106 protein-coding genes and 1 pseudogene (1 of these 107 cut by a window edge) are annotated in these 114019 nt (G+C 64.4%); 56 read left to right on the top strand and 51 right to left on the bottom strand.

The annotated features are described in order from the left end of the window. The 3 genes from CK224_RS09030 to CK224_RS09020 all read left to right on the top strand — a co-directional run. Positions 1-754, top strand: partial view of a bifunctional (p)ppGpp synthetase/guanosine-3',5'-bis(diphosphate) 3'-pyrophosphohydrolase gene (locus CK224_RS09030; RefSeq protein ID WP_066997471.1) — the end only. Its footprint begins 1475 nt before the window's first position; only the last 754 of its 2229 coding nucleotides appear in the window; the start codon falls outside the window, past its left edge; its stop codon occupies positions 752-754. A gap of 168 nt (positions 755-922) precedes the next feature. Next, a complete protein-coding gene (gene pyrE, locus CK224_RS09025; protein WP_095781528.1) occupies positions 923-1501 on the top strand; it encodes an orotate phosphoribosyltransferase in 579 nt (192 codons plus the stop codon). Between the two features lie 74 nt (positions 1502-1575). Continuing rightward, on the top strand, positions 1576-1956 hold the full coding sequence (locus CK224_RS09020) for a VOC family protein (RefSeq protein ID WP_095781943.1): 381 nt from the start codon (positions 1576-1578) through the stop codon (positions 1954-1956). Here CK224_RS09020 and CK224_RS32340 read toward each other — a convergent pair. Beyond that, positions 1937-2068, bottom strand: coding sequence for a hypothetical protein (locus tag CK224_RS32340; protein WP_259979799.1), 132 nt, complete (start codon positions 2066-2068; stop codon positions 1937-1939). The genes CK224_RS09020 and CK224_RS32340 overlap by 20 nt on opposite strands. A 165-nt stretch (positions 2069-2233) precedes the next feature. Here CK224_RS32340 and CK224_RS09015 point away from each other — a divergent pair, with 165 nt between their 5' ends. From CK224_RS09015 to CK224_RS08990, 6 genes are all read left to right on the top strand, one after another. Further along, positions 2234-2818 carry a DUF2062 domain-containing protein gene (locus CK224_RS09015; protein ID WP_066997464.1) on the top strand — a complete coding sequence of 195 codons (585 nt, stop codon included), beginning with the start codon at positions 2234-2236 and terminating at the stop codon, positions 2816-2818. Beyond that, positions 2815-3228, top strand: a complete 414-nt coding sequence (gene acpS / locus CK224_RS09010) for a holo-ACP synthase (protein WP_067321104.1) — start codon at positions 2815-2817, stop codon at positions 3226-3228. The genes CK224_RS09015 and acpS overlap by 4 nt, the downstream gene beginning before the upstream one ends. Before the next feature lie 80 nt (positions 3229-3308). Beyond that, entirely contained in the window at positions 3309-4058 is a 750-nt protein-coding gene (gene lepB, locus CK224_RS09005) for a signal peptidase I (protein WP_066997458.1), read from the top strand. Between the two features lie 4 nt (positions 4059-4062). Then, the gene (gene rnc, locus CK224_RS09000; RefSeq protein ID WP_066997455.1) at positions 4063-4779 is read left to right on the top strand and encodes a ribonuclease III; all 717 of its coding nucleotides are present in this window, start codon (positions 4063-4065) and stop codon (positions 4777-4779) included. Continuing rightward, positions 4764-5696: a GTPase Era gene (gene era, locus CK224_RS08995; protein ID WP_170950229.1), complete on the top strand. Its 933-nt coding sequence runs from the start codon at positions 4764-4766 to the stop codon at positions 5694-5696. Before rnc ends, era begins: the two co-directional genes overlap by 16 nt. Before the next feature lie 40 nt (positions 5697-5736). Further along, positions 5737-6630, top strand: coding sequence for an aminoglycoside phosphotransferase family protein (locus tag CK224_RS08990; protein ID WP_095781527.1), 894 nt, complete (start codon positions 5737-5739; stop codon positions 6628-6630). A 34-nt stretch (positions 6631-6664) separates the two neighbouring features. On the opposite strand, the gene CK224_RS08985 is transcribed toward CK224_RS08990, so the two are convergent. Beyond that, on the bottom strand, positions 6665-7459 hold the full coding sequence (locus CK224_RS08985; protein WP_095781526.1) for a type II CAAX endopeptidase family protein: 795 nt from the start codon (positions 7457-7459) through the stop codon (positions 6665-6667). A gap of 287 nt (positions 7460-7746) precedes the next feature. Between CK224_RS08985 and recO the strand changes: the two genes are divergently transcribed. Beyond that, complete coding sequence (recO, locus tag CK224_RS08980; RefSeq protein WP_095781525.1) at positions 7747-8499, top strand: DNA repair protein RecO; 753 nt, start codon at positions 7747-7749, stop codon at positions 8497-8499. Positions 8500-8508: 9 nt separating this feature from the next. Here recO and CK224_RS08975 read toward each other — a convergent pair whose 3' ends face one another. After that, a complete protein-coding gene (locus CK224_RS08975; RefSeq protein WP_095781524.1) occupies positions 8509-8973 on the bottom strand; it encodes an NUDIX domain-containing protein in 465 nt (154 codons plus the stop codon). 246 nt (positions 8974-9219) lie between these two features. On the opposite strand from CK224_RS08975, the gene CK224_RS08970 reads away from it, so the two are divergent. After that, entirely contained in the window at positions 9220-11973 is a 2754-nt protein-coding gene (locus CK224_RS08970; protein WP_095781523.1) for a DUF2339 domain-containing protein, read from the top strand. A gap of 3 nt (positions 11974-11976) precedes the next feature. On the opposite strand, the gene CK224_RS08965 is transcribed toward CK224_RS08970, so the two are convergent. After that, complete coding sequence (locus CK224_RS08965) at positions 11977-12405, bottom strand: type II toxin-antitoxin system VapC family toxin (RefSeq protein WP_095781522.1); 429 nt, start codon at positions 12403-12405, stop codon at positions 11977-11979. Beyond that, on the bottom strand, positions 12405-12650 hold the full coding sequence (locus tag CK224_RS08960; RefSeq protein ID WP_066997434.1) for a type II toxin-antitoxin system VapB family antitoxin: 246 nt from the start codon (positions 12648-12650) through the stop codon (positions 12405-12407). The genes CK224_RS08965 and CK224_RS08960 overlap by 1 nt, the downstream gene beginning before the upstream one ends. Positions 12651-12895: 245 nt before the next feature. On the opposite strand from CK224_RS08960, the gene CK224_RS08955 reads away from it, so the two are divergent. The 6 genes from CK224_RS08955 to CK224_RS31225 all read left to right on the top strand — a co-directional run bounded on the left by CK224_RS08955 (position 12896) and on the right by CK224_RS31225 (position 18070). After that, positions 12896-13414: an RNA polymerase sigma factor gene (locus tag CK224_RS08955; RefSeq protein ID WP_066998131.1), complete on the top strand. Its 519-nt coding sequence runs from the start codon at positions 12896-12898 to the stop codon at positions 13412-13414. Then, a complete protein-coding gene (locus CK224_RS08950; RefSeq protein ID WP_095781521.1) occupies positions 13411-14205 on the top strand; it encodes an anti-sigma factor in 795 nt (264 codons plus the stop codon). Before CK224_RS08955 ends, CK224_RS08950 begins: the two co-directional genes overlap by 4 nt. A 207-nt stretch (positions 14206-14412) precedes the next feature. Continuing rightward, a complete protein-coding gene (locus CK224_RS08945; protein WP_095777847.1) occupies positions 14413-15510 on the top strand; it encodes a GNAT family N-acetyltransferase/peptidase C39 family protein in 1098 nt (365 codons plus the stop codon). Positions 15511-15514: 4 nt separating this feature from the next. Beyond that, positions 15515-16978, top strand: coding sequence for a RimK family protein (locus CK224_RS08940; RefSeq protein ID WP_067321133.1), 1464 nt, complete (start codon positions 15515-15517; stop codon positions 16976-16978). Between the two features lie 73 nt (positions 16979-17051). Continuing rightward, a complete protein-coding gene (locus CK224_RS08935; protein ID WP_066997422.1) occupies positions 17052-17324 on the top strand; it encodes a DUF3303 family protein in 273 nt (90 codons plus the stop codon). 110 nt (positions 17325-17434) lie between these two features. Next, a complete protein-coding gene (locus tag CK224_RS31225) occupies positions 17435-18070 on the top strand; it encodes a hypothetical protein (RefSeq protein ID WP_095777846.1) in 636 nt (211 codons plus the stop codon). Positions 18071-18294: 224 nt separating this feature from the next. Here the strand turns inward: CK224_RS31225 and CK224_RS08925 are convergent, their stop codons facing one another. Continuing rightward, the gene (locus CK224_RS08925) at positions 18295-18687 is read right to left on the bottom strand and encodes a RidA family protein (protein WP_095781520.1); all 393 of its coding nucleotides are present in this window, start codon (positions 18685-18687) and stop codon (positions 18295-18297) included. A 61-nt stretch (positions 18688-18748) separates the two neighbouring features. Further along, positions 18749-19678: a LysR substrate-binding domain-containing protein gene (locus tag CK224_RS08920; protein ID WP_095781519.1), complete on the bottom strand. Its 930-nt coding sequence runs from the start codon at positions 19676-19678 to the stop codon at positions 18749-18751. Positions 19679-19785: 107 nt separating this feature from the next. Here CK224_RS08920 and CK224_RS08915 point away from each other — a divergent pair, with 107 nt between their 5' ends. Next, entirely contained in the window at positions 19786-20676 is an 891-nt protein-coding gene (locus tag CK224_RS08915) for a fatty acid desaturase family protein (protein ID WP_095781941.1), read from the top strand. Between the two features lie 13 nt (positions 20677-20689). Here the strand turns inward: CK224_RS08915 and CK224_RS08910 are convergent, their stop codons facing one another. The 3 genes from CK224_RS08910 to CK224_RS08900 all read right to left on the bottom strand — a co-directional run bounded on the left by CK224_RS08910 (position 20690) and on the right by CK224_RS08900 (position 24398). After that, positions 20690-22702: an EAL domain-containing protein gene (locus CK224_RS08910; RefSeq protein WP_245425833.1), complete on the bottom strand. Its 2013-nt coding sequence runs from the start codon at positions 22700-22702 to the stop codon at positions 20690-20692. Between the two features lie 194 nt (positions 22703-22896). Next, entirely contained in the window at positions 22897-23535 is a 639-nt protein-coding gene (locus CK224_RS08905) for an HD family hydrolase (protein ID WP_095781517.1), read from the bottom strand. After that, entirely contained in the window at positions 23535-24398 is an 864-nt protein-coding gene (locus tag CK224_RS08900) for a folate-binding protein YgfZ (RefSeq protein ID WP_095781516.1), read from the bottom strand. Before CK224_RS08900 ends, CK224_RS08905 begins: the two co-directional genes overlap by 1 nt. Before the next feature lie 85 nt (positions 24399-24483). Here CK224_RS08900 and CK224_RS08895 point away from each other — a divergent pair, with 85 nt between their 5' ends. After that, entirely contained in the window at positions 24484-25815 is a 1332-nt protein-coding gene (locus tag CK224_RS08895) for a dihydroorotase (RefSeq protein ID WP_095781515.1), read from the top strand. A 169-nt stretch (positions 25816-25984) separates the two neighbouring features. Here CK224_RS08895 and CK224_RS08890 read toward each other — a convergent pair whose 3' ends face one another. The 4 genes from CK224_RS08890 to CK224_RS08875 form a co-directional block, all read right to left on the bottom strand. Then, positions 25985-26779 (bottom strand): hypothetical protein, encoded by a 795-nt coding sequence (locus CK224_RS08890; protein ID WP_095781514.1) that lies wholly within the window; start codon positions 26777-26779, stop codon positions 25985-25987. A gap of 150 nt (positions 26780-26929) precedes the next feature. Beyond that, positions 26930-27187 carry a hypothetical protein gene (locus CK224_RS08885; RefSeq protein ID WP_066997401.1) on the bottom strand — a complete coding sequence of 86 codons (258 nt, stop codon included), beginning with the start codon at positions 27185-27187 and terminating at the stop codon, positions 26930-26932. Positions 27188-27513: 326 nt separating this feature from the next. Continuing rightward, positions 27514-27891 carry a TIGR02301 family protein gene (locus CK224_RS08880; protein ID WP_095781940.1) on the bottom strand — a complete coding sequence of 126 codons (378 nt, stop codon included), beginning with the start codon at positions 27889-27891 and terminating at the stop codon, positions 27514-27516. A gap of 69 nt (positions 27892-27960) precedes the next feature. Beyond that, the gene (locus CK224_RS08875) at positions 27961-28389 is read right to left on the bottom strand and encodes an NUDIX hydrolase (RefSeq protein WP_095781513.1); all 429 of its coding nucleotides are present in this window, start codon (positions 28387-28389) and stop codon (positions 27961-27963) included. A gap of 132 nt (positions 28390-28521) precedes the next feature. Between CK224_RS08875 and CK224_RS08870 the strand changes: the two genes are divergently transcribed. Continuing rightward, positions 28522-29265 (top strand): SOS response-associated peptidase, encoded by a 744-nt coding sequence (locus CK224_RS08870; protein WP_095781939.1) that lies wholly within the window; start codon positions 28522-28524, stop codon positions 29263-29265. Positions 29266-29364: 99 nt separating this feature from the next. Here the strand turns inward: CK224_RS08870 and CK224_RS08865 are convergent, their stop codons facing one another. Further along, positions 29365-29520: a hypothetical protein gene (locus CK224_RS08865; protein WP_082953737.1), complete on the bottom strand. Its 156-nt coding sequence runs from the start codon at positions 29518-29520 to the stop codon at positions 29365-29367. 388 nt (positions 29521-29908) lie between these two features. Between CK224_RS08865 and cysS the strand changes: the two genes are divergently transcribed. From cysS to CK224_RS31905, 10 genes and pseudogenes are all read left to right on the top strand, one after another. Next, positions 29909-31360 (top strand): cysteine--tRNA ligase, encoded by a 1452-nt coding sequence (cysS, locus tag CK224_RS08860; RefSeq protein WP_095781512.1) that lies wholly within the window; start codon positions 29909-29911, stop codon positions 31358-31360. A gap of 283 nt (positions 31361-31643) precedes the next feature. Next, positions 31644-32048, top strand: a complete 405-nt coding sequence (locus tag CK224_RS08855; RefSeq protein ID WP_095781511.1) for a DUF559 domain-containing protein — start codon at positions 31644-31646, stop codon at positions 32046-32048. Then, positions 32045-32431 (top strand): VOC family protein, encoded by a 387-nt coding sequence (locus tag CK224_RS08850; RefSeq protein ID WP_095777834.1) that lies wholly within the window; start codon positions 32045-32047, stop codon positions 32429-32431. The genes CK224_RS08855 and CK224_RS08850 overlap by 4 nt, the downstream gene beginning before the upstream one ends. Before the next feature lie 18 nt (positions 32432-32449). After that, entirely contained in the window at positions 32450-32941 is a 492-nt protein-coding gene (locus CK224_RS08845; RefSeq protein WP_095781510.1) for a GFA family protein, read from the top strand. Continuing rightward, positions 32938-33414 (top strand): GFA family protein, encoded by a 477-nt coding sequence (locus tag CK224_RS08840; protein WP_095781509.1) that lies wholly within the window; start codon positions 32938-32940, stop codon positions 33412-33414. Before CK224_RS08845 ends, CK224_RS08840 begins: the two co-directional genes overlap by 4 nt. Further along, a complete protein-coding gene (pip, locus tag CK224_RS08835) occupies positions 33411-34376 on the top strand; it encodes a prolyl aminopeptidase (protein WP_095781508.1) in 966 nt (321 codons plus the stop codon). Before CK224_RS08840 ends, pip begins: the two co-directional genes overlap by 4 nt. 64 nt (positions 34377-34440) lie before the next feature. Then, positions 34441-36057, top strand: a complete 1617-nt coding sequence (gene cimA / locus CK224_RS08830; protein ID WP_095781507.1) for a citramalate synthase — start codon at positions 34441-34443, stop codon at positions 36055-36057. A gap of 82 nt (positions 36058-36139) precedes the next feature. Beyond that, a complete protein-coding gene (rarD, locus tag CK224_RS08825; RefSeq protein ID WP_095781506.1) occupies positions 36140-37069 on the top strand; it encodes an EamA family transporter RarD in 930 nt (309 codons plus the stop codon). A gap of 9 nt (positions 37070-37078) precedes the next feature. After that, complete coding sequence (locus CK224_RS08820) at positions 37079-37765, top strand: glutathione S-transferase family protein (protein WP_095781505.1); 687 nt, start codon at positions 37079-37081, stop codon at positions 37763-37765. Positions 37766-37815: 50 nt separating this feature from the next. Further along, positions 37816-38046, top strand: a pseudogene (locus CK224_RS31905) (CorA family divalent cation transporter); the annotation flags it as partial. 73 nt (positions 38047-38119) lie between these two features. Here CK224_RS31905 and CK224_RS08810 read toward each other — a convergent pair. Continuing rightward, complete coding sequence (locus CK224_RS08810; protein ID WP_095781504.1) at positions 38120-39472, bottom strand: hypothetical protein; 1353 nt, start codon at positions 39470-39472, stop codon at positions 38120-38122. A 461-nt stretch (positions 39473-39933) separates the two neighbouring features. Between CK224_RS08810 and CK224_RS08805 the strand changes: the two genes are divergently transcribed. The 3 genes from CK224_RS08805 to CK224_RS08795 are packed head-to-tail and all read left to right on the top strand — an operon-like array spanning position 39934 to position 47770. Beyond that, complete coding sequence (locus tag CK224_RS08805; protein WP_245425828.1) at positions 39934-41424, top strand: efflux RND transporter periplasmic adaptor subunit; 1491 nt, start codon at positions 39934-39936, stop codon at positions 41422-41424. Between the two features lie 29 nt (positions 41425-41453). After that, the gene (locus CK224_RS08800) at positions 41454-44555 is read left to right on the top strand and encodes a multidrug efflux RND transporter permease subunit (RefSeq protein ID WP_095781937.1); all 3102 of its coding nucleotides are present in this window, start codon (positions 41454-41456) and stop codon (positions 44553-44555) included. Continuing rightward, positions 44552-47770 (top strand): efflux RND transporter permease subunit, encoded by a 3219-nt coding sequence (locus CK224_RS08795; protein WP_095781503.1) that lies wholly within the window; start codon positions 44552-44554, stop codon positions 47768-47770. The genes CK224_RS08800 and CK224_RS08795 overlap by 4 nt, the downstream gene beginning before the upstream one ends. 301 nt (positions 47771-48071) lie before the next feature. Here CK224_RS08795 and CK224_RS08790 read toward each other — a convergent pair whose 3' ends face one another. Next, complete coding sequence (locus CK224_RS08790; protein ID WP_095781502.1) at positions 48072-48362, bottom strand: muconolactone Delta-isomerase family protein; 291 nt, start codon at positions 48360-48362, stop codon at positions 48072-48074. Between the two features lie 116 nt (positions 48363-48478). On the opposite strand from CK224_RS08790, the gene CK224_RS08785 reads away from it, so the two are divergent. After that, positions 48479-49366, top strand: a complete 888-nt coding sequence (locus CK224_RS08785; RefSeq protein ID WP_095781501.1) for a LysR substrate-binding domain-containing protein — start codon at positions 48479-48481, stop codon at positions 49364-49366. Positions 49367-49439: 73 nt separating this feature from the next. Here CK224_RS08785 and CK224_RS08780 read toward each other — a convergent pair whose 3' ends face one another. Continuing rightward, positions 49440-50051, bottom strand: coding sequence for a TIGR00730 family Rossman fold protein (locus CK224_RS08780; RefSeq protein ID WP_066997348.1), 612 nt, complete (start codon positions 50049-50051; stop codon positions 49440-49442). A gap of 116 nt (positions 50052-50167) precedes the next feature. On the opposite strand from CK224_RS08780, the gene CK224_RS08775 reads away from it, so the two are divergent. From CK224_RS08775 to CK224_RS08760, 4 genes are all read left to right on the top strand, one after another. Next, on the top strand, positions 50168-51763 hold the full coding sequence (locus CK224_RS08775) for a LysM peptidoglycan-binding domain-containing protein (RefSeq protein ID WP_095781500.1): 1596 nt from the start codon (positions 50168-50170) through the stop codon (positions 51761-51763). Positions 51764-51895: 132 nt separating this feature from the next. Continuing rightward, positions 51896-52243 carry a metalloregulator ArsR/SmtB family transcription factor gene (locus CK224_RS08770; RefSeq protein ID WP_067321203.1) on the top strand — a complete coding sequence of 116 codons (348 nt, stop codon included), beginning with the start codon at positions 51896-51898 and terminating at the stop codon, positions 52241-52243. Between the two features lie 7 nt (positions 52244-52250). Then, positions 52251-54134: an ABC transporter ATP-binding protein/permease gene (locus tag CK224_RS08765; protein ID WP_095781499.1), complete on the top strand. Its 1884-nt coding sequence runs from the start codon at positions 52251-52253 to the stop codon at positions 54132-54134. Positions 54135-54267: 133 nt separating this feature from the next. After that, on the top strand, positions 54268-54609 hold the full coding sequence (locus CK224_RS08760) for an antibiotic biosynthesis monooxygenase (protein WP_095781498.1): 342 nt from the start codon (positions 54268-54270) through the stop codon (positions 54607-54609). Here the strand turns inward: CK224_RS08760 and CK224_RS08755 are convergent. After that, entirely contained in the window at positions 54588-55481 is an 894-nt protein-coding gene (locus CK224_RS08755; RefSeq protein WP_095781497.1) for an SMP-30/gluconolactonase/LRE family protein, read from the bottom strand. The two genes, CK224_RS08760 and CK224_RS08755, sit on opposite strands and share 22 nt — an antisense overlap. A 128-nt stretch (positions 55482-55609) precedes the next feature. On the opposite strand from CK224_RS08755, the gene CK224_RS08750 reads away from it, so the two are divergent. Together CK224_RS08750 and CK224_RS08745 are read left to right on the top strand one after the other, a co-directional pair. After that, on the top strand, positions 55610-56347 hold the full coding sequence (locus tag CK224_RS08750; protein ID WP_280952261.1) for a phosphatidylserine decarboxylase: 738 nt from the start codon (positions 55610-55612) through the stop codon (positions 56345-56347). A 75-nt stretch (positions 56348-56422) separates the two neighbouring features. Further along, a complete protein-coding gene (locus tag CK224_RS08745; protein ID WP_245299656.1) occupies positions 56423-57166 on the top strand; it encodes a phosphatidylcholine/phosphatidylserine synthase in 744 nt (247 codons plus the stop codon). 226 nt (positions 57167-57392) lie between these two features. Here the strand turns inward: CK224_RS08745 and CK224_RS08740 are convergent, their stop codons facing one another. Further along, the gene (locus CK224_RS08740) at positions 57393-59615 is read right to left on the bottom strand and encodes an AMP-binding protein (RefSeq protein ID WP_066997326.1); all 2223 of its coding nucleotides are present in this window, start codon (positions 59613-59615) and stop codon (positions 57393-57395) included. A 305-nt stretch (positions 59616-59920) separates the two neighbouring features. Then, positions 59921-60328, bottom strand: a complete 408-nt coding sequence (locus CK224_RS08735; RefSeq protein ID WP_066997323.1) for a 4-oxalocrotonate tautomerase family protein — start codon at positions 60326-60328, stop codon at positions 59921-59923. Positions 60329-60441: 113 nt separating this feature from the next. Between CK224_RS08735 and CK224_RS08730 the strand changes: the two genes are divergently transcribed. Continuing rightward, entirely contained in the window at positions 60442-61296 is an 855-nt protein-coding gene (locus CK224_RS08730; RefSeq protein ID WP_095779190.1) for a LysR substrate-binding domain-containing protein, read from the top strand. 148 nt (positions 61297-61444) lie between these two features. Here CK224_RS08730 and CK224_RS08725 read toward each other — a convergent pair whose 3' ends face one another. The 17 genes from CK224_RS08725 to CK224_RS08640 form a co-directional block, all read right to left on the bottom strand. Continuing rightward, positions 61445-62344, bottom strand: coding sequence for a DMT family transporter (locus CK224_RS08725; protein ID WP_082980662.1), 900 nt, complete (start codon positions 62342-62344; stop codon positions 61445-61447). 55 nt (positions 62345-62399) lie between these two features. Then, a complete protein-coding gene (locus CK224_RS08720; RefSeq protein ID WP_067001357.1) occupies positions 62400-63296 on the bottom strand; it encodes a DMT family transporter in 897 nt (298 codons plus the stop codon). A gap of 141 nt (positions 63297-63437) precedes the next feature. After that, a complete protein-coding gene (locus CK224_RS08715) occupies positions 63438-64940 on the bottom strand; it encodes a peptidase S10 (protein WP_067001360.1) in 1503 nt (500 codons plus the stop codon). A gap of 140 nt (positions 64941-65080) precedes the next feature. After that, entirely contained in the window at positions 65081-65305 is a 225-nt protein-coding gene (locus tag CK224_RS08710) for a hypothetical protein (protein WP_067001363.1), read from the bottom strand. Between the two features lie 130 nt (positions 65306-65435). Continuing rightward, the gene (locus CK224_RS08705; RefSeq protein ID WP_067001366.1) at positions 65436-66077 is read right to left on the bottom strand and encodes a hypothetical protein; all 642 of its coding nucleotides are present in this window, start codon (positions 66075-66077) and stop codon (positions 65436-65438) included. A 76-nt stretch (positions 66078-66153) separates the two neighbouring features. Beyond that, complete coding sequence (locus CK224_RS08700) at positions 66154-66897, bottom strand: SDR family NAD(P)-dependent oxidoreductase (protein WP_067001369.1); 744 nt, start codon at positions 66895-66897, stop codon at positions 66154-66156. Positions 66898-66924: 27 nt separating this feature from the next. Continuing rightward, positions 66925-68406: an amidophosphoribosyltransferase gene (gene purF / locus CK224_RS08695; protein ID WP_067001372.1), complete on the bottom strand. Its 1482-nt coding sequence runs from the start codon at positions 68404-68406 to the stop codon at positions 66925-66927. Positions 68407-68518: 112 nt separating this feature from the next. Beyond that, complete coding sequence (locus CK224_RS08690; RefSeq protein WP_095781496.1) at positions 68519-69193, bottom strand: CvpA family protein; 675 nt, start codon at positions 69191-69193, stop codon at positions 68519-68521. Between the two features lie 27 nt (positions 69194-69220). Next, on the bottom strand, positions 69221-70639 hold the full coding sequence (gene radA / locus CK224_RS08685) for a DNA repair protein RadA (RefSeq protein WP_095781495.1): 1419 nt from the start codon (positions 70637-70639) through the stop codon (positions 69221-69223). Positions 70640-70869: 230 nt separating this feature from the next. Continuing rightward, positions 70870-72360 (bottom strand): replicative DNA helicase, encoded by a 1491-nt coding sequence (locus CK224_RS08675; RefSeq protein WP_067330253.1) that lies wholly within the window; start codon positions 72358-72360, stop codon positions 70870-70872. Between the two features lie 270 nt (positions 72361-72630). Then, complete coding sequence (locus tag CK224_RS08670) at positions 72631-73596, bottom strand: small ribosomal subunit Rsm22 family protein (RefSeq protein ID WP_095781494.1); 966 nt, start codon at positions 73594-73596, stop codon at positions 72631-72633. A gap of 1 nt (position 73597) precedes the next feature. Then, positions 73598-73921 (bottom strand): YnfA family protein, encoded by a 324-nt coding sequence (locus tag CK224_RS08665; RefSeq protein WP_095781493.1) that lies wholly within the window; start codon positions 73919-73921, stop codon positions 73598-73600. Between the two features lie 71 nt (positions 73922-73992). Continuing rightward, positions 73993-75276, bottom strand: coding sequence for a cyclopropane-fatty-acyl-phospholipid synthase family protein (locus CK224_RS08660; RefSeq protein WP_066995637.1), 1284 nt, complete (start codon positions 75274-75276; stop codon positions 73993-73995). A 226-nt stretch (positions 75277-75502) separates the two neighbouring features. Continuing rightward, positions 75503-76087: a 50S ribosomal protein L9 gene (gene rplI / locus CK224_RS08655; protein WP_095779181.1), complete on the bottom strand. Its 585-nt coding sequence runs from the start codon at positions 76085-76087 to the stop codon at positions 75503-75505. Positions 76088-76294: 207 nt separating this feature from the next. Beyond that, positions 76295-76543 (bottom strand): 30S ribosomal protein S18, encoded by a 249-nt coding sequence (gene rpsR, locus CK224_RS08650; protein WP_006203718.1) that lies wholly within the window; start codon positions 76541-76543, stop codon positions 76295-76297. Next, positions 76543-77037, bottom strand: a complete 495-nt coding sequence (gene rpsF, locus CK224_RS08645) for a 30S ribosomal protein S6 (RefSeq protein ID WP_066995640.1) — start codon at positions 77035-77037, stop codon at positions 76543-76545. The genes rpsR and rpsF overlap by 1 nt, the downstream gene beginning before the upstream one ends. A 360-nt stretch (positions 77038-77397) precedes the next feature. Further along, on the bottom strand, positions 77398-79344 hold the full coding sequence (locus CK224_RS08640) for an LTA synthase family protein (RefSeq protein ID WP_095781492.1): 1947 nt from the start codon (positions 79342-79344) through the stop codon (positions 77398-77400). A 257-nt stretch (positions 79345-79601) separates the two neighbouring features. Here CK224_RS08640 and fabD point away from each other — a divergent pair, with 257 nt between their 5' ends. The 8 genes from fabD to gmk all read left to right on the top strand — a co-directional run bounded on the left by fabD (position 79602) and on the right by gmk (position 86487). After that, a complete protein-coding gene (gene fabD, locus CK224_RS08635) occupies positions 79602-80543 on the top strand; it encodes an ACP S-malonyltransferase (RefSeq protein ID WP_095781491.1) in 942 nt (313 codons plus the stop codon). An 11-nt stretch (positions 80544-80554) separates the two neighbouring features. After that, the gene (locus CK224_RS08630) at positions 80555-80833 is read left to right on the top strand and encodes a hypothetical protein (protein ID WP_245425825.1); all 279 of its coding nucleotides are present in this window, start codon (positions 80555-80557) and stop codon (positions 80831-80833) included. Between the two features lie 10 nt (positions 80834-80843). Beyond that, positions 80844-81581, top strand: coding sequence for a 3-oxoacyl-[acyl-carrier-protein] reductase (gene fabG, locus CK224_RS08625; RefSeq protein ID WP_095779178.1), 738 nt, complete (start codon positions 80844-80846; stop codon positions 81579-81581). Between the two features lie 313 nt (positions 81582-81894). Next, the gene (locus CK224_RS08620; RefSeq protein ID WP_006203723.1) at positions 81895-82131 is read left to right on the top strand and encodes an acyl carrier protein; all 237 of its coding nucleotides are present in this window, start codon (positions 81895-81897) and stop codon (positions 82129-82131) included. Positions 82132-82165: 34 nt separating this feature from the next. After that, the gene (fabF, locus tag CK224_RS08615; protein ID WP_095779177.1) at positions 82166-83428 is read left to right on the top strand and encodes a beta-ketoacyl-ACP synthase II; all 1263 of its coding nucleotides are present in this window, start codon (positions 82166-82168) and stop codon (positions 83426-83428) included. 103 nt (positions 83429-83531) lie between these two features. Continuing rightward, positions 83532-84761: an endolytic transglycosylase MltG gene (gene mltG / locus CK224_RS08610; protein ID WP_095781490.1), complete on the top strand. Its 1230-nt coding sequence runs from the start codon at positions 83532-83534 to the stop codon at positions 84759-84761. Positions 84762-84916: 155 nt separating this feature from the next. Further along, positions 84917-85807: a YicC/YloC family endoribonuclease gene (locus CK224_RS08605; RefSeq protein WP_066995699.1), complete on the top strand. Its 891-nt coding sequence runs from the start codon at positions 84917-84919 to the stop codon at positions 85805-85807. A gap of 5 nt (positions 85808-85812) precedes the next feature. Beyond that, positions 85813-86487 carry a guanylate kinase gene (gmk, locus tag CK224_RS08600; protein ID WP_066995702.1) on the top strand — a complete coding sequence of 225 codons (675 nt, stop codon included), beginning with the start codon at positions 85813-85815 and terminating at the stop codon, positions 86485-86487. Positions 86488-86535: 48 nt separating this feature from the next. Here the strand turns inward: gmk and rsmA are convergent, their stop codons facing one another. The 6 genes from rsmA to lptF form a co-directional block, all read right to left on the bottom strand. After that, positions 86536-87396, bottom strand: coding sequence for a 16S rRNA (adenine(1518)-N(6)/adenine(1519)-N(6))-dimethyltransferase RsmA (gene rsmA / locus CK224_RS08595; protein ID WP_095781489.1), 861 nt, complete (start codon positions 87394-87396; stop codon positions 86536-86538). Further along, positions 87393-88427, bottom strand: coding sequence for a 4-hydroxythreonine-4-phosphate dehydrogenase PdxA (gene pdxA / locus CK224_RS08590; RefSeq protein ID WP_095781488.1), 1035 nt, complete (start codon positions 88425-88427; stop codon positions 87393-87395). Before pdxA ends, rsmA begins: the two co-directional genes overlap by 4 nt. A gap of 78 nt (positions 88428-88505) precedes the next feature. Beyond that, positions 88506-89432 (bottom strand): peptidylprolyl isomerase, encoded by a 927-nt coding sequence (locus CK224_RS08585; RefSeq protein WP_066995711.1) that lies wholly within the window; start codon positions 89430-89432, stop codon positions 88506-88508. A 206-nt stretch (positions 89433-89638) separates the two neighbouring features. Next, on the bottom strand, positions 89639-92053 hold the full coding sequence (locus tag CK224_RS08580; protein ID WP_176477888.1) for an LPS-assembly protein LptD: 2415 nt from the start codon (positions 92051-92053) through the stop codon (positions 89639-89641). After that, positions 92053-93135 carry an LPS export ABC transporter permease LptG gene (lptG, locus tag CK224_RS08575; protein WP_095781486.1) on the bottom strand — a complete coding sequence of 361 codons (1083 nt, stop codon included), beginning with the start codon at positions 93133-93135 and terminating at the stop codon, positions 92053-92055. The genes CK224_RS08580 and lptG overlap by 1 nt, the downstream gene beginning before the upstream one ends. Positions 93136-93137: 2 nt before the next feature. After that, positions 93138-94337: an LPS export ABC transporter permease LptF gene (gene lptF, locus CK224_RS08570; RefSeq protein ID WP_095781485.1), complete on the bottom strand. Its 1200-nt coding sequence runs from the start codon at positions 94335-94337 to the stop codon at positions 93138-93140. Between the two features lie 349 nt (positions 94338-94686). On the opposite strand from lptF, the gene CK224_RS08565 reads away from it, so the two are divergent. Both CK224_RS08565 and CK224_RS08560 read left to right on the top strand, forming a co-directional pair. Beyond that, positions 94687-96213 carry a leucyl aminopeptidase gene (locus CK224_RS08565; RefSeq protein ID WP_095781484.1) on the top strand — a complete coding sequence of 509 codons (1527 nt, stop codon included), beginning with the start codon at positions 94687-94689 and terminating at the stop codon, positions 96211-96213. Between the two features lie 7 nt (positions 96214-96220). After that, entirely contained in the window at positions 96221-96670 is a 450-nt protein-coding gene (locus CK224_RS08560; RefSeq protein WP_095781483.1) for a DNA polymerase III subunit chi, read from the top strand. Between the two features lie 192 nt (positions 96671-96862). Here the strand turns inward: CK224_RS08560 and CK224_RS08555 are convergent, their stop codons facing one another. Together CK224_RS08555 and CK224_RS08550 are read right to left on the bottom strand one after the other, a co-directional pair. Continuing rightward, entirely contained in the window at positions 96863-97639 is a 777-nt protein-coding gene (locus tag CK224_RS08555; RefSeq protein WP_095781482.1) for an OmpA family protein, read from the bottom strand. A 107-nt stretch (positions 97640-97746) separates the two neighbouring features. After that, entirely contained in the window at positions 97747-100950 is a 3204-nt protein-coding gene (locus tag CK224_RS08550; protein WP_141245794.1) for a DUF6212 domain-containing protein, read from the bottom strand. Positions 100951-101243: 293 nt separating this feature from the next. On the opposite strand from CK224_RS08550, the gene CK224_RS08545 reads away from it, so the two are divergent. Further along, the gene (locus CK224_RS08545) at positions 101244-102197 is read left to right on the top strand and encodes a glycosyltransferase family 2 protein (RefSeq protein WP_176477887.1); all 954 of its coding nucleotides are present in this window, start codon (positions 101244-101246) and stop codon (positions 102195-102197) included. Between the two features lie 33 nt (positions 102198-102230). Here CK224_RS08545 and CK224_RS08540 read toward each other — a convergent pair whose 3' ends face one another. Next, positions 102231-102521 (bottom strand): hypothetical protein, encoded by a 291-nt coding sequence (locus CK224_RS08540; protein WP_127215833.1) that lies wholly within the window; start codon positions 102519-102521, stop codon positions 102231-102233. A gap of 238 nt (positions 102522-102759) precedes the next feature. After that, entirely contained in the window at positions 102760-105441 is a 2682-nt protein-coding gene (locus tag CK224_RS08535) for a DUF6212 domain-containing protein (RefSeq protein WP_095781479.1), read from the bottom strand. A 232-nt stretch (positions 105442-105673) separates the two neighbouring features. On the opposite strand from CK224_RS08535, the gene CK224_RS08530 reads away from it, so the two are divergent. The 3 genes from CK224_RS08530 to CK224_RS08520 all read left to right on the top strand — a co-directional run bounded on the left by CK224_RS08530 (position 105674) and on the right by CK224_RS08520 (position 109815). Beyond that, positions 105674-106189, top strand: coding sequence for a hypothetical protein (locus tag CK224_RS08530; protein ID WP_245299612.1), 516 nt, complete (start codon positions 105674-105676; stop codon positions 106187-106189). 138 nt (positions 106190-106327) lie between these two features. Next, positions 106328-107068 carry a sulfotransferase domain-containing protein gene (locus CK224_RS08525; RefSeq protein WP_095781478.1) on the top strand — a complete coding sequence of 247 codons (741 nt, stop codon included), beginning with the start codon at positions 106328-106330 and terminating at the stop codon, positions 107066-107068. 332 nt (positions 107069-107400) lie between these two features. Beyond that, entirely contained in the window at positions 107401-109815 is a 2415-nt protein-coding gene (locus CK224_RS08520; protein WP_176477886.1) for a sulfatase-like hydrolase/transferase, read from the top strand. A gap of 28 nt (positions 109816-109843) precedes the next feature. Here CK224_RS08520 and CK224_RS08515 read toward each other — a convergent pair whose 3' ends face one another. The 3 genes from CK224_RS08515 to CK224_RS08505 are packed head-to-tail and all read right to left on the bottom strand — an operon-like array spanning position 109844 to position 112858. Continuing rightward, positions 109844-110827 carry an NAD-dependent epimerase/dehydratase family protein gene (locus tag CK224_RS08515; protein ID WP_066995743.1) on the bottom strand — a complete coding sequence of 328 codons (984 nt, stop codon included), beginning with the start codon at positions 110825-110827 and terminating at the stop codon, positions 109844-109846. Between the two features lie 31 nt (positions 110828-110858). Further along, positions 110859-111935, bottom strand: a complete 1077-nt coding sequence (locus CK224_RS08510; RefSeq protein ID WP_066995901.1) for a glycosyltransferase family 2 protein — start codon at positions 111933-111935, stop codon at positions 110859-110861. 5 nt (positions 111936-111940) lie between these two features. Beyond that, a complete protein-coding gene (locus CK224_RS08505) occupies positions 111941-112858 on the bottom strand; it encodes a lysylphosphatidylglycerol synthase domain-containing protein (protein ID WP_095779161.1) in 918 nt (305 codons plus the stop codon). A gap of 393 nt (positions 112859-113251) precedes the next feature. On the opposite strand from CK224_RS08505, the gene CK224_RS08500 reads away from it, so the two are divergent. Further along, positions 113252-113839, top strand: a complete 588-nt coding sequence (locus tag CK224_RS08500; RefSeq protein WP_176477885.1) for a DUF995 domain-containing protein — start codon at positions 113252-113254, stop codon at positions 113837-113839. The last annotated feature ends 180 nt before the right edge of the window (positions 113840-114019 follow it).

The following is a 114019-nucleotide window of genomic DNA, read 5'->3' as shown; positions in this document are numbered from 1 at the left end:
CGCCCGCATCCTCGAACGCGCCTTCGAGCGCGCCGGCAAGAACTTCACCAAGGAAAGCCTGAAGCCGGTTCTGCATCGCCTGGCGCGCAAGGATATAGAGGACGTGCTGGCCTCTGTCGGCCGCGGCGAGCTTGCCTCGACCGATGTCATGAAAGCAGTCTTCCCCGACTACAAGGACGAGCGCGTCACGGTCGCGGCGCCCAAGCAGCGCGAGGAAGGCTGGTCCAAGATCCGCAACGCCGCGGGCATGCTGTTCCAGATGCCCGGCCGCGCCGCGCGCAAGGGCAAGGACCAGCAGCGCGACGGTGCGGTGCCCATCCGCGGCGTGCGCGGCGACCTGCCGGTGCGCTTCGCGCCGGAAGGGGCGGTGCCCGGCGACCGCATCGTCGGCATCATCCAGCCGGGAACCGGCATCACCATCTATCCTATCCAGTCGCCGGCCCTGCAGGCTTTCGACGACCAGCCCGAGCGCTGGATCGATGTGCGCTGGGATATAGACGAGCGGACCAAGGAGCGCTTCCCGGCGCGCATCTCGGTCACAGCCATCAATGCGCCGGGCTCGCTCGCCGACATCGCGCAGGTCGTCGCGTCCAACGATGCCAACATCCACACGCTGTCGATGGTGCGCACCGCGCCCGATTTCACCGAGATGCTGATCGACCTCGAGGTTTGGGACCTGAAGCACCTCAACCGGCTGCTGTCACAGCTAAAGGACAATTCGAGCGTCAGCGACGCACGGCGTGTGAATGGGTGAATAGTGAATAGTGAATAGTGAATAGTGAATAGTGAATAGTGAATAGTGAATAGTGAATAGTGAATAGTGAATAGGTTGCTCTCACTGCCATTCACCATTCACCATTCACTCTTCGACCCACTACTCACTAATAACTACTCACCACTCGCAAAGAGCATGGAGCGAACAATGAACACCGATGAAGTGCTGGGTATTTTCCGCGAGGCTGGCGCGGTTCTCGAAGGGCATTTCATCCTGACGTCCGGACTGCGCAGCCCGATCTTCCTGCAGAAGGCGCGCGTCTTCATGCATGCCGACAAGACCGAGCGCCTGTGCAAAGCGCTGGCCGAAAAGATTCGTGAGGCGGTGACGGGCAGGATCGACTATGTCGTCGGCCCGGCGATCGGCGGCCTGATCCCGGCTTACGAGACCTCGCGCCATCTCGGCACGCCGGCGGTCTGGGTCGAGCGGGAAGGGGGCGAGTTCCGGCTGCGTCGCTTCGAGATCGCCAACGGATCGCGCGTCGTCATTGTCGAGGACATCGTCACCACGGGTCTCTCGATACGCGAGACCATCGACTGCCTGCGCCAGCTCGGCGCCGAGGTGGTGGCGGCCGCCTGCATCATCGACCGTTCGGCCGGTAAGACCGATGTCGGCGTGCCGCTGATTGCGCTCGCCGAATATGAGGTGCCGGCCTACCCGCCCGACCGCCTGCCGCCGGAACTTGCCGCCATCCCTGCCGTTAAGCCGGGAAGCCGAAATATCTGACCTGGCGATGAATGAAAACAAGCACCTGAGGGTGCCGGTTGAATCTCTTTGCCAGCGAAGCGCGCAGAGGCCCCATGATAGCCGGCATCGATCATTTCGTCCTGACGGTCCGGTCTGTCGAAGCGACTTGCGACTTCTATCAGCGCGTGCTGGGCATGGGGCGGCTGGACGAGCCGAGCCGGCCGACCGCGCTTCTGTTCGGATCGCAGAAGATCAATCTGCACGAGGTCGCTCGCACCTTTGAGCCGAAGGCTAAGGCGTCGACGCCGGGCTCCGGCGATTTCTGCCTCATTGCTGCGGTGCCTCTTGCCGAAATCCGCGCCAGCCTCGAAGCCAACGGCGTGGCGATCGAAGTCGGACCTGTCGAGCGCACCGGCGCTCGCGGCAGGATGATGTCGGTCTATTTCCGGGATCCCGACGACAATCTGGTCGAGGTCAGCGAATATCGAACTTAGCTGAAAAGCCCAGGCTGACCGCGTCCGATACCTCGGCGCCGCGGTCGCGCAAGGACGAATGGCCAAACATGCTTTGCCCAGTCTTCCTCAGTTTCGCCAGAATGGCGCTCATGTAAGAGCCTGCGGCAGACCATCGCGGCGACGTTTCGCTGTTCCGTGGTCTGGCAATCGCCGCTATAGCAAAGTTTTGTTGCCTTCCTGCGCCGGTGAAGCGCAAGATATGTTGGCGCGACCCGGCTGGCAGGGAAGCGTGTGTTGGACCAGGAACCGAAACAGAGTGCTTTTTCGACGCCGAGAGCCTGATGGCCTCCTGGAGCGGGTGCGTACTTACCTATGGCCGCGCCGCTCGTTCTCGCGCTCCGTTCAGTATTTCTCCAAGCGCATTCTGCGGCTGAAAGCGACGCCCCATTCGGTGGCCGCCGGAGTCGCGGCAGGCGTTTTCGCCTCCTTCTTCCCGCTAGGCTTCCACTTCATCATCGCCGCCGTGCTCTGCTGGGTGATCGCCGGCAATCTGGTGGCGGCAGCCCTCGGTGCGGTGTTCTTCGGCAATCCGCTGTCCTTCCCGCTGCTCTGGGGCGCGTCCTGGGAGACCGGCAAGCTCATCCTGCATGAACATCTGCCCAGGCATGGGCCGCCGGAGCATCTCGGGGAAATGATGCACACGCTTTCCTTCGCCAAGCTGTGGCACCCGATCCTGGAGCCGATGCTTCTCGGCGCGGTGCCCCTCGGCTTGGTCTTCGGGCTCGTCTTCTATGGTGTCACGCGGTGGGGCATGACCGCTTTTCGCGCGCAACGGCAGCGGCGAATGACCGAGCGAGCCGGGAAGGCCCGGCAGGGCGGACGGGAAGTTCCCGCGGAATGATCATCGGCATCGGCAGCGACCTGATCGACATCAGACGTATCGAGAAGTCCCTGGAACGGCACGGCCAGCGCTTTATCCAGCGTATCTACACCGAGGTCGAGCAGGCCAAGTCGGAGAAGCGCGCGGCCCGTGCCGCTTCCTACGCCAAGCGCTTCGCCGCCAAGGAGGCCTGCGCCAAGGCGCTTGGCACCGGCATGGCCGAGGGCGTCTTCTGGCGCGACATGGGCGTGGTCAACCTGCCCAGCGGAGCGCCCACCATGGCGCTCACCGGTGGCGCTGCCGCCAGGCTGGAAAAAATCCTGCCCAAGGGCCACCATGCGCTGATCCACCTCACCATCACCGACGATTTTCCACTTGCTCAAGCCTTTGTGATCATCGAGGCAGTGCCCGCCGAACAAGCGCCACATTGATTCCATCTGACCACGGGCGGCATGACGTTGCCCAGCGCGCGCCGAGACTCTATACCAACCAACGCACAATCGAGGACGACATGAGCGTGGCTGAAAAATCGCAGAAGAAATCCGGCGGGCTTGGGGAAACCTTTTCCGTCATCATCCAGGCTCTGCTGCTCGCGCTTGTCATCCGCACGCTGCTGTTCCAGCCCTTCTCCATCCCCTCCGGCTCGATGCGGCCGACGCTGCTCGAAGGCGACTATCTGTTCGTCACCAAATGGGCCTATGGCTATTCGCGCTACTCGCTGCCCTTCGGCCCCAATATTTTCTCCGGCCGCATCTGGGGCTCTGAGCCCAAGCGCGGCGACGTGGTCGTGTTCAAGTTCCCGCCGGATCCGTCCGTCGACTACATCAAGCGCGTCGTCGGCCTGCCCGGCGACAAGATCCAGGTCAAGGACGGCCAGCTCTTCATCAACGGCACCGCCGTGCCGCGCGAAAAGGTCGGCCAGATCGACAATCCCGACATCACCGAGGTCGACCGTCCCGTCGACGTCTATCGCGAGACGCTGCCCAACGGCGTCACCTATGACACGCTCGATCTGACGCCCAATTCGATTGGCGACAACACGCGCGAGTTCGACGTGCCGCCCGGCCACTATTTTATGATGGGCGACAATCGCGACAATTCCTCCGACAGCCGCTTCACCGTCGGTTTCGTGCCGGCCGAGAACCTCGTCGGCCGCGCCAACGTCATCTTCTTCTCGATCGCCGATGGCGCCAGCCCGTTGGAAATCTGGAAGTGGCCGTCGCTGATGCGTGCCGGCCGCCTGTTCCATCTCGTCCACTAAGGTCATGGCGGCGACCAAGCGTTTGACCGCCGATGCCCTTGCCGAAGCGCTTGTCGAGCGCACCGGCCACGCCTTCGCCGACCGCCAGCGTCTGCAGCGCGCGCTGACCCATGCCAGCGCGCGTTCGACGCATGCCGGCGTCGACTACGAACGCTTCGAATTTTTGGGCGACCGCGTTCTCGGCCTGGTCGTGGCCGACATGCTGCTCGCTGCCTTTCCCGATGCCGCCGAGGGCGAGCTGTCGCTCCGCCTCAACGCGCTTGTCAATGCCGAGGCGCTCTCCGAGATCGCCGAGGAGATCGGCCTGCCGGAGCTGATCCGCGCCGGCTCCGACGTGCGCAATCTCGAAGGCCGCAAGCGAACCAATCTGCGTGCCGACGCGCTGGAGTCGCTGATCGCCGTGCTTTACCTGGATGGTGGCCTTGAGACCGCCCGCGCGTTTATCCACCGCTACTGGCAGCCGCGCTCGCAGGCGATCGGTGCTGCCCGCCGCGATGCCAAGACCGAGTTGCAGGAGTGGGCGCACCAGGCGGCGTCGGGCGCGGTGCCGGCCTACCGGGTGGATGCTCGCGAAGGGCCCGACCACGACCCGCTGTTCACCGTCAGCGTCAAGGTCGGCTCTTTCGCGCCGGCGATCGGCAGCGGCCGTTCCAAGCGGGAAGCGGAGCAGGCGGCGGCGGCCGCGTTGCTGCTGCGCGAAGGCGTATGGAGCGCTGCATGACCGCCACCGAAACCTCCGAAACGCCTCCTACGCGCTCAGGCTTCGTCGCCCTGATCGGCGCGCCCAATGCCGGCAAGTCGACGCTGGTCAACCAGCTGGTCGGCGCGAAAGTGTCGATCGTCACCCACAAGGTGCAGACCACCCGAGCCATCGTGCGCGGCATCGCCACGCATCACAACGCGCAGATCGTCTTCGTCGACACGCCCGGCATCTTCAAGCCGAGGCGGCGGCTGGACACGGCCATGGTCACCACCGCCTGGGGCGGCGCCAAGGATGCCGATGTGGTGGTGCTGCTGATCGATGCCGAACGCGGCATCAAAGGCGATGCCGACGCCATCCTCGACCGGCTGAAGGACGTCAAGCAGCCGATGCTGCTCGTCCTCAACAAGGTCGACCGGGTCAAGCCGGAGACGCTTCTTGCTTTGGCCGCGGCAGCGAACGAAAGAGTGCCGTTCAAGCGCACCTTCATGGTCTCGGCGCTCACCGGCTCCGGCTGCAAGGACCTGCTCGATTATCTTGCCGAGACCCTTCCAGCCGGTCCCTGGTACTATCCGGAAGACCAGATCTCCGATCTGCCGATGCGCCAGCTCGCGGCCGAGATCACGCGCGAAAAGCTTTATCTGAGGCTCCATCAGGAGCTTCCCTATTCCTCGCATATCGAGACCGAGAAGTGGGAGGAGAAGAAGGACGGCTCGGTGCGCATCGAGCAGGTCATCTATGTCGAGCGCGAGAGCCAGAAGAAGATCGTGCTTGGCCACAAGGGCGAGACGATCCGCGCCATCGGCCAGGCCGCGCGCGCCGAGATCGCCGAGATCCTCGAGCAGAAGGTGCATCTTTTCCTGTTCGTCAAGGTGCGCGAGAACTGGGGCGATGACCCCGAGCGCTATCGCGAGATGGGATTGGAGTTTCCCAACTGATCCATGTCGCCCAAAAACGACGCAGTTTTGGGATAACGACATGCACAGCCCGAAGATGGATATCGACACCGCTCTCGTGCGGCGGCTCGTCGACGCGCAGTTTCCCGAATGGCGGCATCTGCCTGTGAAGCCGGTCGCGTTGGGCGGCTGGGACAACCGTACGTTCCATCTCGGCGACGCGATGGCGGTCAGGCTGCCAAGTGCTGCTCCCTATGCGCTGCAGGTCGAGAAGGAGCATCGCTGGCTGCGCAAGCTTGCGCCGCTTCTGCCGCTGCCGATTCCCGAGCCGCTCGCCATGGGCGAGCCGGCGGCGGGCTATCCCTGGCACTGGTCCGTCTACCGCTGGATCGAAGGCGAGACGGCGAAAGCCGGTCACATCGCCGACCTTCGCGCGTTCGCGGTCTCGCTGGCTGAGTTCCTCGTAGCCCTGAAACGGATCGATCCGACCGCGGGGCCGGCACCTGGCCAGCACAATTTTTATCGCGGCGGCCCGCTGGCCGTCTATGACGACGAGGCGAGACAGGCCATCGCTGCGCTTGAAGGCCGGATCGATACGCAAGCCGCCACTGCCGTCTGGAAGGCGGCGCTTGCTGCCGGCTGGCACGGCTCGCCCGTCTGGTTCCACGGCGATGTCGCCTCAGGCAATCTGCTGGTCGAGGACGGCCGTCTGAGCGCTGTCATCGATTTCGGCACGTCGGGCGTCGGCGATCCCTCCTGCGATCTCGCGATTGCCTGGACGCTGTTCGAGGGCGAGAGCCGCGAGGCATTCCGCGCGCGCATCGACGTCGATGACGCGACCTGGGCGCGCGGACGCGGCTGGACGCTGTGGAAGGCGCTCATCACCGTTGCCGGTCACGACGCCAACCAGGCCGAGGTCGGGAGGCAGCGCCGCGTGATCGACGAAGTGCTCGCCGATCATCGCAAATTGGGATGACGGCGCCAAGCAGGCGCCGTCACCGGTCGAGTATTCATGCAGTGGCAAGTCGCTTCGCCGGCCGTCGCATAAAGCTTTCCGTGCCGTAATAGGCAACGATCGTGATCGCGATGACCGCCCAGATCGCGACGCCGAGCCATTGCTGCTGGATATAGTCGCCGTCGACGAACACCTTGGCGAGGAAGCGTACGCTGTTCTGGTGTGAGACATGCATCAGGATGGCCAGCAATACGCTGCCCGTGTTCTGGTAAAGCCAGGTGAAGACGATCCCGGCCAGCACGACGTTGATCGTGCTGTAGAGGCTGAGATCGCCAAGCAGGCCGAGCGGCAAGTGCCAGATTGCCCATATCACGCCGAGGATCAGGCTGCCGGCGAGTGCTGGGCGACGGCCAAGAAGATGCGGGGTCGCAAAGCCGCGCCAGCCGGGCTCCTCGCCCAGCGGACCGCTGAATACGGCATAGAGCGCGATCATGGGCGCCACCTCGGAGAAGGCCGGAATGTTCCCCCACGACGGCTTCGCCGAACCGAGGAACGGATTGATCAGGATCGAGGCGAGCTGCGTCCCGAACGGCAGGCCGACCGCCACCAGATACCAGATCGGGCGAACGCGCCATTTCACCATCGAGGCGAGGATGGTCTTCACCGCGCCCCAGCCGCCGGCGAGTGCCGCGACGGTGAAGCCCGAGATTGCCGGTCCGAAGGTGAACCAGGGAATGCTCTGGCCATGCGACAGATAGAAGGGAATGAACGCCAGCCATGTCAGGCCGAGCGCCAGCGAAAAGAAGATGGTCAACTGGTGCCCGCGCACCACGCCCAGGAAGGAGCTCATATCGATCCTCTCATCGGGCCATTGTAGCGAGTGGTCGCCTGCCCGAGAGGTCGACGCTTCGGGAAATAGCCAGCCGAGCCGCTCGGCGGTCTGCGCCGGTTCACCCGGTCAATGCGCCGATATTTGGCGCCGGCGCGGCCGAAAAATCCCGAACGGTTTCTGAGAATTTTCCGATATTGCCGCCGCGGCGGCAGCGGCGGATGTTGCCTGCCATCACTGTCGGAACAGATTATGGATCACGGGCGGCAATCTTGATTTCGCCGCCCAACAAGTGAAAAGCTCGACGTATGGAATGGCGCGACGAGGGAATCATTCTCGGCACCCGCAAGCATGGCGAAACCAGCGCCATACTCGAGGTGATGACGCGTACCCATGGGCGGCATCTCGGTCTGGTGCGGGGCGGCCGCTCGCGCAAGCAGCAGCCGGTGCTGCAGCCCGGCAATCGCGTCGATCTTTTGTGGCGGGCGCGTCTCGACGAGCATCTCGGCATCTTCCAGGCCGAGGCGATCGAGATGAACGCCGCCCGGCTGATGGACAGCGCAGTCGCCGTCTACGGCCTGCAGACCATGGCCGCGCATCTCAGGCTTCTGCCCGAACGCGATCCCCATGGCGGCCTCTACGAGGCTCTTGCGGTGATGATCTCCCATCTGGGCGATGCCGATGCCGCGGGCGAGCTGGTGGCGCGCTTCGAATTGCTGATCCTGGATGAGCTCGGCTTCGGCCTCGACCTCAGCCAATGTGCGGCGACCGGATCGCGGCAGGATCTCGCCTATGTGTCGCCGAAATCCGGACGCGCCGTCTCGCGCGCTGCGGGCGCGGCTTGGCACGACAAGATGCTGGCGCTGCCGGCCTTCCTGCAGCGCGGCTCCGGCGTACGCGCCGATGCCGCGGCGGTGGAGGACGCCTTCCGGCTGACCGGCTTCTTCTTCACCCGCCACGTCTATGAGCCGCGCGGCATCGAGCCGCCCGACGCCCGCGCCGGATTCCTCTCCGCGCTGCGCCGGCATCAGGTGGCGGTGAAGGTGATTGCCGGCGAGTAAGGCCAGGATCTAGTCGGCTCGCCGTCGCTCCAGAAAATCGTCGAGGATGGGACGCTGGCCTTTCAGGATCTTGAGACCCGCCTCGGGGAGTGAGAACCAGCCGGCTTTGTCCACTTCGGGAAATTCCTTCATGGCTCCCGACCTTGGCGGCCATTCCATGGTGAACATGTTGCTCCTGACGGCATTCACATCGATGTCCGCTTCGACGCTCCAGGCGATCACGATTTTACCGCCCGGCTGCTTGTAGCTGCCGACTGGCTGGAAATTGCCGTCGATCGCGACGCCTAGCTCCTCCTCGGCCTCACGCCGAGCGGCCACGAGATCTTCCTCGCCATCGTCGATCAGCCCCTTCGGGATCGACCAGGCCCCTTCATCTTTCCTTGCCCAGAATGGTCCGCCGGGATGGACCAGCAGGAACTCGAACACACCGGCGGTTTGCCTGAAGATCAGCAGGCCCGCGCTTCGTTGCGGCATCGGTCATCCTCTTGCTAATTCCCGCTAGCGTTCGAGGATAGCACGAGTGTTCCGCGGCGAGCGGCCGGCAATTTGCGGCCCGAGCCTCAGCCGCTTCGACGTATCGCCGTTGGATAAAGCCCGCGGTCGCTGGCAATCGGCGCCGAAACATGCTCGATCTTGCAGGCCGGCAGGGCGCTGATTGGGTAGCCGTCTCATCGCCGCATTTGTCGGCCACGACTGGCACGGTTTTGAGGGGAAACCGCCATGTTTTTCGGCCTGATCGCCATTGCCGCTGTCATCGCTTTATTCGTCATCATTTCACGCCAGCAGACGCGCATCGGACTGATCGAGCGCGAGCTTGGCGCGCTGCGCAGCTTGGTGCTTTCGGGCATCCCGCAGCCCGCGCCCCGGACTGGCGAGGCCGCGGAAGCTGCTGCAGGCGAAGCTCCCGCCGTGATTGCCGCAGCGGCCGCGCCGCCGGCAGGTGAAGCAGCCCCGCAGGCCACAGCCGCCGCGAGGCCCGACGAACCAAAAGCCGAAGCGCCAGCTCAAGCGGGCGAGGGGACTCCGTCCGAACCCGCCGGAGAGGGACAATTGACGCAACCTGCCGCGCCGGCCGAAGCGGCAGTACCTGCAAGGGCCGCCCGCGATGTCGAGACGGCGCTCGGCACGCGTTGGGCGGTCTGGGTCGGCGGCATCGCGCTGGCGCTGGGTGGCCTGTTCCTGATCCGCTACACGATCGAGGCCGGCATTTTCGGCCCCGGCGTGCGACTGACCATGGCCGGCGTTCTCGGCCTTGTGCTGCTTGCCGGCGCCGAGTTCATCCGCCGCACCGGCTTCCGGGTGCCGGTGCAGGGAGCTGCCGGCGCCTACATCCCGGCGATTCTGACGGGCGCCGGCGCCTTCATCCTGTTCGGCACCGTCTATGCAGCCTATGGCATCTACGGCTTTATCGGCCCCGCGCTCGCCTTCACGCTGCTCGGCGCGATCGGCGTCGCCACCATTGCCGTCTCGCTGGTCCACGGCCTGGCGCTGGCCGGCATCGGCCTCGTCGGTGCCATGGTGACGCCGGCCCTCGTCGCCTCGGAGGCGCCGAACCCGTGGGCGCTGTTCGTCTACCTGGCGATCGTGCTTGCCGCCACGGCGGCTATCGCCCGCATCCGCGATTGGAAGGCGCTTGTCGCGGCAGCCTTCGCCGGCACCGGCATCTGGACCATCGTCTACATGACCAATGCACCGGAGGTGAATCTCTCGACGGTGCTGTTCATCAGCCTGGCCTCGCTTGCCGTGCTCGCCTTCGTCTGGCTAGCCGATTTCTTGACTGCTGGCCGCGACGACGCGGAGCCCGGCTTCGACTGGCCATCGATCGCGCCCGGCTTCTTCGTTGCGCTGACCGCGCTCGGGCTGTCGGTCGATCCGGTGTTTGCCAAGGCGGGTTATGCCTCGCACGGCGCGGTGCTGCTCGCCGCGCTGCTGGCAGTGGCGCTCTACCGGCCGCGCGCCTTGCCGCTCCTCTTCGCCGCCGGCCTGGCGACCGCGCTGATCTATCTCGGCATCATCCCGCCCGCCACCATCGGCGCCGATGCGCTGGATGTCGGCCTGGGCGCCGAGCCGCTGGCGGCATCCGACACGCTGACCTTCCGCCTCGGCATCGCGCTTGCCCTGGTCTTCATCGCAGCCGGGTTCTGGGCCGCGCGCCGCTTTGCGGCTGCTGCGCCCATCCGCGCCGCGTCATGGGCGGCATGGGGTGTCATTGTGCCGCTGGTCGTGCTCACCGCGCTCTGGCTCACCTTCGGCGACATCGACCGCGATTTTGGCTACGCGCTGCCGGCCCTGCTTCTGGTGCTCGTCTTTGCCGCCGGCGGCGAGTGGATCGCGCGCGCCGAGGAACCGCCGCTCCGCGGCGGCCCCGCCGTCTCCTTCGCGCTCGGCGGCGGCGGCGTCGCAGGCTTGTTGATGCTGCACATGGCCTTCGGCTCCGGCTGGACGACGGTGCTGCTCGGCGCCGCCGCCGTCGTGCCGGCGCTCGCGACGCGCTGGCGCAGCTTCCCGGTGCTGGGCTGGATCGCGGTCGGCGCGGCTGTCGCCGTGCTTGGTCGCGTCGCCTTCGATCCGATCATCGTCGGCGCGGCGGCACTGTCGACGACGCCGGTCTTCAATTGGCTCTTGCCGGGCTATGGCGTTCCGGCGCTCGCCTTCGGCTTCGCCGCCTGGCAACTCGCGCGCACCACCAACGGACGGCCGCGTCTTGCCATGGAAGCGGCCTCGGCGCTGTTCGGCCTGCTCACGATTGCGATGCTGGTGCGCCATGCCATGCATGGCGGCGTCATCGACACCGGCCCCGTCACCCTTGCCGAGCAGGCGATCTACACGCTGATCGCGCTCGGCGCCGGCGCCATACTGGTCGCCATCGACCTGCGCTCGCCGAGCCCGGTGCTGCGCTATGGCTCGATGGCCGCCGGCGTGCTCTCGGTCGCCTTCATCGCCATCCGGCATTTCGTGGTGCTGAACCCGCTGCTGACGGATGAATCGACCGGCGCCGTCCCGTTCTTCAACCTGTTGTTACTCGCCTATCTGCTGCCGGCGGTCGCAGCAGGAGCATTGGCGCTTTATGTTCGCGAGAGGCGCCCGAGATGGTATGCCGCGATGCTGGCGCTGGTCGCTTCGCTGCTCGCCTTCGCCTACGCCACGCTGTCGGTCCGGCGCCTGTTCAAGGGCGAGTTCATCGGCCTGTGGAGCGGCCTCGGCCAGCTTGAGACCTATACCTATTCGGCGCTCTGGCTGGTCATCGGCGTGGCGCTGCTGACCGCCGGCGTCTGGCTGAGGTCGCAGGTGCTGCGCATCGCCTCGGCCGTGCTCATAGCGGTCGCCGTGCTGAAGGTCTTCCTCTTCGACATGTCGGAGCTGGAAGGCGTGCTGCGCGCGCTCTCCTTCATCGGTCTGGGCGCCGTGCTGATCGGTATCGGACTTTTCTATCAGCGTCTGCTGACAAGGGCGGCGAGGTTAGGAGCCGAATAAAGGTCAGACCAAATCGGTCTGCGAGAAGTCGTTGCCCTTGTAGAGCAGAGGTACGCGATAGGCTTTGGCGCATGCGTAGCTGAAGCAGTCGCCGAAATTCAGTTTGGCTGGGTGGCCCACATATCGACCATAATCTTGCGCGGCCCTTACAGCGAGTTCTCGGATCCGCGTGTCCAGCGGGACCTCAACGGCCTTGAGTTCGGCCAGGAAACCCAAGACGATCATTTGACATCGTTCGATCAGGGCGGGTGGCGTCGGAAGCTGGTCGCCGTTTTCCGCTACGGATTTCCTGCGAGCTATCCCAACAATCGCCTCGAATGCGGAACTCGGCGAGAAATAAAGCTTCTCGGCGGCTTCCATTTTCCTAAGAAGGCGGTTCGCACCCGGCTCTTCCGATATGATAGCGATGATAGCGGAAGCATCGAGAAACATCAGAGGTCATCCCATCCTTCGTCCATGAATTTCTTCATGTCGAAGTCCAGGTCGTCCGGACCGAGCGCCCTCGCTGCGTCCTGATACTTTCTAATGCGCTCGCTTAGTGGGAGGACGGCATGTGCCCGTTCGAGCTCACGCTTGAGCGCGATCCGCACGGCTTCAGTCTTCGTGGGCGCCTTGATCGCGGACTGCAGCTGACGAGCCAGCGCGTCAACCTCGTCATCGCGGATATACAAAGACATTGTCGAATTCCTCCGGCGTATATTCTAAGATGAATATGCAAGATATTCAACGACGAATATACAATGGCCAAAGCCGGTATTCAACCTTGGTTCCGCTTCCGCTCGCGCCGGGAATAAACCGGCATCCGCCGGCGTTATTCAGGTGCTTGGGTACCGGAGCGGGTGGTCCGCTTCGTGCTGGCTGCTTGCGCCGCGCCGGGAAGGCGCGTTCAATCGAATGGAAGACGACCACGAAACAAGCGGTCATGGACGACAAGAAGGCAGCGATCCTGAGCGAGATACCGCGTCTGCGCCGCTACGCGCGCTCGTTGCTGCGCGACCGCGATTCCGCCGACGATCTCGTCCAGGACTGCCTCGAGCGGGCGCTTGTGCGGCTCGACAACTGGCAAACTGGAGAAAGCCCCAGGAGGTGGCTGTTTACGATCATGCATCATCTGTTCATCGACCAGATGCGCAAGGTTAACCGGCGCGGCGAGGCGGCAATGTTGCCTCTGGAAGCCGGCGAAGCCCAGGCCGCGCCCGCCGATCAGGTCGAAAGCATAGCCTCGCGCGAGATCATGGATGCCCTGCAGGCGATCGGCCCCGATCGCCGCGCGGCATTGGTCATGGTCGCTATCGAAGGCTTTTCCTATGCCGAGGCCGCCAACATCCTGGGTGTGCCGGCCGGCACGCTGATGTCGCGCATCGCGCGTGGCCGCGAGGAACTGCGCGGCCTGCTGGACGACTCCTCGCGCCGCCGCTCGATAAGGATCGTCGAGCGATGACCCGGCGCGATTTCAGCGAACGCGATATCCACATGGCCCTCGATGGCGAGCTGCCGGGCGAGGAGCGCATGGCCTATGACGCCTGGCTCGAAGCCAATCCCGAAATGAAGGCGAAGAGCGCCCGTTACATAGCCGACCGTGCGGCGCTCCGCGCCGCCCTGGCCGGCGTGATGAACGAACCGGTGCCGGCAAGGCTACGGCACGCGGTGCTTGGCGAAGCGCCGGCGCGGACGCCTGCCTGGCGCTCGCGCTGGTGGCTTTCGGCGGCGGCGGCAGCCGTGCTGATGGTCGGCGGGTTCGGTGGCTATCTCGCCGGCATCGACGGCATTGGCCGCAGCGGTGAGAGCGACGACCAACTCGCGGAGCAGGCGATTTCCGCCCATCTCATCTACGCCGCCGAGAAGCGTCACGCGGTCGAGGTGCCGGCAAGCGACAAGGACCATCTGCAGACCTGGCTGTCCAACCGGGTAGGGCTGAAGCTGGTGGCGCCCGATCTCGCGGCCGAGGGCTTCGCACTCGTCGGCGGCCGGCTGTTGCCGGCGGGCGAGCGTGGCAAGGCCGCGATGTTGCTTTACGAGGACGCCAAGGGCGAGCGCATCTCGCTCTTCGTAACCGCCGAATCATCGCAGACCACCAAGGGAACCTATACGGCCGAGGCTGACGGTCCGGAAGCGGTGTATTGGCTGGACAAGGGCTATGGCTGCGCCGTCGTCGGCACATTGCCGCCGGAGCGTCTGTCGGAGGTCGCCAAGAGCGCCTATGGCCAGCTTCTGGCCGGTATTTCGAGCTGAGGAGGCGGCTGTTTTCAACGGCCTACGCTGTTTCGAATTAGTGGTTCAGTTCAAAGCCGTGGTGCTTTTCTGCCGCCGCGGAACCTGTCACAATTCGGCCCTAATCAAGGAGCGATAGCGCTTGATGAAGACCGGCGCTTCGGCCGGGGTGCTGCTTTTGACCGGGGCCGTTTCCTTTAATCCAATCGAGGTTCTCCCAAACCCCGCATGCCTGCCGAGATCCGCAAGGCCCGCGCGTCGGACGTCGATGACCTCGCCGCCATCGAGAAGGCTGTCTTCTCAAGCGATCGCCTGTCGCGCCGCTCCTTTCGCCAATTGATCGAGCGTGAGACCGCCGAGATGCTGGTGGCCGAGAATGACGGCCATGTCGCCGGCTACGCGGTGGTCTTGTTTCGCAAGGGCAGCGGCGTGGCCCGGCTCTATTCCATCGCCGTCGGTCCCTTCTTCGGCAATCTCGGCATCGGCCGCCAATTGCTTGCCGCGGCCGAAGAGGCGGCTTATGAACACGATCGCATGATGCTGCGGCTCGAGGTTCGCGAGGACAATCAGCGCGCCATCGGCATCTACGAGCAGGCAGGCTACCGAAAGATCGGCCGCGAGCCCGACTACTACGAGGACGGCGCCACCGCGCTGCGTTACGAAAAGACCCTGCGCGGCGATGTCCCGACCAGCACCGGGGTGCCGTTTTACCAGCAGACCTGCGAGTTCACCTGCGGTCCGTGCTGCCTGATGATGGCAATGGCCAATTTCGATTCCGGCTTCGTGCCCGATCCGGTCATGGAAATACGCCTGTGGCGCGAGGCGACCACGGTATTCATGATGTCGGGGCCGGGCGGCTGCGAGCCTTTCGGCCTGGCCGTGGCCGGCTATGAAAGCGGGCTTGCCGCCGAGATCTTCGTATCCTTTCACGGCGCGCTGTTCCTGCAGTCGGTGCGCAGCGAGGACAAGCGCCGGGTGATGGAGCTCGCCCAGGTCGACTTCCGCCGGCGCGCGGAACTTTACGGCATCCCGGTGAATTACCGTCCGTTCGGCATCGAAGACATCCGCGCTGCCCTTGCCGAGGGCAAGCTGGTGCTGGTGTTGATCAGCGGCTTCCTGATGTTCGGCAAGAAGGTGCCGCATTGGGTGCTGGCCATCGGCGACGACGGCGACCATATCCTCATCCACGATCCTTGGGTCGAAGACGAAAGGCAGGAAACCATCCTCGACGCCGCCAACATTCCCGTGCCCTATGGCATCTTCATGAACATGGCTCAGTTCGGCCGCGACGGGTTGCGCGCCGCCATCAACCTGGGAAAACGCTGACACAATGACCTGGGTCATCCTTACGGGCAGGCAGAACGATCTCGACCAGGTGGCGACGCCGCACAAGATCATCACCAACCGCGACTATCTCGCGCATCCGGCGCTGTTTCGCGGCCAGCGCCCTAAGGTGATCAACCTGTCGAACAACTACGGCTATCAGAGCCGCGGCTATTATGCCTCGCTGCTCGCCGGATCGCGTGGCCACAAAGTGATCCCGACCGTCGAGACCATGATCGATCTGTCGGAGCGCAAGCTCTATGAGCATGCGTTGCCGGAACTCGAGCTCGCGCTCAACAAATGCCGCAAGGATCTCGACGGAACCTTTCCGACGAAGGTCGCCGTCTTTTTCGGCATCGGGCCCTCGAAAGTTTGGGACCGGTTCACCAAGCTCTTGTTCGACTGGTTCCGCGCGCCGGCGCTCGAGGTCCACATCAAGGACAGCGCCGAATGGGCTTCGATCCGCAAGATCGGCTTCCTGCCGCTCGCGCGCATGAGCGAGGAGCAAGAAGAAGTCTTCCTGCAATGCCTGGAGACCTACACCAACCGCGAGTGGCGCGACACCAAGGGGCGCACGCCGGCGCGCTACACGTTCGCGACGCTCGTCGATCCGCATGAGGAGTTGCCGCCTTCGGAGATTTCGTCGCTGCGCTACTGGGCGAGGATCGCCGAGAAGATGGGCGTCGAGGTCGAGCCGATCACCAGGAAGGATTTGGCCAAGCTCGCCAATTACGACGCGCTGTTCATCCGCGAGACGACATCCATCTCCAACCACACCTACCGCTTCGCGCGCCGCGCCCAGCAGGAGGGCATGCCGGTGATCGACGATCCGCTGTCGATGATCCGCTGCACCAACAAGGTCTATCTCAACGAGCTGATGACCTACAACAAGGTGCCGGTGCCGCCGACGGTGATGATTGCCGGCACCTCCGATCTGGAGCTCGCCGCCCAGACGCTGGGCTTTCCGCTGGTGCTGAAAATCCCGGACTCATCCTTCTCGCGCGGGGTCAAGAAATGCGAGAACCTTGCCGATCTGACAAAGCTGGCGACCGAGTGGCTGGAGGATTCCGATCTCCTCATCGCGCAGAAATTCATCCCCACAGAATATGATTGGCGCGTCGGTGTGCTCGGCGGCCAACCGCTGTTTGCCGTGCATTACCTGATGGCCAAAAAACACTGGCAGATCGTCAACCACAAGGCCAACGGCAAGCCCGATCAGGGCGGCATCAAGACCTTCACGCTCAAGCAGACTCCGCCACACGTCGTCGAGACGGCGGTCAAGGCGGCGCGCTGCATCGGCGACGGGCTCTACGGCGTGGACCTCAAGGAAACCAAGGACGGCGTCTTCGTTATCGAGGTCAACGACAACCCCAATCTCGACCATGGCTGGGAGGATTCCGGCGAGAAGGACGAGCTCTGGGTGCGGCTTACGCAATGGTTCCTGGAGCGGCTGGAGCGCACTGGCCGCTAGAGCATTTTGCATCCGGACGGGATCGGCTGGCGTCGCTGAATACGGCCAAGACAATCAACTGAATGGGGGCAAGATGCTGTTTTTGGTGATCGAGGATTTTCGCGGCTGCGACCGCAAGGAAATATACCGGCGTTTCCGCGATCGGGGCCGGCTGAAACCGGACGCGCTTGTCGTTCACCATAGCTGGATCGCAGGCGACATGAGCCGCTGCTTCCTGCTGGTCGAAGCCGATGACGTCACGCTGCTGCAGCGTTGGGTCATCGAATGGGCTGACCTAGTGGAGTTCGAGATCGTTCCGGTAGCCACCAGCAAGGACATGGTGGCGGCGCTGGCCGGGCATCTGTGACTGGCGCCTGGGCACGCGGTTTGCTCAATTTGGAGCGGACCGCCTAACCGCAGCTTAAGCCCATCATGCTACCTGCAGATATTGCGGGTTGCTTCGGGGTTTATGAATAGATGATAAAGCTGTTTCAATCAGGCAGTTGCGGCCAGATACTATATTTCTGCCTGCTGCTTTTCCTTGTCGGATTCGATTTTGCCAAGGACCCGATCGAGCATTTTCTGGTTGGAACAAAAGAGGGCATCCAGAAGCAGGTCTATGGATCCGACGGCGCCGATATTGCCCAGAGCCAGAGGTCCTTTGTCGAAGGATTGAGAACACCTGACTATGGGATGCATTCGCAGCCGCAGTCGGTGCGAGAGCATGCCTCGGGCATGGTGGCTCAGGCGCTCGCCATGGAGGCAAAGAACTCCGCCATCCGAATGGCCTACATCTCCGTACTCGTGGCGATGGGCTTTGCCACCATCGTGGCCATGATATGGATGGTGTTCGCGCGTGTGCGCGACATCGGCTGGCCGGCCGCGGTGGGTTTTGGCGTTCTCGCTCCGAAACTGGCCATCAGGATCCTTCCCGGAACGTTCCCGCCACTCACCTTCGAGATCCTGCAATACGGCTTCGTTGCTGCGATCATACTGCTCGGGTTCGTGCCAGGCGGATTTGCCCGCGGGCCCCGCGCCGAGCCGGTGAGGCAGACTGTCGTGCCGGAACCGACCCGGCGCGTTCCAGGTCAATTCGGTCAAAGGATGCGATAGCAGGTTTACAGCGAAGATGCTTGATCCGCGACATTCGCGCTGAGCGCCGGCGATCGCTCGGGATCGTCAGGCAAAAGGGCTGGCGCAGTTGCTGCGATCGGGCAACGGGCAGGATCAGCCTGCCGTCTTCCAGCGCCCGGCAACGGAATTTGGGGACAGTGCACTTATTTTTCGCATTCACCGTACATCTTTCGATGATCGGCAACTGGCTTCTGACAGCCTCGTCAAATGACCGCTATCGCGTCGACCTCAATCAGGTAGCCTGGGGACATTGTCGCAACCCCGATCACCACATTCGCCGGTTTGTGATCTCCAAACAGCGAAATCTGCGCCTCTTCGATGATCGGGACATGTTCATCGCGATCATAGTCGACAATGTAGATCGTGATCTTGCAAACCTGCTCAGGCCGCGCGCCTGCCGCCCTGAGCGCTCGGCCGAGATTGCCGAATGCCAGCCGCGCTTGCGCGGCAAAATCACCATGTCCGACGAGCTTGCCGGTTATGTCTTCGGGCTGCTGACCTGAGACGAAGACCAGCCTGGACCCTGTCGCGACGACCACCTGCGTGTACATCTCCGGAACCGGCAGATCACCGGGGTTGATGAGTTCGAGCGACATTAGAAAATCTCCTGCTTCGTTCGACTGAAATCGAGCTTGGTGATCGCTGCGCTGGCGATCGTCAGTCCTCGTATGACCAGACACCGAGCGCCGGCGACCTGACCGCGCGCACGCATTCCTCGATCAGCCACTCGCGGAACGCCGCCACGACGTCGCGCCTTGCGCTGCGTTCGGGGATCGTCAGGCAATAGGGCTGGCGCAGCTCCAGGGATCGGGCCACGGGCCGCACCAGCCTGCCATTTTCGAGCGCCCGGGCGCAATAGATGCCTTGCGCCAGCGCGACGCCCAGTCCTGAAATGGCGAGGTCGAGTGCCGTCCGCGACGAGTTGGCGGAGAGGCCGAGTTTGACGGCCCGACCGGGCTCGATGCCTGCGGTCCCGAACCAGTTGCGCCAGGACGGAAAGGCGGCACCGGTCGGGCCCCAGTCGGTGTGGATCAACGGCAGCCCGGCGAGAGTTTCCGGCTTGACTGCACCGGCAAGGCTGGGCGCGCAGACGGGATAGACCGCATCCCGGGCGATCTCCTCGGTCGGGTGCTCGCGATAGTGCGGGCCGTAGGAAAGCCGGATGTCGACCATCTCATGGTCGAACGGCACAGGGTCGTCCTCGCCTCTCAGCGAAATATCCGCGGCGCCGTGGCTGGCGACAAAGCCGGCGAGGCGTTCGGAAAGCCAGCCCATCGCCATCGAAGGCGGCACCGAGATGACGAGCCTCGGCCGGAACGCATCGCCGCCTACATCCCGCGCGACGCTGCCGATTTCCTGGAAGGCCATGGTAAGCCTCGGCAACATCTCGACGCCGGCTTCGGTGAGCACGACGCGCCGGTTGACGCGGTGGAACAACCTGCGGCCCATCTGTTCTTCCACGGTGCGGATGAGCTGGCTGACCGCCGCCGCCGAAATCGACAGCTCTTCCGCCGCTGCGGCAAAGCTGCCGCTGCGCGCCGCCGCCTCGAAGGCTTGAAGTCCGCGCAGGGAGGGAAGTGCGACCATGGCGACCCGAAAAGATAAGCTGAGCTTATCTATCTTGCAGAATTCCTCGTTTTTCGAAAGCTTTCTTTCTGCAGTACGGTAGCCTCATGAGCGCCATCGACGACACCATCGACCACCGCGACGTCATCGCCTCGCTGACCAATGAGGAGCGCAGCCGGCTGACCGGCAAGTCCGATCTGCCGGGCATCATCCAATTCGCCGTTCATCTCGGCGCCATCGTCGCTCTCGGCGCGCTGATCGCGGCCAAGGTGCCATACTGGCCGGTTCTGATGCTGCCGCAGGGCATCCTGATCGTGTTCCTGTTCACGCTGCTGCATGAGACCGTGCACAGGACGGCCTTCGAGACGCAGTGGCTGAACGATGCCGTCGCGCGGCTCTGCAGCCTGGCGATCGCGCTGCCCGCCGACTGGTTCCGCTATTTCCATTTCGCCCATCATCGCTTCACTCAGGACCCGCAGAACGATCCGGAGCTGGCTTTCCCGAAGCCCGAGACCTTGCGACAGTACATCGTCCACGTGTCTGGCCTGCCGGTGTGGTGGGGTCATTTCAAGACGCTCTACAGAAATGCCAGCGGCCGCTGCCGGGACAGCTATGTGCCCCCGAAAGGCTTGCCGAAAGTCCAGGCCGAAGCGCGGGCGATGATCGCCTTCTACCTCGTCGTGCTGACGCTTGCGATCTGGCTCGAGGCGACCGTGATCCTCTACGTCTGGCTCGTACCGGCGCTGCTCGGGCAGCCCTTTCTCAGGCTTTATCTGCTGGCCGAGCATGGCCGCTGCCCCTTCGTCGCCAATATGCTGGAAAACACCAGGACGACGCTGACCAACTGGTTCGTGCGCAAGCTCGCCTGGAACATGCCCTACCATGCCGAGCACCACGCCTATCCGGGTGTGCCGTTCCATCAATTGCCGGCTTTTCATCGGCTGATCGCGCGGCATCTCAAAGTGGTAGAACCCGGCTATGTGAGCTTCCACGAGAAATACTTCGAGACGCTGCGCTGACCGGTGCCCGGCATCAACCGGATCGGCGAAGCTTTTCCTGCGAGCGCAGCAGGCGGCTCATCTCCGAGGCCCTGGCCGGCGCGCCGATCAGAAAACCTTGCGCCTCGCCGCAGCCGGCCTTGCGCAGCATGTCGAGCTGCGCTTCGGCCTCGACGCCTTCGGCGGTGACGGTGATGCCGAGCTCGGCGCCGAGCCCGATGACCGTGCGCACGATCGCCGCCGTGTCGCGCTTGTCGAGATCGTGGATGAAGGAGCGATCGATCTTGATCTTGTCGACCGGGAAGCGCCGCAGATAACCGAGCGAAGAATAGCCGGTGCCGAAATCGTCGAGCGCGATGCGCACGCCAAGCCCGCGCAATTGCCCGAGCGTCCTCAGCACGCTGTCGCTCTCGTCCATCATCACCGTTTCGGTGATTTCGAGTTCCAGCCGGCTTGCTGGCAGGCCGGAAAAGGCGAGCGCCGCAATCACGCTGCGGGCGAAGCCGCCGCTCTTGATCTGGACCGCCGAGACGTTGACCGCCATGCGCACGTCCTGCGGCCAGCCCGCCGCCACGCCGCAGGCCTTGCGCAGCGCCCAGTCGCCGAGTTGCACGATCAGCCCGGTTTCTTCGGCCGCGGCGATGAAGTCTTGCGGCGGCACCAGCCCGCGCGACGGCGAGCGCCAGCGCATCAGCGCTTCGGCGCCGACGATCTCGCCGGCGGCGATGTCGAGAATCGGCTGGAAATCCAGTTCGAACTCGCGCCTCGGGAGTGCAGCTTCGAGGTCGGCCTCGAGCGCCAGGCGCTCCCGCACCATGGCATCCATGCCCGGCTCGAAGAAACGGTAGATGTTGCGCCCCTCGCTCTTGCCCCGGTAGAGCGCCATGTCGGCATTGGTGAGCAGCGTATCCGCATCCTGCCCGTCGCTGGGATAAAGCGCGATGCCGAGGCTCACCCCGACATGCATTTCGCGGCCCTTGTCGCGATAAGGCTTGCCGATCACCTCGATAATGCGCTTGGCCAGCTTTTCGGCGTCGACCGCGTTTCTGATATTGGATTGAATGATGGCGAATTCGTCGCCGCCGAAACGCGCCACCACGTCCTTGTCGCTGCGCAGGCAGCGTTGCAGGCGTTCGGCCACCCTTTTCAGCAGCCAGTCGCCGGCCGGATGCCCGAACGTATCGTTGACGGCCTTGAAGCGGTCGAGGTCGAGCGAGAAGATCGCCACCGGCGCGGGCTTGGCCTCGCTCAATGCCTGGTCCAGGCGCTCGCGGAACATCGAGCGGTTCGGCAGGTTGGTCAGCGTGTCGTGATGCGCAAGATGCGTCATGCGCTCTTCGGCGCGGCGACGCTCGGTAACATCGTCGAAGGTCACGACCCAGCCGCCGCCGCTCATCGGCTGCCGGACCACTAGAAACGTCCTGCCGTCGGCAAGATAGCGGTAAGCCGACTGCATTTTCCCTGCTCGCAGGCAGGCTTCGGTCCTGGTGACTTCGCTGTCGACGTCGATCTTGGTGTAGATGCCGAGTTCCAGCAGTCGTTTGAGCGCGTCGCGGTGTGTCGTTCCAAAAGGGAAATCTGTCGCCGCGACTTTGTAGAGCTCGAGAAAGCGCTGATTGCGCACGATCATCTTGCCGTCGGCGTCATACATCAGCAGGCCTTGCGACATGTTGGCCAAAGCGGCGTCGAAGCGGCGATGCTGCTCCTTCAGTTCCTCTTCGGAGCGCCGCTGCACGGTCACGTCCTCGTAGATCGACACCCAGCCGCCGGAGGCCAGCGGCCGATGCGAGATGACGATGATGCGCCCGTCCGCCAGCGTCTCCTCATAAGTCGAGGGCTTGGCGCCGTCGATATAGGGTTTGCGGACGGCGTAGAGCTGCTCGGCGGTTTGCGAGGCGATGCCGATTTCGACGCTGTGCTGCAAGATGTCGAAGAAGCGAATGCCGGGCTTCGTGACTTTGGCGTCGAGGCGGAAGAGGTCGATATAGTTTCGGTTGCAGATGATCATGCGCTCGTCGGCGTCGAACATGCACAGGCCATGCGACATGTTCTCGACGGCGGCCGAAAACCGTTCGTTTTGTGCGCGAAGCTCCTCCGCTATTCGTCGAACCGGGCCAATACCGGTTGCCTTCCGCCTGACTGCGGCCGAACCAGCCTTGACATGAGCAACGGGCATGAGCGCGCCTGCCGACCGTGACTGAACAGTTTACTGTCGTGGCCGCCGGTTAATTTAGCGTTCTTTTATTTGACGGAATTGGCCGCAAGAAAAGGCTGGCGTTTAGCTTCCAGCGCCGCGAATCGTTTCAGAAATGCCGCCTGCGCCCAGGTCACCGAGCGTGGGGTGAAGTCGAAATGGTCGGCGGAAAAGCTGCGCGGCCGGCCGAAATATTCCGTCGCCTCCGCGGTCGAGAAGCCGGCAAGCAGCGTCGCCTCGTAATAGGCGGCGATCTGGTCGGCGCGCTTGATGTCCTTGCGCAAGGTGGAACCGAGCTCGGCCGGCAGCGAGAAACGTTGATGGATGGCGCGCTGCAGCCTGAGCTCGCAGTCCTTGTAGGAGCCGCCCATCACCGATTTGAAGGGGGAGATCATGTCGCCGATGACATATTCGGGCGCGTCGTGCAGCAGCGCCGCGAGCCGCGCCTCGGCGGAGGCGGCCGGCACCAGCTCACCATAGAGTGCCTCGACCAGCAGCGAATGCTGAGCCACCGAAAAGGCGTGCTCGCCGCTGGTCTGGCCGTTCCAGCGGGCGACGCGGGCGAGGCCATGCGCGATGTCGGCGATCTCGATGTCGAGCGGCGAGGGGTCGAGCAGGTCGAGCCGCCGGCCGGACAGCATGCGCTGCCAGGCGCGCGGCGGCGCTCCCGCCCTGTCGGCCGCCATCAGGCCTCCTCCGCGCTGACGGTGTCTTGCGGGAACGAGAATTTCGCCCAGCTCGGGATGGCGAGCGTCACCTGGACATCGCCGGCCATGATCGGGTCGCGGGCATCGAGCGCTGCCTTGACGCGGTCGATGCGGGCGATGGCGAGGCCGCGTCCGCCGCTTACCGAACCCAGCGTGCCAACCGGCCGGCCGGCGACGGTGAGCTCGGTACCGGACGCAGGCAGGGAACCCCCGGCTGTGGCGATCAACACGCGGCGTCGCGCGGTGCCGCGATGCTGCATGCGCGAGACAACTTCCTGGCCGACATAGCAGCCTTTCTTGAAGCCGACGCCGCCGCTCTCGTCGAGGAGAACGTCATGTGGGAAAGCGTCACCGAGCTGATAATCGCTGCCGCTTTCGGCGATGCCGTTGGCGATACGCAGGGCCCGCCATGCGCCGGCATCGCCGCTCTCCTGAACTGCGCCCTCATATGTGCGCCTGACCTCCACCTCGCGGAAGCGGGCGTCGGCGAGCGAAGTTGAATCGGCAAGTGAGGCGGTTGAATCATCGCCCCATGCAACCGCGACAAGCGCCTGATCCTGCTTGGCAATCTCGGCCTTTGCCCTCAGCCGGTAAAGCATCAGCCGGCGCACGAAGTCATCGGCTATGTCGGTCCGGCATTCCAGCCGGAAGCCGTTCTCGCCGGCGCGAGAGATGAGAAAATCGAACAGGATCTTGCCTTGCGGCGAAAGCAGCGCGCCAGGCTTTGCCTCGCCGGCGCCGAGCGCATCGAGATCGGTGGTGAGGATGTTTTGCAAAAAATGTTCGGCATCCGGGCCTGACACGGAAATGAGCGCGCGGTCTTTCAGCAGGGCAAAGGGCATGGGCGTGAAGTCGGCCTGATCTTGCAAAAATGATGGTCATTACGTAAGCCGGCCACACTCCCCCCGCAAGAGATTGGACCAGTCCATGGCAACCACCTTCGACCTCATCCTGACAGGCGGCACGGTAGTCAACCATGACGGTGAAGGCCGGCGCGATGTCGCCGTGAAGGCCGGGCGTATTGCCGCGATAGGCGATCTCGGCCAAGCGTCGGCCGGCGAGGCGATCGATTGCACGGGCCTGCACATCCTGCCCGGCGTCGTCGACAGCCAGGTGCATTTCCGCGAGCCGGGACTGGAGCACAAGGAAGATCTGGAAACCGGGTCTCGCGCCGCGGTTTTGGGCGGCGTCACCGCGGTCTTCGAGATGCCCAACACCAATCCGCTGACCACCAGCGAGGCGGCCCTTGCCGACAAGGTGCGGCGCGCCACCGGCCGCATGCATTGCGACTTCGCTTTCTGGGTTGGCGGCACGCGCGACAATGCCGGCGATGTCGGCGAGCTCGAGCGGCTGCCAGGAGCTGCCGGCATAAAAGTCTTCATGGGCTCGTCCACCGGCGACCTGCTGGTCGAGGACGACGAAGGCGTCGCCTCCATCCTGCGCAATACCCGCCGCCGCGCCGCTTTCCACTCCGAGGACGAGTTCCGTCTGCGCGAGCGGCTCGGTCTGCGCGTCGAGGGCGATCCCTCGTCGCATCCTGTCTGGCGCGACGAGATCGCGGCGCTTCGCTGCACCGAACGCCTGGTGCGCATCGCGAGACAGACGCGCGCGCGCATCCATGTGCTGCACATCTCGACGGCCGAGGAGATCGTTTTCCTCGAGCAGCATAAGGACGTCGCTACATGCGAGGCGACGCCGCATCACCTGACGCTCTCAGCTGACGACTATGCGCGGCTCGGCACGCTGATCCAGATGAACCCGCCGGTGCGCGCGCCGCGCCACCGCGACGGCGTCTGGCACGGCATCGAGCAAGGGATCGTCGATGTGCTGGGGTCCGACCACGCGCCGCACACGCTGGCCGAGAAGGCCAAGCCTTATCCTGCCTCGCCTTCGGGCATGACGGGCGTGCAGACGCTGGTGCCGATCATGCTCGACCATGTCAACGCCGGCCGGCTCACTTTGCAGCGTTTCGTCGATCTCTCCAGTCACGGTCCGCAGCGCATCTTCGGCATGGCGGGAAAGGGCCGCATCGCCGCCGGCTACGACGCCGATTTCACCGTCGTAGACCTGAAGCGCCGCGAGACCATCACCAACGCGCAGGCTGGCTCCAAGGCGGGCTGGACGCCCTATGACGGCAAAGAGGTCACCGGCTGGCCGGTCGGCACCATCGTGCGCGGCAACCGGGTAATGTGGGACGGCGAGATCGTCACGCCCGGCCAGGGCAGGGCGGTGGAGTTTTCCGAGGCGCTGGCGGCTTAGGCCACGTTGGATTTCTTAAGCGCGCCCTGCATTAACAGTGCCTGCAGCTGCGGGAACTTGCCCTCGTCGATTTTCTTGTCGAAATGCCGACGGTGGGAGCCAACGCGATTCCGGCTCTGCGAGAGGAGGCAGGCCGCAGACCAAAATTGGCAAGGGATGAGCTTCTGGCTCAATCCCCGGCGACGAAGAACAGCCACTGGCCGGCGGGCGTGATGCCGACGCGGTAGAAGATATAGGCGCCGAACTGCTTCATGTCGTCATAGTCGCTTGCGGTGACGAGCTTGAACAGCTCGACGCGCTGCCTGGGATCCAGCTTGTCGAGCGGAAGCGCGAAGAAATACGGCCAGACATAGAGCTCCTGCGGCGTGCCGGTGTCGACATGGACATAGCCGGCGCTGAGCACCTCTTCCAAAATGGCGAGAATCTCTTGGCCGTCGCCGTCGCCGGAGAGTCCCTTGAGGAAAGCGACCGGGTCGCCCTCGATGTCGCCGAGCGAAAGCTGCGTCATGGATTCGCCCGAGCCGATCAGCGGCCGAAGTTTCTCGATATCGCCGCTCTTGCAGGCCTCGATGATCAGGCCGTGCATGCGTTTGACCGGTTCGGGAAGCTTGTCGAGGTCGTAGACGACGGGCGGCGGCGGCGAATCCGGGTCGGAGCGCGGGCTGGTGATGCCGCCGCTGCCGGTTGGCGCTTCGGGCGCGCTCTTGTCCGTCTCGTCGGCCGGCTGGCTGTTGTCGGAGGGTTTGGTGCCGGGCGCGGCCGGCATTGGCACGGTGGTCCCCGGAGCGGTCGTTTCGTCACTGGTGGACGAAGTGACCGGCGAAGGCAACTCCTCGCGTTGGATCTCGCTTAGCGCATAGCAAGGCGTGCTGGCGAGGCAGATTGCCAATGGCCCGGCGCAGGAAGCAGTGATCCAGATACCGAGGGCCAGCCCGCGCGGCCTGCCTGCCAACGAAAATCTCACCCCTTGCCTCTCCATGGTTCCGGGCTCGCTAGGGCAATTCCAGAAAACTGTGCAATGGTTTCCGTCCGGAATTGCGAAAAACTAATGGCTAGGCGGCGGGTATGATGCCCAAACGGCGCGTCGCCGTCAAAAGCAGCCAAAGCGGGCGGGCTAGTGCCTGAGCCGTTCCGGCTCGAACGCGCCGGAGATCACCTTTTCGCGCATGCGGTCGAGCAGGGCCAGCGCTGAGGTCTCACCATTGGCGCGCAGCATCTCGCCGAAGGCGGTTTCCAGCGCAGCCTCGGCGATGATTTCGGGCTCGATGCCGGCCGACAATCCTTCCGCCCAGGCTTCGCTGTGGCTCTCCACGGCGGTCAGGCGCTTTTCTTCCCTGACCAACGCGTCGATGTCGCTGACGCCATGTTCCATTGCGATGTCCACCTTTTCAAGCGTCGGTCCGGCAAGGCACCGGGCTTGACTTGCCAGTTCATGCGCTGCTCGTACAAGTGCTTGTAAATACGACGTTTCTGCAGTCGCAATCTACATATCGAGCAAGGCTGCGATCAATTCCGACCAAGCTTAGCCGATTAGCCCAGCTTGCGGCATTAAAACCTTCAGTTTGAGTTAATTCCGCATTTGTCCACTAACGTTTCATTAACATTGTTGCACAAGCGCAACAGATGATTGCACCAAGGCGCAGCCTGATACCACATTGGAGCCAATTCGTGGTGGATAGTCGCGATCGATGCCGGTCCTCAATTCCCGTAGCGGGAAGCGATATCGCGCGACAGCGTCTCGCCTTCCTTCATGTAGCGGGCAATGGCCTCGGTGGCCGAAGGCGTGCACTGCGTGTAGGTGCCGCTGAAGGAGCGGTAGCCGCGATTGAAGGAGGCGATGAAGCGGGCGCGCCGGTTGGGATCGGGATTTTCCGACTCGAGCAGCTTTTCCATCTCCAGCCGCCACTGGTCGCCTTTCTCGCCGCAGAGATTGCGCAGGAAATGTAGCGAACCCAGCACCTCGGCAAGGCGCATCAGCCCGGGCTCGAACGGCGCCTCGGCCGCCGATGCCGGCTGCACCGTGACGGCCATGCTGATGGCGAGGCTTGCGGCGAGAAAGGGGGAGGCGCGGGTCATCAGGGCCTTGCGATGGAAGAGCAAGGCTTTGTGGCGAAACATTTTGTCGCCTGCAAGGCCATTCTGGGGTCACCGCTCGGCGGCTTGCACAAGGCCAAGCAACTCCTGGGCAACTTCAAACACATCGCCCGCCAGCGGCATCGCCGCCATTTCCGCCAGCGTGTAGAACGCCGCCGTCTCGGCGTCATCGCTCGCTGCCGGCTCGCCGCCGACATAGGCCGCGCCGAACACCGTCAGCAGATAGTCGACCGCGTGGTGCTCAGCGCGGCCGTCGATATGGATGTCGCGCAGCGGGTGGTAATCCTTCGCCTGGAGCCCGGTTTCCTCCTTGAGTTCGCGCGCCGCGGCTTGCGCCAGCGTCTCGCCCGGCTCGACCTTGCCGCCGGGATACGCGTAGAGCCCTTGCGAAGGCGGCCGCGCCCGCTTGACCAGCAGCACCGTCTTGCCGCGCACGACGGCGACGGAGACTGCCGGGATAATCTTGCGAACCTTGTTCATGCGTTGCGAATCGCGCCGGCTGCCGGCTTGGTTGTGGACCGGACAGCTTTAGCGGTTGCGGCGCGGCGGTTCCATCGCCACTTTCATGGCGATCCCGACCGAAGAGCCAATCCATGTGCGGGACGCTTTGCCCTGACCGCCTCGCCGGACCAGACCGCCGCCATTCTTGGCCTGGCGGAGCTGGAGGCGTTTCCGGCCCGCTACAATATCGCTCCGACGCAGCCGGTGCTGATGGCGTTCGCCGGTCCGCCAAGAGCGCCAGGCTCCAACCTGCCAGACCGCCAGGCGATGCTGGTGCGCTGGGGCCTGATCCCGACTTGGGTCGAGGATACGAAGGAATTTCCGCTGCTCTTCAACGCGCGCTCGGAAGGCGTGCTGCAGAAGGCCTCGTTCAAGACCGCCATGCGCCATCGCCGGGCCCTTGTGCCGGCCTCCGGCTTTTATGAATGGCAGCAGTCGGGTAGCGCCAAGGGCCAGCCCTACTGGATCCGGCCGCGGCGGGGCGGGGTGATCGCCTTCGCCGGTCTGATCGAGACCTATGCCGAGCCGGGCGGTTCCGAGATGGACACCGGCGCGATCCTCACCACGCGGGCCAACGCCGGCACCGCCCATATCCACGACCGCATGCCGGTGGTGATCGACGAACGCGATTTCGCCCGCTGGTTGGATTGCCGCACGCAGGAGCCACGCGACGTGCTCGACCTCCTCAAGCCCGCCGAGCCCGATTTCTTCGAGGCGATTCCGGTTTCCGACCTCGTCAACAAGGTCGCCAACACCGGGCCGGAGATTCAGGAGCGGGGCATGGTCGGGGCTCAGCCCGACAAGGTCAGGCGCCAGAAACTCGGCGCGGACGAAAACCAGATGACCCTGTTTTAGCGAAGGCTGCTAGCGGAGGCCTTCATCTCCAGGGCGAGCATTGGCGCCGCCCTTATTGCCGGCACTCCGATCATCGGAGACTGCGCCGGTCCTGCCGTTTCAAGCGGCGCGCGGCGAGATGATCTTCTGCGCCGGCTTCTTCTTCTTCGCGGTGTGAAGAAGGGCTGCGACGATGGCCGCAGGGCCGATCGCGCGGTAGTGGCTGGCGAGCGGCTGTTGCGCCGGTCGGCTTTGTTCTTGCTTACTTCGAGGCATTGTTCTCTTCCCTGGTAACGTTTTCGTGTCTGGGTTTGGTGGTCGATTCGGACCAAATCGTGACGTTTGGCGGTCTAGTCCGATAATGTTTCATCACTGTGCCGAGATGCTTAATAAAATGTTTCGGCTCGTTTTTACCTGTGATGGAACGACAGCTTTCCCGAGTTGAGCGACTTGACGGCAACACCTGCGGGCGCGATAAAGCCGGCCATGAAAACGTCTTTCGCCATTTGTGGCATTTGCATTATTGGCTAGCCTCGCGCTGGTCCGGACGTTTTCGCCTTATCTTCCCCTAGATTGGACAAACGCCCCGGCCAGCAGGCTGGAGCCCGATTTGCGCCCGGGCGCGGGGAGGCTCCGTCCAACATAAGGGATCGGAAGGGCACGCATGTCTGACGCATCGAAGGGCCTCAGCCTTTACAACACGCTGACGCGGACGAAGGAGCGTTTCGTTCCGATCGATCCGCAAAACGTGCGCATGTATGTTTGCGGCCCGACCGTCTACGACTTTGCCCATATCGGCAACGCGCGGCCGGCGATCGTCTTCGATGTGCTGTTCCGTTTGCTGCGCCAACTCTATGGCGAAAAGCACGTCACGTATGTGCGCAACATCACGGATGTCGACGACAAGATAAATGCGCGCGCCCTGCGCGATTTCGGCACCGAGATCGAAGCCGGGAAGCTTTCGCTGAACGACGCGATCCGGCGCGTCACCGAAAAGACCGCCGACCAGTACCACAAGGATGTCGCGGCACTCGGCTGCCTGGAGCCGACCTACGAGCCGCGGGCGACCGAGTTCGTCGCGCCCCGCGCCGACGGCAAGGCCGACATGCTGTCGCTGATCGCGCAGCTGATCGAGCGCGGCCACGCCTATGTCGCCGGCGGCGAGGTGCTCTTCGACACCGCCTCGATGCCCGATTATGGCGAGCTTTCAAAGCGCAATCTCGACGAGCAGCAGGCCGGCGCCCGCATCGCGGTCGACGCCCACAAGAAGAACCCCGGCGATTTCGTTTTATGGAAACTCTCGACGCCGGAAGAGCCCGGCTGGGAAAGCCCGTGGGGCAGGGGCCGTCCGGGCTGGCACATCGAATGCTCGGCCATGTCGGCCGCCTATCTCGGCGAGATCTTCGACATCCATGGCGGCGGCCTCGACCTGATCTTCCCGCATCACGAGAACGAGATCGCCCAGTCGCGCTGCGCCCACGGCACCAAGGTCATGGCCAATGTCTGGATGCACAACGGCTTCCTTCAGGTCGAGGGCCAGAAAATGTCGAAGAGCCTCGGCAATTTCTATTCGATCCATGAGCTCTTGGAGACCGAGACTTTCGGCGGCAGGAAGTGGCCGGGCGAGGTGCTGCGGCTGGCGATGCTGATGACGCATTACCGCGAGCCGATCGACTTTTCCGTGCGCAAGCTGGAGGAGGCGGAAAACACGCTGCGCAAATGGAAGCGTGCGGCCGATCTAGCGCCCGCGGCGGCGGGGGACCTGCCGGCAGACGTGCTGGAGGCGCTGTCGGACGACCTCGCCACCTACGCTGCCTTTCAGCGATTGACGCAGCTTGCCGGCGAGGCGGTGGAGTTCACTGGCGCCGGCGAGAACGCCGCCGCGGCTTCGCTGAAAGCGGCGCTTTCCTTCCTCGGCTTCGACGTCGGCGCAGCGAAGGTGGACGAAACCGTGATCGCTGAGGCGATCGCCAGGCGCCTGAAGTTCATCGCCGACAAGAATTGGGCTGAGGCCGACCGCATCCGCGACGAGCTTCTGGCGCAAGGCGTTCAGCTCAAGGACGGCAAGGATCCTCTCACCGGCCAGCGGGTGACGACCTGGGAGATCAAGCGGTGAGGGTGGCGCAGGGGATCGTTTCAGGACTGGCGGAGGCGCCGGTGACGTTCAATCTCCCCCCTTGCGGGGGAGATGTCCGGCAGGACAGAGGGGGGTGCGAAGGAACTCCAGGGTTTGAGTTTTCTCACTCACACACCCGCTATTTCCTAGGAGGGCAGCACTCTCTCGTTGCTACGTCGGCGGGACAGCACCCCCCTCTGTCCTGCCGGACATCTCCCCCGCAAGGGGGGAGATTAGCTCGGGCGTGCGATTTCGTTAATCGCAAACGTGAGGGCGTGTAGCTATGGGCCACGACCTCGTTCCATCCCGTCAGCGCAATAACGCCAAGTCCATGCGGCGTGCCATGACGGATGCCGAGCTGAAACTTTGGAACGAGTTGCGTGCCCACCGCTTGATGGGCATGAGCTTCCGGCGGCAGGTGCCGATCGGACCTTATATCGTTGATTTCGCGTGCTCGGCCCATCGCCTCATAGTCGAGGTCGATGGCAGCCAGCATGGCGATGCGGAACACTTAAACCGTGACGAGGCAAGAAGTGGCTATCTAGCTGCAAGCGGCTGGACCATCCTGCGCTTCTGGAACGACGACGTGATCCGCGATATCGACAATGTCTGCCAGCACATCGTCATTGCGGCCGGCCTGGCCGGCGCCGAAGTGCCGCAGACCGCAACGCAGGAGCTCGTTCCATGATCGATCATCTCGGCATCAGCGTTTCCGATTTCGAAAAGTCCAAGGCGTTCTACGACCAGGCGATGGCGCCGCTTGGCGCTTCGCTGCTCTACATGGTGCCGGAGGAATATACCGGCGGCGCCAAGGTCGGCGGCTATGGCCGCGACCGGCCGGTGTTCTGGCTGAGCGCGGGCAAGGAGAAGCCGAAGGACCATCAGCATGTCGCCTTCACCGCGCGCAGCCGCGCCGAGGTCGACGCCTTCCATGCCGCGGCCCTTGCGGCCGGCGGCAAGGACAATGGCGGGCCGGGGCTGCGTCCGCATTACCACCCCAATTATTACGGCGCCTTCGTCTTCGATCCCGACGGCAACAATGTCGAGGCGGTCTGCCATGATCCGGAGTGAGCTCGATGGGAGGGATCGATGAGCCTTGATAACCGGCCGGTCTATACGGGCGGGTGCCAGTGCGGCGCCGTACGTTTCCGCGTCGAGGGTGCGCTGGGCGATGCCTCGGTCTGCCATTGCCGCATGTGCCAGAAGGCGAGCGGCAATTTCTATCTGCCGCTGGTCTCGGTGCGCGGCGCCAGGCTCGACTGGACGCGCGGCGGGCCGAAGCGCTTCCGCTCGTCCAACGCGGCATGGCGCGGCTTCTGCGCCGAATGCGGCACGCCGCTGACCTTCGAGGCGCCGGACGGCGTGGCGCTGGCGATCGCCGCCTTCGACGACCCGGCCGGCATCGCGCCCACCATCCAGTGGGGCGTCGAAGCGAAGCTGCCCTATGTCGACGGCGTTTCGAGACTGCCGTCCGAGGAGACGATGGGCGATGTTTCGTCGGCGCCTTATCTCGCCGAGCTCGTCTCCTATCAGCATCCAGACCACGACACCGACCAATGGCCGCCGGAGGAAAAACCATGACCGATGAAATTCGAACCGGCGGTTGCCAATGCGGCGCCGTGCGCTTCCGCGTTCACGGCAAGCTCGGGCGCCCGTCCATCTGCCATTGCCGCATGTGCCAGAAACAGTTCGGCAATTTCTTTGGCGCCCTGGTGACGGTGCCGAAGGATGGCGTCGAATGGACCCATGAGGAGCCGAGCTATTTCCAGTCCTCGGTCAACATCGATCGCGGCTTCTGCCGCCGCTGCGGCACGCCGCTCAACTACCGCCAGCCGGGTGGGCTGGAGATCGCCATCGGTGCGTTCGACGAGCGTTCGGACCTGGCGCCGCAGATCCAGGTCAACTACGCGGTGCGGCTGCCCTGGGTGGAGAAGATCTTCGAGGCGCCGGTCCACGACGACCCCGACTACTATCGACGGCAGGAGCAGATCATCTCCTTCCAGCATCCCGATCACGAGACGGCCAACTGGCCGCAGCAGGGACTGAAACTATGACGGTCCACAGCAGTTCCTTGCGCACGCTCTATCCCGAGATCGAGCCGTTCGAAACAGGCATGCTCGATGTCGGTGATGGCCACACCATCTATTGGGAGCGCTGCGGCACCGAAGGCGCCAAGCCAGCCGTGTTCCTGCATGGCGGCCCTGGAGGCACGATCTCGCCGAAACACCGGCGGCTGTTCGACCCGAAACTCTACGACGTCGTCCTGTTCGACCAGCGCGGCTGCGGCAAGTCGACGCCCAACGCCTCGTTGGAAGCCAACACCACCTGGCATCTCGTCGCCGACATCGAACGCCTGCGCGAGATGGCGGGCTTCGACAAATGGCTGGTGTTCGGCGGCTCGTGGGGCTCGACGCTGGCGCTCGCCTATGCCGAAACGCATCCCGAGCGCGTCAGCGAGCTCGTCGTGCGCGGCATCTATACGCTGACCCGCGCCGAGCTCGAATGGTACTATCAGTTCGGCGTCTCCGAGATGTTTCCCGACAAGTGGGAACGTTTTTTGGCGCCGATCCCCGAGGCCGAGCGCGGCGACATGATGGCCGCCTACCGCAAGCGGCTGGTCGGCAGCGACCGCAAGGCGAAGGTCGAGGCGGCGCTTGCCTGGAGTTTGTGGGAAGGCGAGACGATCACGCTTTTGCCGGAGCCGGAAACCAGCACGCCTTTCGGCCAAGACGACTATGCCATCGCCTTCGCCCGCATCGAGAACCACTATTTCGTCCATGCCGGCTGGCTGGAAGAAGGACAGCTGCTGCGCGACGCCTGGAAGCTGAAGGATATCCCAGGCACCATCGTCCACGGCCGCTACGACATGCCGTGCCCGGCGCGCTATGCCTGGGCCCTGCACAAGGCCTGGCCGAAGGCGGATTTCCACCTCATCGAAGGCGCCGGCCACTCGTATTCGGAGCCGGGGATTCTGGATCGGCTGATCCGGGCGACGGACAAATACGCAGGCAAATAACCATGCAGGTTTGTGCTCTACGGCGCCCCCGGCGCGAAGGATCTCGACTTTTCGAGCTACAGCCATGACGAAGCAACGCCTCTACCTCTTCGACACCACGCTGCGCGACGGCCAGCAGACGCCGGGCATCGACTTTTCCGTCGAGGACAAGATCGCGATCGCCAAGCTGCTCGACGAATTCGGCATCGACTATGTCGAGGGCGGCTATCCCGGTGCCAACCCGACCGACACCGCCTTCTTCCATCAGAAGCGCACGCAAAGCGCGAAATTCGTCGCCTTCGGCATGACCAAGCGGGCAGGGGTTTCGGCCTCCAACGATCCGGGGCTGGCGGCGCTGCTGCAATCGAAGTCGGACGCGATCTGCTTCGTCGCCAAGAGCTGGGACTATCACGTGCGCGTGGCGCTTGGCTGCACCAACGAGGAGAACCTTGAGTCGATAAAAGTCTCGGTCCAGGCGGCGGTCTCCGTCGGCAAGGAGGCGATGGTCGACTGCGAGCATTTCTTCGACGGCTTCAAGGCCAATCCGGCTTTCGCGCTGGCCTGCGCCAAGACCGCCTATGATGCCGGGGCACGCTGGGTGGTGCTATGCGACACCAATGGCGGCACGCAGCCTTCGGAAGTGCGGGCCGTCGTCGAGAAGGTGATCGCGGGCGGCATCCCTGGCGACCATCTCGGCATTCATGCCCATGACGACACCGGCCAGGCGGTGGCGAATTCCCTTGCCGCCGTCGAGGCCGGTGTGCGCCAGATCCAGGGCACGCTGAACGGCATCGGCGAGCGCTGCGGCAACGCCAATCTGGTCACAATCATCCCGACGCTCGCGCTCAAGCCGGCCTTCGCCGATCGCTTCGAGACAGGCATTTCGGCCGAAGCACTGACCGGCATTTCGCGGCTCTCCCGCGCTTTCGACGAGTTGCTCAACCGCGCGCCGGAAGCTCAGGCGCCCTATGTCGGCTCATCCGCCTTCGCCACCAAGGCCGGCATCCATGCCTCGGCGCTGGCCAAAGAGCCGGCGACTTACGAGCATGTGCCGCCGGAAGCCGTGGGCAACCGCCGCCGCGTCATGGTCTCCGACCAGGGCGGCAAGGCCAATTTTCTCGCCGAATTGAAGCGGCGCGGTATCGACGTGCCGAAGGACGACAGCCGGCTCGACGCGCTCATCGCCATCGTCAAGGAGCGCGAGGCCGAAGGCTACGCCTATGAGGGCGCCGACGCCTCCTTCGAGCTCTTGGCCCGCAAGATGCTGCACGGCCTGCCGGAGTTCTTCAACGTCACCTCGTTCCGCTGCATGGTCGAGCGCCGCTTCGATGCCAACGGCAACCTGAAGACCGTGTCCGAGGCGATCGTGAAGGTGATGGTCGACGGCGAGGAGAAGATGTCGGTGGCCGAAGGCCACGGCCCGGTCAACGCGCTCGACATCGCGCTGCGCAAGGATCTCGGCAAGTATCAGAACGAGATCGTCGACCTCGAGCTCGCCGACTTCAAGGTGCGCATCCTCAACGGCGGGACCGAAGCCATCACCCGGGTGCTGATCGAATCGCACGATTCCACCGGCGCCCGCTGGTGGACTGTCGGCGTATCGGAAAACATCATCGACGCCTCCTTCCAGGCGCTGATGGATTCGATCATCTACAAGCTGATGAAGAACCGTGATATGGCAGGACTGGTCGCGGCGGAGTAGGTTGAACCATCAGCGGAAGTCCATTGATCCATCAGAATTTTGCGATGGTCTTGGACGGTCCCCTGGGCCATAGCGTTGGGCCATGGTCACCGCAACAGCCGATCTCGATCAAGACGCCAAGGCTCGCCGCGGCTTCCTTTTGGCGCTCGGCGCCTATTTTCTCTGGGGGCTGTTGCCCTTCTACATGAAAGCGGTGGCGCACCTGCCTCTGATCGAGGTGATCTCGCACCGGATCGTTTGGTCGGTACCGATCGCTGCTGCCGTGCTGGTCTGGGCCGGCCGCACCGCCGACTTCAAGGCCGCGATTCACTCGCCAAAAAGCCTCGCCATGGCGGCGCTGACGGCGACGCTCATCTCGGTCAACTGGGGCATCTATGTCTGGGCGATCGCAGTCGACCGCACGGTCGAGACGGCGCTCGGCTACTATATCAACCCGCTGGTCAGCGTGGTGGTCGGCGCGGTTCTCCTCGGCGAACGGCTCGACCGGCTGCAGATTGCTGCGGTGGCGCTGGCCGCCATTGCGGTGACCGTGCTTACTGTCGAGGCCGGCAAATTACCCTGGGTATCGCTGGCATTGGCCTTCTCCTTCGCCGCCTACGGCTTCTTCCGCAAGACGCTGCCGATCGGGCCGAGCCAGGGCTTTCTGCTCGAGGTACTGCTGCTGTCGGTGCCGGCGCTTTGCTACATCGCCTACTTGATCGCCACGGGCGAGGACCATTTCATCTCCAGCACCGGCGGCGACACCGCACTGCTGATCGGCTGCGGCCCGGTGACCGCGGTGCCGCTTCTGCTCTTTGCCTTCGGCGCCAGGCTTTTGCGCCTCTCCACCATCGGCATCATGCAATATATCGCGCCGACCATGGTGTTCCTGATCGCCGTCCTGATCTTCGATGAGCCGTTCGGCAGCACGCAGGCCATAGCTTTCGCCCTTATCTGGACTGCGCTGGCCATGTACAGCTGGTCGATGTTCAGAGGGCGCGAGGTTCGCCAGGCGGGTCCCGCGACGAGGTGAGGGCGGCAAATGTACCAGCTTTATATCGGCAACAAGAACTATTCGTCCTGGTCGCTGCGGCCTTGGCTGCTGATGCGGACCCTCGACATTCGCTTCGAGGAGCGGCTGACGCCGTTCCCGACCGGTTCAAGTTTCAGCATCTTCCGGTCATTCTCGCCGAATGGCCGCGTGCCCTGCCTGGTCGACGATGGCTGGGCGGTGTGGGATTCGCTCTCGATCGTCGAATATCTGGCCGAGCGGCATCAGGGCGTCTGGCCGGCCGATGCCAAAGCGCGCGCCTGGGCGCGCTCCGCCGCCGCCGAAATGCATTCGAGCTTTACCGCGCTGCGCAATGACTGCCCGATGAGCTGTGGCGTGCGCGTCAAGCTGGCATCGATGTCCGCTGCGCTGAAGCACGATCTCTTCCGCCTGGGCGACTTGTGGAACGACGGCCTTGCGCGCTTCGGCGGACCGTTCCTTGCCGGAGACCACTTCACCGCGGTCGATGCCTTCTTCGCTCCGGTCGCTTTCCGGGCACAGTCCTATGGACTGGCATTCGAGGGCGCTGCCGCTGCTTATCCCCAGCGGTTGCTCGATCTGCCTGCCATGCGCGAATGGTATGCGGCCGGTCTCGCCGAGACATGGCGCGAGCCGGACCATGAGGCGGAAGTCCGCGCTGCCGGTACGGTCGTCGAGGATCTGCGCGCAAGCGCATAGGACGCTAAACCCAGCCCAGCCGCCGTACGACCATGTAGACGATGCCGGCGCTGCATCACGACGGCGAGCAGTTGCAGGCGCGAACCCGGCTTTTGCAGGACGAACTGATGGCGAAGCTCACCGAGCGGTCGAACCAACTGCTCTACATCCTCTCCGTGATGACGGCGGTGCTGCTGCCGATGACCATCATCTCCGGCCTGTTCGGCATAAATGTCGGCGCGCTGCCGCTAGTCGACACGGCGCTCGGCTTCTGGGTGGTGACGGCGATTTCGGTCGTCGTCGTATGCGCGCGGTGCGAGAGCCTTGCCGCCATGTCGCCGGTCGCTTCCGCTATAAAAACACGACTGAACAGTCCTACTCTTGCTGTCCCGCCAACGCCGCCTGAACGGCCGCCATTCCGGGATCGCGACCCTTGAGCAGATCGTCGATCGACCATGGCGCGGCAATGTCGGGCTCCAGCGTCTTGAGCGCAACCGGCTTGCGGCCCTTGCCTTTGTCGATGGTGGCGACAAGCACGGGCGTCGTGCCCGTGGCGGAACTCGGTTGCGCCATGCCGACGAAACAGTCGGTGTAGGCCTTGCAGCCGTTTTGAAGGTCGTAGCGCTGCGTCGCGGACTGCAGCACGACGCCCGAATGCGGCAGCGTCACCTGCTGCTGATCGGCGAAGAACATCATGCGGTCGCCGGGCGCTTCGCCGACCAGTGTGACCCTGTCCCCGCCAGCCTGCTTGAGATAGGCGACGTCGACAATTCCCGCCGAAAAGGTAATCGGGCTTTCCAGCACGAACAGCCGTCCCGGCGGGCTGACGCGGGACGGCCAGGAACTGAGCGCATCGCGGGTCAGCATCAAGTTGCCGCCGGTGTTGAAGCGCATGTCGAGGACGAGGTTCTTGCGGCCGAGGCGGACCCGGGCGGCTTCGACCTCAGCCAGGAAATCGGCTATCTTCCCGGTCTTGCCGTCGACGTTGCGTCTGATTTGGGCGACTACGCCATCGAGTTCGGGCGCATCGCGCCAGCGGAACGGCTGTTCCTGATCCCGCAGCGGCCAGGGCGCGCGGCCCTTGGGAAAAATCTTCACCCAGTCGCGGCGCTGCGGCTCCGGCGTGAGCTTGCGGTCGATGACGCGCCCGTCGGGCGTCTGGAAACGAAAGGTCGCGTCGCCGGCGGCATTGGCGAGCCCGAGCGCATGCAGCAGATCGGGCCGGACGATCGCGTCGGTCGCCTCGATGTCGCGCCATGCCGCCACGCCGCCATGCAGGCTGCGCAGCGCCGAGGAGACTTCAGCAGCCGGATGGCCGTCGATGCCGGCGAGCCGACTGCCCAGCAGATCGCCGTTTTGGGGACTGGCCGCTATGATGTAGAAGGCGCCGTCGATCGGCAGCAAAGACATCGCCACACCGTTGGCGCGCGGCAGCTTGCAGGTCGTGTGACCATTGTCGGCCAGCGCCGCGATCTGGCAGAGATCGACAGCGAAGGCAGTCGCGTCGGTCGGACCCGCCGCGGTTTCGAGCGCCTGCAGCCGCGATTCCGCTTCTGCGCGGGCGGCGCTGGAATAAGACCGGTCGACATCGAGGAAGTCGCGACGGAAGACTTTCAGATCCTCGACCTGTGCGTCAAGCGAGGTGGCCCCGTCCGGACTTTGCGCGGTCGCGTGGCCGAGCGCCAACAGGCTGAGCAGGGGCAAGGCGAGCAGCCGGGCAAAGGTCATGGCTTCCCTCTCGATCGCGATCCGGCCCGTTGCCGATAAAGCTGAGGAATAGGGCAGCTTCGCACGTCGCTGCGTTCACATCTTTGCGAGCGGGATGGAGTGGCGTCCCGCTCGGAGGCTGCGGTTGCCGCCGGGACGGGAACGACGTCCGGCCTTCGAAAGGTGGTCCGCCGCACGGGCCGGATTCACCCCTTAAAGCCTTGTCATCATTGGCCGGCGCGGCGCGGTCGGTCACTCCCACGCGATGGGGGCACGTCCCCGAACAGCCCGCCCCGGGCATGCATTTTTGAGTGTGGTCTTCAACCTAACCCATTCAATTCTTACGGGAATTTAATGTCGCGCGCAATTGCACGGTCCGGTTCCGGCGTTATGTTCCCGGCCGGATTGGTTCTTGGGCCTGTGACGCTGGCCAAGGACGTGGTCGACCTGGCGCGCTTGCGGTTCGATGGATAGGTGACAAAGTGGACGACGAAGTCGCCAAGCTACAGCCGCTCCGTGAGCCGATGGCAGACATCAAGCCGGTGGTCGTGCGTCGCCGGCGCCGCGGCTGGATTGTCGCGCTGCTGCTGGTCGCGGCTGGAGCGGGCGTAGCCTTCTGGCTGCATCCAGCACCGGTGCAGCAGCAAGGCGCGCGCGGCGGCGGGCGCTTCCGGGGCGGCGATCTCGGCGCGCAGCCGGTCGCCGTCGCCTCGGTGACGCAGGCCGACATCCCGATCACGCTGGAGGCGCTCGGCACGGTCACCTCGCTGTCGACGGTGACGGTGCGCCCGCAGGTCAGCGGGCAGATCACCGCGATCGCCTTCACCGAAGGGGAGATGGTGAAGAAAGGCGATTTTCTTGCCCAGGTCGACGACCGCACTCTTCAAGCCTCGCTGCATCAGCTGCAGGGGCAATTGAAGCACGATCAGGCGCTGCTGAGCGATGCCAGGCTCGACCTCGACCGCGATCTGAAGCTGACCTCCAACGCCATCACGCAGCAGGCGGTCGACCTGCAGCGCGCGACCGTGCAATCCGACGAGGGCACGGTCATGTCCGACCAGGCGCAGATCGAGGCCGTCGAGGTCAATATCGCCAACAGCCATATCGTTGCACCTGCCGACGGCCGCATCGGCCTCAGGCAGGTCGATCAGGGCAATTACGTCACGCCTTCCGACAGCACCGGCATTGCGGTGATCACCGAGATGCAGCCGATTTCGGTGCTGTTTTCGCTGCCGGAAGACACCCTCGCCGAAGTGCTGGAACAGACGCATGGCAATGCGGGGCTCAAGGCCACCTTGTTCGACCGCAACGACACCAAGCAGATCGCCGAAGGCACCCTGCAGACGATCGACAACCAGATCGATCCGACCACCGGCACCGTGAAGCTGCGCGCCGTGTTTGCTAACGCCGACGGCGGGCTTTATCCCAACCAGTTCGTCAACGTGCATCTCCTGGTGCGCACCCTGACCGGCGTGACGGTGCTGCCCAACGCGGCCATCCAGCACGGCGCTCCAGGCACTTTCGTCTATCAGCTCAACGACGACAGCACTGTCTCGGTAAAGACCGTTTCCCTTGGCCCGGGCGACGCCTCGGTGACGCAATTGCTGTCGGGCCTTCCGCCGGGCGCCAAGGTGGTCGTCGATGGCGTCGACCGGCTGAAGGACGGCGCCAAGGTGACCGTGCCTGACAACAGCGCCGCGCCGACCGCCGGCGCTGGATCTCCCGCGCAGCCAAAAGCCGCGGGTAGGGGCAGCGCGGCCGCCGGTGCGCCGGCCGCCGCGACCAGCAATACGTCTGCCGTCGGCCCCGGCAACGCGCCCGCATTGTCGGGCGGCCAGGGCCAAGGCTCGGCAGGCGGCGGCGCGGACGCATCGGGCGATGCCGGCCGCAAGCACCACCGCCACCATCGTCGCGACGGCAACGGTAATAGCGGCAGCAGCGGAAATGGTGGCGACAGCGGCGAAGCCCAATGAGCACGCCAAGCGGTCTCGTCTCCGGTTGGCTGAACCCGTCGCGGCCTTTCATCCTGCGGCCGGTGGCCACCACGCTGATCATGTCGACCATCCTGGTGGTCGGCATGATCGCCTATCTCTTCCTGCCGCTCTCGGCCTTGCCTGAGGTCGACTACCCGACGATCCAGGTGCAGACCTTCTATCCCGGCGCCAGCCCGGACGTGATGACGACTTCAGTCACGGCGCCCCTGGAGCGCCAGTTCGGCCAGATGCCGGGTCTGGAGCAGATGTCGTCGGGGAGTCCGGCCGGCGCCTCGGTCATCACGCTGCGCTTCAGCCTCGACCTCAGCCTGGATATTGCCGAGCAGGAGGTTCAGGCGGCGATCAACGCGGCCGGCAACCTTCTGCCCGCCGACCTGCCGGCGCCGCCGATCTACGCCAAGGTGAATCCGGCCGACGCGCCGATCCTGACGCTGGCGATCACCTCGAAGACGCTGCCGCTGACCGAAGTCGAGAACTATGCCGAGACGCGGCTGGCGCAAAAGATCTCGCAGCTTCCGGGCGTCGGGCTGGTCAGCATCTCGGGCGGCGAGCGGCCGGCCGTGCGCATCCGCGTAAAGCTCAAGGCGCTGGCCGCCATGGGGCTCAACATCGACGATCTGCGCACCACCATCGGCACGCTCAACGTCAACACGCCGAAAGGCAGCTTCGACGGGCCGGCCCGTTCCTACACCATCAACGCCAACGACCAGATCAGCGACCCCAAGACCTATGCGGATATGGTCGTCGCTTACCGCAACGGGGCGCCGGTCAGGCTGGGCGAGGTCGCCGATATCATAGAGGGGCCGGAGAACTCGAAGCTGGGCGCTTGGGAAAACCGCTCGCCGGCGATCCTGCTCAACATCCAGCGCCAGCCCGGCGCCAACGTCATCCGCGTCGTCGACTCGGTGAAGGCGCTGCTGCCACAGCTTCGCGCCGGCCTGCCGGCGGCGGTCACCGTCGAGCCGCTGACCGACCGCACGACCACCATCCGTGCCTCAGTCCATGACGTCGAGTTCGAGCTGGCGACGGCGGCGCTTCTGGTCGTGCTCGTCACCTTCCTGTTCCTGCGCAACATTCCGGCGACGATCATTCCGAGCCTGTCGGTGCCGCTGTCGCTGATCGGCACGTTCGCGGTCATGTATCTTTGGGGCTTCAGCCTCGACAATCTGTCGCTGATGGCGCTGACCATCGCCTCCGGCTTCGTCATCGACGACGCCATCGTCATGATCGAAAACATCTCGCGCTTCATCGAGCATGGCGACGATCCGGTCACCGCCGCGCTCGAAGGCTCGGCCCAGATCGGCTTCACCATCATCTCGCTCACCGTCTCGCTGATCGCGGTGCTGATCCCGCTTCTGTTCATGGGCGACGTCGTCGGCCGCCTGTTCCACGAATTCGCCATCACGCTTGCGATCGCCATCGTCATTTCGGCCATCGTCTCGCTGACGCTGGTGCCGATGATGTGCGCCAGGCTCCTCAAGCCGCCGTCCGAACGCAGGCAGGGCGCGCTGGCGCGCGGCGCCGAGGCCGGCTTCGACGCTGTCGCGAATGGCTATGCCGCCGCCTTGCGGTGGGTGCTCGACCGTCAGGGGCTGACGCTGCTGGTCGCCGCAGCCACGCTTGCGCTCACCGTCTATCTCTATGTTGTCATCCCGAAAGGCTTCTTCCCGGTTCAGGACACCGGCGCGATTTCGGCGGTCACCGAGGCCGCGGGCTCGGCCTCCTACGCCGACATGGCAGCGCACCAGCAGGCGCTCGCCGATGTCATCCTGAAGGACCCGGATGTCGCGAGCCTGTCGTCCTTCATCGGCGTCGACGGCCAGAACATGACCGCCAACAGTGGCCACATGCTGATCAATCTCAAGCCGCGCGACGAGCGCGCGGCCGATGCCAGCGCGATCATCCGGCGGCTGGCTCGGGAGACCGACGTCGTGACCGGCATCGCGCTGCATATGCAGCCGGTGCAGGACCTGAGCGTGGACTCCACCTCCAGCGCGTCGCAGTACCAATACGTTCTGCAGGATTCGGATCCGGCCGAGCTGGCGACGTGGACATCAAAGCTCACCGATAGGCTGGTGGCACTTCCCGAACTCGCCGACGTAGCCAGCGACAGCCAGCAGAGCGGGCTTGCGGTCGACATCACCATCGACCGAGCGACGGCGGCACGCTTCGGGATTACGCCAGCGACCGTCGACAACGCGCTCTACGATGCCTTCGGCCAGCGGATCATCTCGACCATCTTCACCCAGTCGAACGAATACCGCGTCATCATTGAAGCCGACCCCTCGGTGGGACAGACGCCGGCTTCGCTGGGCTCGATCTACCTGCCGTCCTCCGGTTCCGGCCAGGTGCCGCTATCGGCGATCGCCAATATCAGTGTCCGGCAGGCGCCGCTGCTGGTGAACCACCTTGCCCAGTTCCCGGCCGCGACCATCTCCTTCAACCTCGCCCCGGGCGTGTCGCTCGGCGACGCCACCGCGGCGATCAGCAAGGCGGAACATGACATGCAGCCGCCCGCCGGCCTGGTCACCGGCTTCCAGGGCGCCGCGCTTGCCTTGCAAAGCTCGCTCTCCAACGAGCTGCTGCTGGTGCTCGCGGCAGTCGCCACCGTCTATGTCGTGCTTGGCGTGCTTTATGAGAGCTTCATCCACCCGCTGACGATCCTCTCGACGCTGCCCTCGGCAACCGTGGGCGCGCTGGTGGCGCTGATGCTCGCCGGCCACGATCTCGACGTGATCGGCATCATCGGCATCGTGCTCTTGGTCGGCATCGTCAAGAAGAACGCCATCATGATGATCGACTTCGCCCTGCAGGCCGAGCGCCTGCAGGGGCTGGACCCGCGCGAGGCGATTTACGAAGCCTGCTTGCTGCGGTTGCGGCCGATCCTGATGACGACGATGGCCGCGCTGTTCGGGGCGCTTCCGCTCCTGCTCGGCGGCCTTGCCGGCTCGGAATTGCACCAGCCGCTCGGCATCACCATCGTTGGCGGGCTGATCGTCAGCCAGGTGCTGACGCTCTTCACCACGCCGGTGATCTACCTTGCCTTCGATAGACTGACGCGGTCGGGGGCGCGTGAAGCGACGGCGCCGGCCGGCGGGCTCACGCCGTGAACCTCTCCGCGCCCTTCATCGCCAGGCCGGTCGCCACGACGCTGCTGGCCATCGGATTGGCGGCGGCGGGCCTGATCGCATACGTCAATCTTCCCGTCGCGCCGCTGCCCAAGGTGGATTTCCCGACCATCTCGGTGCAGGCCTCGATGCCAGGCGCCAGCCCCGACACGATGTCGACCGATGTCGCGGCGCCGCTCGAACGCCATCTCGGCCAGATCGCCGGGGTTTCCGAGATGACGTCGCGCTCCGGCACCGGCTCGACCAATGTTGTGCTGCAATTCGACCTCGATCGCGACATCAACGGCGCCGCGCGCGACGTTCAAGCCGCCATCAACGCCGCGCGCGCCGACCTCCCGTCCGATCTGCGCAGCAACCCGACCTACCGCAAATACAATCCCGCCGACGCGCCGGTGATGATCCTGGCGCTGACCTCGCGCACACTCACACCCGGTCAGCTCTACGATGCCGCCGCGACCGTGCTGCAGCAGCGCCTGTCCCAGGTCGAGGGCGTCGGCAATGTCGACCTCGGCGGCTCGTCGCTGCCCGCCGTTCGGGTGGAGCTCAATCCGGGGGCGCTGTTCCATTACGGCATCGGCCTGGAGGATGTGCGCGCCGCACTTGCCTCGGCCAATGCCCGCAGTCCGAAGGGCTTCGAGGAGGACGGCGCGCTCCGCTACCAGCTCTACACCAACGACCAGGCGAGCCATGCCGCCGACTATCGCGACCTGGTGATCGCCTGGCGCAACAGTGCGGCAGTGCGCCTCGCCGACATCGCAGATGTCGAGGACTCGGTCGAGGACGTGCGCAATCTCGGTCTCGCCAATGGCGTGCCGGCCGTGCTTTTGGTGCTCTATCGCGAGCCCAACGCCAACATCATCGACACGGTCGACCGCGTGCGCGCGCTGATCCCGACGCTGCAGGCTTCGGTGCCGGCGGATGCGCGCCTCAGCATCGCGTCCGACAGCAGCCTCACCATCCGCGGCTCGCTGCGCGACACCGAGCTGACGCTGGTGGCGGCGGTGCTGCTGGTCGTCTTCGTGGTGTTCTGCTTTTTGCGCGACTGGCGCGCGGCGCTGATCCCGAGCGTGGCGCTGGTTGTCTCGATCCTCGGCACCTTCGGAGCGATGTACCTGCTCGGCTACACGCTCGACAATCTATCCTTGATGGCGCTCACCATCGCCACCGGCTTCGTCGTCGACGACGCCATCGTGGTGCTGGAAAACATCATGCGCCACATCGAGGACGGCATGCCGCGCGGCCGGGCGGCGCTGGTCGGCGCTCAAGAGGTCGGCTTCACCGTGCTGTCGATGAGCGCTTCTCTCGTCGCCGTGTTCCTGCCGATTCTGTTGATGGGCGGCATACTCGGCCGCCTGTTCCAGGAATTCGCGATGACCTTGTCGCTGGCCATCGCCATTTCGCTGGTGCTGTCGCTGACGGTGACCCCGATGATGTGCGCGCATTTTTTGCGCGCGGGTGCAGTCCGATCGGAGCGCCGTTCCATCCTCGCACGCTTCGGCGAAAGCGTCTTCGAGCGCGTCCGCGCCGGCTACGGCCGCTCGCTCGCCTGGTCGCTCGACAATGCCGAGGCGATGCTCATCATCCTGATCGCGGCCGTCGCCCTCAACGTCTACCTCTATACGATCGTGCCGAAGGGCTTCTTCCCACAGCAGGACACCGGCGAGCTGATCGGCGGCCTGCGCGCCGACCAGGCCATTTCTTTCCAACTGATGCGGCAGAAATTCGAGCGGCTGGAGACGATCCTGAAGAGCGACCCGGCGGTGGCGAACGTCGTCGGCTACATCGGCGGCCGCCAGACCAATTCCGGCTTCGTCTACGTCAACCTGAAGCCGAAGGGCGATCGTGCGCCGCTGCAAGCGGTATTGGGGCGGCTGCGCGCGCAGCTCAGGCAATTGCCCGGCGCGCAGCTCTTCCTCAACCCGCGCCAGGAGATCAGGGTCGGCGGCCGCCAAAGCCTCGCCACCTATCAATACACGCTGCAGGCCGATACGACCGCGGACCTCGACGAATGGGCGCCGAAACTCGTCGAATTGCTGAAACAGGCGTCGGAGCTAACCGACGTCAATTCGGACCGCGACGAGGCCGGGCTCGAAACCAACATCACCGTCGACCGCGAGAGCGCGGCCCGGCTCGGCCTGACGCCGGCGAGCATCGACAACACGCTTTACGACGCCTTCGGCCAGCGCCAGGTGTCGACCATCTTCAACGCCCGCAACCAATATCACGTGGTGATGGAAGTCGCGCCGCGCTATCTGCAGGATCCGAGCGCGCTCAACGGAATCTATGTCAGCACCTCGGGCGCGGCGGCGAGCGGCACGCAGAAGACCAACGCACTGGCCGGCAGCCTGTCGGGCTCGCTGCAGAATCAGGCGACCAATGCGATCGCCGTCACCGGCCACGGCAGCGCCTCGAGCGGCGCCGCCGTCAGCACCTCGGCCGAGACCATGGTGCCGCTCGCCGCCTTCAGCACCTACGGTCCGGCGACCACCCCGCTTTCGGTCAACCACCAGGGCCACTTCGTCGCCACGACGATCTCGTTCAACCTTGCCGATGGCGCCACGCTCGGCGACGCCTCGGCGGCAATCGACCGCGCCATGGCGGAGCTGAAAATGCCGGTGTCGATCCACGGCTCGCTTGCCGGCACCGCACTCGCCTTCCGCTCCAACCTGCTCAACGAGCTCCTGCTGATCGCTGCCGCGCTCGCCACGATCTATGTCGTGCTCGGCGTGCTCTACGAAAGCTACGTGCACCCGATCACCATCCTGTCGACGCTGCCCTCGGCCGGCATCGGCGCGCTGCTCGCGCTCATCGTCACCGGCATGGAATTCGACGTGATCTCGCTGATCGGCATCATTCTGTTGATCGGCATCGTCAAGAAGAACGCCATCATGATGATCGACATGGCCTTGCAGGCCGAGCGCCAGGAAGGGCTTGCGCCGCGAGAAGCTATCCACAAGGCGAGCCTCCAGCGCTTCCGGCCGATCATGATGACGACCTTTGCGGCTTTGCTCGGCGCCTTGCCGTTGGCGCTCGAGACCGGCACTGGGGCGGAGCTGCGCCAGCCGCTCGGCATCGCGATCGTCGGCGGCCTCATCGTCTCGCAGCTTCTCACGCTCTACACCACCCCGGTCGTCTATCTCTATCTCGACCGGCTCAGCGCCCGCAGACCGACGCTGCGAGTGGCGCCGGCGGAGTGATCGGGCACCGCGACCTTGGACTGTTCGACCGCGCGAAGCGAAACAGTTCGGCCCATGAGGCGGCGCGCCTTCATATCGCTCGACGCCACCCAACGCGCTTGATCGTGAGATCTGTGCTATCGCTTCGTGAACTGGCAACATGCTTCATCATCGGGTGCGCCCTCGAAGGGCGCGACCAGTTCCTGCTCACCCGGCCATTGCCCGAGCGCTACACCGGGGCGTCGCGAGCGGGCCTTTTGCGTCGCATCTTTGGTCTATAGGTGCTGCCGGGTGAGCGGCACCACCTCTCTTCATGCCGGTCTCAGCGCTTCGGGCCGAAGCCGGGATAGGGATTGAGCGGCACGATCGCCGCGATGTCCATCATTCCGGCCTCGACCAGCGGCAGGGTGGCGAGATGGCCGCGCACCTCCTTGTCGTCGGCAGCCTCGAACATCATGCCGCTGCCGGGGATGTCACCGCGGTTCCAGACCTGGCGCACGGCGCCTTGCGCATAGAGCGTGCGCCGCTGCTCGGCTTCGCCCGGAAGCAGCGGCGCGAAATCGCTATCGCTGAACTTTTCGGTGTCGCGGGTGAGAAGGGCAAAGAACTGCATGGCGGTCTCCTTTGTGGCCGGTTGATGCGGAAGATATCGCGCCGGCTGGTCAGACTGTCCAAGACTGATTAAGCTAAAGATCAGACGTTGAAGGACTTGAGTCATGGAGACGCAGAATGCTTGACCTGCGGCAGATCCGCTATTTCGTTGCCGTCGCCGAGGCCGGCAATGTCGGCCGCGCCGCCGAGCAGCTGCATATCTCGCAGTCGCCCTTGAGCCGCCAGATCATGCAGCTCGAGGAACAACTCGGCGTCACGCTGTTCGAGCGATCGAAGCAGCGCGTCCATCTCAACGCCGAGGGCAGGGCTTTCCTTGCCGAGGCGCGCGCTCTGCTCGTCAATGCCGTGCGGCTGGAGGAGCTCGGCCGCAAGCTTGCAAGCGGCGCGACCGGCAGCCTCGCCATCGGCTATGTCGAGGGGGCGGTGCATGCCGGGCTGATCGCCGCGATGCTCAGGGAATTCCGCCGAGAGCGGCCGGATTTTCATCTGCAACTGAGAAGCCGCCGCACGGCCGCGCAGTTCGAGGATCTGCGCCAGCGCGTGCTCGACCTCGGCTTCGTCTACGCGCCGGCGCCGCAAGGCGATCCGGATATCGAGAGCATGCTGGTGCGGCGCGAACCGCTGGTGCTGGCGATCCCCGAAGGCGATCCGCTTGTCGATGCGAGCGACATCAGGCCCCGCCATCTTGACGCCCGCGTCTGGATCACCGTCGTGCGCCAACCCGATGACACCAACCGCGCCCAGTTCCTGGCGGCCTGCGTGGAGGCCGGTTTCGTGCCCGACATCGCCTACGAGACGGCCGATCCCTTGACCTCGCTCGGCCTGGTCAGCGCCGGGCTGGGCCTGGCGACGGTACAGGAAAGCCTGCAAAGCGCTGCGCCCGCCGGCATCGTCTTTCGTGACCTGCCATGGTTCAAGCGCAGCGTTGAAATCCATCTCGCCTGGCGGCGCAATGACCGGAGGGCGGTGATTGAGGATTTGAGCAGGACGGTGAGCGGTGAATGATGAATAGCGAATAGTTACTATCTGGCGGTGGACAGATTTCGGCTCGCGCGATCCGCACTATTCACCATTCACCTTACATTTTGTCGATCACCGCCTGCACCCCTTCCGTCGGCGCATCGACCGACGAGCCCGCCACCATGATGGCGGCGACGATTGCCTCGGGGTCGTTGACCACCAGCGGCTTCACCCTATGTGCGGTGTGGATGAAGCCTTCGCCCGACATGTGCTCGATGAGCGCCAGCATCGGGTCCCAGAAGGCCTTGATGTTGGCGAACACGATCGGCTTGCGGTGATGGCCGAGTTGCGCCCAGGTCATGATCTCGACGATCTCCTCGACCGTGCCGATGCCGCCCGGCAACGCCACGAAGGCGTCGGATTTCTCGAACATCCTGTGCTTGCGCTCGTGCATGTTGTCGGTGATCACCAGCTCGTCGAGCTTGTCGAGAGCGGTCTCGGTCGCCTCCTTGTTGATCAGGAAGCGCGGGATGATGCCGGTCACCTTGCCGCCGGCCTTGAGTGCCCCGTCTGCGACGGCGCCCATGATTCCCTTGGTGCCGCCGCCATAGATCAGGCGCAGGCCGGACTTCGCCAGCGAGCGGCCGAGCAGGTGGCCGGCCTTGACATAGGCCTCGTCGCGGCCCGGAGACGAACCGCAATAGACGCAGACGGATCGAATCGTGTTCATGTCATGATTGGTGATAGGGACGGTTGGCGCGGTCAAGCCCAAGGACGGGCTTTTTCTTGTGAGCTTGGTGAAAACACGCTAGACCGGCGTTAGGTGGCTAAGGGGCAGAAAAGATTATGGCTATCAATTCTTCCAAGGCGTTATTGTTCGCGGCGGGCGGCGTTGCCGTCGTCGCGGCGGTCGCCTACGGGTCGGGCGCGCTCGACCCATACATCAACAAGCAGAATCCGCCGCAGGTCGCGTCGCTGCCGCAGGCAGGCACGAAGCCGGCCGAATCCTCAAGCACCTCCACCGAGGCGCGTGTACCGCAGGCGCAAGCCCCGGCCACTACAATGGCGCCGGCCAACAACACGATGGCGCCGGCCAACAAGATGGCGCCCGCCAACAATGCAATGGCGCCTGCCAACAACGCGACGGCCCCGGCGGAATCCGCGCCGGCCGCTCAGGCGCCGGCCGCCGTAGGACCCACGCTGCCAACCTTCGATGTCGTGCGCGTCGAAGGCAATGGCTCGATTGTCGTCGCCGGCAGCGCGGCGCCCAATGCCAAGGTCGAAGTCCTGAACGGCGGCACGGTGCTCGGCTCGACCGATGCCGGTCCCGATGGTGCCTTCGCCATCGTGCTCGACGATCCGCTGAAGCCCGGCGACTACACGATCACGCTGCGCTCGACCGCTGGCGGCGTCGCAGTCGCCTCGGCGCAGACCGCCGTCGTCTCAGTGCCGCAGAGCCCGACCGGCCAGGTGCTGGCGATGGTCGAGGAGCCGGGCAAGCCGTCCGAATTGCTGACCATTCCGCAGCCCGCGGCCAAGCCGGCGGCACCTGCCGCCACCGGTCAGGCAGCCGCCCCGGACGCGCAGGCCCCGGCCGCAACCGCGCCGGCGGCGTCTGCCCCGGCGGGGGCGCCGGCTGCAACGGCACCGGCAGCTACGGATAAGGCTTCGGCTCCCGCGACCCAGAACGCCGCCGCAGACGAACCGAAGATCGCCGTCGAGGCCGTTGAGATCGACGGCGGCAAGATCTTCGTCGCGGGCAGGGCCGATCCCGGCCGCAAGGTGCGCGCCTATGCCGACGATGCCCTGCTTGGCGAGGCCAAAACCTCGCCTGACGGCCATTTCCTGATCGAGGCGGCGCGCGACATTCCGATCGGCAACCATACCATTCATGTCGACGGCCTTGCCGACGATGGCGTCAAGGTCGTCGCCCGTGCCGCTGTTCCGTTCGAACGCGAGCCCGGCGAGTCGATTGCCGCCGTCGCGCCCAACCAAGCCAAGCCCGCCGACAGCAAGCTCGCCCAGGGTGCGGGGTCCCAGCCCGCGGAGGCAAAGTCCGGGGCAGCCAATCCCGCCGAGACGACGGCGCCGGCCACCGCTACCGCCGAAGCGGGCAAGCCCGCCGCGACCGCCGACACGTCGGCCGAGGTCGCCGAAGCGAATCCTGCGGCCGACGTGCCTGAGACCATGGCGCCGAAGCTCGAACACGTCGATGGCGCGGTCATCATCCGCCGCAACGATACGCTCTGGCGCATCTCGCGGCGCGTCTATGGCCATGGCGTGCGCTACTCGACCATCTATCTCGCCAACCAGGATCAGATCCGCAATCCCGACCGCATTTGGCCCGGTCAGGTCTTCAAGGTCCCCGGCAAGTCGAAGGAAGGCGAGCCTGCCGACATGAAGGCCATGGGTGACCAGATGACGGCGCCAAAGACGGAGTAAGAGCGCAATCCCCCTCGTGGGGATGCCCGGCAGGGCAGAGGGCGCTGCCCCGCCGGCGTTCGACACTTCCTACCGTGCTACCCATCCGCCTGGCTTGCCCTCTCATCCTCCATCGTTTATCGGCGATGAACGATGACCGAATCCTTATCCGTCAACCGCGCCCTCAATAGCCGAGCCCTCGACAGCCGCGGCATCGCCACGCGGTTCGCGGCGCTGTCGCATCCGGCACGCATTGAGATCCTGAAGCATCTCTCGGCCAGTAGCTGCTGCTCCTGCCGCGAGGTGGTCGATCATCTCGATCTCGCCCAGTCGACCGTTTCGCAGCATCTGAAGATCCTGGTCGAAGCAGGGCTCGTCCGCTTCGAAGCGGATCGCCAGCGTTCACGCTACGCGGTGGACCGCGCTACGCTCGCCGAAGTCTCGGCGTCGCTCGCGGCCCTGGTCGATTCCTGCTGCGGCGAAAGCATGAAAGAAAGCTAAGAACAAAATGGCCGACAAGACCGTCTCCGCCGAAACCGGCACCCTCACCACACTGCGCAATCTGTGGCCCTATATGTGGCCGGCCGACCGTGCCGACCTGAGAGCCCGCGTCACCTGGGCGACGCTGCTTCTCGTCGTCGCCAAGGTCACCCTGGTCGCCGGCCCCTATTTCTTCAAATGGGCAACCGATGCGCTCGCCCACGCCTCGAAGACGCCGCCGCCGCTGCCCGCCTTCATGCTCGCGCCGGTGATGCTGGTCATTGCCTATAATGTGCTGAGGCTGGTCCAGCTCGGCTTCAACCAGCTGCGCGACGCGCTGTTTGCCCGCGTCGGCCAATATGCGGTGCGCCAGCTTGCCTTCCGCACCTTCGTCCACATGCACCAGCTGTCGCTGCGCTTCCATCTTGAGCGCCGCACCGGCGGTCTGTCGCGCATCATCGAGCGCGGCACCAAGGGCATCGAGACGATCGTGCGCTTCGTCATGCTGAACACGGCGCCGACCATTCTCGAATTCGCGCTGACGGCCGGCATTTTCGCCTACACCTATGGCTGGAAATACGTCGCCGTGGTCGCGGTCACCGTGTGGATCTATGTCTGGTTCACGGTCAAGGCCAGCGACTGGCGCATCTCGATCCGCCGCGACATGAACGAAAGCGACACCGACGCCAATACCAAGGCGATCGACTCGCTCTTGAATTTCGAGACGGTCAAATATTTCACCAATGAGCGCATGGAAGCCGAGCGCTTCGACCGCTCGATGGCGCGTTATGAAACCGCGGCCACCAAGACCTGGACCTCGCTCGGCTGGCTTAACTTCGGCCAGGGTCTCATCTTCGGCCTCGGCACCGTCATCGTCATGTGCATGTCGGCGCTCGAGGTGCAGGCCGGAACGCAGTCGGTCGGCGATTTCGTCTTCATCAACGCCATGCTGATGCAGCTGTCGGTGCCGCTCAACTTCATCGGCTTCATCTATCGCGAAATCCGCCAGGGTTTGACCGATATCGAGCACATGTTCGACCTTCTCGACGTGCCCCAGGAGATCGTCGACAAGCCGGACGCCAAGCCGTTGAAGGTGAGTGCCGGCAAGGTCGAGTTCCGCGACGTGCACTTCTCCTATGATTCAAACCGCAAGATCCTGAAGGGCGTCTCCTTCGAGGTGCCAGCCGGCAAGACGGTCGCCATCGTCGGCCCCTCCGGCGCAGGCAAGTCGACCATCTCCAGGCTTCTGTTCCGCTTCTATGACGTGCAGCGCGGCCAGGTGCTGATCGACGGCCAGGACATCCGCGACGTCACCCAGGAGAGCCTGCGCGCGGTGCTCGGCATGGTGCCGCAGGACACGGTGCTCTTCAACGACACCATCGCCTACAACATCCGCTACGGCCGCATCGGCGCCAGCGAGGAGGAGGTGCGCAAGGCCGCCGAGCTCGCCCAAATCGGGGCGTTCATCGAAAAGCTCCCCGACGGCTACCGCTCGATGGTCGGCGAGCGCGGCCTGAAACTGTCGGGCGGCGAGAAGCAGCGGGTCGCGATCGCCCGCACGATCCTGAAGGCCCCGCCGATCCTGATGCTGGACGAGGCGACCTCGGCGCTGGACACCCAGACCGAGCAGGAGATCCAGGCGGCGCTGGACCTCGTCAGCAAGGGCCGCACCACCCTTGTGATTGCCCACCGGCTGTCGACGGTGATCTCGGCCGACGAGATCATCGTGCTGAAGGACGGCCAGATCGCCGAGCGCGGCACCCACGCCGCGCTCTTGCGCCAGCAGGGCCTCTACGCCTCGATGTGGGACCGCCAGCGCGAGGCCACCGAAGCCGAGGAGCGCCTGCGCATTGCGCGTGAAAGCGACGAGTTCGGTGTGATCGTACGGAGAAGGACGTCGGAGGTGAGCTAGCGCCTCTTCCTTCTCCCACAAGGGGAGAAGGGGAAATCGGCGCAAAATCCCCTTGACCTCAACCTAGCTTGAGCTTGCAAACCGTCTCCGAACCCCTGCGAAGCAAGCCTTCCAAGAACGGAGACTGATCGAAATGAGCAATAAAGATCAACGCGCTGGCAGCGTGTTCCGGGTCGACAAATTCGTCGTGCCCGCGGAAGCGCGCGACGAGATCGTCGGCAAGGTCAGGATGACGCACGAATTGCTGCGCCAGCAGGACGGCTTCGTGCAGGACTTCCTGCTCGAGCAGTTCTCCGGCCCAGGCGAATTCAACATCGTCACCATGGTCGAATGGGAAAGCCAGGCCGCGGTCGACAACGTCGTGCCGATCGTCAAGGCCGCGCACGAGCGCATCGCCTTAAGCCCGCAGGCAACGATCGCACGCCTCGGGGTCAAAGCGGATATCGCGCACTATCAGCGCGTGCCGGAGGCGTAAGACGGCCAGCCCGCGCCGGGTGCAGGCGCGACGACGCCCAGTACCTGGCCGGTGCGGGCGTCGCCGACCATGTTCTCGAAGCCGCGCCATTCGGCGGCGGTGATGAACAGCGTCCTGCCGTCGGCACCGCCCAACATGCAGGCAAAGCAGCCCCGATCGACCTCGACCTTGTCGATTTTCGCACCGCCCTCGCGCACCCTGACACAGTGCCGGTTTGGCACATCCGCATACCAGACGCAGCCTTGGGCGTCGACGCAGATGCCATCGGGATAATCGTTGCCGAGATCTGCCCAGACGCGCCGGTTGGAAAGGCTCCCGTCGTCGCCAATGTCGAAGGCTGTCAATCGCCTGGCGTGGGACTCAGCAACGATCAAAGTCCGGTTGTCCGGCGTTACCGCCATGCCGTTGGCGAAGGCGATGTTCGCGGCGACCTGCTGGACCACGCCGTCTGACCTGATCAGCACGATGGTGCCTGGTCCGAAATGCTCACCCGGCGCTGGCGCCGGCCCGCCGCCATTGACATAGATGTTGCCGCGTCCATCGACGACGATTTCGTTCCAAGGATTTTTCGACAGTCGCCGGAGATCGGCATGGGTCACGAGCGCCCCGTCCGCCTCCTGCCTGAGCAGCAGGCCTCCCCGACCGGAGACCACCAGGAGCCGCCCGTCCGGCAGCCAGTCGATCGAATACGGCAGAACAGCCGGCACGGTTAGCATGACCTCGCTCGTGCCGTCCTCTTCCACGGCGACGATTTCGCCGGTGCCCCAGTTGCAAAGCCAGAGCCGCCCCGCATGCCAGCGCGGGGACTCACCGAAGGCGAGGCCCTTCGTTATGACCGTTGCTGTGCTGGTGGCGGATTTCGGCGTTGGCATTGGCTGGCTCCTTGGGCGCCTTGTCTATCCAAGGACGGATGGCAGAGCCGCGTTCCGACAGCCGGCGCTAAAATCACGGCAATGAGTCCTTCCCCATTGTTGCGTTGCGGGGAGGGGGGCTTTCGGCTATTGAGGCCGGACCTGAAACAGGGACCGCCCCAAGCCCTATGACGCTTCTCGATACGATCAAGAATACGTTCGTTCCGATCCATCGCGAGGGCTATCCCTTCATCGCCGCCTTCGGCGCGGCCACGCTGTTCCTCGGCTATTTCTCCTCGATCCTGTTCTGGCTCGGGCTGATCCTCACCGGCTGGTGCATCTATTTTTACCGTGACCCAGAGCGCGTCACGCCGGTCGACGACCGGCTGGTGGTCAGCCCGGCCGACGGCGTGGTTTCGGCGGTCGGGCCCGCCGTGCCGCCGCGCGAGCTTGGCCTGGGTACGGGCGAAATGACCCGTATCTCGGTGTTCATGAATGTCTTTTCCTGCCACATCAACCGCGCGCCGGTGCGCGGCAGGATCACGCGCATCGAGCACCGTCCGGGCAAATTCCTCAATGCCGAGCTCGACAAGGCAAGCTCCGAGAACGAGCGCAACGGCCTGGTCATCGACAGCCCCAACGGCACCATTGCCGCCGTGCAGATCGCCGGCCTTGTGGCGCGCCGCATCGTCTGCTGGGCCGAGCAGGGCGGCTCGATCGGCATCGGCGAGCGTTTTGGCCTGATCCGCTTCGGCTCCCGCGTCGACGTCTTCCTGCCGTCGAACGCCGTGCCGCGCGTCGCCGTCGGCCAGACGGCGGTGGGCGGCGAGACGGTGCTTGCCGAGTTCGGCGGCGCGGCGGTCGCCCCGCTGGTCAGGATTTCCTGAGCGGTGGGCGCGCCTTTCAAGAAGTTCGAGGCACACGCCAGCGGCGGCCCGCGCATCCGCGAAATACCGATGCGCATGGTGCTGCCCAATCTGGTGACCGTTCTTGCGATCTGCGCCGGCCTGTCCGGCATCCGCTTCGCCTTCGAGGACCGCTTCGAGCCGGCGGTGGTCATGGTGCTGCTCGCAGCCTTCCTCGACGGCATCGACGGCCGCTTGGCTCGCATGCTGAAGGCGACCTCGAAGTTCGGCGCGCAGATGGATTCGCTGGCCGATATCGTCAATTTCGGCGTCGCGCCGGCGCTGGTGCTCTATGCCTTCCTGCTCGACCGCGCCGGCTCGCCGGGCTGGATCGCGGCACTCCTGTTCACCATTGCCTGCGGCATGCGGCTCGCCCGCTTCAATGTGCTGGCCGACGACACCGACCAGCCGGCCTGGCAGACCGAGTATTTCGTCGGCGTCCCGGCGCCGGCGGGCGCGGTGCTGGTCATGCTGCCTTGCTATCTCTACTTCCTGCGGCTCGGCCTGGAACCGACCCGGGGGGCGGCCTTCGTTGCCTCTGGCTTCACCGTGCTCGTCGCCTTCCTCTTGGTCAGTCGCCTGCCGGTCTATTCGGGCAAGAGCGTCAAGGTGCCGGGAGACAGAGTGCTTCCGGTCATCCTCGGCGTCGTGCTCTACATCCTGCTGTTGATGGCCTATCCCTGGTACACGCTGACGGCATCGGTCGCCGGCTACCTCGTCTTCCTGCCGTTCTCGGTGCGGGCCTATTCGAAGCGGGCCATGCGCGAAGGCGAGAAGGTGCCGCCTTCCGATATCGGCTGAACCCGCTCGAGAGGCGCGACTTCGAGCCGCCGAGTTCCTTCGCGCCCCCCTCTGTCCTGGCGAACATCTCCCCACGTGGGGAGAAATTGGCAGCTTCGTTCAAGCCGCGCATCCTGCAACGATGCTGATTGGCGAAAGCCGAGACGGCATCTGATCTCCCCCCGTGTGGGGGAGATGTCCGGCAGGACAGAGGGGGGCGCTGTCCCGCCAGCGCTTGCGATACGGCCTAAGCCGCCGCGCTCAGCCCAAGCCGGTCGATCGCCAGCTTCCGCGCCGACACGTAATCCGTCTTGCCGGAACCCAGCACCGGGATCTCTTCCACCTTGATGATGTCATTGGGCACCATCAACTCGGCGGCGCCCGCCTTCTTGCCGAACTGGCGCAGCTCTTCGGCATTGGCGTCGTCGGCCGTGGTGACCAGAACGATGCGCTCGCCGCGCCTTTTATCGGGCACCGCCACCGCGGCGTGGCGCTGTTCCGGCCACAGCGACTGCACCAGCATCTCGACCGCGCCCAGCGACACCATCTCGCCGGCGATCTTGGCAAAGCGTTTTGCCCGCCCGCGGATGGTGATGAAGCCGTCGCGGTCGACCGAGACGATGTCGCCGGTGTCGTGCCAGCCCTCGAGCGGCTGCAACTCGCCGGGGCGGTCGGCGGTCATGTAGCCCATCATCATGTTCGGCCCGTCGAGCCATAGCCGGCCGCCCTCGCTGATGCCCTCGACCGGCTCAAGCTTCATGCGGATCGCCGGCAGCAGCCGGCCGACCGTGCCGTCGCGATTGTGGATGGCGGTGTTCACCGCCACCACTGGCGCCGCCTCGGTCAGCCCAAAACCTTCGATGATCGATGCCTGGAAACGGTCGCGGTAGGTGCGCCTTGTCTCGGGCTTTACCGCTTCAGCGCCGGCAACAACGAAACGCAGGCTGGAGAAATCGCCGTCCTTGGCAGTGCGGGCATAGTTGGCGAGGAAAGTGTCGGTGCCGAACATGACGGTAGGCTTCACCTTGCGCGCGATCTCCGGAATGATCTTGTAGTGCAGCGGCGAGGGATAGAGGAACAGTTTCACGCCGGTTACCAGCGGCAGGATAGTGCCGCCGGTCAGCCCGAAGGAATGGAAGACGGGCAGCACGTTGAGCAGGATATCGGCCGGCGAGATCGTGATGCGCGCCTCGGCCTGCATGGCGTTGGCGAGAAGGTTGCGGTGCGACAGCACCACCGCCTTCGGCGTTCCTTCCGAGCCCGAGGTGAACAGGATCACCGCTGGTTTCGACGCCTGCTGCCGCTGCAGCGGAAAACGCCAGAAAAGCGCCGCCGCGACCTTGTCGAGCAAGGTCACGCTCTCGCGCACATCCTCCAGCCACAGCATCTTGGCGCCGCCCGCCTCGACGGCGGTGACGATGTCGTCGATGGCGGCCTTCTCGATGAACGCGCGAGAAGAGACCACTGTGCGAATGACCGCCGTGCGGATCGCGGCGGTGACGCTCGCCGGGCCGGCGGTGTAGTTGATCATCGCCGCGATGCGGGCCGCCGAGATAAGCCCGACAAAGGAGAGCACAATGCCATTGGCATTGGGCAGGAGCAGGCCGACCGCTTCGCCGGGCGCCGTCACCGCCTCGAAGCGGCGGCCGAGCACGCGCGCGCCGATGAACATCTTGCGATAGTTGAGCGCGCCCGAAATCACGTCCTCGATGATCGGATGCGAGGCACCGACGCGATCCGCCGCGTCGCGCATGGCCAGGAACAGGCCGCGGTCGAGATTGCTGCCGTAGAGCCGCGCCTCGGCAAACCGGTCGAACAGGGCGTTGGTGTTCGACGCCATGTCGGGGTTGCGCGCCACCAGCTCGGCGACGGTCATCGGTTCCAGCACGCTGAGCGACAGGCGCGGGAACCAGTGACGCGGCGCCTTGTCGGCCGGCGTCAGCGACATCGGCAGGTCGCGCGCACCGGCGACGAAGATCGGCACGATGCGGGCGTCGGCCTGCATGGCGATGCGGGTGATGGCGCGGAACAGGCGGAACGACTTGACGTCCGGCTCGACGTCGTCGGGCAGATAGACCGCAAGCCGGCCCTTGCCCTTCAAAACGCGCACCAGCCGCCGGCTCACGAAGAGATGTTCGGCATTGAAGGCGATGGTCCGGGCAAGCTCGCGCCACGGCTCCAGCCAGGGCGAGCGGGCCGAGGCCTCGTCCAGAATGTGCAGCGTGTCGTCCGGCAAGAGCGACAGCATCAGCGCCGGCTCGATGCGCGATTGGTGCGAAACGACATAGATCACCGGCGTGCGGGCATTGCGAGCAATGCGGATGCGATCGTCGACAATGCGGTAGGCGAGCTTGAACGGCACGTAGAGCAACGCCTGGGTAAAGCGCAGGTCGAGCCGGAACCTTTCGATCACGCCAATCAGCAGCCAGGCAAAGACAAGACCGGCAAGCAGCGCCAATGTCAGGATCATGCCGCTCTCTCCCAACGTCCTCCACGGTGCGGCTCTTGCGCGGCCGCTTTGGTGGCAGAAGGTAGCGGAAGTGGGGGCAAGGTCAATGTGGGGCTGGTAGGGCGCTCCCTTCTCCCCTTGCGGGAGAAGGGGGCCGAGCGAAGCCCGGACGGATGAGGGTGTTGGACGGATCACTTCGCTGGATATGTAAGTGCCTGAAAGCAATCGATTCTTCGAGGCCGTGCTTCTTCCAGAACCCCCTCATCCGTCTCGACGCTGCGCGCCGACCCACCGTCTCGCACAGGGGAGCGGGGAAAGGCGTGCCGCTACGCCACCTTCAGTCTCCCGCTGATGAAGCGGAACTCCTGGCTCTTGCCGCCAAAGCCGTAGGCCGCCGCCGGAACCTCATGCACCAGCGCGTAGCTTTCCTCATGGACGCCGCCGAGCAGGCGGCCGAAGGCGTCGAAAATCGCCTTGAGATAGGCTTCGAGCTCGAGCTTGGTGTTGGTGCCGTCCACCACCTTGATGTCGAGCCAGAAGGTGCTCGTGCCATGCTCGGCCAGCGACTTGCCGCCGGCGAACCAGTGCTGCGGATCGACGTAGCTGACCGCAACCGCGGTGATGGTCGGGTCCTTGCGCAGATGCGTGGCCGTAATTTCGGTGATCTCCTTCGCGATCGCGGCGGAACGCTTTGCGTCGGGCTCGCCGGTGACGCTGACATTGATGATCGGCATTTTTCTCTCCTTCGCTTCTGACGGCTTCGCGCCGCCGATGAAGGGACCATGCCACTAGCCATGCATCAAAAAAATCGAATTGTCTTTGATAATTACTTCGATATCACCGAAGTATGGAAACTCTCGATCCCGACCTGCTCAAAACTTTCCTCGCCTTCGTCGATGGCGGCTCCCTGGCCAGGGCGGCGTCCGCTGTCGGCCGCTCCCCATCCGCCGTCACGGCGCAGATGCAGCGGCTGGAGGAGATCGTCGGCGAGCCGCTGCTCGCGCCCCAGGGCCGGGGCCGCGGCCTGACGCCTGCCGGCGAGGACCTTGTCGGCCATGCCAGGCGCATCCTTGCCGTCCACACTGAGGCCTGGTTGGCGCTGAAAGGCGCGCGCGTCGGCGGTCGCATCGCCATCGGAACCACGCAGGACTTTGCCGATCATGGCCTGCCGGAGCTGTTGCGCGCCTTCGCCGCCAGCCATCCGCGCGTTAGGATCGAGCTGCGCGTCGGCCGCTCCCTGGAACTCGGGTCAGCCTTGCAGGCTGGCCAGCTCGACCTTGCGATCACCATGCGCCATGCGCCATCCCCGGATGAAGCGTTCCTGATCAGCGAGCCGATGCTGTGGCTCTGCTCGGACAAAGGGCTGGCGACGCGGCAAGACGTGGTGCCGCTGGCGCTGCTCGATCCCTATTGCGGCTTCAGGGAGGCTGCGCTCAATGCACTCGACGCCGCCGGCCGCCGCTACCGCATCGCTGCCGGCAGCTCCAGCCTTGCCGGCCTGCGCAGCGCGGTCAATGCCGGCATCGCGCTGACGCCGCGCACCCGGCGTCTTGCCCATTCCGGTATCGTGGAAGCGTCCCCTGATCTCGACCTGCCGCCGCTGCCAATGGCCGGCTTCGCCATCCGGCTCGGCCGCGAGGCGGCTCGTCCGGCGCGGGATCTCGCGGAGCTTCTGGGCAACGGCCTGGCGCTGCCGCCCTGAACGGCCAGGAACGCCCAAAGAAAAAGCCGACCTTTTTGCGGGTCGGCTTCTAGTCGGACGGGTCGAGGGGTTTGGGGGGACTTGGGGGGTGACCCGTCGATCTAACAATGCCTGAGTCGGGTGATGGTTCCGTGACCGCGAAAAAAATTTATGAACGCGTCGATTTGGCTCTCGACCAGTCGCGTGCGGCGTGCGCGAAAACCGCGCAAAGCACGATCGCGCCGCCGACGATGCTGGCCAGCGGTGGGAATTCGCCGAGGAACAGCAAGGCGAACAGGATGGCGAACGGCACTTCGCCCGAGCCGAGCAGGCCGGATTCGGCGGCGGGGATAAGCCGCGAACCTTCGGTCCACAGGATCGAGGCCAGCGCGAAGGAGCAGCCGAAGGTGGCAAGCAGCACCATATCGCGGGTCGAAACGGCAACCGGGTCGGTGACGAACCAGCCGAGGACGAAGAGCAGGAAGGCCGACACCGCGCCGGCCCAGACGACGGGCGAGTCGCGAAAGGCGCGCACCATGATCATGTAGAGCGCGCTGCCGGTGGTCATCAAAAGCGCCAGCCCGTCGCCGAACAGGTGGCCGCTGCCAAAGCCGCCGCCCACCATGACGGCGACGCCGCATAGCGACACGGCCGCCGCCAGCATCGTCTGCAGCCGGAATTTTTCCCGCACCAGCAGCAAGGCAAGCAGTGCGGCTATGAAGGGTGAGGTGGCGTAGATCACCGCGACATTGGCGACATAGGTGTATTTGAACGCCGCGATGAAGGCGATGCTGGCGGCAGCCCCCTCGACCGCAAGCAGCCAGCCGCGCCAGCCGAGCCTGAGGCTCTCGCGCCCGCCCGAGCGGCGGCGGCGCCACAGCACGTAAAGAGCAATCAGGATCGAGCCGAAGAAGCCGCGCCAGCAGGTGATGGTCAGCGGATCGGCATGGATCGACTTGGTCAGCACGCCGGTGAGCGCGAAGGCGACGGCCGAGGCCGAGACCAGCACGACGCCCAGCATGCGCTCGGCTGTGGCGTCGGCGGTGCCCTTGGCAAGCTTTTCAGGCATGTCGACCGTATCCGTCATGGCACCAGACTATGCCGCTCGTGCTGACAGCCTTCTGTCATGAGTCCTCGACCCGTTTGCGGAAACGCTCGTTGCCGACGATCAGCAGGCCGGCGCCGATGATCAAAGCCGCGCCCATGAAAACTTCGGTTCTCGGCACGTCGCCCCAGATGGCGAAGCCCAGCGCGAACGCCCAGACCAGCGAGGTGTATTCGAATGGCGCCACGATCGACACCGGCGCCCGTTTCATGCCCTCGAACAGCATGTATTGCGCGACGCCGCCGAGCGCGCCGACGCTCATGAGAAGCATGAGTTGCGGCGCGTCGGGCATGCGCCACCAGATCAGCGCCGGCACCGCCGAAAAAAGCAGGAAGTAGAAATTGTTGAGCACCAGCTGGATCGTCGTGCGCTCCTGCATCGCGGTCTTGCGCAAGAGCACCACGGCGATGCCCCACAAAAGCGCTGCCGCCAGCACAAGCAGGACCGGCACGGAGAAGCCGAGACGCGCCGGGTCGCAGGCGATGAAGACGCCAACGAATCCGACGAACACCGCCGCCCAGCGCAAGAGCGGCACGGTCTCGCCCAGCATCACCACTGAAAGCACGGTGACGATGATCGGCGCGGCGTAGTAGATGGTGGTGAGCTCGGCGAGCTGCAGCGAGCGTGCGGCGTTGTAGTAGCAGAGCCAGGCCGCGAGCGTGAACGCGCTGCGCACCAGCATCGGCCGCACGATGGGCGAGCTTACCGTGTCGGCGAACAGCGTCCGTCCGCCGATCGCGCCGCAGGCGGCAAGGACGGTGACCGAGCGGAAGAACATGATCTGCCACACCGTCATGCCGGCCACCAACAGCTTGATCGAGGCATCCTGCGCCGAAAACAAGAAATAGGCGGCCGCGGTGAACAGGATGCCGGCCAGCACCCTTTCGCGGCTTTCGAGGACGACGACATCGGCCATGCGGTATCGATTTGCCAGCGTGGAGGCGGCTCCGCCCCATCGGATCCACTTCTGCCAGCTATACGGGCGAAAGCTTCTACCGCGCTGTTCCAGCGCGGCGCTTGCGTTGGGGCAGAGCCCTCGTGGCCGATCGAGAAGCGCTTACTGCGTCGCCTGGTAGAGCTCGGAGGCTGCCTCCTTCAGCGCGCGCCTTCCGTCGGGCCTGAGGTACATCATGTGGCCGCCCTCGACGACATCGAGACGGATCGGTTTGGCGTCGGCGAGCGAGGGAAGCTGGTTCACCAGATAGCGCGAGGCCAGGTAGGGCGTGACGAGGTCGGTATAGCCGTTGACGATGACGACACCGAGCGAGGGATTGAGCGAACGCGCCCGCTGCAGGTCGTTCATCGCCCCGGCATAGCCTTGCCCCGAGGTGCCGTACTCCCAATTGCGACTGATCTCGCCGTTGAGCAGCCGGTAGCTGACATCCGTGCGATAATTCAGCTCGTTACGGGCGTAAGCGACAAAGGCCGAGGTCAGCACCGGCACACTGCGGTCAAGCACCGGGTCCGGGCCTTCTATGCGGGCGCTTCCCGGCGAGATATCGGCGGTGCTGATCGTGGCATCGTACGGGCTGAGCACCTTGCCCTTGGCGCGCTGGAACTCGCGGGTGAACAGGCCGGTAGGGACACGGGCGAAATTGCGCTCGACGAGTTCGAGCGGCAGGCCGGTGATTTCCGCCACGCGCCCGCTGGCGAGCTTGCCGCCTTGCTCCAGCCCGCTGGCGAGCGCCGTCAGATAGTCGCCAAGCGCATAGTGCTCGACCTCGGCCAGCCTGTCGCGCAGCGCCTCGCCGCTGACGCCGTCGGCGCGAAGCCGCACTGCCGCCAGCGAAGGCAGTTCGAGCGCCCAGTGCAACTGGTCGAATTGGTCCGGCCGCACCAGCATGAACTCCAGCGCCGGCGAGATCAGCACGATGCCGGAGGGGCTCAAGCCGACATCCTCCTGCAGCGTCCTGGCGAGCAGCGCGGCGCGAAAGCCGCCATAGCTTTCGCCGGCGAGGAAGAGCGGTGAAGCGGTGCGGCCGTTCTGCGCCAGATAGAGCCGTATGAAAGCGCCGACCGAGCTGGCGTCCTGGTCGACGCCCCAGAACCCTTTCGTGTCCTGGCCCGGCGCTTCGCGGCTGTAGCCGGTGCCGACCGGATCGACGAAGACGAGATCGGTCATGTCGAGCCAGCTGTCCGGATTGTCGACGAGCCTTTGTGGCGGCGGCAGGAATTGGCCGTCGGCAGCGGTCGCAACGATGCGCGGGCCGATCGCGCCGAGATGCAGGTAGGCGGAAGCCGCGCCCGGCCCGCCGTTGAAGACGAAGGTGATCGGCCGCTCTTTGGCCAGGGCGGGCGACTGCTGCGTGTAGGCGACGTAGAAGATCTCGGCCGTGACCTCGCCCTTGCCGGAAAGCAGCGACAGCGTGCCGGCCTTGGCCTGGTAGTCGAGCTTGCGCCCGCCAAGGGTGATCGAATGCTCGGTGACCTGCGGCGGCGGCAGAAGCGACAGCACGCCGCCGGCCGGCGCCGGCCGTTCAGGTGTCTCGGCGCCGGCTGGCTGCGCAAAGGCTGTGAGCGCCAGGAGGATGAAGGGCAGGAGCTTCAACTTGGACCGCATGCGACCTCCGCGGGAACGACCCCCGCAAAGGTATGGCCGGGGCGGCCGAAGTCAAAGGGCATAGGCTTGGCGCTGCGTTGGAACTGCGATCTCCCCCGTCGCGGGGGAGATTGGCTCACAAGGGGGGAGATCAGCTGGCGCTACTGTGCCGATGGCACTTCCGCATCCCCTTCGTCGGTGAAGGGCGAGGCGCTCGGCACGCACTGCACGGCCCAACCCTGCGGCGTCGGCTGCTTCTGATATTCGGCAATCGCGTTGGTGCACTGTTCGCGGGTGTCGAAGGTGCTGGGCAGCACCGCCATGCCGCCCTGCGGGCCGGCGATAACAAGATACCAGACCAACGCTACGCTGGGGGTGGCAGCCATGGGGATTCCTCTTTGCTGGATGTCGGAGTCGGGTCGATGCTAGCAACTCCCAGCAAAAGGCGAAAGCGGGGCGGCGGCATACGCTGCCCCGCCCTGGTCACAGACCCGTGAACGACCGCTGGCCGGACGCTTATTCGACAGCGAAGCAGTAGAACAGGCCGTCGCCGCCCGTGCCTCTCAGCGCCTCCTGGCTGCAGCCGCCGCGCGAAGCATGTGAGGAATTCCACGACTTCGCCGCGGCCGATTCGTCGAGGCCGGCGCGGTCGTGATGGCCCGTCATGGCCGCCCCTTCCGCGCCGCTCATCGTCCAGTCGCCGCAGGTCTGGTCGGCGATCTTGGTGCCATCGGGCTTGGAGCCGGTCAGCACGTCGTGGCGGTTGGGCTTGTCGCCGCGGCCGTTGACGACTTCGCCCTTCTCGGTAAGCGCCGTCTGCTTGCTGATGGAGTTGGCGTCGCTGTGCAGCGAGGCGACGTCGTCGGCGATCTTCTCGCCCTTGGCATTGAACCAGGGACCCTTGCCGATGCGGTCGCGCGCATCCTCGGCGCTGGAGGAGAGATAGGCGTGCCAGGTCTTGCCGGTGACGCCGGCCGCTTCTGCCAGCGAGGCGCAATGCGCGTCCGCACCCTTGAGGCCGCCGAGATCGGCGCCCTTGCCGGAGCCGACGCTGGTGACGAAGAAGCTCATCTTGGCGTCTTGCGACAGGGCCGCGCCTGCCGTGGCGGCGAGTGCGGCGGTAATGGCGGTGGCGGCAACGAGAAGAAGTCTGCGCATGTCGGTCCTCCGGTTTCGAATGTTCTACATTCGAAGAACGTAGCCGGAGGCCTGTTTCATCCGCCTTGAGGCAGGTTTATTCCGGTTGCCGATAGGCGACGAAACGGTTGTGCCTGGCCTGGAAGATCAGCCCGGTTTCCTTCAAGTCCGGGCTTGCCAGCGGCACGATGCGTTTGGCGATCTCGGACGGATGCGGCAGCGTCTCGGGATCCTCGCCCGGCATGGCCTGAGCGCGCATTGCGGTGCGGGTGGCGCCCGGATCGGCGGCGTTGACCCGAAGCGGCAGGCTCTCGGTCTCATGCGCCCAGGAGCGCATCATCGTCTCCACCGCGGCCTTGGAAGCCGCGTAGGGCGCCCAGAAGGCGCGCGCCGAGTGCGCCGCGTTGGAGGACATGATGATCGCGCGTCCGGCGTCGGAGAGCCGAAGCAACGGATCGACCGAACGGATCAGGCGCCAGGTCGCGGTGACGTTGACGGTCATTACCTTATCGAAGGTTTTTGCTTCGACATGGCCGATCGGCGAGATCACCCCGAGTATACCGGCATTGGCGACCAGGATGTCGAGCTTTCCCCAGCGCTCGTGGATGGCGCCGCCGAGCCGGTCGATGCCCGCCATGTCGGCGAGGTCGAGCGGCACCAGCGTCGCCTGTCCGCGGCCGTCGGCCTTGATCGCATCGTCAAGCTCTTCCAGCCCGCCGACGGTGCGGGCGACCGCGACGACATGCGCGCCGGCGGCAGCCAGTTCCCTGGCGATGAAGTAACCGATGCCGCGCGAGGCGCCGGTGACGACCGCGACGCGGCCGGAAAGGTCGAGGGTCATGTGAGGGATTCCGTGGGGTGGACCGGCTTATGATCCGCCGCTCGCCAGCAGCGACAGCGTGCGCACGTTGTCGTGGCCTTCGAAGTCGAGCAGGCGGGTAGGGTACTGGCCGGTGAAGCAGGCGTCGCAGAATTGCGGCTGGTCGTTGTCGCGGCGCGCCTCGCCGACGGCGCGGTAGAGCCCGTCGATCGACAAAAACCCGAGCGAATCGACGCGGATGAACTCGGCCATCTCCTCGACCGACATGCGCGATGCCAGAAGCTTCGATTTCTCCGGCGTGTCGACGCCGTAGAAGCACGATGCGCTGGTCGGCGGCGATGCGATGCGCATATGCACTTCCTTCGCGCCGGCGTCGCGCACCATCTGCACGATCTTTTGGCTGGTGGTGCCGCGCACGATGGAATCGTCGACCAGCACCACGCGCTTGCCCTCGATCATGCGGCGGTTGGCATTGTGCTTGAGCTTCACGCCCATGTGGCGGATGGAATCGCCCGGCTGGATGAAGGTGCGGCCGACATAGTGGTTGCGGATAATGCCAAGCTCGAAGGGAATGCCCGCGGCCTGGCTGAAGCCGATCGCGGCCGGCGTGCCGGAATCCGGCACCGGCACGACGATGTCGGCCTCGACCGGGTTTTCCTGCGCCAACTCGGCGCCGATGCGCTTGCGGACCTCATACACGTTGCGGCCCTCGACCGAGGAATCCGGCCGCGCGAAATAGACATATTCGAAGATGCAGAAGCGGGTCTTCTGCGGCTCGAACGGGAACAGGCTTTCGATGCCCTTGGCGGTGATGACCACCATCTCGCCCGGCTTGATGTCGCGCACGAAACGAGCGCCGATGATGTCGAGGGCGCAGGTTTCCGAAGCGAGTATCCAGGCGCCGTCGAGGTCGCCGAGCACCAGCGGACGGATGCCGAGCGGATCGCGGCAGCCGATCATCTTCTTGGCCGTCATCGCGACCAGCGAGAAGGCACCCTCGACCTGACGAACGGCGTCGATGAAACGCGAGTTCAAATCGCGCTCCTTGCTGGTCGCGACCAGATGCAGCAGCGTCTCGGTGTCGGAAGTGGAGGAGAAGATCGAGCCCTGCTTCTGCAATGCGCGCTGGACGGTGAGCGCATTGGTGAGGTTGCCGTTATGGGCGACCGCAAGGCCGCCTTCGGCCAACTCGGCGAAGAAGGGCTGGATATTGCGCAGGCCCGCGCCGCCGGTGGTGGCGTAGCGGGTGTGGCCGATGGCGCGGTTGCCCTGCAGGCGATCGATGACGTTCTGTTTGGTGAAGGTGTCGCCGATCAGCCCGACATGACGCTCGACGTGGAACTGGGTGCCGTCATAGGAAACGATGCCGGCGGCTTCCTGGCCGCGATGCTGGAGCGCGTGAAGCCCCAGTGTGACGATGGCTGCCGCGTCCTGCCGGCCGAAAATGCCGAACACGCCGCATTCGTCATGGAAATGGTCATCGGCCTCGGCGGAAAGGACTTTGCCTGCATCTGCCGTTGAGTCTGCCATCTGGGGCTCAAGCTCCGCTAAAACCGCCATATAGGGCGATCGCTCATCGAACGCAACGCACGCGATGCCGCATTCATAAAGCCCGAGGCCAGTGCCGGAACTGGCCTGGATTTCAGTTTGCCGGCGCCGGAGCGGCGGGAGCCGGGGCGGGGGCTGGCTCATTGTCGGCCGGCGCTGCGCCTTCGCTGTCGTCGGGCGCCGTCGCGCTGTCGTCGCCGGTCGCCGGCGGTTCGGCCGCGGGCTGGTCGGTGGTCGCCGGCGCGCCGGCCTGGGGCGTGCCCTTACGCGTGTATTTGTTGACCAGCTCTTCCGTGTTCTCGGGCAGCACGCTTTCGAGCTTGGCGCCGATCGTCTCGAGCAGCGGCCGCGACTTGGCGTTGGCAACCCAGGCGGGCGCCTTGGCGCCGGCCAGCCAGTTGAAGAACAACAGCGCCGCCGCGACGACCAGGATGCCGCGCGCCGCGCCGTAGAGGAAACCGAGCGTGCGATCGAGCGCACCGATGCGCGAATCGATGATCCAGTCGGCGATCTTCATGGTGATCACCGAGACGACGATCAGCGCGATGACAAAGACGATGCCGGCCGCCGCGGCCATGGCGATCTTGTCGTTGTCGACATATGGCTGAACGTAGGGCAGGACCGGCTTGTAGAAGAAGAAGGCCGCCGCCGCCGCCGCTGCCCACGACACCACCGACAATACCTCGCGGGAAAAGCCGCGCACCATGGCAAGCATCGCCGAGACCAGGGTGAAGCCGACGAGAATTCCGTCAAGCAGCGTAATCGGCATGTCTTTCGCCCCACATCATGAGCTGCATCACTCCCGCTCGTCGGCGCGACTGCGCCGTGAGCCGGCTATGCGCGCCACCAGGTCGGCAAGCTCGGTGGGTTGGAAAGCGCCGGCCGCGATTCCCCCGGCCCCATTACCGCCAACGACTTCCTCGCTGCCGAGCGGCAGCACCGCGCTTCCGAAACCCAGCTTTTCGGCCTCTTTAAGGCGCTGCTGCGCATGCGCAACCGGCCTCACCGCGCCCGAAAGGCTGATTTCGCCGAAATAGACGCAATCGGCGGGAAGGGCAAGACCGGTGAGCGAGGAAACCAATGCTGCGGCGACCGCGAGGTCGGCCGCCGGCTCCGAGATGCGGTAGCCGCCGGCGACGTTGAGATAGACGTCGTGCTGGCCGAAACGGACGCCGCAATGCGCTTCCAGCACCGCCAGCACCATAGAGAGCCGCGCGCCGTCCCAGCCGACGACGGCGCGGCGCGGCGTGCCGAGCGAAGAGGGCGCCACCAGCGCCTGGATCTCGACCAGCACCGGCCTTGTGCCTTCCATGCCGGCGAAGACGGCGGCGCCGGGCGACTTCGCATGCCGCTCGCCGAGGAACAGCTCGGATGGATTGGCGACCTCGCGCAGGCCCTTGTCCGACATCTCGAAGACGCCGATCTCGTCGGTCGGCCCAAAGCGGTTCTTCACCGTGCGCAGGATGCGGAAGTGGTGGTTGCCTTCGCCCTCGAAATAGAGCACGCCGTCGACCATGTGCTCGACGACGCGCGGGCCGGCGATCTGGCCTTCCTTGGTGACATGGCCGACGAGCACGATCGCGGCGCCGGTGGATTTCGCATAGCGGATCATCGCCTGGGCGGCCGCGCGCACCTGGGTGACCGTGCCGGGCGCCGAATCGGCAAGATCGGTCCACAGCGTCTGGATGGAATCGAGGATCACCAGATCGGGCCGCTTGCCGTCGGCGATTGTTGCGAGGATGTCCTCGACATTGGTCTCGGCGGCGAGTTCGACCGGCGTCGAGGCGACACCGAGGCGCTGAGCACGCAGCCTGATCTGCGCGACCGCTTCCTCACCTGAAACATAGACGATGCGGTGGCCTTTCGAGGCCAAGGCGGCTGCGGCCTGCGTCAGCAGCGTCGACTTGCCGATGCCGGGATCGCCGCCGACCAGAAGGGCGGAGCCGCGCACGAAGCCGCCGCCGGTGGCGCGGTCGAGTTCGCCGATGCCGGAAACGATGCGCGGCGCGTCCTCGATGTCGCCGGCCAGGCTGGTGAGCACCACGGCGCGGCCCTTGCGCGCATTGCGGGTGTTGGCCGGCCCCGAGCCGATGCCGCCCGCGGTGCCTTCCTCGACCAGCGTGTTCCACTCGCCGCAGGCGTCGCATTTGCCGGCCCAGCGCTGATGCACCGAGCCGCAATTCTGACAGATGAACTGAACGCGCGATTTGGCCATTAGCGTTGGGCCGATCGCAAATTTTCGAAGGCCGGCGTTCCCGTCCACCCCCCTCTGGCCTGCCGGTCATCTCCCCCGCAGGGGGGGAGATCAGCAGCTTGGCCGCCGGCGCTCTTCTTGCAACGGCGGCGATTGGCGAAGGTCGTGGCAACAGCCAATCTCCCCCCTTGCGGGGGAGATGTCCGGCAGGACAGAGGGGGGTGTGACGGAGCGCTGACGTGGGCCAAAAGCTACTCAAACCTCTCCGGCAAATGATGCTCCTCGGCCAGGTCCGAGAACCGCGTGAACTCGCCATGGAAGGCGAGGCTGACGGTGCCGGTCGGTCCGTGACGCTGCTTGGCCACGATGCACTCGGCCTTGCCGCGCGCCTCGTTCATCTCGTTTTCCCACTTGATGTATTCGTCGGTGCCGAGCTTCGGCTCGCGGTTCTTGAGGTAGTATTCCTCGCGGTAGACGAACAGCACCACGTCGGCGTCCTGCTCGATCGAGCCGGATTCGCGCAGGTCCGAGAGCTGCGGGCGCTTGTCGTCGCGGCTTTCGACCTGACGCGACAGCTGCGACAGCGCGATGATCGGCACGCCGAGCTCCTTGGCTAGAGCCTTCAGGCCCGTGGTGATTTCGGTGATTTCCTGCACGCGGTTCTGCGAGGCGCGCGCGCTCGAGCCCTGCATCAGCTGGATATAGTCGATGACGATGAGGTCGAGGCCGCGCTGGCGTTTCAGCCGCCGCGCCCGCGCGGAGAGCTGCGCGATCGAGATGCCGCCGGTCTGGTCGATGAACAGCGGGATCTTCTGCATCGTCTGCGAGCAGGCGACCAGCTTCTCGAAATCCATCTCGGAGATCTCGCCGCGGCGGATCTTCGATGACGAGATTTCGGTCTGCTCGGAGATGATGCGGGTGGCGAGCTGTTCCGACGACATTTCGAGCGAGAAGAAGCCGACCACGCCGCCATTGGCCGCCTTGAAGGTGCCGTCGGCCTGCTGCGCCGGTTGATAGGCCTCGGCGATATTGAAGGCGATGTTGGTGGCCAGAGAGGTCTTGCCCATGCCGGGGCGCCCGGCAAGCACGATCAGGTCGGAAGGCTGCAGGCCGCCCATGCGGCGGTCGAGATCGCGCAGGCCTGTGGCGATGCCTGACAGATGGCCGTCGCGCATATAGGCGGCGTTGGCCATGTCGACGGCGGTTTTGACCGCGTCGTTGAAGCTCTCGAAGCCGCCGTCGTAGCGGCCGGTCTCCGCGAGCTCGAACAGGCGCCGCTCGGCGTCCTCGATCTGCTCCGAGGGCGACATGTCGACCGGCGCGTCATAGGCGATGTTGACCATGTCTTCGCCGACGGTGATCAGCGCCCGGCGCGTGGCGAGGTCGTAGATGGCGCGTCCGTAATCGGCGGCGTTGACGACGGTGACCGCCTCGACGGCGAGCCGCACGACATACTGCGCCACCGTCATGTCGCCGACCTTCTCTTCCGCCGGCAGGAAGGTCTTCAGCGTGATCGGCGTCGCGATCTTGCCCATGCGGATGAGCTCGGCCGCGACCTCGAAAATCTTGCGGTGCAACGGCTCGTAGAAATGTGCGGGCTTGAGGAAATCCGAGACGCGGTAGAAAGCGTCGTTGTTGACCAGAATTGCGCCAAGCAGCGCCTGCTCGGCCTCGATGTTGTTCGGTGCCTCGCGGTAGAGCGGTTGCTCCGCCACGCCGAGCTTGCGCGCTGCTTCAGCCATGATGTCCCCGATTTCGATCCCGCTTCCTCGATATCAGAACTGGAAAAATCGGTGCTGACTTATCTGCAACAGTAAGGTTCCAACCGGCTTTCGATGCTCGCGATTCACAACCGAAATTTTTCCGTGGAAAGAATCGTCATTGACTCGAATCGAAGTGCGCAACCCTAGCGGGCCTCGAACGAGAACAAAACAGGAAAATGCGATGCTGGCTATGTCAGTCGTGGCAAGCTCGTCTGCGCGGTGTCGCCTCGCCCCTGGATCACAAGCGGCTCAGCCAAGCGTGTCGCCCCAGTCCGCCCGCCTGGCCGCCTTGAACAATTCGCCGTCGCGCTTGCTGGAGAGGCGCTCGCCGGCATGGCCGTTGGGCTGGCAGAGCTTGAGCACGACTTTGCCCGAACCGCCCTTTGGTGGCGCGATCACCCGTGACGCGCGCGCCGGCGCCGGCAGTCGCGAGGCGGCGAGGTAGATGAACTTCTCGTCCTCCCACGGCACGTCGGCGTCCTTGGCGAGCCGATGTAGCCGCGAACGCGCGACGCGGCGCGAGAAATGGCACCAGTCTGGCGGAGCGAGCGGGCAGGGCGCCTCGTGCGGGCAGGGCGCCGAGACGTGCGCGCCGGCTTCGATGAGCTGCCGGCGCGCGGCAAGGATACGCTGCCAGCCGGCCGGCGTGCCGGGCTCGACGATCAGCAGCGTGTCGGCCGTCAATCGCCAGAGCCGGTCGACGAGTTTTGGCAGCGAGGCCGGCGCGATCTCGTCGAGCACATAGGCGACGCTGATCAAGTCCGCCGGGTCGAGACCGTCGAGATCGATGGTGGCGTCGCCGGCTACCCAGCTCGCGCGGGCAGCGATCGCGCCGGCGGCCAGCGACTGGCCGACCTTGCGCACCGCCGCGCTTGCCTCGACCAGAACCGCCCGTTCGAGCTCCGGCCAGGTATCGGCCGTGGCCCAAAGCATGGTGCCAGGACCGGCGCCGATATCGAGCAGGCTTTTCGGCTGGAAATCCGGACGGGCGTCCGCCAGCGCGTCCAGGCAGGCGCGAACGGCGGCATAGGTGGCGGGCAGCCTGGTCGCCAGGTAAGCCTTCACCGCCATGTCTTCGCCCATATGCAGGCGGCCGTCACGCAACTCGGCGCGATAGCGTTCCGAAAGCGTTCTCGCGGCCTGTTTCAGCGCCGGCAGCGGTACTTTTTCGAGCAGGCTGTCGACGCCTTGCCGGAGCGCGGTGGGCAGTTCCAATTCAGGCTCCTCTTGGCGCGAGCAGGATCACCGAGACGCCGACGATCGAGAGCGCGGCGCCGGCGAGGTCGAAACGGTCGGGGCGCACGCCTTCGGCTAGCCAAAGCCAGCCGAGCGAAGCGGCAATGTAGATGCCGCCATAGGCGGCGTAAGCGCGACCGGCGGCGCTCGTGTCGACCAGCGCCAAAAGGAAGCCGAACAATGCCAGCGACGCCAGACCTGGCACCAGCCAGAGCGGCGACTTCCCCAGCCGCCACCAGGCCCAGAAGCAAAAGCAGCCGGCGATCTCGGCAAGTGCCGCCGCGATGTAGATTAGGTAGTTCATGAAAAAGGCCTCGCGAACGAGACCTTTTTCGTGGCGTCAGGCCGCAATGGCAAGCGGCAATCGCCGCCGTTCTATTCCACCTTCTTGCGGCGGGTCGGCTTGACGGCGGGCGTCGCCGGCTCCTGATGGCCGAGGTCGCGCAATTCCAGCGCCTTCTCGCATTTGGCCATATAGTCGCGCGTCATCGGCAGCGTGTCGTTCTTCTTGGCGATCTGGAACTGGAAGATCACCAGGTCCTGCCAGCGGAAGGCGGCTTCCGAGGCCGCGAGGTAGAACTCCCACATGCGGCAGAAGCGCTCGTCATAGATAGCCTTAGCCTTGTCGCGGTTGGCGGCAAAGCGCTGGCCCCAATGCTTCAGCGTGTCGGCGTAGTGAAGCCTGAGAATCTCGATGTCCGTGACGATAAGGCCGGATTTCTCAATCGCGGGCAGCACTTCCGACATCGACGGGACGTAGCCGCCTGGGAAGATGTATTTGCGGATGAAGGCGCTGGTCGCCCACGGCACACCGGACCGGCCGATGGTGTGGAGCAGCATCACGCCGTCGGGCTTGAGCAGCGTCGCCGCCTTGTCGAAGAAAGTCCGGTAGTGGTTGACGCCGACATGCTCGAACATGCCGACCGAGACGATGCGGTCGAAGCGTTCGTTGAGCGCGCGATAATCCTTGAGGTCGAAATGCGCGCGGTCCTGCAGGCCCAGTGCATGTGCGCGGTCGGTGGAGACGCCCTGCTGCTCGGTGGATAGCGTCACGCCCTGCACGTCGACGTCGAAGGCCTTGGCGAGATAAAGCCCGAGGCCGCCCCAGCCGGAGCCGATATCGAGCACCGTCTGGCCGGCTTTAAGTCTCAGCTTGGCGGCGATGTGGCGCTTCTTGGCGACCTGCGCTTCGTCCAGCGTCATGTCGGGCTGTTCGAAATAGGCGCAGGAATACTGCATGTCCTCGTCGAGGAAGAGCTTGTAGAGTTCGCCGGAGAGGTCGTAGTGGCGCTGCACGTTGCGGCGAGATCTCGACGCCGTGTTGATCTGCTGCAGGCGGCGGAAGGCATGGCGCAGACCTTCGATGGCCTTCGACCAGGTCACGTCGATGCCGCCGCTGCCCATGTTCTGGAAAGCGATCCGCATCACCCCGAGGACGCCGCCCTCGGGGATGTCCAGTTCGCCATCCATATAGGCTTCGGGCACGGCCAGCATCGGATCGAAGGTGATCGCGCGCTCGGCATGCATGGTCTTGATGTGGATGTGTACCGGTTCGCCGCTGCCGTCGCCGAACTTATGCGTCGTGCCTTTCGGCCCGGTCACTTTGAGGTCGCCGGTCCGCACCAGCCGTTCGAGAACGTGTTTCAACAGGATGTTCATGACCAAATGTCCCCTCAGACGGACCATCCGGCAGTCGGACCGAATGCCAAATCGAAAGTGCCACAGCGCATCGCCCGCGTCCAATCGACGCGCTACGCCGTAATCTGCAACAAGATATAGGGATTAGAAAAGTTCCTATTGGCACAAAAAAGCCCGGGTCGAAGACCCGGGCGTTGGTCCAGCCGGCGCTGGACGAGGAGCCGCAGCACGGCTCCTGCCTTGTCGATCAGGCGTTGTCCTCGCCGCCTTCGAATTCGGCGTTCGGATCGAAGAAGTTTTCCGGCCGGGCGTTGTCGTTGATGTCTTCGCCATAGATGGCTTCGGCCGTCGTCAGCGTCTCGCCCTTGGCCTGGCGCTCCGCCTCATCGGCCGAACGGGCGACGTTGAGCGTCACCGTGACCTCGACTTCAGGATGCAGCGCGATCGCCACGTTGGAGAGGCCGATGGTCTTGATCGGCTGGTTGAGCTCGATCTGGTTGCGGCTGACGGAGAAGCCCTCGGCGGTCAGCAGTTCGGCGATGTCGCGGGTCGACACCGAGCCGTAGAGCTGGCCGGTCTCGCCTGCCGAGCGCACGACGATGAAGCTCTTGCCGTCGAGCTTCTCGGCGATCTGCGCAGCCTCCGACTTGCGCTCGAGGTTGCGGGCTTCGAGCTGGGCGCGCTGGCCCTCGAACTTCTTCTTGTTGGCTTCGTTGGCGCGCAGCGCCTTGCCCTGCGGCAGCAGGAAGTTGCGGGCGAACCCATCCTTGACCTTGACGGTTTCGCCCATCTGGCCGAGGCGGGAAATGCGCTCGAGGAGAATGACTTCCATGGTTTCGTTCCTTTGGTTGGCGCCATCGCGGATGACGGCGGATTCTTTGGGAACAGGTCAGGAAGCAAATGGCGTCTTCGCCGGTGTCGCTGTCCTGCCTGTTTTGGCAGTTAGAGGTTTATGGCCTCAACTCGGGATTTGAGCCTGCCCGTTGCGGCGCCCGTCGCCGTGGGCCGAAGCGGGCGGCAAGCCGCCCGCATCAATAGCTTAGCGAACCACGTAGGGCAGCAGGCCGAGGAAGCGGGCGCGCTTGATCGCCTTGGCGAGCTCGCGCTGCTTCTTCTGGCTGACGGCGGTGATGCGCGACGGCACGATCTTGCCGCGCTCGGAAATGTAGCGCTGCAGCAGACGCACGTCCTTGTAGTCGATCTTCGGAGCGTTGGCGCCGGAGAACGGGCAGGTCTTGCGGCGGCGATGGAACGGACGCCGGGTCGGGATCTGGTTGATGTCGACCATTATTCTGCACCCCCTTCAACGTTTTCGCGCGGACGGCGCGGACCACGGTCGCCGCCATCACGGTCGCCGAACGAGCGCGGGCCACGGTCGCCGCGGTCGCGGTCGCCGAACGAGCGCGGGCCACGGTCGCCACGGTCGCGGTCGCCGAAGCCGCCGCGCTCGGAGCGCTCTTCGCGCTTCTGCATCATCGCCGAGGGGCCTTCCTCATGCGCCTCGACCTTGATGGTGAGGAAGCGCAGCACGTCTTCCGACAGGCCCATCTGGCGCTCCATTTCGTTGAGCGCGGCTGGCGGGCAGTTGATGTCCATCAGCGTGTAGTAAGCCTTCCGGTTCTTCTTGACCCGGTAGGTGAGGGACTTCAGTCCCCAGTTCTCGATCCGGCCGACCGATCCGCCATTGGCGGCGATGACGCCCTTGTACTGTTCGACAAGCGCATCAACCTGCTGCTGCGACAGGTCCTGCCGGGCAAGAAACACATGTTCGTAAAGAGCCATTATGTTTTTCTGCCTTTCTTCGTTTCTCTCACCGGCCCTCGCGGCTAAGCCTCTGCAACTTGTCTGACCCGGTCGCAAAGGCGCGCGGGGAAGAAAGGAGCATCACGAGACGGTCGAGAGCGGAGACACGGGAGGCCCAAAGCGCTTCTGGCTTCATGACGTGGCCCTCTAAGGCCACGGCCCTCCGTTCAGCCCCCAGCAAGGACCGGCAGATTGCCGGCGTCTATACAGCAATTCGTGAGGAAGGCAAGGGCGGCAGAGAGGGCCGGCGGCTCCGCAGTGTCGCAGGCCTGGCGGCGCTTGTGGGAATTGGCTGACCCGCCGGCCGCAGGTCGGCCATTTCGTCGGAAGGCGATCCACTCAGCTCATATGCGCGACGAGCGGGACTACCGTCTCGGGGAAGAAGTCGGGCGCGACCCGGCGCTTGCCGAACATCATGTCGTACTGGATCAGCCGGAAATCGTTGATCTTCGGATCGATCTTCTTCTGCCGCGCCCAGTCGGGCGTCGCCTCGCCGGAGGGCGACAGCAAAAGGTTGCGGTCAACCACCCGGTAGTGCTCGCGCAGCGCGCCGAGGAAGCCGGTGTAATAGGGGTGGGTGATCCCGGCCGTAGTCAGGATATGATAGGGCAGGAAGGCGGGGCTCACCGAGCCCAGATTCTCGACCGGACCGGAGCGGTTCGACCAGATGATCAGCGGCGTGTCGTGATGCTCGAGCGCCGCCTCGGGCGTCGGCTCCTTGCGCGGCGCGACATTGTCCTTGAGGAAGCCGGTCTCGACATAGACCGGGCCGAGCGGCGGCAGGTGGTCGCCGAAGAAGGCGATGATGGTCGGCCGCTCGCGCTTCTTCGCCCAGTCGATCAGGCGCTGCAGGCCGCGATCGGCGTCGGCCGAGCCTTCGGCGTAGGATAGCAGCGATTCCCGCGCCCAGGTGCTGATCGGCGCGTCGACGCTATGGGTCGGATTGTAATAGCGGTAGGGCTCGTAGGGCCCATGGTTCTGCAGGCTGACCGCGAACAGGAATACCGGCTCGTCGCTGGCATCGGCCTCGCGCATGATCTCGTCGGTCATGGCCGCGTCGGAGGCCAGCGGCCCGCGCTTCTCCATCGGCGGCAGCGTCTCTTCCGAGCGGAAGTCGCTGAAGCCGAAATCGGCGTAGACGGCGCCCCGGTTCCAGAACCAGTTGGTGCCCGGGTGGATGGCGCGCGCCCTATAGCCTTCGCTCTTCAGGAAAGTCGCCAGCGACGGCGTCGGCGTGCGCACATATTGCTGATAGGGAATCGAGCCCGCCGGCAGGAAGGCGTTGGAGAAGCCGGTCAGCGCCTCGAACTCGATATTGGCGGTCATGCCGCCGAATTCCGGCGAGAACATCGAGCCCGAGCGCAGCGCGCGCACCGTCGGGATCGGATCGGGCTTGATGCTGACGCCGGGAAGCTCCGTCGGATCCCAGAAGGATTCGCTCATCACCACGATGATATCGGGCTTCTGGTCGGGCACCGAGGCGGCAACCCCGGGACGCGCGATCGCATCCATCGTCTTCTCGGAATAGCCGGGCGGGGCCGAGACATGCGCCATCGGCACGTTGAGCGCGAAGGCGAGGGCGAAGCCGTTGGAGGCATAGTTCTCCTTCTGGTCCCACATGATCGGGATGATCTGCAGCCTGTCGCGCGTCCACGAGAAGGTGGCGTAGTCCATGATCGAGACGAAGAAGGCGAGCAGCGGCACGGCAAGCGTCAAGCGCGCCAGCCGTCCCTTGCGGCTGAGGATCGGCACACGCCGGCGCCAGAGCCGCCAGCCATAGACGAGCAGCGCGAGGCTGGCGACGATCGCCGCCGCAAGCAGCACTGCCGTCCAGGGGCGCTCGCGCACCAGAAGCGGCATCAGCGCCATGATCTGGCGGGCATAGAGGAAATCGGTCGGGTAGAGCGGATCGCCAAGATAGTGCGATTTCTGGTGACCGACAAAGGCCAATGCCAATGTCACCGGCGCGACGATCATCAGGCTTTGATGGCTGCGGCCGAGTATGGCGTCGAGCCCGATCAACACCAGCGAAAAAACGATGATGGTGGTCCAGCCGGGCTTGAAGGGCTGCAGGAAGAAGTCGACTGTGCCGAAGAAGTCGCCGCGCACAATCCATTCGATGGCGAACACCAGAAGGGCGGAGGCAAGCAGCGTCGCCAGGCCGTAGCGGACAATCGGCCATCTGCGCCCCGGCAGATAGCCGGTGGACGGATCGTCTTCCAAAAATTGCGGCGCGGGTTTGGCCGCGCCTTTCCTGATCCTAGCCACTTTGCTTCCCCGGCCCATGTCACGCGTCTTCCACTCGCGTCACGCCACTGTCATCGAAATGTCACACAAAGCTAGCGCCTGTGGCGGAAATAAGAAGAGCCAGCAAACGATTCGTGAGCGGTTTTCATCAGGTGTGATCGCCAAAAAGCCTTTCAGAACAGGGAACTCGGCCGTTGTCCCGGCTGGAACAGCCGCTGAACTGGCGCTTGCGGGCTTGACTTGGCCGTCCGCCTTGCGCCAGAGGCAGGGAAAAACCAGCTGCTGGAGACGCTAACATGGCCGTCGCATTCACCTTTCCGGGACAGGGCAGTCAGGCCGTCGGAATGGGCAAGGACCTCGCCGATGCCTTTCCCGAGGCGCGCCATGTCTTCGAGGAAGTCGATGAGGCGCTCGGCGAGAAACTGTCGAAGCTGATCTGGGAGGGGCCGGAAGAAACCCTGACGCTGACGGCCAATGCCCAGCCGGCGCTCATGGCGGTGTCGCTGGCGGCCGTAAGGGCGCTGGAATCCCGCGGTTTTTCGTTGAAGGACAAGGTGGCTTATGTCGCCGGCCATTCGCTTGGCGAATATTCGGCGCTTGCCGCAGCCGGCTTCGTTTCGGTGGCCGATGCCGCGCGGCTGTTGCGCACCCGCGGCAACGCCATGCAGGCGGCGGTGCCGGCGGGCGAGGGCGCCATGGCCGCCATCATCGGGCTGGAGCAGGCCGATGTCGAAGCCGCCTGCGCCGAAGCGGCACAAGGCTCGGTCTGTCAGATCGCCAACGACAATGGCGGTGGCCAACTGGTGATTTCCGGCGCCAAGGCGGCCGTCGAACTGGCGGCGAAACTCTGCACCGAAAAGGGTGCCAAGCGGGCGCTGATGCTGCAGGTCTCGGCACCTTTTCACTCGGCATTGATGACGCCGGCCGCCGATATCATGCGCGAGGCGCTGGCCGGGGTCGCGAAAAGCGCGCCGGTGGTTCCCATCGTCTCAAATGTTTCGGTCACGCCGACCAGCGACCCGGACGAGATCGCCCGCCGCTTGGTCGAGCAGGTCGTTGCCCGCGTGCGCTGGCGCGAGACGGTGGAATGGTTCGGCGCCAAAGGTGTCGCGACGCTTTACGAAGTTGGCGCCGGCAAGGTGCTGTCGGGCTTGGCGCGACGCATCAACCGCGATATCGCGACCGGCGCCATCGGCACGGCCGCGGAAGTCGAGGCGGCGCTGGCTGCTTTAGGATAAACAGGGAACTCTTGCCGGCAGGTGCGGCATTCTTACTTCCATCCGTCTTTCTCCCTAAGCGTCGCCTCGACGATCTCGTGGCGATGACTGATCGAAGCAAAGCCGAATACCTGCGTGACTTCGTTGAGCGTGGACTCGAAGATCTCGAGGACTATTACCTAGCTGCGGAAGTGCTGGAGCAGATCAGGCTTTGTGAAGAATCGGTCGTGAGCGCCGAGAACTTCTGCTATGGCCTGGACAACATGACAAATGCGGAACGAGGGTCGCTCGCGGGGCGTCCGGAAGAATGAGGTTGAAGCAATGTTCGAACTGACCGGCCGTAAGGCGCTCGTCACTGGTGCATCGGGAGGCATCGGCGAGGCGATCGCCAGGGTGCTGCACAGCCAGGGCGCGATCGTCGGCCTGCACGGCACCCGCGTCGAGAAGCTGGAAACGCTGGCCGGCGAGCTCGGCGACCGCGTAAAGCTCTTCCCGGCGGATCTGACCAACCGCGACGCGGTCAAGGCGCTCGGCCAGAAGGCGGAGGCCGATCTCGAAGGCGTCGACATCCTGGTCAACAATGCCGGCATCACCAAGGACGGCCTGTTCGTGCGCATGTCGGACGCCGACTGGGATTCCGTGCTCGAGGTGAACCTGACCGCCGTGTTCCGGCTCACTCGTGAACTCACCCATCCGATGATGCGCCGCCGCCATGGCCGCATCATCAACATCACCTCGGTGGTCGGCGTCACCGGCAATCCCGGCCAGACCAATTACTGCGCCTCCAAGGCCGGCATGATCGGCTTTTCCAAGTCGCTGGCGCAGGAGATCGCCACCCGCAACATCACCGTCAACTGCGTCGCCCCGGGCTTCATCGAATCGGCCATGACCGACAAGCTCAACGACAAGCAGAAAGAGACCATCATGGCGGCGATTCCGACGCGGCGCATGGGCACCAGCGCCGAGGTTGCCTCGGCCGTCGCCTATCTCGCGTCCAATGAGGCGGCTTATGTCACCGGCCAGACCATCCACGTGAATGGCGGCATGGCGATGATCTAGGGTATTTGAGATTCAGGTGATGCCGGCCTGCAAACGGCGGCTTCCTTCGCTTCCGCTCCGGCCCTCGCAAGCCGCCATTTTCGGCTCGGCTTGAGCTGAATCTCACAATCTGGGCGACCGAGCTCCGGGCGCCTGTGAAAACAGCCATTTCGGCTTGGACGCCCGCTGTTTTTCGTGTAATGCGGCCGGCAACCCGGCGGTTCGGGCAAAAACCGGTCCTGTGGCGTTGCGTTTCCCACAAGACCATCTTTCAGCTTGATTAGCGGCATTCCGCCCGCTAACGAAGACAACACAACGTAAGACGAGGCCCCAAATGAGTGACACCGCAGAGCGCGTCAAGAAGATCGTCATCGAGCATCTCGGCGTCGATGCCGACAAAGTGACGGAGCAGGCGAGCTTCATCGACGATCTGGGCGCGGACAGCCTCGATACGGTCGAACTCGTGATGGCGTTCGAAGAAGAGTTCGGCGTCGAGATTCCAGACGACGCCGCCGAGACCATCCTGACTGTCGGCGATGCCGTGAAGTATATCGATAAGGCCTCGGCCTGAGGCTTTCCGCGGGTATCGCCGGGGAGGACCTGCGATGAGGCGAGTCGTCGTCACGGGCCTTGGCCTGCTTTCGCCGTTCGGCATGGGTGTCGAGCACAGCTGGAAGGAACTGCTTTCCGGCCGCAGCGCCGCCTGCCGCATCACCGAATTCGAGGTGGACGACCTTGCCTGCAAGATCGCCCACGTCATTCCGCGCGGCGACGGCTCGAACGGCACCTTCAATCCCGAGGCCGTGCTCGAGCCGAAGGAACTGCGCAAGATCGGCGACTTCATCCTCTACGGCATCGCGGCGGCCGACGAGGCGCTGGCCGATTCCGGCTGGAAGCCCGAGACGCATGAGGACCAGTGCGCCACCGGCGTGCTGATCGGTTCGGGCATCGGCGGCATCGACGGCATCGCCGAGAACGCGATGATCCTGAAGGAGCGCGGCCCGCGCCGCATCAGCCCGTTCTTCATCCCCGGACAGATCATCAACCTGGTCTCCGGCCAGGTTTCCATCCGGCACGGGCTGAAAGGCCCGAACCATGCTGTCGTCACCGCCTGTTCGACGGGCGCGCACGCCATCGGCGATGCCGCGCGTCTGATCATCTGGGGCGATGCCGACGTCATGGTGGCCGGCGGCGCCGAAGCGCCGATCACCCGGCTTTCGATGGCAGGTTTCGCCGCGTGCCGCGCGCTCTCCACCGAGCGCAACGATGCGCCCGAGATCGCTTCGCGCCCCTATGACCGCGACCGCGACGGGTTCGTCATGGGCGAGGGCGCCGGCGTCGTCGTCCTGGAGGAGCTCGAACACGCCAAGGCGCGCGGCGCAAAGATCTATGCCGAGGTCACCGGCTACGGCCTGACCGGCGATGCCTATCACATCACCGCCCCGGCCGAGGACGGCGACGGCGCCTTCCGCTGCATGACGGCGGCGCTGAATCGGGCGAAGCTCTCGCCCGCCGACATCGACTACATCAATGCGCACGGCACCTCGACCATGGCCGACACGATCGAGCTCGGTGCCGTGGAGCGGCTGGTCGGCAATGCCGCTTCCAAGATCTCGATGTCGTCCACCAAGTCGTCGATCGGTCATCTGCTGGGCGCTGCGGGCGCCGCGGAAGCGATCTTCTCGATCCTCGCCATCCGCGACAACATTGCCCCCGCCACCATCAACCTCGACAATCCGGAACGCGAGACGGCGATCGATCTCGTGCCGAACAAGCCGCGCCAGCGCCAGATCGATGTGGCGCTGTCGAACTCCTTCGGCTTCGGCGGCACCAACGCCTCGCTCGTCTTCCAACGTTACGATGGCTGAATATTCAGCATACCGGCAGGTCCGCCGCCTGCCGTCATTTTTGCCAAATTTGCCCCTACACTTCGGCTAGGGGATTCGTTGCAAGATCAGACGGTAGGGCGCCATGAATACAAATCCGGGCGGCGGTGGAGAATTCGGACAGCGTCAGGCGCAAGGACCGATCGTGCCCAAGACAGCCGCCGAGGCGCTGCGCCCCGAGGCTGGCACGCCGCCGCCGTCGAAACGCTCGCGCGCGTCGCGCAGCCAGGTCGTCGTATTTCTGAATTTCTTCCTTTCGTTGGTCATCCTGGTCGTGCTTGCCTCGGGTGCCGCACTCTATTTCGGCATGCAGGCCTTCATTGAGCCGGGCCCGTCCGCCAATGGCGACACCTTCATGGTCAAGCCGAACGCCGGCGTTCAGGAGATCGCCGACCAGCTGGAGCGGCGCGGCCTGGTCAGCGATGCGCGCATCTTCAGGCTGGGGGTGCGTGCCACCGGCAACGATTCCGCGCTGAAGGCCGGCGAATACGCCATCAAGCCGCGTGCCTCGATGCGCGACATCATGGAGCTGTTCAAGAGCGGCAAGTCGGTGATGTATTCGCTGACCATCCCCGAGGGGCTCACGGTTGAGCAGGCGCTGCAGCGCGTGGCCCAGCAGGAGGCGCTGACCGGCGACATGCCGGCGGCCATGCCGCCCGAGGGCAGCATCGCGACCGACACGCTGCGCTTCACGCGGGGCGCCACCCGGCAGCAGATGGTCGAAAAGCTGGTCGCCGACCAAAAGAAGCTGGTCGAGGACGTCTGGGCGCATCGCGCGCCCGACCTGCCGATCGCCAATATGGAGGACTTCGTCATCCTGGCCTCGATCGTCGAGAAGGAGACGGGCAGGGGCGACGAGCGCTCGCGCGTGGCCGCGGTCTTCCTCAACCGGCTCGCCAAGGGCATGCGGCTGCAGTCGGATCCGACCATCATCTACGGCCTGTTCGGCGGCAAGGGCAAACCGGCCGACAGGCCGATCTATCAGTCCGACATCGAGAAGCAGACGCCGTATAACACCTATCTGATCAAGGGCCTGCCGCCGACGCCGATCGCCAATCCGGGCCGCGCCGCACTCGAGGCGGTGGCCAATCCGTCGAAGACCGACGACCTTTATTTCGTCGCCGACGGCAATGGCGGCCATGTCTTTGCCGCGACCTTGGAAGAGCACAACCAGAACGTCGCCCGCTATCGGGCGGTGCAGAAGAAGCAGGCCGATGCGGCGGCCAAGGCCTCCGGCCAGACGACGGCGCCGGCCACTCCCGACGACGGTGCCAGTGCAGGCGCCAGCGGCGAAAATGGCGACGCGGCCCAGTAGGCCGCGGTGATTGCCGGATCTGGCCCGCCTCCTTTGACGCCGGGCCGTATTCATGTTTTGAGGGGACATCCGACGCTGGCCAGAGGTCCGGCGTCTTGCAAGGGGCGCATGCTCGGGCAATCGCGCCGGGCCTGCGTCAAGGGGTGACACGCATCATGAACGTGCAGAGCATGACCGGTTTCGCGCGAGCCGTCGCTGAGCTAGACGGCACGTCGATCGCCTGGGAAGTCAAATCGGTCAACGGCAAGAGCGTCGAGGTCAGGCTGAGGCTGCCGCAGGGTTTCGACCGGCTGGAGCCCGCTGTAAGGCAGACCGTGCAGAAGCGCTTCGCGCGCGGCAATTTCCAGGCAACGCTGACTGTCGCGCGCGCCGCCGCCCAGCAGGCGCAGCCGGTGGTCAACGAGGCGTTCCTGAAGGACCTGGCGGGACTGGCCAAGCGCCTCCAGGAGCAGTTCGGCACCGCGCCGGCGACGGCTGACGGTCTGCTGGCGCTGCGCGGCGTGCTCGACATCCTGGAGACGGTCGAGACCGAGGAGGAGCGCGCCGCCCTCGACGCGACGATCCTGTCGGCGCTGGACATGGCGCTGGCCGGATTGGAGCAGGCAAGGCAGAGCGAAGGTGCCGCGCTGCGCAAGTTGTTGTCCGGCCATATCGACGCCATCGAGGCGCTGACGCTGAAGGCCGAGGCCGACCCGTCGCGCGAGCCGGCGGCGATCCGCGAGCGCATCACCGAACAGGTCCGGCTGCTGATGGATGCGTCGGCCAATCTCGACGCGGTCCGTCTGCATCAGGAAGCGGCCTTCCTCGCCACCAAGGCCGATATCCGCGAGGAGATCGACCGGCTGAAGACGCATGTCGCATCAGGCCGCACGCTGCTTTCCAGCGGCGGCGCCGTCGGCCGCAAGCTCGATTTTCTGGCGCAGGAATTCAATCGCGAATCGAATACCTTGTGTTCCAAGTCGAATGCCGCCGCGGTCACCGCGATCGGGCTGGAGCTCAAGGCGGTGGTCGACCAGTTTCGCGAGCAGGTTCAGAATCTGGAGTGACGGGGATGGTTGCCAAGGAGCCTACGGCCGCCAGGGATCTGGGGTCCCGCATCCGCCGCCGCGGGCTGATGCTGGTGCTGTCGTCGCCGTCGGGCGCCGGCAAGTCGACGATCGCGCGCAATCTTCTGGAAAGCGATTCGAGCCTGGAGCTGTCGGTCTCCGTCACCACCAGGCCGCGCCGCGGCTCGGAGATCGAAGGCGTGCACTATCTTTTCCGCACCATGCGCGAGTTCGAACGGTTGCGCGATTCCGACGCGCTGCTCGAATGGGCCGAGGTGCACGGCAATTTCTATGCGACGCCGCGCGAGCCGGCCGAAGCAGCGCTTGCCGAAGGCCGCGACATGCTGTTCGACATCGACTGGCAGGGCGCCCAGCAGCTCAAGGAGAAGATGCGCGCCGACATCGTCTCGATCTTCATCCTGCCGCCCTCGATGAAGGAGTTGAAGGCGCGCCTGAAGCGCCGCGCCGAGGACCAGGAGCAGGTCATCGAGACCAGGCTGAAGAATGCCCGCGTCGAGATCGAGCACTGGAAGGAATATGACTTCGTCATCGTCAACGACGATCTCGACCGCGCCTTTGCCGAGGTGCGTGCAATCGTTACAGCCGAGCGCCTGCGCCGCGACCGTCGGCCGGGCCTGTTCGATTTCATCTCGGGCTTGCTGGACGAGAAGACGGAGTGAGAGGCAGTGCCTCCCCTTCTCCCACAAGGGGAGAAGGAGGCCGGCGGGCTACAGCGCGTTCGTCAACCTTACGAACTCTTCCACACTCAGCGTCTCGGCCCGGCGCGTCGGGTCGATGCCGGCGCGGGTGAGCAGGGCCTCTCCGCCCAGGCTCTTCACGCTTTGCCGCAGCATCTTGCGGCGCTGGCCGAAGGCGGCTTCGGTGATGCGGCCCAGCCTCTTGCCGTCGGTGGGCAGGGGAGATGGACGCGGCACCAGATGCACCACCGAGGACGTGACCTTCGGCGGCGGAGTGAAAGCCTGCGGCGGCACGTCGAAGGCGATCTTTGCCTCGGTGCGCCAGCCGGCAAGCACGCCGAGCCGGCCATAGGCGTCGCTGCCCGGGCTTGCTGTGATGCGCTCGGCCACCTCGCGCTGGAACATCAGCGTCATCGATTGATAGAAGGGCGGCCAGTCTGCCGTCGTCAGCCAGCGGATCAGAAGCTCCGTGCCGATGTTGTAGGGCAGGTTGGCGGCGATCTTCACCGGGCTGCCGTCCGTCGTGCCGGCAAGCGCGGCAAAATCCGTCTTCAGCGCATCGCCGGGAATGACCTCGAGCCGGCCGGGATAATGGCCGGACACCTGCGCCAACGCTTCCAGACAGCGCTCGTCGCGCTCGATGGCGATCACCCGTTTGGCGCCGTTGAAGAGCAGCGCCCGCGTCAGCCCGCCGGGGCCGGGCCCGACCTCGATCACGGTCGTCTCGCTGAGGTCGCCGGCCGCGCGCGCGATCTTGCTCGTCAGATTGAGGTCGAGCAGGAAGTTCTGGCCGAGCGCTTTCTTCGCCTGCAAACCGTGGCGCTCGATCACCTCGCGCAGTGGCGGCAATCCGTCGATGGTCGTGCGCCCCCCGCTCAAATCGAGCCTCATGCCGCCGCAGTCCGGCGGCCGCTGTCGGCGAGGCGGCGCGCCAGCCTCAGCGCCGCGATCAGGCTGTCGGCGCGTGCAATGCCCCTGCCGGCGATGTCGAACGCCGTGCCGTGGTCCGGCGAGGTGCGGATGAAGGGCAGGCCGAGCGTCACATTGACGGCCTCGTCGAAGCCCAGCGTCTTGGCTGGGATCAGCGCCTGGTCGTGATACATGCAAAGGGCTGCGTCATAGCCGGCGCGTGCCTGCGGATGGAACATCGTGTCGGCCGGCAGCGGCCCGACGGCGTCGATGCCCTCGGCCTGAAGCGCCTCAACGGCAGGCAGGACGATCGACAGATCCTCCGCGCCCATCGCGCCGCCTTCGCCGGCATGCGGATTGAGCCCGGCGATGGCGAGCCTGGGCCGCGCGATGCCGAAGCGGCTCTCGAGGTCGGCCGCGGTGATGCGTCCTGTGGCCACGATCAGCTCGCTCGTCAGAACCTTCGGCACCTCGGCAAGCGCGATGTGGATGGTGACCGGAACGGTGCGCAATTCGGGCCCGGCAAGCAGCATCACCGGCGTCACCTCGGCGCCGGTGTGGCGCGAGGCCAGATGCCCCAGGTATTCGGTGTGGCCGGGAAAGCGAAAGCCGGCGTCGTAGAGCGGCTTCTTGGCGATGGGACAGGTGACCACCGCGGCGGCGCGGCCGGCGAGGCAGTCGGCGACGGCGCGGTCGATCGCTTCGATGGTGCCCGCGGCATTGGCCGAATTCGGCTTTCCGGGACTGTCCAGATGCCGGGCGTAGAGTGGCACGACAGGCAGTGCGCGGGGAAAGTGATGCGCCGCTTGCCCCGGCAGGGTCTCCATGATCGCCACGTTGGCCCCGATCTCGCGCGCCCGCGCCTTGATCAGGGCAGGATCGGCGAGCAGGTAGAAGGGCGGCACGCCGGCGCTGTCGCCCGCCTGCCAGGCGGTGATGGCGATCTCGGGCCCGATGCCGGATGGATCGCCGACGCTGAGCGCCAGCGGCGCGTCGGTCCTACTTGCGCTCATGGCGTCACGTGGGGCGCCATGCCTGCTTCGAAGCAGGGCGGGTGGCTCGAGCCTTGTTCTGTCATGCGCCGAAACGGCCTATCGCTCGACGATGGTGGCCTTCTTGCGCAGTTCCTCGACATATTTCTTGCTGAGCTCGTCGGCGTCCTTGTCGTTGCTGCCGCCTTCGGCCTGGAACACCATCTGGGCGGCCTTGTCATCGGAAACCTCGCGCGAGGAACAGATACCGATGAACTCGACGCCGCGTTCGGTCTCGCGCGTCGGCGTCGCCCCTCCGACCTTGGTCGCCTTGATCTGTTCGGCCCAGTCCGACGGCAATTGCGGCGCCAGCACGCGGCCGAGATCGCGCACCGTGACGTCGATCAGCCCTTTGGCGAATTCGCGCGTGGTGTTGCAGCCGTTAAAGCGGGCACGCATGGCGTCGGCCTCGCGCTTGCGCTTGGCAAGCGTAGCCGAGCGCTCGGAAGCGGGCACTACGAAGATGACCTGCTGCAGCATATATTCCGTGGCGCTCGGCTTGGAGCCACCCTTGTCGAGCATGCGGCGGACCGCGTCCTGCTCGGTCACCGAGCCACCCTCGCCGGAGCGGTAGCGCGCGCCAAGCGCCTGGTTCCAGGCCATCTGCGCGCGGATGAACTCCTTGAAATGTTCCTTCGTAACGCCGGACTGCGCCATGACGGCGTCGAGCTTCGCGAGCGGCATCTTGTTGTTGGAGGCAAAACGCTGATAGGCGGCGTCGACCTGCTGGTCGGTGATGCGGATGCCGAGCCGCTTGGCCTCGGCAAGCCGCAGCGTCTGGTCGATCATTTCCTTGGCCGCGTCGCCTTTCTTGCGCTGCAGCTTGAAGAATGCGGCGCGATGGGCGATGTCGCCGGTGGTGATCGGTATGTTGTTGACGACATATTTGATCTGGCTGGCGAATGCCGGCGGCGTCATTGCCGCGATCGAAACCGAGGTCGCCGCCACCAGCAGCGCGAATCCTGCCGAAAACAGGTATTTCCTCATCTCACCTTCCCAATTCCTATCCGCCACGACGGCGCCGCACGTCCTCCGAACGCATGCGCTATGTGGTCGACCCCATGCCCTTCCTATGCGGCGAAACAATGTCGCCGGCGCATGACCCCGAGAATCGGCCCCACTTTCGAAGGATCACGCGCCAAACCAAGCTTCACGCCGGCGACGGCGCACGCCGTGACCGGCGCTGCCTCCGCTTACTGGATCGTGTCGACGCCGCTGGTCGACGAGCCGAAATCGCCGAGCGTGCGGAACGACAGGTTGAAGCCGATATTCTGCGACACCTCCTTGGTGACTGTATCGCGCGTCTGCGAGAACGTCATCACATAGGTGAAGCAGGAATCGTTATAGGCGAAGCCGACGCCGTCCTTAACCAGGACGCTTGTCTCCAGATCGTAGGTGCCGGTGCCGAAGACCCGCCAGCTCTCGGCCAGGTGCGTAGAGGCTCCGAGCGTGACCTCGTGGCGGTCCGTGGCGAAGCCGTAGAGCGGCTGCGCCTGGATGAAGGCATATTTGGCGCTGAGCGAAACCGGCAGGCCGGAATAGGCCGCCTTGATCTCCGCGCGCCTGACCTCGAATGTCTGCTCGTCGAACCGGCCGCTGAGCGAGCCGGAGAAGCCGCTCGGGCTGTTGAAGCCGATGAGGCCGACATAGTCGGACTTGGCGGTCTGCAGGCCCGAATAGGCGCCGACATTGACGAGGTCCGGCGCGTCGAAGGAGTTCTCGCCGCCCAGTTGGTAGGATTGGCCGAAGATGGCGTTGGTGCCCCAGCCGTTTCCATAGGCGCCGGAGTAGCGGAAGCCGACATTGGCGCGCGTGCCGCCTTCGATGCGATCGTAGCCGGAGAACTTGTCGCGCTCGAACAGAGTCGTGGCGTCGAAGACGAAGCTCTGCGCGTCCTCGTTCGGAATGGCCAGCCCGCCGACATATTGCTCGTTCGGCCGCACGAAGATCTGCGCTGTCGGCTCCAGGACATGACTGGAGTTCGACATCGAGAACAGGAGCGGCCAGCGCATCTCCAGGCCGAGCGTGGCCATGTAGCGGGCGAGCGAGGAGCGCATGTCGACATCCTCGCCGAGATTCGCCGCCATCTGGTTGACCGCCGCCAGCGATTCGGATGTGGTCGACACATAGCCGGCGTCGCCACGAAAGGCGAGCAACGGCGTCAGCTGCAGTCCGTCATCGGTGGTGAAGGTGCGCTTCCATTCGGCCTCCGCCGTCAGCCGGCTGGACTGGCCCTCGAGGCCGCGCACGTTGTTGATGGAAGTGTCGTCGAGCGGATCGGCCAGCACCGCGTCCAGCCGGTCGCGGCTGATGACCCGTGCATTGACGTTGAGCGACAACTGCCCGCCCGCCACCGACATGTCGGGGATATAGGCGTAGTCGAACGACGGCAGCACCCAGGGCTGCTTGGCGGAGCGCGCCGTCGGGTCGCTGGACAGCGTGTCTTCCTGCACCTCGAATCGCATTGCCCTGACATCGAAATAATTACGGTCGCTCAGGCCCGTCAGATAGATCGACGACTGGTGGACGAGGTCGTTGTAGCCGTCGATATTATAGGTGCGCGAAAAATTCTTGTCGGTCTGCAGCAGCACGTCCCAGCCGAAGTTCCAGCGCTCGTTGATGGCGAACTGGCCCTTGGTGCCCATCATGCCGCGGAACTTGTTGGGATCGTTTGGCTCTCCCGAATCGACGGTAAAGCGATTGCCCGTGCCGATGAAGGCGTCCGGATCCTGCTGATTGATGCCGGCGATTTTCAGGCTGTACTCGCCATTGTTGAAGCGCTGCCGCCATTCGGCCTCGCCGAGGAAGCCCTGCTTGGTGTAGCCGCTGCCGGTGACGGTCAGGTCATAGGTCGGCGAGAGCGCGAAATAGTAGGGTACTTTGAGGCCGACGCCGAGGTTGTTGTTGTAGACGATGCCGGGGATCAGGAAGCCGCTCTTGCGCTTGACCGTCGGGTCGGCGATCTCGAAGGCTGGCAAATAGGCAAGCGGATAGCCGAAGAACTCGAAATTCGCATTCTCGAAGCGAACCGTCTTCTTCTCGCCGTTCCAGATGATCTTCCTCGCCTTGACGCGCCATGTCGGTGCCGAGTCGGGCTTGTCCTCGCAAGGCTCGCAAGCGGTGTAGATGCCGTTGTGGAATGTGGTCAGCACGCCGCCCATGCGCTCGGCGCTTTCGGCGGCGAAATAGGCCTTCTCGACCGTCTCGACGCGCAGCGCGTTGACGAAGCCGTCGGCGAAATCGTCGGTGATGTCGATGTGCTCGGAATTGATCTTGGTGCCGTCGCTGTTGATGAGCTCGACGGCGCCGCTGGCGACGAGGCGCTTGGTGTCGCGGTTGTACACGACGCGCTGGGCGACGAGCTTGTTGCCGCCATAGTCGATCTGCACGCCGCCGACGGCCGTCACCGTGTGCTTGTCGTTGTCATAGACGAGCGTATCGGCGGCCAGCAGCATCTGTGTGCCGGAGGGAACAGGCTTTGCCGTGATGGTCTGCGCCAGCGCCGGCACCGTCGGTACCACGCAAGCGAACAAACATGCCAAGGCTGTCGCCCCATAAAGGCGTGCCAGGCCGGCCTGCCTATGGCTGCGCAAACCAGCCTCCCTCACTAGCCGTCTTCCTTGTATAGCAGAAAAGTCACCCCGAAGAACATAGCCACGACAACCGGAACCCATGCAGCCACCATTGTAGGCACGAATCCGGCGACCCCGAATGCCTTGACCAGTACCGAAACGACATAAAGCAGAAAGCCGGCCAGGACGCCACCCAGAATCATCGTCGCCGACTGCCCCATCCGCGCAAATCGCATTGAAACTGTTGCCGCAATCAGCGTCATGGCGACGAGGAGGAACGGCAACGCCACCAGCGAATCAAACTGCATGGCGAAGGCATTTGCCTTGAGGCCGAAGGAGCGGGCAACCTCGATCTTTGCCGGCAGTTCGTAGAACGGAATGGTTTCCGGGCGCGCCAGGCGTTCCTGCACGAATTCCGGCTTGAGGTTGGTGGCCACGCGGTCGGAGATCTCGGCACGGATGTTGCCGTCCTTGAACAGCTTGACGTCCTGCAATTCCCAGTAGCCGTCGCGCAGGAAGGCGCGCGCGGCGTCCTTGCGCTCGACGATGTTGCCCTGCCGGTCGAGGACGAAGAATACCGCGTCCGCCATCTCCAGTCCTTGGTTGAGGATGGCGCGGGCGCCGATGATGGTGTCGCCGGAGTTTGTCTTTTGCCTCAGCCAAGGCGTCGTGTCCTCCGCGACGGCGTTCGACTTGCCGGCGCGCAACTGGTTTTCCATCTGCTCCGACCAGGAAAAGCCGTGCGCGGCGATCGGGTTGAGCACGCCGACCGACAACAGGCCGAACATCAGCGCGCCGACGCAGCACGGGAACAGGAACTGCCAGGCCGAAACCCCGGCCGAGCGCGCGATGACAAGCTCGTAGCGGCGGTTGAGCGACACCAGCGTTGCCATCGCCGAAAAAAGCCCGACGAAAGGCACCGTCTGCAGCATGATCATCGGCATCCTGAGCGCCGAAATGGCGAAGGCGGTGCCGTAGGTGAAGCCCGGCAGTCCGGTCGTGCGCCCCGAGAGTTCGGTGAAATCGATCAGGAACACTAGCGCCAAAAGGCCGAGGAAGAACCAGATGGTGATCGACACGTAGCGGAAGAAGAAATAGCGGCCCAGCGTCCAGCCCATCGTCAGGCTCCCTGGCCGGAGGTGCCGCGCCGGGCGAGCCACAGCTTGAGCGCCGTCCAGCCCTCGCTGACGCGGCCGGCGAGATTCGTCATCCAGTCGGCCCAGGCGGCGGGCAGTTCCATGCTCCGCGACGACATGATGAACCAGACGGAGACCGCCGACGCCACGATCGGAACGGCGTAGACCATATAGGCGTAGTACCAGACCTTGTCGGCCTTGCCGGCGGCGAAGAAGCCAAGCCAGCGGACGAAAAGGGCGATTGCGATTGCGGTGATCAGCGGATGGATGCGCGCCTCGCGGTGCGAGCGCGCGTCGCCCGCGACCGCAAGCGCGATCAGCGCGAAGACCAGCGAATAAGACCATTCGGAGAAGCGCTGGTTGACCTCGGCCGTATAGCTGCCCGGATTGCGCTGGTACATCTTGTCGTTGGGATCCGGGTCGAGCAGGTATGGCGTCGTCCGGTCCTTGGGCAGCAGCGTGATCTCGTTCGCCGCCGACATGAAGGCCGAGAGGTCGAAGGCGTAGGAGGTGAAACGGATGACGGAAAGGTCGCCGGTCACCGATTTGCGGTTGATGACGCCGTCATTCATCATCAGCACCTTCTCGTCGCCTTTTTCGACGATGCTGCCGGTTTTTGCGTAATAGGTGAGGTTGGCGCCTTCCTCGCGCGAATCGGCGACGAAGATGCCGCCGAGCTTGTTGTCGGGCAGCCGTTCTCCGATCTGCAGGAACAGGCCGTCGTCGATCTTACGGAAGGTGCCTTCCTGGATGATCAGTGACAGAAGGTCGGCGCGCGAGGCCGCCACCAGCTGCCGGTTCTTCTGCCTGGCATAGGGATCGACGCCGTTGTCGACGGCAAAGGAAAAGACGCTGGCCGCCAGCGCCAGCAGAAGGATCGGCCGTGCGATCGCCCAACGCGAGGCGCCCGCGGCGTTGATCACCGCCAGCTCCGAATCCGTGTTCATGGCGCTCAGCGTCTGCGCCACCGCGACCACCAGCGCGAACGGCACCACGATCGGCACGATCGAGGGGATGATCAGGGCCGCGACTTCGAAGAAGGTCAGCGCCGACTGGCCGCTGTCGGTGACCAAGTCGATCTTGGCGAGCACCTGCGTCGTCCACACGATCGCCAGTGTCCACGCCAGCGCCGCCAGGAACATCGCGGTAGCGCGACGCATGATGTAGCGTTCAACGACCTTCATGAAGGCTTTTCTCGATTGTGCCGAACGGCATCATGCCCGCCGACAAGGTAGTCATCCGCCGACGCCTGCACAACCGGGTCCATAGGCGGCTCATCTGGTTTGTCCTCTCCACGCCACGCGCCCGGCGCGGCGGAGTCTCCGCGTCAATGAATAAGAAATGCGAAACATTGATGGTTAACAACAGGTTGCGGCATAAAGCTTGCGTTCCGCCGCGACGAATCCTTGGTTGGTTTCGGCGCCGATATAGACAGCGATTTCGGCCAAAGTCTTGCCAAATGGCCGAAAACGACCAAATGTCGCGCACGCTTGAAAGCCGGTTCGCGGCGCCTCACCCCGGAAGCAGGATCTGATGACTTCGAGACCTTCGATTGCCTTCGCCAAATTCGCCGCGCCCAAAAAAGGCAGCGTCTTCGTGCTTGCGGCCGACGGCGGCGGCCTTGGCGATGCCGCGAAGGCCTGCGACCCGGCTGGCGCATTGGCGCGCGCGTTTCCGGTCGCCGATTTCTCCGGCAAGTTCGCGAGCTCGGTGGAAGTGCTGGCACCGGAGGGAACCTCTGTCGACCGGCTGGTGGCGGTTGGCGCCGGCAAGGTCGCAAGCCTCGACGACTACGCCTGGCTGAAGCTCGGCGGCGCGGTTGCCGCCGCGCTGCGCAAGGCTGTGGAAGTCGCAGTCATCCTCGATCTTCCGGACTTCCAGCCGGACGGCAGGCAGGCGGCGCACCTTGCCGCCGGCATCCTGCTGCGCAGCTACGGCTTCGACAAATACAAGACCAGGAAGGACAAGGAAGACGGCCAATCCGACGCCAAGGGCGCGGAGAGCAAAAAGGCCGAAACCGCAAAGCCGGCCAAGATAACCATCCACTGCGCCGACCCTTCCGCCGCCAAGAAGGCGTTCGCCGCGGAAGAGGCCGTTATCGAAGGCGTGCTGCTTGCGCGCGATCTCGTCAACGAGCCGGCCAATACGCTCGGTCCGGTCGAGTTCGCCGCTCGCGCGAAGGAACTGGAAGGCCTCGGCGTCGAGGTCGAGATCCTCACCGAGAAGGAGATGAAAAGGCTCGGCATGGGCTCGCTGCTTGGCGTCGCGCAGGGCTCGCCGCGCGGCGCCCGCATGGCCGTCATGCAATGGAAGGGCGGCAAGGCCAAGGACGCGCCGATCGCCTTCATCGGCAAGGGCGTCACCTTCGACACCGGCGGCAATTCGATGAAGCCGGCCTCCGGCATGGAGGACATGAAGGGCGACATGGGCGGTGCCGCCGCGGTCACCGGACTGATCCGTGCGTTGGCCGCCCGCAAAGCCAAGGCCAATATCGTCGGCGTCATCGGCCTGGTCGAGAACGCCGTCGACGGCCATGCGCAACGCCCGGGCGACATCGTCACCTCGATGTCGGGCCAGACGATCGAGGTCTTGAACACCGACGCAGAAGGCCGCTTGGTGCTCGCCGATGCGCTCTGGTACACCAACGATCGCTTCAAGCCGAAATTCATGGTCAATCTGGCGACGCTGACCGGCGCCATCATGGTCGCGCTTGGCCAGCACTATGCCGGCCTGTTTTCCAACAATGACGAGTTGGCCGGCAGGCTTTTCGGCGCCGGCCAAGCGACGCAGGAGCGGCTGTGGCGCATGCCGCTTGGCGCCGAATACGACAAGCTGATCGAGTCCAAGAACGCCGACATGAAGAACATCGGCGGCCGCTATGGCGGCGCCATCATCGCCGCGCAGTTCCTGCAGCGTTTCGTCAAGGACACGCCCTGGGCGCATCTCGACATCGCCGGCACCGCGATGGGCGCGCCGGCGAGCGAGATCAACCAATCCTGGGGCTCCGGCTTTGGCGTACGGCTGCTCGACAGGCTGGTGCGCGACCATTACGAAGGATAAGGCTGTCGTGGCCGACATCCTGTTCTACCACCTGACCGAATCGACGCTTGAGGAAGCCCTGCCGGGCCTGCTCGAGCGCAGTGTCGAGCGCGGCTGGCGCGCGGTCGTGCAGACCGGCACGGAGGAACGGCGGGACGCGCTCGACCAGCATTTGTGGACGTTTCGCGACGACTCCTTCCTCGCGCACGCCACCGACCGCGAAGTCTATCCGGCCGAGCAGCCGATCCTGCTCACCACGGGGGAGGGCAACCCCAACGCTGCCCAGATCCGCTTCCTGGTCGATGGTGCGCACCCGCCCGAGCTTTCGGGCTACGAGCGCGCCGTCTTCCTGTTCGACGGCCACGACGCGGCGCAGCTCGAAGGCGCGCGCAGCCACTGGAAGATGATGAAGGAAGCCGGCCACGCGGTGACCTACTGGCAGCAAACGCCCGACCGTCGCTGGGAGCGCAAGGCGTGAGGGTGATCAGCGGTCGCTCATCGTTGTCTTGTTGATTTTCGTGCCGGGCGGAAGGTCCTTCACCTGTCGGTGGATTTGGCCGGCGATATGCACTTTGACCCTGAAGAAGTCTTCTTGATTTGCTCGACGGACATTTCCCCACCGAGCACGGGTGGCGTTTCAAAGTCGTAACATTCGCCGGCGGCAGGCGCGCTACATCAGCGATGCGGTGGCCATGCGATTTTTGGCGGTATTCGGCTTCTTGTCGCCGACATACTCAACATTCGTATCGATGAGGCGGTCGCTGTCGATGCCAATCGCGGTCATGATGTCCATGATCGCCTTGATCCGTTGCTTGGCCAGGTCCTTGTTCGTCTTTGCCGCATTGGCGCCCGTGATCTCCTTGGCGGCCAATGCCGTCAGTTCCACGTTGCAACGCGAATCCTTGATGCTGTTGGCGAACTTCTCGAGGTCGCGTTTGACCGGGGGTGAAATCACCGAGGATCTGCTGTCGAAGAAGAGGGCGACCTGGGCAGGGCTTCGCTTTTCATACTGCCGGCAGGAGATCCCTTGCTTCGGCAAGGTATACAGGATAGCGCTCCGCGCCTGGTTCTTATCGCTGGCGCTATCGTCGACCCAATGAGAAAGCGCCAGCACCATTTCGGGCTTGACGCCCTGCGCTTTCAAAAACGCGTGTGTGGCGTTCAGCCTTTGGCCGGCAATGCTGTCCGCCTTGTCGTACGCGCCTTCCTTGCTGGCCGTCGCGTAGAGCCGGTAGCCGCAATCGCGACCGGCGTCCTTGACGAATGCCGCCAGCCCTTTCGCGGTTTCGTCGGAAATCTTGCCGTCGCCCTTTTTGAACAGGACGCGGTACGAGTTCCACTGGGTGCACTTCGGCCCGACGTCGCGCTCCTGGGCGGCGGCTGTGAAAAATGCGGCGCTGACGGGAATGATGAAAAGACCCAGGACAAGGCCGACAATACTTTTCATTTCTTTGGCGCCCTTCCACACTGACCCGATCTGTTCTTATCGCACTTCGCACCTCTGATTCGCACCCATGAAAGGTCACGTTCGCGCGATTGGCGGGCTCCCGCCCTTCAGTCCCAGAGGAGCAGCAATTTGCGCCAGAAGGCGTTGGACGGCATCGGCTTCGAACCGCGCGGCAGTTTGATGGCCAGATAGATGGTCAGCCATTTGCGGTCGATCTCCCGGACGGAAACCTTCAAATCGTGCAACTCGAAAGGTTTCGAAATCCGCGTCCATCCGGAGAATGCCAGCGCGCCGACCGGCGCGTCGTTTTTCCAGACCAGCTTTTCCTCCGGCCGGCCCAGCGCCATGGCGAATTCGAACGGCGAGGCATCCTCGTGGGCGATCTCCACCGTAGCGATGACACTGCGGGCAAAGGTCGGGAAAGTCGAATTGAGGGCGGCGACAACCGGGCCATGGATGCTCGGCCGCAAAAAGATACCGCCATTGTCCCCGGCGACCAGCAATGCCGGCAACTCGGACGGATAGTTCGTTACAAGCGCTGCGCGCTTCAGCTCCTCGCCGGTCAGCCGCCGCATGCGTTGACGTTCTTGCGGCGCGTTGAGACGCGGGTGCTTCCCGCCGGTCGAAACCACATTTCGGACCTGAATGCTTGAAAAGCCCCCGAGCACCCGAGCGTCCGGCCGATTGCCGCCGCATCTGACGGCGAGCAGCAGGTCGCGTCTGCCGGGAGCAGGCGAGTGGACGCCCGTTGCGATCTCGCGTGGTTCGTGCGGGCGGCTGACATCGGCCCAACCGTTCCCGTCGCCATCCTCGAGGAGCCGGGCGAGCTGGTCAAAGGTCTGGTTTTCCGCGTCCACGATCGCGATCTGGAACTGCGCCGGTGCGGTCAGTGCCTCATCGAGATAGACCCAGCAGCTGGCGCTGATCGTCCCCGCCGGACAGACGCCCTTCAGCAGCGCCATTGAGACGGTGCCGGCGGTGGCTTGGACAAACAGCTGGTCCGGCGACTGCTCGACATAGCTCAAGAGATCCGCATCGGCAGCCGGATGCGAGCCGACATAGGCGCGGCGCAGGGCTTCGACCGGGAGGTAGCGCTCGCTGTAGAGCGAGGAATGGAGTTCCGGCACTGTTTCTTCAGCGGCGGCGTTGAGCAGTTCGACGACGCCCAGCGTGAAGTCGGACCGTCCGGCGTGAGCGAGCAGCGAAATGGCCGTATCGGCCCTGCCTTCTCGCGCCGCAATCTCGGCCAGCAACTGCACTGCGTCCGCGGAGTTGGGGGAGGCTGAGCTCAGCCGCAGATACCGTTCGTCCTTGACGCGCAGTTCAAGGTTCCAGAGGTTGAGGTCCTTCTCATGATCGGCAGTGTTCGAGCTGATGCCGAGCTGCACGAACATGTCGGTGTGCGCGAACTTGTGCTTTCGAAACACATCGATGATCGGCCGGCGATTCCTCAGCCACTCGGCATTGCGGTTCATGCCGGCCGGCGAAGACCGGTACCAGTACAGCGGCTCCGGCACGGTGACGATTTCCAGACCCGCGAGATCGGCGCGCAGGAAGAATTCCCAATCGCTCGCCGAAAAGCCGCGCTCCTCGTTGAGGTAGCCAACCTTGTCGAACACCTCGCGCCGGAACATCGCATTGGCGTCGCCATACGGATTGGTAATCAGCGCAATGTCCGGCGGACCGCCGACCGGAAAGTAGAGCATATAGCCGCTCTTGGTGTCCGGCGGCACGAAGGGCTCGTTGAGCCATTTGGCGAAAGTCGTGCAGATATCGGCGCCGGACTTTTGCATGCCGGCCACGAACGTGCTGACCGCGTTGGGGAAGAGAGCGTTGTCGTCGTCCAGGAACAGGATAAGGGACCCCTTGGCGGCGCGAATACCGGTGTTGCGCGCTTTGCCGAGGAAGCCGTTCTTCTGCCGGATGATCCGCCAGCCGCGCTGCTCGAACTCGGGCTCGATTTCATTGAGCAGCCGAATTGCATCCGGATCCGTGCTGCCGTCATCGACGACGATCAGTTCGATATTGGGGTAGTCCTGGCGCCGGACCGAGGCAATCGCCTGCGGCAACAGCCGCGCCCGATTGTAGTGCGCCGTGATGATGGATACCAGCGGCGGTCGGCTGCGGTTCCGGCTTGGGCCGTCGGCTCTGGCCGGACGTCGGCACAATTTGACGTGCAGTTTGCTCCAGGCCTTCTCGCGCGCTTCCCGGTCAAGCAACGGTTTTGCCGGACCGAACGAGCGGCTCTCGAGCACGGATTGGATCTTGCCCGCGATCGCGGAGGGGGATGCCTCCACCATGACCGCCTCGGCAGATTCCGGCCGAAGCAGCCCGCGTATGCTGCCGACGTCCGTCGTGACGAACGGAATCTCCTCGTCTAGGCACGTCACCACATCCAGCGGGAGCTGCGCGGCTGAATGCGTGATTGCCACCAGCGCATGGCTTTGCCGCAGGTAACGAAATATCTCGGGCTCGTCCCGGATGGGCAGCAGCTTCAGCTTGAACGGCCACTGCCGGGCGCGCCGCAGGATCATGCCGCCCGAATGCTCGCCGAGCACATGACCAAATGCGCCGACGATGGTCACGGCCAGGTCCGTCACGCCATTCTCGGCCAGGCGATCCAGTGCGTCGCAAAACAGCGTCAGTCCGCTTCGCGTCTTGGTGCCCGAGAAATGAACCACCTCGGCGGCCGGTTTTTCCCGGGGCCGGTAGTGATCGACGGCGAAGTTCGAACGCCACTCCTCGGGCTGCAACGGCGTCGCGATGTGCTGGCTGGCCGGCAGTCTCCACCCCGCCTTGGTCATCCAGTCGAGCAGGGACTGCCCGGTGACGACGAGATGGTCGCAGGTCTCGGCGGAGGTTCTCTCCATATGGGCGACGGTCATCTGCTCCTTGCGTTCGATCGCCCTGGCGTTAGCCTCCAGATCCCACATGAGCGGCCCATGCGCGAGCACCACGAGGATGGGAGGGTCGGCAAAGACACCCGTGCGCTTGGCGACGGTGGGGAAATGCGCCAGCCCGCCTTCAAGCGCGAAATAGACGACATCGAAGGGGTTCTGTTTGAGGTAGTGGTAGACGGCTACGGAATTCTTGTCGCTGGACTCCAGGCCACGCAGCAATTCGGGTGACCGCGGCAGCAGCTCGAGCCGCACCAGGAAATTATCGAAGCTCCATTTGGCGAGCCTGTCGATTTCCTGCTCGTCGGGCTGGCTGCCGAGCGGGCTCGGCACCCATAGCAGCGTGACCGTGTCGCCGATTTTCGCCAGGTGCTGCGCCAGCGCATACGTCGCCGACCCTGGATCAGCGGTCACCGTCGAGCCGAACTCGACTTCGGAAACGACACACACCCTGCGGGGTTTGTGGCTTGACTGCCGCTTAGGCGTAGAGATTGCGCCCGTCTTCGAACCAACCTTCAATCGGTCCCCCTCGATCCTCAGCCGCAGCAGTCTTGCCAACAGGTGGATAACACTTTGATAATCGTCTGACCGGGATAATCAGCGCAAGCCTGTCCAGGCTCCTCGCGCAAACCGTATTGATTGGCGTTCGCATGCTTGCCCATCGACCTCCAAAACACCTTGAGCGGCTGGACCATAGGCCGCTTGACGTGCGCAAGGACGAGATTCTGTGCTTCGTTGCACTGCGCAACGAGAGGACGTTGCTGCCGCATCTTCTCGAACATTATCGAAGGCTCGGAGTCGACCGGTTCTTCTTCCTGGACAACGGCTCGACGGACGGGACGCGAGAACTAGTCCTGGAGCAGCCGGACAGCCATTGTTTCCACACGGAGGGGTCGCATTTCGCCGAGAACATCACCCCGCCGCGATGGATCAACACATTGATGCGCGTGTTCGGTTCCGGCCACTGGTGTCTGTCCGTCGATGCCGACGAGCTTCTTGTCTATCCCGATCTCGAGCGCGTGAGCCTGCGCCGGCTTTTCAATTATCTCGAGTCGACCGGGGCCGAAGCTGTGATCGGATCCATGATCGACATGTACGCGGACGAACCGTTGGCGGAATGCAGCTACGACGGCAGCATCCCTCTGGTGGACGCATCCCCCTATTTCGATCCGGAGCCGGGGTGGCTGCGCGCTCGGGATGGACTTTATCCTCCCGAGCAAATGTTCGGCGGGGTGCGCGAGCGCGTTTTCTGGCGCGGCCGCTTCAAGCAGACCTTTCCACCGTGCCTGACCAAGGTGCCGATCGTGCGGTGGAGCAGGGACACACATTATCACGCGGCGCAGCACACCATCAGCAAGGTGCGGTTCAGCGAACTCCGCGTCGCGCTGCTGCACTTCAAATTTGTTTGGGGCTTCCAGCAGAAATCGGCATCCTCGCTAGGCGAGAATGCGCAACTGAAGGAAAAGACGCTCGAAGAGCGCGCCGCCTATATGGAAGCCCTGGAGCTCAATCCGAAGCTCTCGCTTCGCAACGACCGGTCCGTGCGCTATCGCGGCGACACAGCCCAGCTCGTGGAACTCGGCTGGATGAAAACCTCGGATCGCTACGCCGAATTCGTCGCGACGGGCTGGCCGCGGTTACAGGAAACCGCGGCCAGCTGATCTGACGATCTATTGGCGAAATGCCGCCGGCAATTATCCGCCGTAGCGGCCGCCGCCATCCCCGCCATTGCCGTTCCCACCGCCCCCGGCAAACTGCGACAAGCTGTTCAAAGCAAGCGCTTTGCAGGCCGTTGGCGCATTCGGATAACGATGCAGGTAGTCCTCTAGCGCCTCGATGGTGCCGATCTTGAGGGCCTGCTCGCAGGCGAGCTCGGCTTCCTTGATTGGAGCAACTTCGATTTGCGCTTGCGCCGCATTCGAAAACGCGACGCTCAACCCGAGCAGACTGAGTCCGCCCAGAAGTAGCGACTGTATCTTACGCATTACGCCCACCCTTGCCACTACACACCCCATAGGCTGTTGATACTATTGATTTGTTAGCAATTTGTCAACCATAGCGGAAGAAATCGGCTTGAGAGATGGTTAACTTTGAGCGGCTGCTTGGGCCTGTGAAGGCTATTTCTCGCCGACGGGGCTGAATCGCGTCGTGGCCGCAGAAATGCGGCGCCGAAAAACAGGCGAACAGGGCAGCATGTCGAGTTCAGATTTCGAACGTCCTGCTTTAGTCGCTGAACACCGTCAGCGTCCGAAAGAAGGCGTTGCTCGGAGCACCGTTCGGCCCTTCCGCGAAACGCACCGCGAGAACGATCGAGAGCGGCATCTTGCGCCTGACATTGACCGTCGCCGCCAGGGCGTGGCGCACGAATCTGTCGCGGACCGTCATCCAGCCGGAAAAGCCGATTGTCTGCGCGCCGACATCCTGCTGCCAGTCTATAGGCCGGTCCGGGCGGGCGAGCGCCAGGCCGAACGCGATTGGCGGAGCCTCGGCATGGGCGAGTTCGATGGCGGCCTCTATTCTGCGGAAGAAGGGTGGGAATTGATGATCGATCGATGCGGCGACCGCACCCTCCGCATGCGGGCGCAGGAACACGCCGCCGCCGTCGGGCGCCACCAGCAACAACGGCAGCGCGGCAGTGCGCGGCGTAAGCAGCCTCGCGCCCCTCAGCACGTCGTAAGCGAGCGCGCCTGAAGCGCCGGCCGCCACGGCTCTGCCTGATGCGTCTGGCTGCGGCCTGGCGAGACCGTCTCCAAGCAAGGCGACGGCAGTATCGTGGCGGCCGACCGAAGCGGCGATGCCGGCGAGCGCCTCGATCGCTGCCTCGCCGTTCGGCTCGAGGTCGCTGAGAGCCAGATATTTGCGATCGGCAGGCGTATATTTCAGGTTCTCGCGCGCGCTGTCGACTTCGGAACGCGCCGTGTTCTGCGCGATGGCCATTTGGTGGAGCAGCCGGGTGTCATCGGATCGCAGCGTCCGGAACGCCTCCAGGACAGGCAAGCGGTTGTCGTACCAATTCGACGTGCGGAACATGCCGTCCGGTTTCGACCGGTACCAGTAGAGCGGCTTTGGAATGGGCCTGAGCTTGAGCCCGGCGAGTGACGCCCGCGCGAAGAACTCCCAGTCGTGCATGGCATAGCCGGGATCCTCAAGCCAAAATCCGATCTGCGAGAAAACAGACCGGCGCACCATCGCATTGGCGTCGCCATAGACGTTGTGGATCAGGCCCAGCGCGTCGGGGCCGCCAAGCGGCAGATACTGGATCAGGCCGTCGGCCCGGTCCTCGGGCACGAAATCCTCATAGAAGAGCAATTGGAAGGCCGTGCAGATGTCCGCGCCCGATGCCGCCATGCCACGGACGAAATGCTCGACGGCTTCCGGAAAAAGCGCATTGTCGTCGTCCACGAACAGGATCAGTTCGCCGCGCGCGGCGCGCACGCCGGCATTGCGGGCGGCGCCAAGATGCTTGTGCGGCCGGCGCAGGATCCTCCATCCGCGCTTACGGAAGCCTGGTTCCAACGTATCCAGCAATTGCCTGGCTTCTTCCAGGTCGCTTCCGTCGTCGACCAGCACCAGTTCAAGATTGCCGTAGGTTTGCGCCTCGACCGCTTCGATGGCTTGTTTGAGATAGAGCGGCCGGTTGCGATGCGCCATCACCACCGAAACCAGGGGCGCCGCTTGAGGCCGCTTGCGAATGCGCTTCCGGGCAGCGGGCACATTGCGTGTATCCAACCATGCCTTGCGGCAGGGGGTCATATCGATCCGCCGTGGCCGGGGCGGTTTCTCGAGCGCCGCCAGCATGGCGGCCGCCAATTGCGCCGCGTCGGGCTCGACCAGCGGCGGCTGGCCGGCTTGAGCCTTCCAGGCTTCGGCATTCGCGCCGGCATTGGTTGCAACGAAGGGCAGCCCTGCCGCGGTGCATGCGCCAACGGCCTCGCCGGTCGATGCGGCAAGGCTTGGGACAACGGCCAAGGCGCCGCTGCGTGCGAGGTAGTCGAGCCTCTCCTCGAGGGTCGCGCGCGGCAACAGCTTGAGCCGGAACGGCCAACGTTCGGCGCGCCGCAGAAGCAGTCCGCCGCTGTGCTCGCCCATGATCTTGCCGAATGGACCGAACGCGGTGAGGGTCAGCCCTTCGGGCGCCGATTGCGCGAGGATGTCGAGCGCGTCGCAGAGCAGCGTCAGCCCATCACGAAAGCGCGATCCGGCCAGGGCGGCAAGCTCACGCGCCTTGCTCGCGATGGGTGGCTGCGGCGCTTCGGTCCGGACGGCCCGAAGCGGTGGCGGCAGCACCGTCGCCTTCCGCACCTTCCAGCCTCTCGACAGCATCCATTGGCGCAGGGCGGCGGATGCACAGACCGTCCTATCGGCCATCTCGGCGCAGTACTTTTCCATGTAGGCCGTGGCGATCGCCTCGGTGCTGCCCATGAATGTTTTGTCGGCCTCATGCGCCCATTCTTGCGGAGCGCGGGCAAGGAGGACGATCGGCGGCGTGGCGAAGGCATCGGTCTCGGCCGCGAGCAGGGTGAAGTAGGGCAGGCCACCCTCCAGCGGCGCGTAGACCAGATCGTAACTGCACCGCTCGAGATAATGCAGCAGCGCAGCGGAGCGGCTTTCGGGCGTCGCCAGCGAGGGAAGCAGCTGGTCGGACCGGTCGAGAACCTCCAGTTTGACCGAGGCGGCCCCGAACTCCGCCCGGCGGGCAGCTACCTCGTCCGTGGATGGCACGTCCCGGCCGGCAACCCACAGCAGCGTGGCGTCGTCTCCGTTTTCGGCGAAGAGCCTTGCAAGTTCGCCGGGCGTCATCGCGTCGTCAATGTCGGCGTCGCGCGGGATCGCTTGCGCCGCCACGCAGATGCGGCGACGTTCAACACCCGGCCCCAACGGCTTCAGCTTGCTTCCGACCGCCATTGCTGCTTCCCTTACCGCAATTCCGCTAACAACGCTTTTGCGCTCTGCCTGCCTTCTGGTCGCGCCGGATTTACTTTTCAGTGATCATCCGTCTGCGCCACCGGTAAACCAAGACCATCAAGCGGCGTCTAAAACAACTGTGCAATCAAGCGATTGTTACAAGTTTATCGACACGGCATAACCAATCTTTACGCGTCCCGGCTAACCGTTCACGGCATAGCAGGAGGCGCGAATGAAAACGATATTGAAGTTTCTCGCTGCGCTCGCCTTGACGGGCGCGATGATCTCGACGAGCTCGGCAGACCAGTTGCTGCGTCCGCGCATGAATCTCGGCAAGGGCTACGTCAAGACGATCAGCGGCGACCGCGGCGGCTATGTAATCGACTATGCCATCCGCATGCTGAAGATGCGCCGCAGCGGCGGCTTCGTGCGCTTCAACGGTGCGTGCGATTCGGCCTGCACGCTTTACCTGGCGATGCCCAAGAGCAAGGTCTGCGTCACGCGCAACGCATCGTTCGGCTTCCACCTGCCGTATGGCGCCGGGGCGCGCGGCAACCAGGTCGCTGCCGACTTCATGATGAAGAACTACCCTGGCTGGGTTCGCGGCTGGATCGCCAAGCGCGGCGGCCTGAAGAACTCCGTCACCACCATGACCTATGCGGATGCGAGCCGGTTCCTGCCGACTTGTCCTGCCGAACAGCGTTCGACCATTGCGAGCCTCAGCCCAACGCGCCTGCGCGGCGGTTGAACCCCGCAGCAAGTGCTGGGACACCGACGACGGCGGGTGCTTCAGGGCGCCCGCCGTTGCCGTTTCAAGCGGCCGCTCACATTTGAACGGAGAGGTCGTTTGTGTATGTTCGGGCAAACTCCAACGGGTGTGGCGTGAATGCAGTCTTGTCAGAAGTTCGTGCTGATCGCTTCGCCACGAACCGGTTCTCAAGCGCTCAATCGCCATCTCAACCAATATGACGGGATGGTCCTGCACGGCGAAATCTTCAATCCGAGCTTCGTCGGCTTGCGCCATGACTATCACGAGAAAATCGATCTGCCGCGCGATCGGGTCGATTTGCGAGATGCCGAGCCGCAGCAGTTCATCGCGCGCGTCTTCGACGATCCGTCGGCTCGCTTCGTCGGTTTTCACATATTTCCCGACCAGACGCGCGCGGCCATACTCCCCGTGTTGGAAGATGAAAGCGTCAAGAAGGTCTGGCTTGTCAGGAATCCGATCGCGTCCTTCGTCTCGCTGCTCGAAGCGGAAGCATCCGGAGTATGGACAGTCCATGCCACCGATCGGTTCGCAGCCGACAGCCCGAGAAAGAAGGTGCATTTCGACATAGAACGTTTTAACGCGTTTCTGCGCGAGCTGAATCTGTTTCGCGCAAAGATCAGATCCGTGCTGTTCGAGACCCGACAGCCGTATTTCCCGATCCACTATAGCGATATCGGCGATCCACTGGTTGGCAATGCAATCATTGCCTATCTCGGCGGTTCCCAGCGACTGGACCACTTCGAGACCGAGATCCTGAAGCCGCCGCAGCGGCCTTTCGTCGACCGCATCGAGAATTACTGGGAATTCGTGACCTATTTCAGGGCAGTCTCGACGGACGATCTGTACGCGTTCGGCTGACGTCGGAATGAAGCCGGGTCGGCGCGCAACACGGTCTCAGCTTTCTTTGTTGCCGCAAGCTCGCCGCTTCCAACGCTGATCGGCCCTTTGGCAAACCCATTGTCTTTCAGTGTTTGCGGTTAACCAGTTCTGAAGAGACGTCGTTAACGCACACTTGATTTTGTTGACTCTTTCCTGCCCCGAACCGATTTTGCGCACGGGGTTTGAAAGCTGCCGGCCGTGGTTTCTGGCCGGAGCACAAACTGGCGGTGGGCAATCTCATGAGTATCGGCGGTATGGGCTCGGCGAGCCGGTCCGAGGGCGGCCAGACGGGATCGAGGACGAAACCTGCATTGACGCAGGAACTTCGCTTCACGCGGACGTCCTTGCGCGTCATTTGCACCAGCCTGTGGTTATGGCTTCTGCTGGGCATCTACCGGGCCGTCATCGTCGATCCGCAAACCACATTTCAAGGGGCTCTGGCGTCCATTCCCATGGGATTGGCGGCAAGCTATTACGACCTGATCCTCATCACATCGGTGACGGCGGCAACGCTGATCCTGCTCTTCCTTACAAAGTCAAGCCGGCTCGCATCCGCGGCCGTCGCCTCCCTTTTCTATCTCGTGGTCCTGGTGTCGCTCGGCTGGGGATTTGCCAACATCAATCTCGTCAAGATGCTGGGTGAGCCTTTCACCTTCCAGTGGCTGGTCTATGGCGACTTCCTGCAGAATGCCGACGCCAAGAGCGCGATGGGCGACGCCCTCAACGTGAGGGATGCCGCGATCCTTTTCGGGTCCATCGTCCTGGTGCTGGCCCTCGGCTACGCCGCGGGCAATTTGTGCCAGCGGCTGAGTTCCGCAGGCCACAAGAGATTTCTCATCGCTTTGGTTCTTTGCGTTGGCGCAGCCCTGGTCGGCAGCGGCTATCATGTGCGCGCTCAGTCGCTGCCAGCATCAAAGGTCGACAATCCTATCGTGTATTTCGTTCAGTCGGCGTGGTTCAGTTCGACGCCGGTGACTTTTGCGATGAGCGCCGGCGGCAATGATCTCGATGTCGCCAGCGTTGGGGAACGTCCGGCGGAAACCTCAAGCTTCAAGGCGCCGACGCCAAATCCGATCAAGAACGTGCTGGTTTTCATGATGGAGTCGGTGCCGTCGAAATACATCGAGACCTTTGGCGGCCAGTATCCGATCACGCCGAACATAAAGAGCTATGCCGGAGGTTCCATTCGGTTCGACAAGATCTATGCGCATGCGCCGTCCACGCACTACTCGATCTTCTCGCTGCTGACCTCGATGTACAACGACATCTCATTCTACGGGATGACTGCCAAATATCCGTACCTGCCGCTGGAGACGATCTCCAACACCCTGTCCAAGCACAATTTTCGCACCGGGTTCTTCTGGAGCGCCGATTCCCGTTTCCAGCGTGTGGACGAGTTCCTGCTCAACAAGGGACTGGACGTCATCCAGGACTATCGGGGGCAGAAATGCGCCACCCCGACCTTCAAGCTCAGTACCGAGCAGTGGAAGAACATGGACTACAACAGTGACCTCTGCACGGCCCAAACGATCATCGACTGGATGAAGAAGGATCCGCAGAAGCCCTTCTTCGGCGTCATGTTCACGGCGATGACGCATTATCCGTATATCACCGGCAGCCCGATGTTCTCGAAGATGGTGCCTTCCGCCAAAGACATCGGGCCGGTGCACTACGTCGATGACGAAAAATTCAATGCCTATCTCAACGCCCTGAAGGTCGGCGACGCAGCGTTCGGTGAAATCCTCGATTCACTGAAGCAGTCCGGCAAGCTCGATTCGACGCTGGTTGTCGTCCTTGGCGATCATGGCGAGGCGTTCGGAGAACATGGCGACTACGTCCATGCCACCGCAATCTACGACGAGAACGTCCACATTCCGCTGATAATGATCAACAAGCACCTTTTCCATGACGAAGTCGCGCATCCGGTCGGCGGCATCGTCGATATCGCTCCGACGATCATGGACATACTAGGGCTGCCTTTGCCCGAGCAGTGGCAGGGCCGCAGCCTGTTCAGCGAGCAACGGCCAAACAGGACCTTCTTCTTCAATCCGTGGGCCGGCTCCTTGCTCGGTTATCGCGATAATGATCGAAAGGTGATTTTCAACGCTACCACCGGCAAGGTCGAGGAATACGACCTTAAGGCCGATCCCGGCGAAAAGACGAACCTATTCGACGAAGGCTTGAGCGATCGAACGGCGCTGCTGCAGCCGATTGCCGGCTGGGTGCAATCGCAAAAGCGGCGCATAGCCACACTTGTCGCCAACGCGGCCGGAGACGCGGGGCGCTGCACAGCCACAAGCTTGGAGATCGACGCGGCCGGCACCGACTACCAGGGTCAGCCTCGTTTCGACGTCTTCGCCGACGGCAAGCGCCTTGGCGAGATCGCCGTCCAGGGCAAGGAGAGCAAGGCGTCGACAGGCGAGCAGCGCGTGGCGGAACTGACGGAGGCGGCCGTCGAGGCGCAACCGTTCCACATCGACCTTAGCGGCGTGCCCAATCCAAAGACGATCGAAATTCGTTATGTCAACGACCAGTGGGCCGGAGAGGGCCGACCCGGCGATCGCAACCTTTTCATCAAGAGCATCAAAGTGAACGGGCAGCTTGTGCCCAACGGCAAGCTGCACGTCGACGAGCAATCCCATGGCTACACCGACGACAGCGGAACCGCCATGTATACCAACGGCTCGCTATGGGTCAGCGGCCCGTTTATCGAAGGATGCATGTAGGGCAGGGCATCGGCGGCAGCGCTTCGCTTTACAGCTTGCCCTCCGGCCGCCATTCCCGCCGGTACCAGTCGACGAATTTCGCCAGTCCTTCCTCGATCGGCACTTTCGGCTTGAAGCCGATGTCGCGCTCTAGCTGGCTGGTGTCGGCAAAGGTCTTCTCGACATCGCCGGGCTGCATGGGCAGATCCTCACGGATGGCCTTCACGCCGAGCAGCCCTTCCAGCGTCTCGATGAAGCGACCGAGATGCACCGGCTGGCTGTTGCCGATGTTGTAGATGCGGTGGCGCTCGCGGCCGGCCGCCGGCGGCTTGTCGAGAACCGCAATCACGCCCTCGACAACGTCGTCGACATAGGTGAAATCGCGCCACATCTCGCCGTGATTGAAGACGCGGATCGGCTTGCCGGAGAGCATCGCCTCGGTGAAGATCCAGGCCGCCATGTCCGGTCGTCCCCAGGGGCCATAGACGGTGAAGAAGCGCAGGCCCGTCTGCGGCAGCCCAAAGAGATGCGAATAGGTCGAGCTGATCAGCTCGTCCGCCTTCTTGGTCGCCGCGTAGATCGACACCGGATTGTCGACGCGGTCGGTTTCCACGAACGGCACCTTGGTGTTGCCGCCATAGACCGAGCTCGACGAGGCATAGACCAGATGCTTGATCTCGGGCGATGCACGGCAGAGCTCCAGCACCTCCAGGTGGCCGGCGATGTTGGCGTGGATATAGGCGCGCGGATTTTCGAGCGAATAGCGCACGCCCGCCTGGGCGCCGAGATGCACGATGCCGCTCAGCAGCGTTCCCTCGAGATTCGCCGCCAGCGCGCCCGGCTCGGCTATGTCGAGTTGGCGGAACGAAAATCCGTGCCGGCCGGAAAGCCTGGCGAGCCGTGCCGCCTTCAATGCCGGGTCGTAGTAGGCGTTCATGCAGTCGACGCCGACAACGGCGTCGCCGCGGGCGAGCAGGCGCTCGCAGACATGGCTGCCGATGAAGCCGGCGGCTCCGGTCACAAGGATGGTCATGCGCGGACCTCGGATGAGGGCAGGGGCGGGATCATTTCCGTCTCGGGGCTTTCTTGGCTTGCGCGGGCGGGCTCGGCCAACGCCAGCCATCGCCTTCGCCAGGCGCGGGCTGCGGGCGCGCCACATAAGCGAGCGAAACATTCGCCTCGAGATAGACGCGCGACAGCATCTCGGCGAGCACGCCCGACGTTACCATCTGCAGGCCGGCGATGACCAGGAAGAAGCCGGTGAACAGCATCGGGCGCGTTCCAATGTCCTGTCCGAAAAACACTTTCAAGCTGAACAGGTAAGCAAGGATCAGCGAGCCGAGCACGCCGAACACGATGCCGATCCCGCCGAAGAAATGGCCGGGCCTGGTGCGGTAGCGCATGAAGAAGAACATGAAGACCAGGTCGAGCACCACGCGGAAGGTGCGCGAGATGCCGTATTTCGACTGGCCGTGGATGCGGGCGTGATGCGTCACCACCTCCTGGGCGATACGGCGCGGCGTCGTCACCGTCGCCAACCAGGCCGGGATGAAGCGATGCATTTCGCCATAGAGCCTGACGCTGCGGATGACGCTGCCGCGGAACACCTTGAGGCTGCAGCCATAGTCCTTCAGCCGAACCCCGGTGACGCGCGCGATCAGCGAGTTGGCGATGCGTGACGGCAGCCGGCGCATCCAGAAACCCTCCTGGCGGTTCTTGCGCCAGCCGGCGACGAGGTCGAGGTCCTCGGTCAGCAGTCGATAGACCATGCGCGGTATGTCGAACGGATCGTTCTGCAGGTCGCCGTCGAGCGTCGCTATGACATCGCCGCGGGCAGCGTCGAGGCCGGCCTGCATGGCCGCCGTCTGCTTGAAGTTGCGCACCAGCTCCACAGCGTGCACATGCGCACCGTATTCGGCCGCCAGGCGGCGAATTTCGTTCGGCGTGGCGTCGGTGCTGCCGTCGTCCACCAGCACCACTTCCCAGGGCTGGCTGTAGTTCTCCATCGCCTGGTGGATACGCACGATCAGCGGCTCGACGTTGTCGGCCTCGTTATACATCGGGATGACGATGGAAAGCTGGTGCTCGGGCATGACGGCACCGGCAGGCAGCCCCGACTGAGGAATGGGAAGCATGTCCATGGCGGTCATTTCCTTGCGGGTCCCGTAGCCGGCGTCTCCGGCAGCGTCGATTTCGAGGGAAACAGCCAGGCGATCGCACCGGTGGCAACGGCCGAGCAGAGGATGAACAGATGCAGCGCCAGCGCCGCCTGCAGCCCGTCCTTCATGGCGATGCCGGAATAAAGCAGTGCGGCCGCGGCTCCCGCCTCGTAGGTACCGAAGCCGGCGACGCCCTGCACCGGCAGGATGGCGGCGGCCTCGGCGCCGACGGCGCCGGGAAAGGCAGTCTGGAAGGAGGTGCCGAGCAGCATGGCGAGCAGCCATCCCTGCACGGCAAGCTTCAGCGTCCAGTTGGCGACCGTCCACCACCAGCCGTAGCGGGAGCGCCCCGTGGCCTCGGTGAAGATATCGCGCAGCTTGCCGAGCTTCGACACGATGCTGCCGCGCCCGGCCCAGTCATGCGGCGCGCGCGCCCAGCGCGGCAGATACCAGGCGGAGGCAATCAGCGCTGCTATTCCCGCGGCCCTGAGCGCCGGGTGAAGACCGGGCCACACCAGGCACGCGAGCACGCCGACGACGAAGGCGTCCTGCAGCCTGAACCACAGGAGCGAAGCGCCGGCGCGCACGATCGAGATGCCGAACACCTGCCGCAACAGCAGCGGGAAAGCGGTCTCGCCGCCGCGGAACGGCACCACGTTGATCATGGCGTTGTGAATGAGGATCACGCGCAGGCAGGCGCCGAAGCGGCCGTTCACCTCGTCGCGGAACTCGTCGCAGACCCGCAGCGCGCGCAGCACATAAGTGACGAACAGCGCCAGCGTCACCGCAGCGAAGGCGCCGGGCGTGATGCTGGCGAAGGCGTCGCCCACCATCTTCCAGCGCGAGTCTGCCGCAAGCCAGGCCAGCAGCGCCAGGGTGACGATTATCGAGAATGCTTTTTTCAACCAGTTCTCCGAATGGCGCCGACCGCCGCACTCCGGGTAATTGCTTCGATTTCGAAATCGGGCGCACGGAAGGGGACGGCTCCAGGCCGCCGGCTCCCTTGCCGGCTTCCAATGGCCTGGCGAGGCGCCAAGATTCCGAGCCCTTCCGTGGTCGCCGGCCCGTTCAACGTTTCTGCTCCATCATAAGCGGCCGATCCTATAAACCAGCGGCTTGCCCATCCACAAGCTTTGGCGCGGCCGCAATCACCGTTCGCGGGCGATCCTGGCTCGCTGCGACGGGAAGGTTGACACCATTCCTCGAGCGGCAGTTAATATCACGTGGGGGCGGTAGCTGCGCATTGGGATCGAATACCCAATCTGGGTAGTGACGCCAGATCGAAAGGCGTCGTCGACATGTTATCGCTCATCATTCCTGCAGTTCGAAAAATATTGCCGTCCAGACCAGCGCGGAGCGTGAGGTGCCGTCGTTCTGCGCGGCGCGCGGACCTGATGCTTCTGCTCTTCTGCGGTGGAGTGGCGCTGTCCGGCGTTGCTCACGCAGCCGGCGCTGGGTCTCCGGCAGCGGCACAAGCAGGCACCACGCCGACGGCATTTGAGTTGCAGTTGTTCTATGCCGACCGCACCTGGAACTGGGAGGACGGAGCCGCCTATTTCGCCCAGGACAGGCGCATGCGTGCCTGGACGTCCAAGCTTGGTTCAACGTCCTTCGCCGAAGGTACATGGCATCTCAGCAATGATGGCAAGATGTGCATGGAGCTCGTCTGGCGGTCCACGGCCTATACGGCACAGCCCATCCGCACCTGTTTCAGCCATCGCGTCCTGAACGGGACCGTCCAGCAACGGAGGGATCCGGATGGCCGGTGGTACAGCTTCAGGCACGCTTCGGACAATTCGGCCGACGAGCTCAAGAAAATTCAGGCGGGCGATACCAGGAGCGTCGATTTCGAAAAGGCCCGCAAGCTGGTCGATCCCAAGAGTTAGTCGCTGCTGAAGCACGTCCAGAAAGATGCCTAGAGCGTCGGACCATCAGATTGAATCGCGAAGCATTCCGCTGATGTAAGGTTTGTGATTCACTTCCTTGTGGAGGTGATTTGCCATGCCCAAGCCCTATTCGCTCGATTTGCGTGAACGTGTTGTGCGGTTTGTCGAGGCGGGCCATTC

It is taken from the genome of Mesorhizobium sp. WSM3862 (assembly GCF_002294985.1).
Classification (GTDB): domain Bacteria; phylum Pseudomonadota; class Alphaproteobacteria; order Rhizobiales; family Rhizobiaceae; genus Mesorhizobium.
Note: the sequence above shows the minus strand (reverse complement) of the source record. Positions and strands in the feature narration are given on the sequence as shown.

Coding starts and splice junctions, on each gene's coding strand:
- pyrE (WP_095781528.1), top strand. CDS start 923: ATGAACACCGATGAAGTGCTGGGTATTTTCCGCGAGGCTGGCGCGGTT.
- CK224_RS09020 (WP_095781943.1), top strand. CDS start 1,576: ATGATAGCCGGCATCGATCATTTCGTCCTGACGGTCCGGTCTGTCGAA.
- CK224_RS32340 (WP_259979799.1), bottom strand. CDS start 2,068: ATGAGCGCCATTCTGGCGAAACTGAGGAAGACTGGGCAAAGCATGTTT.
- acpS (WP_067321104.1), top strand. CDS start 2,815: ATGATCATCGGCATCGGCAGCGACCTGATCGACATCAGACGTATCGAG.
- lepB (WP_066997458.1), top strand. CDS start 3,309: ATGAGCGTGGCTGAAAAATCGCAGAAGAAATCCGGCGGGCTTGGGGAA.
- rnc (WP_066997455.1), top strand. CDS start 4,063: ATGGCGGCGACCAAGCGTTTGACCGCCGATGCCCTTGCCGAAGCGCTT.
- era (WP_170950229.1), top strand. CDS start 4,764: ATGGAGCGCTGCATGACCGCCACCGAAACCTCCGAAACGCCTCCTACG.
- CK224_RS08990 (WP_095781527.1), top strand. CDS start 5,737: ATGCACAGCCCGAAGATGGATATCGACACCGCTCTCGTGCGGCGGCTC.
- CK224_RS08985 (WP_095781526.1), bottom strand. CDS start 7,459: ATGAGCTCCTTCCTGGGCGTGGTGCGCGGGCACCAGTTGACCATCTTC.
- recO (WP_095781525.1), top strand. CDS start 7,747: ATGGAATGGCGCGACGAGGGAATCATTCTCGGCACCCGCAAGCATGGC.
- CK224_RS08975 (WP_095781524.1), bottom strand. CDS start 8,973: ATGCCGCAACGAAGCGCGGGCCTGCTGATCTTCAGGCAAACCGCCGGT.
- CK224_RS08970 (WP_095781523.1), top strand. CDS start 9,220: ATGTTTTTCGGCCTGATCGCCATTGCCGCTGTCATCGCTTTATTCGTC.
- CK224_RS08965 (WP_095781522.1), bottom strand. CDS start 12,405: ATGTTTCTCGATGCTTCCGCTATCATCGCTATCATATCGGAAGAGCCG.
- CK224_RS08960 (WP_066997434.1), bottom strand. CDS start 12,650: ATGTCTTTGTATATCCGCGATGACGAGGTTGACGCGCTGGCTCGTCAG.
- CK224_RS08955 (WP_066998131.1), top strand. CDS start 12,896: ATGGACGACAAGAAGGCAGCGATCCTGAGCGAGATACCGCGTCTGCGC.
- CK224_RS08950 (WP_095781521.1), top strand. CDS start 13,411: ATGACCCGGCGCGATTTCAGCGAACGCGATATCCACATGGCCCTCGAT.
- CK224_RS08945 (WP_095777847.1), top strand. CDS start 14,413: ATGCCTGCCGAGATCCGCAAGGCCCGCGCGTCGGACGTCGATGACCTC.
- CK224_RS08940 (WP_067321133.1), top strand. CDS start 15,515: ATGACCTGGGTCATCCTTACGGGCAGGCAGAACGATCTCGACCAGGTG.
- CK224_RS08935 (WP_066997422.1), top strand. CDS start 17,052: ATGCTGTTTTTGGTGATCGAGGATTTTCGCGGCTGCGACCGCAAGGAA.
- CK224_RS31225 (WP_095777846.1), top strand. CDS start 17,435: ATGATAAAGCTGTTTCAATCAGGCAGTTGCGGCCAGATACTATATTTC.
- CK224_RS08925 (WP_095781520.1), bottom strand. CDS start 18,687: ATGTCGCTCGAACTCATCAACCCCGGTGATCTGCCGGTTCCGGAGATG.
- CK224_RS08920 (WP_095781519.1), bottom strand. CDS start 19,678: ATGGTCGCACTTCCCTCCCTGCGCGGACTTCAAGCCTTCGAGGCGGCG.
- CK224_RS08910 (WP_245425833.1), bottom strand. CDS start 22,702: ATGTCGCATGGCCTGTGCATGTTCGACGCCGACGAGCGCATGATCATC.
- CK224_RS08905 (WP_095781517.1), bottom strand. CDS start 23,535: ATGGCGGCCGACAGGGCGGGAGCGCCGCCGCGCGCCTGGCAGCGCATG.
- CK224_RS08900 (WP_095781516.1), bottom strand. CDS start 24,398: ATGCCCTTTGCCCTGCTGAAAGACCGCGCGCTCATTTCCGTGTCAGGC.
- CK224_RS08895 (WP_095781515.1), top strand. CDS start 24,484: ATGGCAACCACCTTCGACCTCATCCTGACAGGCGGCACGGTAGTCAAC.
- CK224_RS08885 (WP_066997401.1), bottom strand. CDS start 27,187: ATGGAACATGGCGTCAGCGACATCGACGCGTTGGTCAGGGAAGAAAAG.
- CK224_RS08880 (WP_095781940.1), bottom strand. CDS start 27,891: ATGACCCGCGCCTCCCCCTTTCTCGCCGCAAGCCTCGCCATCAGCATG.
- CK224_RS08875 (WP_095781513.1), bottom strand. CDS start 28,389: ATGAACAAGGTTCGCAAGATTATCCCGGCAGTCTCCGTCGCCGTCGTG.
- CK224_RS08865 (WP_082953737.1), bottom strand. CDS start 29,520: ATGCCTCGAAGTAAGCAAGAACAAAGCCGACCGGCGCAACAGCCGCTC.
- cysS (WP_095781512.1), top strand. CDS start 29,909: ATGTCTGACGCATCGAAGGGCCTCAGCCTTTACAACACGCTGACGCGG.
- CK224_RS08855 (WP_095781511.1), top strand. CDS start 31,644: ATGGGCCACGACCTCGTTCCATCCCGTCAGCGCAATAACGCCAAGTCC.
- CK224_RS08850 (WP_095777834.1), top strand. CDS start 32,045: ATGATCGATCATCTCGGCATCAGCGTTTCCGATTTCGAAAAGTCCAAG.
- CK224_RS08845 (WP_095781510.1), top strand. CDS start 32,450: ATGAGCCTTGATAACCGGCCGGTCTATACGGGCGGGTGCCAGTGCGGC.
- CK224_RS08840 (WP_095781509.1), top strand. CDS start 32,938: ATGACCGATGAAATTCGAACCGGCGGTTGCCAATGCGGCGCCGTGCGC.
- pip (WP_095781508.1), top strand. CDS start 33,411: ATGACGGTCCACAGCAGTTCCTTGCGCACGCTCTATCCCGAGATCGAG.
- cimA (WP_095781507.1), top strand. CDS start 34,441: ATGACGAAGCAACGCCTCTACCTCTTCGACACCACGCTGCGCGACGGC.
- rarD (WP_095781506.1), top strand. CDS start 36,140: ATGGTCACCGCAACAGCCGATCTCGATCAAGACGCCAAGGCTCGCCGC.
- CK224_RS08820 (WP_095781505.1), top strand. CDS start 37,079: ATGTACCAGCTTTATATCGGCAACAAGAACTATTCGTCCTGGTCGCTG.
- CK224_RS08810 (WP_095781504.1), bottom strand. CDS start 39,472: ATGACCTTTGCCCGGCTGCTCGCCTTGCCCCTGCTCAGCCTGTTGGCG.
- CK224_RS08790 (WP_095781502.1), bottom strand. CDS start 48,362: ATGCAGTTCTTTGCCCTTCTCACCCGCGACACCGAAAAGTTCAGCGAT.
- CK224_RS08785 (WP_095781501.1), top strand. CDS start 48,479: ATGCTTGACCTGCGGCAGATCCGCTATTTCGTTGCCGTCGCCGAGGCC.
- CK224_RS08780 (WP_066997348.1), bottom strand. CDS start 50,051: ATGAACACGATTCGATCCGTCTGCGTCTATTGCGGTTCGTCTCCGGGC.
- CK224_RS08775 (WP_095781500.1), top strand. CDS start 50,168: ATGGCTATCAATTCTTCCAAGGCGTTATTGTTCGCGGCGGGCGGCGTT.
- CK224_RS08770 (WP_067321203.1), top strand. CDS start 51,896: ATGACCGAATCCTTATCCGTCAACCGCGCCCTCAATAGCCGAGCCCTC.
- CK224_RS08765 (WP_095781499.1), top strand. CDS start 52,251: ATGGCCGACAAGACCGTCTCCGCCGAAACCGGCACCCTCACCACACTG.
- CK224_RS08760 (WP_095781498.1), top strand. CDS start 54,268: ATGAGCAATAAAGATCAACGCGCTGGCAGCGTGTTCCGGGTCGACAAA.
- CK224_RS08755 (WP_095781497.1), bottom strand. CDS start 55,481: ATGCCAACGCCGAAATCCGCCACCAGCACAGCAACGGTCATAACGAAG.
- CK224_RS08745 (WP_245299656.1), top strand. CDS start 56,423: ATGGTGCTGCCCAATCTGGTGACCGTTCTTGCGATCTGCGCCGGCCTG.
- CK224_RS08740 (WP_066997326.1), bottom strand. CDS start 59,615: ATGATCCTGACATTGGCGCTGCTTGCCGGTCTTGTCTTTGCCTGGCTG.
- CK224_RS08735 (WP_066997323.1), bottom strand. CDS start 60,328: ATGCCGATCATCAATGTCAGCGTCACCGGCGAGCCCGACGCAAAGCGT.
- CK224_RS08730 (WP_095779190.1), top strand. CDS start 60,442: ATGGAAACTCTCGATCCCGACCTGCTCAAAACTTTCCTCGCCTTCGTC.
- CK224_RS08725 (WP_082980662.1), bottom strand. CDS start 62,344: ATGCCTGAAAAGCTTGCCAAGGGCACCGCCGACGCCACAGCCGAGCGC.
- CK224_RS08720 (WP_067001357.1), bottom strand. CDS start 63,296: ATGGCCGATGTCGTCGTCCTCGAAAGCCGCGAAAGGGTGCTGGCCGGC.
- CK224_RS08715 (WP_067001360.1), bottom strand. CDS start 64,940: ATGCGGTCCAAGTTGAAGCTCCTGCCCTTCATCCTCCTGGCGCTCACA.
- CK224_RS08710 (WP_067001363.1), bottom strand. CDS start 65,305: ATGGCTGCCACCCCCAGCGTAGCGTTGGTCTGGTATCTTGTTATCGCC.
- CK224_RS08705 (WP_067001366.1), bottom strand. CDS start 66,077: ATGCGCAGACTTCTTCTCGTTGCCGCCACCGCCATTACCGCCGCACTC.
- CK224_RS08700 (WP_067001369.1), bottom strand. CDS start 66,897: ATGACCCTCGACCTTTCCGGCCGCGTCGCGGTCGTCACCGGCGCCTCG.
- purF (WP_067001372.1), bottom strand. CDS start 68,406: ATGGCAGACTCAACGGCAGATGCAGGCAAAGTCCTTTCCGCCGAGGCC.
- CK224_RS08690 (WP_095781496.1), bottom strand. CDS start 69,193: ATGCCGATTACGCTGCTTGACGGAATTCTCGTCGGCTTCACCCTGGTC.
- radA (WP_095781495.1), bottom strand. CDS start 70,639: ATGGCCAAATCGCGCGTTCAGTTCATCTGTCAGAATTGCGGCTCGGTG.
- CK224_RS08675 (WP_067330253.1), bottom strand. CDS start 72,360: ATGGCTGAAGCAGCGCGCAAGCTCGGCGTGGCGGAGCAACCGCTCTAC.
- CK224_RS08665 (WP_095781493.1), bottom strand. CDS start 73,921: ATGAACTACCTAATCTACATCGCGGCGGCACTTGCCGAGATCGCCGGC.
- CK224_RS08660 (WP_066995637.1), bottom strand. CDS start 75,276: ATGAACATCCTGTTGAAACACGTTCTCGAACGGCTGGTGCGGACCGGC.
- rplI (WP_095779181.1), bottom strand. CDS start 76,087: ATGGAAGTCATTCTCCTCGAGCGCATTTCCCGCCTCGGCCAGATGGGC.
- rpsR (WP_006203718.1), bottom strand. CDS start 76,543: ATGGTCGACATCAACCAGATCCCGACCCGGCGTCCGTTCCATCGCCGC.
- rpsF (WP_066995640.1), bottom strand. CDS start 77,037: ATGGCTCTTTACGAACATGTGTTTCTTGCCCGGCAGGACCTGTCGCAG.
- CK224_RS08640 (WP_095781492.1), bottom strand. CDS start 79,344: ATGGGCCGGGGAAGCAAAGTGGCTAGGATCAGGAAAGGCGCGGCCAAA.
- fabD (WP_095781491.1), top strand. CDS start 79,602: ATGGCCGTCGCATTCACCTTTCCGGGACAGGGCAGTCAGGCCGTCGGA.
- fabG (WP_095779178.1), top strand. CDS start 80,844: ATGTTCGAACTGACCGGCCGTAAGGCGCTCGTCACTGGTGCATCGGGA.
- CK224_RS08620 (WP_006203723.1), top strand. CDS start 81,895: ATGAGTGACACCGCAGAGCGCGTCAAGAAGATCGTCATCGAGCATCTC.
- fabF (WP_095779177.1), top strand. CDS start 82,166: ATGAGGCGAGTCGTCGTCACGGGCCTTGGCCTGCTTTCGCCGTTCGGC.
- mltG (WP_095781490.1), top strand. CDS start 83,532: ATGAATACAAATCCGGGCGGCGGTGGAGAATTCGGACAGCGTCAGGCG.
- CK224_RS08605 (WP_066995699.1), top strand. CDS start 84,917: ATGAACGTGCAGAGCATGACCGGTTTCGCGCGAGCCGTCGCTGAGCTA.
- gmk (WP_066995702.1), top strand. CDS start 85,813: ATGGTTGCCAAGGAGCCTACGGCCGCCAGGGATCTGGGGTCCCGCATC.
- rsmA (WP_095781489.1), bottom strand. CDS start 87,396: ATGAGGCTCGATTTGAGCGGGGGGCGCACGACCATCGACGGATTGCCG.
- pdxA (WP_095781488.1), bottom strand. CDS start 88,427: ATGAGCGCAAGTAGGACCGACGCGCCGCTGGCGCTCAGCGTCGGCGAT.
- CK224_RS08585 (WP_066995711.1), bottom strand. CDS start 89,432: ATGAGGAAATACCTGTTTTCGGCAGGATTCGCGCTGCTGGTGGCGGCG.
- lptG (WP_095781486.1), bottom strand. CDS start 93,135: ATGGGCTGGACGCTGGGCCGCTATTTCTTCTTCCGCTACGTGTCGATC.
- lptF (WP_095781485.1), bottom strand. CDS start 94,337: ATGAAGGTCGTTGAACGCTACATCATGCGTCGCGCTACCGCGATGTTC.
- CK224_RS08565 (WP_095781484.1), top strand. CDS start 94,687: ATGACTTCGAGACCTTCGATTGCCTTCGCCAAATTCGCCGCGCCCAAA.
- CK224_RS08555 (WP_095781482.1), bottom strand. CDS start 97,639: ATGAAAAGTATTGTCGGCCTTGTCCTGGGTCTTTTCATCATTCCCGTC.
- CK224_RS08540 (WP_127215833.1), bottom strand. CDS start 102,521: ATGCGTAAGATACAGTCGCTACTTCTGGGCGGACTCAGTCTGCTCGGG.
- CK224_RS08535 (WP_095781479.1), bottom strand. CDS start 105,441: ATGGCGGTCGGAAGCAAGCTGAAGCCGTTGGGGCCGGGTGTTGAACGT.
- CK224_RS08530 (WP_245299612.1), top strand. CDS start 105,674: ATGAAAACGATATTGAAGTTTCTCGCTGCGCTCGCCTTGACGGGCGCG.
- CK224_RS08525 (WP_095781478.1), top strand. CDS start 106,328: ATGCAGTCTTGTCAGAAGTTCGTGCTGATCGCTTCGCCACGAACCGGT.
- CK224_RS08515 (WP_066995743.1), bottom strand. CDS start 110,827: ATGACCATCCTTGTGACCGGAGCCGCCGGCTTCATCGGCAGCCATGTC.
- CK224_RS08510 (WP_066995901.1), bottom strand. CDS start 111,935: ATGGACATGCTTCCCATTCCTCAGTCGGGGCTGCCTGCCGGTGCCGTC.
- CK224_RS08500 (WP_176477885.1), top strand. CDS start 113,252: ATGTTATCGCTCATCATTCCTGCAGTTCGAAAAATATTGCCGTCCAGA.